Origin of the sequence: Peribacillus frigoritolerans, from assembly GCF_040250305.1 — a bacterium.
Classification (GTDB): Bacteria; Bacillota; Bacilli; order Bacillales; family DSM-1321; genus Peribacillus.
Genome location: NZ_CP158190.1, coordinates 3,571,859 through 3,687,201 on the forward strand (window position 1 = coordinate 3,571,859; position 115,343 = coordinate 3,687,201).

The window sequence follows — 115,343 nt, forward strand, 5'->3', positions numbered from 1 at the left end:
GGCTGGAGCAGTCTTGCCATCCTCTAACTTGATACCTTTATCCAGCTTTTTCAAGCTTTCACGCAAAGGCATTCCTTTCACTTTTGCCACATACACTTTATCCACTTCATGCTTCGGATGCATTAACGTGTTTGCAAATTCTCCGTCATTCGTTAAAATCAATAAGCCCGAAGTATCGTAATCCAAGCGGCCAACTGGATAAATCCGTTCATTGATGTAAGGGAAAAAGTCCGTTACGACTTTTCTGTTCTTATCATCAGAAACTGCCGAAATGACGCCGCGCGGTTTATAGAATAGGAAATAAACCGGGGCTTCTTTTTCAAGCGGGACTTCATTAACCTCAACCTTATCATTAGGCCCCACCTTCACACCTAATTCCTTCACTACTTTGCCGTTCACTTTTACCTTACCTTCTAAAATCAACTCTTCTGCTTTACGGCGGGAAGCCAGTCCAGCATGTGCTATCACCTTTTGTAATCGTTCCATCTATCTTCACCCCATAATATAATCATTCGTTTGTTATTGTCTATACATACACAATCATACAATTATTACATATTGAGAGGCAAAAACAAAAGGTTTTTCGCGATTAAGAGCTTTTCTTTTATTATTACACCAATAATGGGACGGTTAAATGGGCTGGTTTCCATAATGAGTGTAACATAGCTTATTTTTCCATACAAAAAAATGTTTCTTTTGATGAAGGTTTGAATGCACCTTATTAATGGAGGGCTAATTTTAAGAAAAAGACAAAAAAAAAGAAATGGAATCGCCCATTTCCCTTCCTTTAATTCATACCGAAAACCAATGTGACGACAATAACGGCAGCTATGATTCCGATCAAGTCTGCCAAAAGGCCGACCTTAAGGGCATCACCCATTTTTTTGATTCCGACGGCTCCAAAATAAACGGTCAATACATAGAAGGTGGTATCTGTACTTCCCTGAATCGTGGCAGCCAAACGTCCAACAAAGGAATCCGGTCCATAAACCGATATCAGGTCGCTGGTGATTCCTAAAGCGGCTGTTCCGGATATTGGTCTAATAATCGCAAGGGGTAAAACCTCAGACGGAAAATGAAGAAAGGAAAGCAAGGGGTGCAGTGATTGTACAATGAAATCCAACGCCCCTGATGCCCTAAATACTGAAATCGCCACAAGCATCCCTACCAGGAAAGGGATGAGGGAAAAGGACATGCTGATTCCTTCTTTCCCCCCCTCAACGAAGGTCTCATAGGTGGGAACTCTTTTCAATGTGCCGTAGAGTAATATACAGAGAATCAAAATCGGTATCATCCAAATTGAAATGGTGGTCATCCAGTGCAACATCTTATTCCCTCCCGTTCCTCTTTCTCCTGTAATAAAAATATCGATCTATCGCGATTCCTCCAACGGCAGAAATGGCCGTTGCTATTATGGTCGGAAAAACGATGTCCGTCGGGGAGTGGGCATCGTAATTCATGCGGATCGCAATGACAGTAGTTGGAATCAACGTTACGCTTGAGGTATTGATTGCTAAAAAAGTGACCATCGAGCGGCTGACCGTTGCTTTTCCTCCATTTAGTTTCTTTAGCTGTTCCATGGCTTTTATACCAAGAGGCGTAGCTGCATTCCCCAATCCGAATGTGTTTGCCATCATATTGGAAAGTATATACCCCATAGCGGGATGATTAGGAGGAACTTCAGGGAACAGCCATCTCATGAATGGCTTGAACAAGTTGGATAGTTTATCTAACAGCCCCGATTCCTCCGCTATTTTCATCAGACCGAGCCAAAAAACAAGTATGCTCATCAATCCCAGACAAAGGGTGACAGCCTCCTTCGCGCTGACAAAAAGAGCTTCATTCACCTGTTCCATCGTCCCATTAACCATGCCAAAGACAATACCGATCACAAACATCCCGAACCAAATGTAATTAACCATTTCGTCCGATTCCCAATACCGCTTCAAATACCTCAGCCCAAGAAGATTGGAATGATTGTTGCTTGAAGCTTTCTTTTGCTTCCCCATAAAAAATCGAACGAGTGCCTATTTTCTTTCCATCGAGATAGATGGATGCTCTGCCGACCACTTCCGGGATTTTCCTTTTATCTTTCCAAGCCTTCTGGGGCTTCAGCAATTTCATTTTCACATTGACCAATTCTCTCTCTTCTTTTGTCAGTGGGTACGAAAAATCATTTTTAATGTAGACATGCCCTTTATATATTTCATTTTCCATATTTTTTACCATGCCTTCGGGTAAAATTTCTGTCGGCTTATAATCCTTAAAGGCGGATTCGTACATTTGAATATGATCATTCCAATCATCCGGACCATTCAATGTCACAGCAATCAGGTCATGTTCGTTTTTTGTTGCCGTCGTGACCAAAGTACGTTTTGCTAGTTTGGTATACCCTGTTTTCCCTCCTGTGCAATACTCATATAGTTGTGTAAGCAAACGGTTTTTGTTCTTCCATACATAATCCCATTGTTCAGTGGAATTAGGTGCTCTGTGTTCCTTTGTGCCGGCAATCTTTGCATACGTTTTATTTTGCATGGCATAACGAGTGAGTATGGCCATATCATATGCGGTTGAATAATGGTTCTTCGTATTATCCAAACCATGTGGGTTTGAAAAATGGGTATTTTTCATACCGATTTCTTCAGCTTTTTGATTCATCATCCAGACGAATCCATCCAGGCTTCCGCCAACCTTTTCGCTGATTGCGACTGCTGCATCATTACCTGAACGAAGCATCAAACCATAAACCAAATCTTCGAGCTTAATTTTTTCTCCTACTTTTAAATAAAGTGAAGAGCCCTCCGTCCCGAAGGCATTGCTGCTTACCTTCACCGTTTCATCCATTTGTCCCGATTCAATAGCCAAGATAGCCGTCATTATTTTCGTAATGCTTGCAATACGGTTCTTTTCATGGGCATTCACTTCATAAATGACCCTTCCGCTATCCTCATCCATTAAAATCGCACTATGGGCACTTACGGATACATTTGCTTTGGCGCTTTGTACAGGAGCCATAAAAGACAACAGGAGAATGACGATACACAAACTTGATAACCCTTTATATGGAAAACGCATGAGTGCCCCCTCGTCTCTTTACTTGTTTTTGTACAAGTTTATGCAAAGGGACAAGGGTTATGAATAAAAGAATGTAACCCTTCATGTTATCTACCGATTTTCTCAGTGATTTCCCATAAAAAAAATCGATAGGGGGCCCCTATCGATTTAGTGTTCTATCATACTAATAATGCAGCGATTTCATCAATTTTCTTAGCTCCGAATACCACTTCTTCATCATTGATAATCATGGCCGGCACGCTCATGACTTTATATTTCTTCTTGATTTCCTGGAAATTGCTTATATCGACCATTTCAGCTTCAACGTTAGGGTTTTCAATCGCTATGCGCTGAGCGCCCACTACAACGTCAGGACAGTAGTGACATGCCAATGAAACCATAACCTTAATGTTCGCTTTTTTACTGATACCCTTGATTGAATTCAATACGGTTGAATCCAATGCTTGACCAGGTCCGGCCAGGTTATAGATAGCCAAAATGAAGGAATTCAACTCATGGCCGCCAGGTACACCGTGGTATTTGACGCCACTGTATTCACCATTCGAATTTAAGAGGGAAACGACAGGAAACTTATCTGCATTGATTTTTTCTTCAATTTCCACATTTTCACCTTTGTTGTATAACTCAAGATGAAGCTTATCTCCTAATTCCGCAACATCCAACAAGAAGTCTCGCAATTCAACTGATTTTGGCAAACTTTCATCGACGATGGACACTAATGTAACGTCACTCTCCATCTTGCCGAAGATTCCCTTTAATTGGCCACGTAACGCATCACTCAATAAAGCGCTTTTGCCTGCCGGGACTGCTGCCTGTTCTTTTTTCGCCGGTTTCTCAACTTCAGGTTCATCTTTGATTCCCAGGCGATCTTTTTCTTCTGCAATATATTTACCGGCATCCGTTGCTGCAATCGCTCCGTCGGATACAGCTGTGATAATCTGGCGCAAGGATTTTGGCCTTAGGTCGCCCGCGGCATAAACACCCTTCACATTAGTCTTCATATCATCATCGGTTAAAATGTAACCAGCATCATCCATTTCGATATGGCCATTGAAAATCTCTGTTTTCGGCTCGTAACCTATGAAAACGAATACGCCAAACGTACTGTCTTCTTCCTTCGCCTTATATTCAAATTCTTCTTTAGTCGCATTATTGATGAAACGGGCACTTTGAATCATCCCGTCTCCATATACCCCAAGGATTTCCGTATTGAATTTCACTTCAATCTTATCATTTGCCATTACTTTATCAACAATGGAAGGGGCACACGAGAAGCTTGATTCCCGGGCGATGATTGTAACTTTTGTTGCAAAGCGTGTCAGGAAAATAGCTTCTTCAGCAGCTGCATATCCTGCCCCGATAACGAAAACTTCCAATCCTTCAAAGAATTCACCATCACATGTTGAACAATAAGCTACACCGCGGCCGGTAAATTCCTCTTCACCTGGAAATCCTAGTGTCCTTGGAGAAGCACCCGTTGCAATGATGACGGCGCGTGCATGGTAGTCCCCGCCAAGTGTTTTTACGACTTTCACCTCACCGGAGAAATCCACGCCCGTTACATCGGCTTTTGCGAACTCAACGCCAAAATCTTCGTTTTGAAGCTTCATTTCTTCAACTAACCTAGGGCCCGATATATGACGGATACCAGGATAATTGGCTATTTCCGACGTAGTTGCAGCTTGTCCGCCGCCAGTTCCTTTTTCTAGGATTATTGTTTTTAACTTAGCTCTTCCTGCATAAACACCGGCTGAGAGGCCTGCAGGACCGCCACCAATAATTAATAAATCATATATTTTTTTCATCTTTTGTGCTCCTTGCTGAATGATTATAACGTGCTAAACTGATTATTTTGAAAAACAAAAGGCACTTATTTTAGGTAAGTGCCTTTTGTCATTAGATCATGTCGGACGATTTGTCCAGTAATCGTAATCAATGCTGGGTATGTCCATTACCTGTAGAAATGGACCCTCCCATATTAAAAATTAAAGTTTACCTACAAGGTCTAGGCTTGGTTCAAGAGTATCTTCACCTGGAGTCCATTTTGCAGGGCAAACTTTATCTCCATGTTCCGCTACGAATTGTGCAGCTTGTACTTTTCTTACAAGTTCTTCTGCATTACGGCCAATTCCTAAATCATTGACTTCGTATGCTTTAATTTGTCCTTCTGGATTTACGATGAAAGTTCCACGAAGAGCCAAACCATCTTCTTCAATCAATACACCGAATTGACGGGATAAAACGTTTGCTGGGTCAGCTAGCATTGGATATTGGATTTTACCGATTGTATCAGTAGCATCAGCCCATCCTTTGTGGCTGAAATGAGTATCTGTTGAAACTGAGTAAACTTCACAACCGATTTCCTTGAATGTTTCATAGTTATCTTGAAGATCAGCTAATTCAGTTGGACATACGAAAGAGAAGTCAGCTGGGTAGAAAAAGAATACTGCCCATTTTCCTTTAACATCTTCAAGTGTTACTTCTTTGAACTCTCCTGCATGGTAAGCTTGTACTTTAAAATCTTCAACTTGTTTATTGATCAATGACATAATAAATTCCTCCAATAGCTATTTTTTTATCTGCTCCTATTTATAATAATTATTAAATAGAAACTAGTCAATAAATATACCTTAATAATTTTTAAGTTCACAAATTGGTCACAGTTTTTATATTGATATAAATTAATTATTTTTAAAAACCCATAGTACTTCAAATTAGCATTATTAACACATTTCCAATGTTATTTCAAGGATTTAAATAAGACATATGCTCATTATTTCGTGAGATGATATCATCTCCCTTTCAATCTAATTATATTTTCCAAATGAGAATCATAAGTCGCTTTAAAATTAAATTAGCAGGTTCTCCTTCATATCCTTGCCATAATTTCCCTAAAAAATTCTTGATACAAAATTTCAGGCAAAAAAAAACGAACCTTTACGGCTCGTGTCAGTTTGACGGCAAAATGTTGTTCGGATTCCGAATAGTAAGGTGAAGGTCGAAAAAAATTTGTGAACGGTCGAATATAGTGCCTCAACGGTCGAATACTGTGCTGGGTAGGTTGAATAAAGTGTGGTTTAGGTCGATAAACTGCGTTAACATCCCAAGACAGTGCTGCGGGTCGAATAAAGCGCTCTGGTCTTTATGTTTTTTTTAAGCTGTTTTCGCATACTTTGTTGCTATTTACTAAGTAGTGCGGTGTGGTTGATTTCCCCTCCAGATGCTCGCTTTCCGCGGGGCGGGCGGTGAGCCTCCTCGGCGTAAACGCCTGTGGGGTCTCACCTGTCCCGCTGCTCCCGCAGGAGTCTCGCACTTCCGCTCCAATCAACCTTAAATAGTTTCGTTTTAAAAACAACGATCTTTACGAAAAGAGCTTTTTTTACTGTAACCTTCATTGAATTGAGAAACTTGCGACACTACTGCCGAAAATCCGGCTACCCGAGACAACAAAGGTGCTTACTTTGATTTGGCTTGGCAGACAGTCGGCGGAAAGGGAGCTGATTTCTGAAATCTACTGAACTTTTCAAATAAAAAACTGCAGGCAAACTGAGTATTCATCGAGTTTGTCTACAGTCTGGAACGTACCTTTACAGCTCATGTATTTGTATTTGTTTCTCCAAAAACTTTACTATATTTTATCTGTTATTGCTTTTTCCAAATAAGCTTTTTCGCTTCGGTGAACCTTACGGCTGTTTTCGGCCAGTTTACAACGTCCCACCATTTGTCCACATAGGCTGCCCGATTATTTTTATATTGCAGGTAATAAGCATGTTCCCATACATCAAGAACAAGGATTGGGATTGTATCCCACTGGGTCAAAACCATATGCAATTCCGATTGAAGTATTTCTAGTCGCCGCGCACGCGGAACCCAGACTAAAATTGCCCAGCCAACACCTTCTACTTGTTTGGCAGCTTCACTAAAATGACTTTTAAAAGCGGCAAAGCTTCCAAAATCCTTCTCAATCTGGTTAAGTAAATCCCCCCTTGGCTGTCCGCCCCCTCCCGGAATCATCTCTTCCCAGAACAGCGTATGGAGATAATGGCCTGACCCATGAAAAGCTGCTTCCTTTTCCCAATGTTTCAACAAGGAAAAATCTTTCGTTTCCCTCGCTTTTTTCATCATCAATTCCGCTTTATTCAGACCATCGACATATGCTTGATGATGCTTATCATGGTGCAGATACATGATTTCCCTCGAAATCGTCGGCTCCAACGCATCATAGGCATAAGGTAACGGCGGTAGCGTATGCTTCCCAATCGGTACCGATTGCCTTTCCTGTATATTGAATTCCCTAGCGAGCTCTTCAATTTCCTCGTAGACCCGAGCCATCTCTTCTTCAATCAGGACCATATCCTCATAATCCATTTCTTCCTCATCCATATCTTTTGTCATCTCGGAAAGCCGTTCAATATTTGACAGCACTGGCGAATCGGTGATATCGATCTTCTCAAGGTATTCCATCACTCCATCAACCCAATCACTTACCTCTTTAGCATAATCTCTTTCATCAGACATCTTGCAACCTCCTCTTAGCCTTTATGCACATAAATCATCAAAGTATTTTATGTTTCGAATAAGCGGAGATTCCATTTATAGATAAAAAAAACAGCAAGGCCTATTAAGCCTAGCTGTTTCATTATCTTGACTGTAACATTTTCGTCCGGTAATCCGTTTCATAAAACTCCAATTCTTCACGCATGGTCTGGAATCCACTTTCCACGGCCTTCAGAATGGATATTATGCTGTCAGGTACACTTTGGTGAAATTTAATCGAGTTTTTCCCTGTATAGGCAGATCTGCTGTCCTCAAACCACCGATCTGATTTTGGGGAAAAGTATTCTTCGATACATTGATGATAAATTCTATAAAGCGTCTTTTCAGCTGCGGCTTTATTGAAAACATCATTTTTCAGAACGATTTGGCAAGCCTCCAAGCCCTCTTCACAACTTACAAGCATTCTTCTTAAACTGGAAAGGATCCCTTTATAATAGGTTTCATCCCCGCTTTTTTCTTCTTGCAGCTTAGAATAGGTCGTCTCATTTATAAATTCCTCTAGCTGAGCCACTGTCGTTTCTAAAAAGCCTTTTACATCCTCAAGCTGAGATTTTACCAATGTATTCCCCAACCGTGAACCCTCCTCAAAATGATTAAGATTGAAAATAATAGTCAACATGTGATTCTATATCATATGGTTTAGCTTGGTCAATAGATATAAACACTTTCTCCAATTTTTCAAAATCTATATTTTCGAAATAACCAGCCAGCTCTTTTTCTGCATTTATATATATACGTTTTCGGTTAACCAGGCTCGGGTCCTTGAGTAGACAGACCATGGCAATGATATCAGCCATATAAATATCCCTGTTAGGGCTTTTGAATATGGGATTGGCGGGATATGGGGTCCAACGAGTGACCATCTCATCAAAATAGCGAAGATACAGTACATTCAGCGTCTTTTCTTCTCCATCCTTTATGTATTGTATAACGGATCGATTAAAGAAGTCCTCAGGTGAATTTGACTTTGACTTTTCAAGCCCAAATCCATTGCATGCTACAATTTGCACCCGCAATCCCCCCGCATTCATTTTTTTCTATATTATCACAATTTAAAGAAAAATGTTATTCGATTGTTTGCTGAAATTTTTCAAAAAACAGATCGGCTTCACCATTTTCAAAGCTATCATCCGAATTATCGGCGAGAGGCGGTAATTCATCTATGGAATTCAGGCCGAAGTAATCCAAAAACTCTTTTGTTGTCCCATATAAATAAGCCCGGCCGGAGCCTTCAGCACGTCCGACCTCTTTTATTAAGACTTTAGTGACAAGTGTATGAATGGGGCGTTCCGTTTTCACTCCGCGAATTTCATCAATTTCCGCTCTGGTAATCGGCTGCTTATAGGCAATGATTGCGAGTGTTTCCAAGGCCGCCTGGGACAAGCCTTGAGTGCTTGATGTTTCCACTAGCCTTTTCAAGTAATCCGAGTGCTCTTTCTTTGTCGTCATTTGATAAACACCCGCTATTTCGATAACCTGAATCCCACGTACATCCGATATATATTCTTCCTTCAAACTTTCAACGATGTCAGTTGCTTGATATTCCGTAATTTCCAGGACAGAGGCAATTTGTTTGACGGAGAGCCCTTCATCTCCGGCAGCAAACAATAATGCCTCAAGAATCCCTTTCCAATTAATAACTTCCAACTGGTTCTACACCTTCCTTAGCAGCAATCATGATTTCCGAAAAATTATCTTCCTGTTCAACGATGATTTCATTTAGTTTCATCAGTTCCAGCACCGCCATGAAAGTGATGACGATATGCTCCTTAACCGGGAGCGAAAACAGTTCAAAAAAACTTTTCTTCCCTTTTATTGATTGTAACTCAATCATGATTTCATCCATTCGTTTCTCTATCGATATCTCTTGTTTCGTTACTTTCGTGTATAGCGGCTTTTGAATTTTTTGCCTTCGCAGCAGTTTTTGCAGAGCACCCAACATATCATATAGACTTATATTCAACTCTTGTTTATCACTTTCCGCTTCTTTAACATAAACAGATAAATCACTTGGGGGTTTAGTGAACAGCAAGCTGCGTTCTTCTTCCATCCCTTTAAATTCTTCGGCTGCATATTTATACTTTTTATATTCTAATAGTTTTTCCACAAGCTCGTCCCGTGGATCTTCCTCAAATATTTCCCCATCTTCATCAATCAATTGTTCATCTTCATGCTTTGGAAGCAACATTTTACTCTTGATGGCAAGCAGTGTTGCAGCCATCACCAGATATTCGCTGGCCACATCCAATTCCAGATGCTGCATTGTATGGATGTACCCTAGGTATTGATCTGTAATATCAGCCATCGGAATATCGTAGATGTCTATTTCCAGGCGATTAATCAAATGCAGGAGTAAATCCATCGGACCTTCGAAAGCGTCAATTTTTATATTATAACCCATTAAATTACCTCATTTAAATCTAATTGGCCAAAAAAGGCCTATTTCTTTTACTAATCAAGTATAGTGGATTGCCGCCCTTTATCCAAATAATAATTTACTGTCCCTAGAAAAGTTTTTATTAGGGATTTCCGACAAATGGGTCGTTGCCCAATCACATTACGAAATCCAACATAACCTAGAAATGTAAGAATAGCAGAACAAAGGAGGTACTCATTATGGGTTCAGGTGGTTTTGGAAACGGCGGCGGATTCGCGTTTATTGTAGTATTGTTCATTTTATTAGTTATCGTCGGTGCTTCTTGGTGTTAATTGAAGACTGACGAATCAAGCTGATTGCCTTGCAATCGGCTTTCTTTATTTTCCAAGAAAAAATTCTATGCTAAACTTGGTGAGTATACATAGCGGGTGTTAGGCTATAAGAAAATGTTTTTTGCCTTACCTTAGATATTCCATAAAACAAAAGGGGTGCTCCTATTGAATTACGCGGAAGACTACCTTTCTTTCCTTGTCCATTTCCATGGGACTAGGGATTACTTCGAATGTCATGAAATTCTTGAAGAATATTGGAAAGAAACCGCACCAAAAGAGCGTGACTCTCATTGGGTCGGGCTCATTCAAATTGCGGTTGCCCTGTATCATGATCGCAGGGGAAACAAAAAAGGGGCTGCAAGGACCCTGTCTAAAGCCCTGTCAAATCTCCACCATAAAAAGGCCGAGCTCCTGGAGTTGGGACTCGATCCAGAACGACTGTTCAAATTGCTCGAGGACACCCATGAGCGAATGTTATCTCAAAAGCCATATGAAAGCATTAATCTGCCGATTGCGGATCAAGGCTTGATCGAAATATGCCAGACGATGTGTTTGCAAGAAGGGTACAAATGGGGTGCAGACAGCGACATGGCTAATTCTTCCATAGTCGATAAGCATCTAATGCGTGACCGTTCGGATGTCATTTCTGAAAGGGCTCGGCAACTATCCCTTCGAAAAACAAGAAAGGAGGACCGCCCTTAAAGGTGGTCCTCCTTTCCAGCTTTCATATTCAGAATTCTTCACATCTGTCAAGAAAGCTTTCGGTAAACTCATTTGCTTTTAATTCTTTGTCAGGATATTGCTCCTTGATGGCCCTGACCATCGTTTTACCGATACCTTGCTTCCGGAAGGATGGATTTACAGATATATGTTGTATCTCAATGTGGTTTGGAGAGACTTCTATCCCGATCAAGCCCGTAATCTCTTCATCTTTCCATAAGAACAGCTGTAGATTTTCATCCGTTTCATAATTCTTCATCGTATTCCGAAGCGTTTTTATCTCTTTTTCATTTGGCATGAAAGATAATAATCCCATGGCAAACTTCTCATAACTTTTCTTATACTTAATCAACATAATATCCCTCGTTACTAAATAACGTTTTTATTATCTTCCTGTTTCCAATTAATTTGCTTTGAATAATAATCCTCACATATAACATTTACATCATACATAAAAACCTCGTTCGTTTCAACATCACTTTCAGCACTTGATTTATCGATGTGCTATGTGCTAAGCGATAAACAGCCAGTATACGATTCCCCACATCAAAGCGATAATAAGCATCATAAGTAAAAGAGTCTTATTACTTTTCCTCATCCCATACTCCCTTTATGAATGGTCCAAATATTTAAATAACGAATTCATTCTACTATAACTTAACACAATCTGACAAATATCCTTGCAATCTTGCTTCGATTTTACTACATTGGTAAAGTGATCTAGGTTCATAGAATGCCCTCTTAGGTATAAAAGACAAAGATACACCAAACTTTTTCGTTTAAAAAACGTAGCTATCTTAGGCTATATAAATTTTTTTCAGGAAAATATGTATCTTTTTTATCCTTTGTTTCGTCAAATACTATGAATCTGATTTAAAGTGCCGCCCTTTTATTGAAAGATTCCCAATTCAGCAGGAAAAGTTAAGGAGGATTATCATGAAAAAAATGAATAAATGGGTCATTGTAACCATTTTATTATGCCTATTATTGCCATATAAGGCTTTTGCAGATGCAGCTGTTGGTGAAATGATCGTCACACTTGGTGAGAATTTGACGAATGAACAAAAAAATATGATTTTATCAGAAATGAAAGCACCTAATGATGTTGAGGTGCTGACGGTTACAAATGCGGAGGAACATGAATACTTAGGTGACTATATTGCTAGCCGTCTGATCGGTACAAAAGCGATTTCATCTTCTGCGATTACTTTGGAGGAAAAAGGGACCGGACTTAAATTGGAGTCGAAAAACATTAATTGGGTTTCCGATGAAATGTATATCAATGCACTGGCAACTGCTGGAGTAAAGGATGCTACAGTTTATGTCACCGCGCCAATACCAGTCTCCGGTACAGCGGCTTTGACAGGCGTCATTAAAGCCTATGAAATTTCTGCCGACAAGAAGATTCCTGAAGATGTGAAACAGGCAGCGAATGAAGAAATGGTGAAAACAGCAAAATTGGGTGACGAAATCGGTACAGAAGAAGCCTCTGCACTCGTTACGAAAATCAAAGAGGAAATGGCTGCAAATCCACCAGCCAATACTGAGGAGGTCCGCGAGGTGGTCGAGTCTTCAGCAAAAGACCTTGGAATCACCTTAAATGATGCTCAAGTCCAAAGTTTAATTGATTTATTCAATAAGCTAAAAGAATTGGATATTGATTGGAACGCTGTCGGTGATCAGCTTACTGCAGCTAAAGATAAGCTTTCCAATTTTCTTGAATCCGAAGAGGGTCAATCATTTCTGGATAAATTGAAAGAAGTCTTCAGTAGTTTAATAGACGCGATCAAGTCACTTTTCAGCTGAATCCAATAAAAAGGGATGGCCAATGCCATCCCTTTCAGAATGTAGGTAAACTCGATGAAAATCGAGTTTGCCCACAGTTTTTTTATAACAGTACAATTTGACCGTTGATTTCCACTACAGGCACTCGCTTTCCGCGGGCGGTCCGGGAGCCTCCTCGGCGCTATTGCGCCTGCGGGGTCTCCCTTTGACGCGCTTTCCCCGCAGGAGTCTCGTCCCTTCCGTTCCAATCAACTTTGATATAAAATTTAGATAGAAACAATTCCTGAGGTCTTGAAGGTATTGCTTTGGCTTATTTGGTTCGGGAACAACATTTAGCAAAGTTACGTTTTCCAAGCCCTTTTATTTACAAACTGAAAGGATGGCCAATGCCATCCTTTTTTCTATTCTTTATTGACGACTGCCGCTTCATGAAGGGCCAAATCCAAATGGATAAGATCTTCGTACGTCTCGCGTTTGATGACCAACCGGGCTTCTCCATTTTCGGCAAAGACGACTGCCGGTCTCGGAATCCGATTGTAATTATTCGACATGGAATATCCATATGCCCCTGTACAAAATACCGCCAAAACATCACCGCGGCCGGCTTTTGGCAATGGTAAATCCCAAATCAGCATATCTCCGCTTTCACAGCATTTCCCGGCAATGGACACTGTCTCTTCTACAGGGTCAAGCGGCCGGTTTGCCAGAATTGCATCATACTTCGCCTCATAAAGAGCTGGACGTATATTATCACTCATGCCCCCATCAACGGCAATATATTTACGGACATTAGGAACTTCCTTTTCAGAACCGACCTTGTATAACGTCACACCGGCGTCTCCGACTAAAGAACGGCCAGGTTCGATCCAGATTTCAGGCATCACTAAATCGGAATCAGCAATCAGGTCCTGCACTTCCCTAACGATTTCCTCAACGTATTGAGACGCCGGTAGCGGGTCGTCCTCTTGTGTATATCGAATCCCGAATCCCCCTCCGAGATTCAATACCTTTGGTTGAAACCCTACAGAATCGTGCCAATCATTCAGCTTGCCAATAATTTTTTGGGCCGCGAGAAGGAAACCTGTCGTTTGAAAGATCTGCGAACCTATATGGCAGTGCAGCCCCAGAACTTCCAGGAATCCACTTTTCAACGCTTGCCTAAGGGCTGCTTCGGCCTGGCCGTTAATAAGATCAAAACCAAATTTCGAATCTTCTTGCCCTGTCAAAATATAATCATGCGTATGGGCTTCAATACCTGGCGTTACACGAAGAAGGATTTTCACCTTTTGTTCACGGTTTGTACAAATTTCTTCCAACAGTGTCAACTCTGAAAAATTATCGACTACTATACAGCCAATGTCATAATCCAAAGCCATATGTAGCTCTTCTTCACTTTTGTTATTTCCATGAAAGTGAATCCGTTCCGTTGGGAAATTTGCCTTAATTGCCGTATACAATTCCCCCGCTGAGACAACATCGAGAGAAAGTCCTTCTTGCTCAGCCAACTGGATCATGGCAATCGAAGAAAAAGCCTTACTTGCGTAAGCAACTTGAGCTGAAATTCCCAATTCCTCAAAAGTTCTCTTAAACCCTCTTGCCCGTTCGCGAATTAGCTCTACATCATAAACATATAATGGTGTGCCAAATTGTTCGATCAATTCAATCGTGTCCACTCCGCCAATCTCCAGATGTCCACGTTCATTGACACCACCGGTTCCGTACAAATGCATGATAGCCTCACCTTCCTGACTTAAAACTAAAGATTAATAAGAAATGAGGCAGCCTCAAATAAAGAAACCCTGCTGTAAAAGGTTCTCTATATGAACAAGCCTCATCCGAATCGATTATCCCATGTAAATATTGTTCTCTATGACTGCTTAGTAGTTCGAAGGGAAAGACAGATTGGTTTAAACTCCAAAGAGTCATAGTAGCTTTATCTCTTTGTGAAGCTTAACTTTACCGCTTTATCCGAATAAAATTAAATTACCACAACTTTTCGACAACATCAACCTTTAGATTTTCTCGGCTGCCTATATAAATCCTGGGGATGTACAATACTCGGACGTTCTATAGAACCTGGATAAGGTCTTCTAAATATTATATGTGACAAGGCTTTCGGCTGAAACGGTAGAAGCGGCCATAAATAAGGTGTATTTAACGTTTTTATGCTAGTAAGCATGATAATGTATAGCGTGATGCCTATGACTAGGCCAGGCACTTTAAATAAAGCGACCAAAACTAGCAGGGCCAAACGGGAAATTTTATTCGCAACCCCTAGTTCTAAACTTGGAGTGACAAATGTACCGATTGTAGCCACTGAAGCGTAGAGAACTACTTCAGGAACAAAGAGGCCAACATCTATCGCTATCTGCCCTATCAAAACTGCCGCAACCAAGCCCATCGCCGTAGAAAGCGGGGTCGGAGTATGAACGGCTGCCATCCTTAGAAATTCTATCCCAATATCGGATATGAAGATTTGGACTACAATGGGTATATGCGTTTTTTCATTCGGTCCGATATACTCGAACTTTTCCGGCAGGAGGGAAGGCTCTAAACAAAACAATAACCAAATCGGCAGCAAGAATAACGAAACGAAAATCCCGAGAAACCGGACCCAGCGCACCAAGGTTCCCACGGCAGGTGCCTGTCGATACTCCTCAGCGTGTTGCATGTGATGGAAAAGAGTGGACGGGGTAATGATGACACTCGGTGAAGTATCCACATAAATAAGGACATGCCCCTCAAGCAAATGCGTTGCCGCCACATCAGCCCGTTCCGTGTATCTGACAAGCGGGTATGGATTATACTTTTGATTGACGATGAACTCTTCGATCGTTTTATCAGACATCGTTATGCCATCAACCTCAATACTATTCAATTCCTTACGAACGATTTCTATTAAATCGGGATCGGCAATATCTTTAATGTAGCCGATGGATATATCCGATTTCGATCGTTCCCCTACATGCAGCATTTCGAAACGTAATCTTTCATCCCGGATTCTCCGTCTGGTTATCGCTGTGTTAATGATGATATTCTCGACAAAACCATCCCTTGATCCACGGACGACTTTTTCCGTATCGGGTTCTACTGGCTGTCTCCCGGGATAACTCCTGACATCCACAACCAATCCTATTGGTTTACCATCAACAACAACGACTATTAAACCGGATAATACCTGATCAACAAGCTCATCCATCGTCTTTATTTCCTGAACGGATTGGTGTACGAGCAAGTCTTTGACTACATCAAAAACTTTAGTAGACACGATATCGGCATTTTTGTTATGAATAAGAGAATCGAGGATATCGATGATGTACTCTGTATCCGTCAGCCCGTTTATATAGTAAATATGCACATCTTTTCTATAGACCTTTATCTTTCTTACTCCTAAGTCGAAGCTGACGCCTAGACCTACTTTCTCTTCCATGTACGCGTCAACTTCCGCTACCCTACTCGGAATCGGCATCATGTTTTGAGGTTTTTCTGAAGTCATTATGACCACTCCTTTCCAATATGATTTCCACCGCTAGCTTCGTTATCGGTGCTCCTCTTTTAAAATCGTCCTGATGGGACATTTTCCCTATATCTCCTATCCCCACTACGATGGGAACATGTAATTGATCGATGCAATACACCGTATCTCCTGTTATCTTGCCCAGTTCAAATTCCTCGGCGCCGTATTTATCAACCCCGTTCGGTGTCAAATTACCATCACGGTCAATACAGATATCCACCTTGGTCCATTCTTCCCTTCTAGTCCTTGAAGCGACCGCTATTACGCCAAGGACATTAATATCAGGGTGTCCGGCAACTACCTTCATTGCCTGTTCGCCTGATCCTTCTCCTATAAAACCGCTATCATCAAACATGACCAATACAGGATCATACTTCGCCTTTTTTATTAATTCAACTAACTCCAAGCCCGTATATCGTGATGGATTACCTTGGGACATGGAGATACATCTTCCCCCAATTTCCTTGGCTACATGCTCGACAGCCCGTTTCGCATACTCATCTCCATCCGTAATCAATATCACTTTTCGTTTGGTCACCATCTTGGGCCTACCTTTCATCATCAGGAATAGTTACCATAAACTTATAAATCAACAAAATAAATCCATTGGAATAATGATCCGGCTATTTTTCCCAATACGAGTGCCATCAACAGATAAATGATCTTCTCTTGAATTCCGATTCGTTTTGAAAGAACCGGAAATACATTCAGGACTTCAGTTAAGGCAGCAGCGAGCATCCCATTAAATATCCCGTCAGCCAAACCGATCGGAATTAATAAAAAATGCGGGAGGGAAAGTTCCGTTTCCTGTAATCCTAACCATGTTCCTGCGACAACCCCGGCTATGATGGCTCCTTCGTAGTAATGTATCATTTTCATTGTTTTTGTCAGCTGAGTCAGCCTCGGAATCACCCCAAGTACAGTTAAAAACGCTACAAAACCGGCACCTGTCGCAAAACCCCCGGCTAAACCGACAAAGATTCCGAAGATGATTTTACCGGTCATCAAGGTGGCGCACGTTCTCCTTATTTTCATTCATGATTACATAACGGTCCAAATCCTGCTGATAGTTGAACATTTCAACCTCGAGCGGACTAGGTTCCTCATTGAAGCGTTTTTTAAAGAAGTGATTAAAAAATAAAATCATGCCCATACCAAGGCCGAAGCTATATGGGATTTGGATCAATAACGGCTTATCTTCCACTTTTCCCGTTATTATAGTAAAGATTTTTTGATGCACTTCCCCCATGCTGACATCCACATGAAAATTCATGATCGTCATTCCGCCGCCGACAAATAACAAAAACCAAACTAAGGCGAATGTCAGGTATGACATTTTCTTTTTCGAGAGGATGATTTCGATGATCGTTTGGGAGGGCCCGAATGTCTCCACTTCAATAGTCGGATCCACCTTGCGGATGGCCATGATAACTTGAGCCAAATCAATGACAATAATATTCCTATCTTCCTTCTTGACCGTTAATAATATGATTTCTTCAATTAAGGCAATCACTTCTTCAGGTCCGATTATCCTTGCAATATCTTTTATCCTCACCGTTTGATTTCCCTTTACTTGTACACGGTTCCTCATCCTGATATATACAACTGCCACTATCATCACATCCCGACCTTTTATTTCCTTATGCTAGTAGTATGGATTGGAAACAGTTTGAAAATGCAGGAAGTGAACCATGTCCAAATATTACTAATTTGAAAACAAAAAAAGACACGCTGCAATGACAGCATGTCTTTTTGATTTAGATTCATACTTTAATGAGTGGGGAAGAAAATCAGCTGAACCAAAAATATCAATCCAAAAATATAAATGAGCGGATGTACGGATTTTCCTTTTCCACTGAATACCTTCATAAGGGGATACGTAATGAACCCGATTGCAATCCCTGTAGATATACTTGAAGTAAGCGGCATCGTTAAAATGATGGCAAATGCCGGAAATGCCTCATCGAAAATTTTCCAATTGACTTTAGCCAGTCCTTCCATCATGAAACATCCCACGATGATCAAAACAGGAGCTGTGATTGCTTGAACTGAAGAAATTGCCGATATCAATGGAGAAAAGAAAATCGATGCAGCAAACAAGATTGCCACGACTGTAGCGGTTAATCCCGTACGTCCGCCAGCGGCCACTCCCGTACTAGATTCAACATAGGCAGTCGAAGGGCTTGTACCAAACATCGAGCCGACTGTCGTCGCAATCGCATCACCTAAAAAGGCTTTCTTGGCACGGGGGATTTTCCCATCCTTCGTTAGTCCTGCCTGTTCCGTCACGCCAATCAAGGTTCCTGTCGTATCAAAAATCGTCACAAGTAAAAAGGCGAAAACAATTGAATATAAAGAATTCGTGAAGACCCCGGCAATATCGATATCGAAAAATACCGGTGTTGGAGGTACAGATAAGACCCCATCGAAGTTGAGCAAACCGATAAAGTAGCCAATGATTGCCGTAACGATCATACCAATGAAAATTGCCCCTTTAATATTACGGGCCATAAAAATTAAGGTAATGAATAAGCCTGCTAATGCTAAAACGGTTCCAGGCTGATGCAAATCGCCAAGTGTCACCATCGTTGATTCATTAGGAACTACGATTCCAGCATTTTTTAATCCGATAAACGCAATGAATAAACCAATTCCTGATGTAATGCCATACTTTAATGAGTTAGGAATCGCATCAATTATCATTTTACGCAAGCTTGTCACGCTAATTAGCAGAAATAGCAAACCAGCAATGAAAACCGTACCGAATACGGTCTGGTATGAAAGGCCCTGTGCCCCCACTACGCTGGCAAAATACGCATTCAAACCCATCCCTGGTGCTATCGCAATCGGGTATTTTGCAACGAGTCCCATGATAAGGGTACCAATCACCGCTGATATGACCGTTGCCATGAAAACTTGTTCAAATGGTATTCCGATTGAAGACAATAAAGCCGGATTCACGATTAGGATATAAACCATAGTCAAAAATGTCGTAACACCCGCCATGACTTCTGTACGGACATCCGTCCCATTTTCTTTCAGGGAGAAAAACTTTTCCATAAACATATTTTAGACCTCCAGATCTAAAGGAAACACCGACAACCGTTTGCACGAAAAGACAAGGTGTCCTAATATTGTACTGCATCAACGTTTTCCCTAATCATTATTGATTAAAAGAAAGCTAAAAAAACGAATGAAAAACGCGACCTTTACTATAATATTCGTTTTTAATCCTAAATTCAACTAAAAAATTCGACCCCGCTCATATTTTCATTCTACTTGATAAGAACCTCTTTTACTTTTTCCTAAAATCAATCATTTATTTTCAAGCTCAATGAAAAACCACATGAATCATTGATTCATGTGGTTTTTCATTTGCTGAAGAATCTTCTTTTCCAGCCTTGACACCTGGACTTGGGAGATACCAAGCCTTGCCGCCACTTCCGATTGCGTCTGATCTTTATAATACCTCAGGAAAACAATCAGCCTTTCACGTTCATTCAATTCTTGTATGGCTTCTTTCAAAGCGATTTGATCGAACCAGGAGGTTTCATTATTGTCGGCAATCTGGTCAAGAAGAGTAATCGGATCTCCATCATTTTCGTAAACCGTTTCATGGATGGATGAAGGGCTCCTGCTAGCTTCTTGGGCCATGATGATTTCCTCTGGCGACAGCTCTAGATGTTCCGCCAATTCATTGACAGTCGGAACACGGCCGTACGTCTTTGAAAGCTCCTCTTTGGCCCGGCGAATTTTATTCGCCATTTCCTTTAATGACCGGCTTACTTTAACCGTTCCGTCATCACGGATAAAACGTTGGATTTCACCAATGATCATAGGCACAGCATACGTTGAGAATTTCACTTCAAACGATAAGTCAAATTTATCCACGGACTTTAACAGACCAATACAGCCTATTTGATAAAGGTCATCCGGTTCGTAACCTCGATTGAGGAATCTTTGCACTACTGACCATACAAGCCTCAGATTGCTGTTGACAATCAGATTTCTCGCATCTTGGTCACCGCTCTGGCTGCGTTGGATTAAATTCCGCAATTCCTCATCTTTTAAATGGGGCTGGCCTTTCTTGCTCTTCTCGTTTTTAACCTCCACATCCATATGCAAGTCTCCCTTAATTGCACAAAGCTCTGCTTGTAGTTAAGTGCTTTTTTAATCGAATGATCGTGCCTTCGCCCTTATGGGAAATAATATTGATTTCATCCATGAAGTTTTCCATGATGGTGAATCCCATACCGGAACGTTCAAGTTCGGGTTTTGTCGTAAATAACGGCTGTTTAGCCTCCTCGACGTCTTCAATGCCCAGTCCTTCATCCCGGATGGTCAATTCCACAGTATCGCCTTCGATGATCACTGAAATGTATACCCAACCTTCCGGGTCACTCTCATACCCATGGATAATCGAATTCGTAACGGCTTCTGACACGACAGTCTTGATCTCTGTCAATTCATCCATCGTCGGGTCCAATTGGGCAATGAAAGCCGCAACAGTTACCCTGGCAAAAGATTCATTTTGGCTAAGTGCAGAAAATTTCGTTTCCATTTTATTTTTCATTTTAGGCAACCCCCAGTCTTTGCAAAGCGTTTTTTTCGGATAGTTCCATTTTAACAATTTTAAACAACCCTGACATCTCAAATAACCGCTTTACTGCTGGAGAAATTGCACAGACCACCATTTCACCTTGCTTTTTATTCACCTGCTTATAGCGCCCTAAAATAACTCCGAGCCCTGAACTGTCCATAAAATCCAATTCTTCCATGTTGAGGATGATATGTTTGATATTATGCTTTTGAATGGCTGCCTCTGCCTGGTTTTTCAATTTTTCTGCTGTATGATGATCTAAATCACCTTTGAGACGAATGCACAATACACGATTTTTCGCCTCCATATTAATCGTAAGACTCATTATATACAGCCTCCTTCACTGTCTTATAAAGAGTCAAATTCTCTTTTTCACCTGCCGATTCCTCCTTACTAGCAAAACTAGTGGAGATTCGCCTAAATTAGTACGATTAACAGGCATTGCGACAATTTATTCTATTTCGCTTGGGTAAACATGCCGAAAGCCCGTTTATACAATTGCCACCAGCTGGCATTTTCAACAGTTTCCTTCGCAACAATCGGAGATTCGACATACACCTTGCCGTTTTTCTTCAATTCAAGAGTACCAATTTCATCACCTTTTTTAATCGGGGCATCCAAATCTTTATCAAGCGTGATTTTTTTTGTAAAGTCCTTTGCCGTTCCGTTTTTGGCTGTCAAAACTGAAATAGGTTCACTTGTCACACCCACCACCGATTTCTTGTCTCCTTTACTTACCTTTGCTTCACCTAACACCTCGCCTCGTTTATAAATCGGGTATGTGATATATTGTGAAAATGCATAATCTAACATCTTGGTGACCTGAGCGTTTCGTTCCTTAGGGGAAACGGCTCCGAAAACGACGGCAATGACACGCATATTCCCTTTTTTGGCGGTCGCTGTCAAACAATACTTCGCTTCATTTGTGAATCCTGTCTTCAGTCCATCGACCCCAGGGTAAAATTTCACCAATCTGTTCGTGTTGACAAGCCAGAATTTCTTTTCGGTATTTTCACGGAGATAATCTTCATATGTACCCGTGAACCTTGTAATCGTATCGTATTTCAATAATTCCTTCGCCATGATCGACATATCATTTGCCGAACTGTAATGATCTTTAACAGGAAGGCCTGTTGCGTTTTGGAACTTTGTATTTTTCAACCCGAGATCTTTCGCCCTTTTGTTCATTTTCCTGACAAACTCTTCTTCCGATCCAGCTAGACGTTCAGCCATCGCCACCGATGCATCATTCGCCGAACCAATCGAGATGCCCTTGAGCATTTGTTCTGTGGTCATTTCTTCACCTGGCTCGAGGAAGATCTGGGAACCGCCCATCGATGCTGCATACTCACTAGTCCTTATTTTCTCCTTCATGCTAAGTTCGCCTTTATCAATCGCTTCCATGATCAGCAGCATTGTCATGATTTTCGTCATGCTTGCCGGCGAAAGACGAACGTCTGCATTTTTATCATAGAGAACAGTACCTGTATCCCGTTCAATCAAAATAGCCGATTTAGCATTTGCCGCCAATTCGACTCCTTTTTCCTCAGCTGCTTTTGTATGTGGGATGCTAAAACCCATTGCTACCAATACGGTTAAAAATAGAGAAAGAATCCGCTTCATCTCCATACCCTCCAATCTTTATAGAATTTATTTTTTCCATTAAACCCATTTTTATACAAATAAAGATGAATTTTGAACATATACTGGATATAGGGTAACAAAGTGAACCAAATTAAAAGAGGATGCGCATGGGCATCCTCTTTTAAACATTCAATGAAATAAACGTAAAAAGGCCGCTCAAAAGCGCGGCCCTTTTTGGAAAATATTTATTCCATGATCTCTTTATAGATCAAAGTAGGTTTTTCTATTTTCTCTTTTGAAATCGCAATGCTTTCATACAATTTTTCTTTTACCTTTGAAACATCTTCGAAGTTGCTGTAAATCGTCACAAGGGATTCACCTTTTGCCACGGTTTCCCCGATTTTTTTACGAAGTACCAGTCCGACTGCCAAATCAATCTCTGATTCCTTAGTCGCCCGCCCGGCACCTAACAGCATGGCTGCCGTTCCTACTTCATCAGCGATGATTTCCGATACATATCCGTCCTCTTTCGCTTCCAGCTCGAAAGTATGAGCAGCCTGCGGCAGTTTTTCCGGCTGATCTACAACCGAACCGTCGCCTCCCTGCGCTTCCAAGAAAATCTTGAATGAGTTAAGTGCAGAACCATCCTTTATCGCATTTTCCAGCAAGGTTCTTGCTTCTTCCAGCGAACTTGCCTTTTTGGCAAGGTATACCATATGGCTTCCTAGTGTTAAAGAAAGTTCCGTTAAATCTTCCGGTCCCTCTCCTTTAAGCGTATCGATGGCTTCCTTCACTTCTAGAGCATTTCCGATTGCGTAACCCAACGGTTGGCTCATATCGGAAATGACAGCCATCGTGTTTCGTCCCACATTGTTTCCAATGCTAACCATTGCATGCGCCAACTCTTCGGAATCTTCGAGCGTTTTCATGAAAGCGCCCGCTCCCGTTTTAACATCAAGTACGATTGCATCAGCACCAGCGGCGATTTTCTTACTCATGATCGATCCAGCAATCAAACCGATACTGTTAACGGTACCCGTAACATCGCGCAATGCATATAGCTTTTTGTCGGCGGGAGTCAGGTTACCACTTTGCCCAATGACAGCTATCTTATTTTTATTGACAAGTCGGATGAACTCGTCATTTTCTATTTCGACATGAAATCCTTTTACAGACTCCAACTTATCGATCGTTCCGCCTGTATGGCCAAGACCCCGTCCTGACATCTTTGCCACTGGAACACCTACAGCAGCAACCAATGGTCCAAGCACTAGAGTTGTGGTATCACCAACACCGCCTGTTGAATGTTTATCGACCTTAATTCCTTCAATCATCGATAAATCAATTTGATCTCCTGATTCGACCATTGCCATGGTTAGATCAGCACGTTCCTGCTCATTCATGCCTTTAAAATAAACAGCCATTGACCAAGCGCTCATTTGGTAATCCGGAATCGATCCATCGGTAAACCCTTTGATGATGAACTGTATTTCTTCTGTAGTAAGAGCCTTTCCATCGCGCTTTTTCTCGATTAAATCTACCATTCTCATATTAGAATCCCCACTTTTTCAAGGACACCGCTTCTCTTTAGGTGTACTTGTATTTTTTTGGTCCGTTTTATATGTCTTTAACAATTTGCTTAACAAATTCAAGAAAACTGCTTTTCACTTTTTCAGTCGTTTCGATTACCTCTTCATGCGACAAAGGCTGATCCAGAATGCCCGCGGCCATATTGGTAAGGCATGAGATTCCGAGCACCCTCATTCCGCTATGCCTTGCTACGATAACTTCCGGAACTGTCGACATACCAACTGCATCCCCGCCAAGGATCCTTGCCATTTTCACTTCTGCCGGTGTCTCATAGGTCGGTCCTGTATTCCCGATATAGACACCTTCTTTAATATCCAATCCTAGTGAAGCTGCTATTTTTTTCGCTTGTGTCCGAAGGTCTTTATTATAAGCTTCCGACATATCAGGGAATCTAGGGCCGAAACGCTCTTCATTAGGACCAATCAATGGGTTTGCCCCCATTAAATTAATATGATCCGTAATGAGCATCAAGTCACCTGGTTCATAGCTTTCATTAACGCTTCCGGCAGCATTCGTTACGATTAACTGCTCAACACCAAGAAGTTTCATTACACGTACAGGAAAAGTGACCTTCTCCATGGAGTAACCCTCATAAAAGTGGAAACGTCCTTGCATCGCTACAACTTTTTTGCCACTTAAATGTCCTATGACAAGCTGTCCAGCGTGTCCTTCAACAGTCGATACCGGGAATTCCGGGATTTCGTGGTAAGGAATCGTTATCGGATTTTCAATTTCATCCGCCAATACTCCAAGTCCGGAACCAAGAATCAGTCCTATTTCCGGAGTGCCTTCAATTTTACTTTTTATGAATGACGCAGCAGTCTCTATTTTATTAAACATCTATTTATTCTCCCCTAAATTTAGATCGCCCAATATATTTTTTCCGAAGGCAGGCATTTTCACATCAAAATTAGCAGCGACCGTCGCCCCAATATCAGCAAATGTATCTCTTATCGGGAGTTCGGCACCTTCTGTAAATCGTTTGGAATAGACTAATAATGGTACATATTCACGTGTGTGATCGGTTCCTTCATGGACCGGATCATTCCCGTGATCGGCAGTGATGATCAATAAATCATCCTCTTTCAGTTTATCAAGGACTTCAGGCATCCGAGCATCGAATTCTTCCAATGCCTTTCCGTATCCCTCTGGATCGCGGCGGTGACCGTATAAAGCATCGAAGTCGACTAGATTAAGGAAACTTAACCCTTTGAAATCCTGTTCTACCGTTTGGATTAATTTATCCATTCCATCCATATTGGATACGGTCCTTAATGATTCAGTGACACCTTCCCCATCAAAGATATCCGAGATCTTCCCGATTGCAAGAACATCATATCCAGAATCTTTCAATTCATCCATTACTGTCCGGTCAAACGGCTTCAACGCATAATCATGACGGTTAGGCGTTCTTTTGAAGTTGCCCGGTTCACCTGTGAACGGTCTGGCAATAACGCGTCCAACCTTGAACTCATCAGCCATTGTCACTTCACGGGCAATTTCACAAATCTTGTACAATTCGTCTATCGGGACGATATCTTCATGTGCAGCAATCTGTAATACGGAATCAGCCGATGTATATACAATCAGGGCACCCGTTTTCATATGTTCCTCGCCAAGCCTCTCAATGATTTCCGTGCCGCTTGCCGGGACGTTCCCAATAATTCCCCGACCCATCTTCGCCTCGAGTTCATTGACTAATAATTCCGGGAAACCATCTGGAAATACACGGAATGGAGTCGATATATTCAACCCCATTATTTCCCAATGTCCAGTCATCGTATCTTTTCCTGTAGAGGCTTCCTTCATTTTCGTATAGTATGCGAGAGGTTGCTGAGCTTTTTCAATCCCCTTGATTTCACGGATATTGCCTAAACCCAATTTTGCGAGAGTCGGCATGTTCAATCCATTCATTCTTTCTGCGATATGGCCGAGTGTATCCGCCCCTTTATCACCGAATAAATCTGCATCAGGTGCTTCGCCAATTCCAACTGAATCCATAACTATTACAAATATTCGATTAAATGCTGAATTCCCTTTCATGAGTCATTCCTCCTAAAATAGTAAATCACTTTTTATACTCTCTATAATACCCTTATTCTGCTCAGTTACTCTTCATTTTAAATGAAACCGCGAGAACGTCAGAAGTCTGACCTCTCTACATTGTAAACGATTACCATGATGGAGACAAATAATATATTTCGGAATAAAACAAAGTTCCACTAGAGCGTGTTTTAGAATCATCAGCAGCCCTTTACCAGTCAAGTCCACACTGAAATAAAAAGGCTGCTCCTTCAACCGCTTCGCAGTTAAATTCACAACCTTTCTATCATTCTACTATTCTTTTAAGCTCGCGGATGGAATTTTGAATATACATCCTTGATCCGTACGTTCGTAATATGTGTATAAATTTGAGTTGTCGAAATATCCGCATGACCAAGCATTTCTTGGACGGCACGTAAATCAGCCCCGTTCATCAATAGATGTGTCGCGAAAGAATGTCTTAGTGTATGCGGTGTAATTTCTTTTTCAATTTGTGCCGATTTTACAAGTTTTTTTAGAATCTTCCAAAATCCCTGCCTTGTCAGCCTGTTTCCATGATGATTCAGAAAAAGTGAATCTGTCCTGTGCTTGGGGCTGGCCATTTTCCCCCGGGAACTTTCCATATAATGCTCAATCGCACCCAATGCAGTTTGGCCAATCGGAATGATCCTCTCTTTATTTCCTTTCCCTACACAACGGACAAAGCCCATCGATGCATGGACATCACTTACATCCATGGATATCAACTCACTGACACGCATACCCGTCGCATACATCAGTTCTAGCATCGCCTTATCGCGTAAACCGAATTCATCCATTTTCTTTGGGGCTTCCAATAGTGCTTCAACCTCTTCCATGCTTAATACCTTTGGAAGACTTCGTTCCGGTTTTGGCGTTTCTATATGTATGGACGGATCCTGATCGGTTACTTTTTCCCTTAGAAGAAATTGATGAAAAGACCGAATGGAGGCTATATGACGCGCCACCGTCTTCGATGATTTCCCTTGATCCTTCAAATGCACGAGAAAATGCAGGATGTTGACCCGCCGTGAATCATTCCAATCTTCGATGGCTTCAGCCTCTTTCAGAAAGCTCCAATATGATCTTAAGTCACGCTCATAGGAAACGAGCGTATTCTTGGCAAGCCCTTTTTCAATGGTTAAAAAATGAATGAAATCCCTAATTTGATTCTCCATATTCATTACTCCCCGTTTAAATAAAACAACATTAAGCGTTCAAGCCATGCATCATCACCCGTATCCACTGCCTTCGATACTTTTACAGCCATGCCTTTCGGTTCATCATAACGATGATAATCTTGATATTCCTGATTTAACCATACCATTCCTATATAAAAAAGAACAGTGAAGCTAACAAAGAGAATCATCACTTTAGCCGTATGCAAAACAAGCGATAATGATGTTTTCATCATCTTTCCCCTCCCATTCGATCCTTTGTATCAATCTATGCCCAACAGGACAAGTTTTATACGTGTTTCGGAATGGAGAAAAAACAAAAACTGAGAAAATAGGCTTTTAAAAATGCAGAAAACCTTCTCCAATAAATGGAAAAGGTCCGACTTCATTCACCTTTATTTTCTTCTTTGTCATGACATCGATGACAAATGCCATGAAAGGTTAATCTATGGTCTTTTATCTTGAAGTTCCAGTCGCGTTCCACAATGTCTTCTACGTCTTCAAGTAGGTCTTCCTGAATCTCATCTACCGCACCACATTCCACACAAACAAGATGATGATGGAAATGCGCAGCTCCTTCTTGTCTTAAATCATAACGGGAAACCCCGTCTCCAAAGTTAATTTTATCTACTATCTTCAATTCAGTCAGCAACTCTAGCGTACGGTAAACTGTTGCCAATCCAATTTCCGGCGACTTTTCTTTGACAAGGAGGTAAACGTCTTCTGCGCTTAAATGATCCTCTTCATGCTCAAGTAAAACGCGGACGGTCGCTTCTCGCTGAGGCGTTAATTTGTAGCTGGACGAGTGTAACTGCTTTTTTATCCTATCAATTCTGTTTTCTATTTCCATACCTAATATTCCCTCCCGCGCCGCTATCCTATCCATTATATCAAAAGAGGGAAAACTGTCAAAATAGATTTCTTGTTAATGATAAAAAAATTTGCGGGAACGGCAAATTTCAATCAATGACCCAATAAACTTACGACATTTTTCATTAAAGAAGGGGATAGGTACGCTTCAAAGGCAGCAGCTGTAATCAAAAATAATCCCGACAAAATCAATGAGAAAATATACCGTGAAATTATCGGCTTCAGCGGTTCACGAACCTGCTTTAGGAAAATCCGGCTGATCATCTTCATTGATAGCGAGACGGCAAGAACGGTTATCACGATGAATATCGGGACGATGAATATATTTTGGGGCAAAATAGCGACAAACGATAATAAAAAACCGCTCCATCCCATTTGATTGACTAAAAAGCCGACTGTGAATCCAACAACCATCCCTTTTATAAATAACAAAACCAGGATGACTGGCAAACCGATGACCGATATTCCGAGAATCCAGATGACCCCGATATATTTTATATTATGCATAATACTTTGGCTGAACATATCATGCGAAGAGGCAAATTCACCTTTGGATACTTGTCCGAAAAATTGCGATAAATAATAGAACAAGTCTTCCTTTTGGGTAAAGCTCAAACTATTCACCAATATTGCCCCGAAAATGACACCCATCAAAAAAAGCACAGTGATAAAGACATATAATGAGGAATGTTCGTTAATATGTTTCATTACGGCATTTTGTACGACAGATTTTTTTTTCATCTTTCATCCTCCCAACTCCGCTTACTAGAATCTATGTTTACACTCTCTCATTTATGCTAAGAAAACTTTCTCCATCACCGAACACCATGAGCTCAATCCGTGTTATAATTTTCCATATTAACGATATGGAGGCAGGATATGAAAGCTATATTAATGGATTTTCCCGAAAAAATTGAAACCCCACGATTATATCTAAGGCCCTGTCAGCCTGGCGATGGCCTGGACGTTCACGAGGCCATTGTCCATTCCAAACCTGAATTGAAACAATGGCTGCCGTTTGCCCGTCAAGATGTTTCTTTGGAAACTACTGAACAGAATGTCCTTAAGTCCTTTTCGGATTTCATTTTAAAAGAGGATATCAGACTCCATGTTTATAGGAAAGAAGACGATCAATTCATCGGCTCCACCGGTCTGCACCGAATTAACTGGGATATCCCTAAATTCGAAATTGGCTATTGGATTGATACGAGATACAGTAAACAAGGCTACATAACGGAGGCGGTAGAAAAGTTAACCAAATTCGCCTTTTACCATTATGGCGCAAAGCGGGTCGAGATCCGCTGTGATCCTAATAATATCGCCAGCAAACGAATTCCCGAAAAGCTGGGGTATACCCTTGAAGGAATTTTGCGTAATGACTGCCTTAGTGCAGATGGCAAGGAAGCGCGGGACACCTCCATTTATGCAAAAACAACAAACTAAAAAACCCTGACAGATCTCCATCTGTCAGGGTTTTTTTCAGGTTAATTCCTTTTTGACCTTTCCGTACTTTCCTCCGCCCCCCACTTCAAAAGATAGCGTTCCTTTTCTGGCAGAATCGATGTAGCCCGCCAATTTTTCAGGGACGATTTCCCTGAGCTGGTCAAGCGTAACTTCATGTAGGATATTCATCTCTGTTCCAAATGCCACCAGCAGTTTTTCCATGGATTTAGGACCGAGTCCCGGGATGAAATCAAGTGGGACTTGATGGATATACGGCGGCCTTTCCCTACCATTTCTTCCGTCCATCCCGGAAATGGAGAGCTCTTCAATCCTGGACGATACCCCTTTTATAATGGATTTATTACCGCATTCGGGACATTGTTCACTATCCCTTAATACCTGGTGTAAACACCCCGAACATACAGTTTGGTGATACTTTCCCAATAAGGGGTTCAATCCATAATTAACGGTCACCTTACGATTCCCTTTTTCTTTAAGGGCTTTTGCCAGCTCATTGAAACTTGGTTCTTTAAGCAGGACTTTTTGATATTCACGAGCGATTTTCCCAACCGAATGCGCATCGGAATTTGTTACGAATACATAGGAGTCCAACTCCTCGATATCCTTGACCATATCTGTATCAGAACTTAAACCAAGTTCGATGGCATCAATTAGCTTCGGATCGAATACTTCTGTCAGACTGGATCGCACCCCTTTTCCATATAAGCTTTTAAATGGGGTGAAAACATGTGCCGGGATAAACAGGCCGCCCAGTGATTTCACGATCTTTTGCAGCGTTCTTCCATCACAATAAATCCTTTGGGAGCTCAAGGTAATATTTTTAACATGTCCGCTCATCCATGAGGAGAATTCCTTCATCGCTTTTATAGTGGGAAAATAAGCGAGGACATGGATCGGTCCATTACAATTCTGATCATAAATTTCAATCTCGGAGCCTGGAATGATGGTTGTATTCTTGTATTGAAGTCCGCCTTCAATCTTCTCCGTGATTTCGCCATCCAGCATCCCCGCTTCGATTTCTTCGATAATTTCAGGAGAATGGCAATCGATAATCCCGATTAGATCAAGGCCCTTCCTTTCACTTGCCACTTGCAGCACATTGCTGAAGGTTAACGTTTTAGCACCTGTTATTTTCACGGCCCTTCCGCTTCTCGTTCTGCCTATATGGATATGCAGGTCAGCGTAAAACTCTTTCATTTACGATTTCATCGCCTTTTTCAACTGCAGATACTGAACTGCATATGCCGTTTTGGCATCTTTGATCTTCCCTTCATCCATATAAGTTTGAGCTTCCTCCAGCGTGAGTTCAATCATCTCGACGAATTCATCTTCATCCAGCGGGGCCGCATTTTCTTTCTTTTTCAAATTGTGGGCCACATACAGGTGGACCAATTCATCGGCGAAACCTGGGGATGTATAGAAGGATATGATGTGCTCCATTTTTTCACATTCATAACCTGTCTCCTCTTCCAGCTCCCGTTTAGCCGAAAGAACCGGTTCTTCGCCTTTTTCCAGCTTTCCTGCAGGAATTTCCACCAAGCTTCTCTCCAGCGCTTTACGGTACTGTTCAACCATGATGATTTTATTTTCTGCCGTGAGAGCTATGATGGCAACCGCTCCCGGATGCTTGATTATTTCACGTTTACCCGTTTTCCCATCTGGAAGCTCTACATCATCCACTTGCAGGCTGATTACCTTTCCTGTGAAGATTTTTTCCGAAGACAGCGTTTTTTCTTCAAATTTTTTCATCCTGACCACTCCTCTGTTCTAATTGCAGCATGATTTCTCATACATTTTACCATAATAGAGATGGAGGGCGATTTAATGAAAGTTTACGTACTGGAAAAAAGCGTTACTTTATCCGGAAAGAGTTGGGAAATCCTTCAAAAACTAAAACAATTGCAAAATCAATATGTCTATATCAATGATTGGATAGCCGACATACACGATCAGGTGCCGTCCACTCCTTTAAAACGGATCAAGTGAATTCTTTGAGTGAAATGGATTTCTCCTTTACAATGAATGTAAAGGGAGTGGATAACATGAAAAAACGCAGACTAGGAAATTCAGACTTGCTAGTTTCTGAAATCGGGCTCGGGTGCATGTCATTGGGGACTGTTGAAAATCAGGCATCCGAAATCATACAGGCCGCTTTAGATGAAGGAATCAATTATTTTGATACTGCTGACTTATATGATTTTGGCATGAATGAAGAAATCGTCGGAAAGAATTTAAAATCGGTCCGCGATAAGGTATACATAGCCACCAAGGTCGGAAACCGCTGGAATGAAAACAAAGATTCCTGGAGCTGGGATCCATCTGGCGAATATATTAAAACGGCAGTAAAAGATAGCTTAAAGAGATTGGGAACTGACTATATTGATCTTTATCAGTTACATGGCGGCACCATTTCAGACAATATCGGAGAAACGGTAGAAGCATTTGAAGATTTGAAAAAAGAAGGCTATATCCGATATTATGGAATTTCCTCGATTCGTCCGAATGTGATCAAGGAATTCACTGAAAAGTCTGAGCTTGATTCCGTGATGATGCAGTTTAATCTACTCGACCGCCGCCCAGAAGAGTGGATGTCCCTTTTGGCCAACAAACAGATCAGCATTATTGCCCGTGGCCCGCTTGCCAAAGGGCTGCTCAGTGAAAAAATGCTTGAAAAGGCAAATGAGGATGGATACCTTGACTATAGCTATCACGAACTTAAAGATTTGCTTCCGCAAATAAAGGACAAACTTTCCGATAGGAAGTTGAATGAAACGGCACTTCAATATGTATTGTCCCATCCAAGCGTCGCTACCGTTATACCAGGAGCAAGCTCAGTACAGCAGCTCCGTGAGAACTGCCAGGCCGCTAACAGTCCTTCACTGTCCAAAACCGAGTTGGATATCTTAAAGCAGTTGACCAAAGCGAACAAATATGAAAGTCACCGGGATTAAAAAGAATAGAACTAAACTAAATGTTTCAAATAAATTAGCTGCACTATTTCCGTTTAACCAACGGGATAGGCAGCCTTTTTCCGTTCCAACGTTTTTTTCGCCATACTGCTTCTGTACCGCCTTCAAGTTTCCCATCATTTTAATCCCTTTCCAAACCAAGTTCTTCATACCAATTGAAATTTTTCATTGGACAATGCAAACTAAGTGTTATACAATTCAATTGTGCACAACTAAAATAAGAAGGTAAGGGAGAAAAAATGATGACAAAAACATTATTTACAACGTCTGTAACAGTTGATGGCGGAAGAGAAGGAACGGCTATTTCTGCTGACGGCAACTTCACGGTTGATATTGCGATGCCTGGAACACCAAGGGCTAAACAGATGCCTGAAGCATCTAATCCGGAACAGCTTTTTGCAGCTGGATATGCTGCATGTTTTGATAGTGCTTTGCAATCAGTTGGTAAAATTGAGCGCGTTTCCTTCGATTCCAAAGTCACCGCAAGCGTCAGCCTATTGATGGGTGAGATGCATCAGTACAGCTTGGCTGTAACTTTGGCTGTGAAGGGATCCGGGGTCGATAAGGAGACATTCAAAACCCTTGTTCATAAAGCACATCAAATGTGTCCTTATTCAAAAGCAATCAACGGCAATGTGGACGTCGCCTTTGAAATAGATGTAGATTAAATCCGACAAAAAGACGCTTGGGGAACCCCAAGCGTCTTTTCTTTGCTAAAATTGCTGTAAAGTTTTCAGTAGTTGGATCAGGGAAACTTTTAAATCCTCAACCACCTTCTTATCATCACCCGACATAGCCGAAATGCGATCAGGAATGAAGCAGGCCTCTTCCTGTAAACCAAGTCCCTTTTCCGTCAACTTAATCATGACAGACCGTTCATCTTCAGTCGAACGTTCACGGACAATCAAGCCATTCTGCTCCATTCGTTTCAACATGGGGGTAAGCGTTCCTGAGTCGAGGGCAAGGAGCTCCCCTAGTTTTTTTACTGTAAGTGTATCCTGTTCCCATAATAGAAGAAGGACCAGATATTGAGGATATGTCACTTCGAGTTTATCAAGCAGCGGTTTATATTTCTTCGTCATTTCCCTTGAACTTGCATAAAGCAGGAAACATAATTGGTCTTCCAGCACTTTTTCTATTTTACTTTGCATCATATCACCAGCTAATAGTAGTCCATCCGATATGAAATCATATCGAACTTATCTTTAATATAATCGTTATACTTTATAAAATAAAGAAGTATCATCAAGGAATGGTTTTCCTGAACAGAAAAAGGGAGCCAGCCCACTTAAAACTTAAACTGCTCCCTGTCCTTCATTTATAGTTCTTCCAGTTCAGATTGCTTTCACCCAATAGTTCTTCAAATGATTTATTCTTCTCCCGCCGCTTTCTTTCTTCGCGTTTCTTTTCTTCTTCCGCTGCCCTTTTTTCTTGTTCAGCCTCATTAAGTTCCTTTTGCTTTTGACGAAGCTGGGACATGATATCTTGATTGATTATATCACCAAGTTTCAATGAAGATGAATCTTTATCTTGGTTTTTGCTTTGATTTTGATGTCGCGGCTGTTTCTTTTTCATCCTTAAAACCTCCTGGCCATTTATGAAATTATTATATCACGACTGCCGTTTTCCTCGTCATGGTTTTCAAACAGTGTTTTCCCATTTCCCACATGGTAAAATAAAGAAAATTAATCGAGGAGGACCTTTCATGAAAAAATGGTGGTTTACACTCGCCGGAATCCTATCGTATATCATCGGCGTCGGCATTTATTTTTCCAATCGGATCATGTACATGAAAAAGAAGGAAGATGATTTTATCCAGAATCGTGAAATCATGGCTAAACGCCTGATCACGGAGGATTTTGATAATCTGCCTAAAACGGAAATTTGGGTATCGTCACCATCCGGATATTCCTTGAAATGCTTGTTTATCGAACCGCATGACACCAATAAGTGGGTGATCATTTCTCATGGTGTGACGGAAAACAAAGTCAATTCGATCAAGTACATGAATATTTTTCTTAAGCGGGGCTTCAATGCGATCATTTATGACCACCGCCGGCATGGGGATTCCGGTGGCAAGACGAGCAGTTACGGACATTATGAAAAATTCGACCTGAAGGCCGTAATCGATGAATTGAAAAGACGTAAAGGTCCCGACCTTCATATTGGCATTCATGGTGAATCCATGGGAGCCGTAACCCTGCTTTTATATGCCGGAATGCTTGAAGATGGTGCTGATTTTTACATTGCCGACTGTCCATTTTCAAATTTCGAGGATCAAATCAAACACCAGCTCAAGCATGAAGTCCCATTTCCTTCCTGGACCGTGTTTCCGCTTGGGCGTACGTTCATCAAACTCCGTGACGGATATTGGACCAATGAAGTGTCCCCAATCGATTATATAAAAAATATCCGAAACCCGGTACTCTTCATCCATAGTGAAAATGACAGTTTCATTCCCGCTTCCATGACAGCGGAATTATATGCAGCAAAAGAGGGCCCAAAGCAGCTTTACATCGCTAAAAAAGGGGCCCACGCTCAATCTTATAATGAAAATCCAAAAGAATATGAAGATCAAATCGATCAGTTTCTAAAACTTGTCTGAGAAGAAAAAAGAGGGTATCCAAGATCCCCTCTTTGCTTTTAATCAGATTTTATTAAAAAAGCTCATCCTCGGATTCAAGATTTGATTCGGACTTTTTAATTGAAAGCTGTTCGCTTCCGGAACAAAGTCTATTTTCATGACTTCATCAAGAAAAATCATTTTTGATTTCTCCACATATAGCGGAATCCCGTTTGTTTCCACTTTTTCGGTACCTTCTTCAGGTTCGTTGACCCACCATAGCGCGGTCACACCGCTTACCACGCAGCCACAGCCATCAGTATCATATTTCAACTGTAAATATCCTTCTTGTCCCTGTACCTTATCGGCCATTTTCTCAGCCGCTGTTTCCGTCCATTCAATATACATGATTGCACGCCTCCCGATGTCTTTCCTTTCCCCCATTATAAACGATAAAAACGCTTCTGTTAAAGAAACTGCCTTCCTTTGCAAGCGTCAGCCGACACGAAAGTCACTTTCTTCATTGACCGTGCTAACAAATGCCGATTCTCTTACGCTCCCGTGATCCCTTTCATCACGATGCCGTTTTGAAAGGCTGTCCCTTGGGAACAGCCCTTCCGCTCATCATTCCATTATTCTTACATCCGCTATATCGGAAAGCCTGATATAGTGAGCCTGCTGAAACCGATCGACGATATGAAGCTTTTGGGTCAGCTCATTATAATAATGGATCCTGCCGATTAACAGCTGATACCGGTTTCCTTCATAATGAGCAATCGTGACATCCTTTCTTTCCTCCATCGCTTCCCCCATTACCGCATTCATTTCTTCCAGTTGCTGCTCATCCAGGATGCGCTTCGTTTCATAGCCATCCTCCACCACCCAATCCCGAAGCATCTTCACATGCTCCGGCAACATCATCGATGTCCATTTGATACGGCCGCGATCACGTATCATTCTTTTCCCTCCCTTCAAAGCCAACCTTACGCCTTATGCCCACCAAGCAGCTTGCTTCGGTAAACGGCTGTACCCGCTTCTGTATACGAAACGGCACGCAATAACGATTTGGCTCCATATTTATGGCGGATTCGATCAACCGTGTAACTCAATTCCCGCTTCTTCCAGCGCGAAGCATCAAATAAAGTTAGCTGCATTTCGTTGTCATCCACAATATTCGAGAGCCTGACCTCTATGCTCCGAACCGTTTTTTGCTTATAGTTCTCATGAAAAAGCTCCAGGCAAACTTTATATAACTCCATCGTAATGTTGGTCGGTTCGCTAATCGAACGCGAACGATGGAAACCTCCGCCGAACTCATCCTTGCTGTAACCAATGCTGAGGCTCACCGTCCTTCCTGCCTTGCGATGGGTGCGTGCCCTTCTTCCAACTTCTTCGCAAATTTCCAGCATGACCTGCTTTACCTCATGCTCCTCCTTATAATCCCGCAGCAGGATTTGACTTTTGCCGAAGCTGACCTGCCCTTCGATGATCGCTGCCCCCATATCAGATAAATCTATTCCCCACGCATGGTGGTAAAGCTGATTGCCCATAATTCCAAACTTTGCTTCAAGTAATTCAAGATCATAATTGGCAAGCTGCCCAACCGTAAATATCCCCATTCCATGAAGGGTTTTTTCTACGCGCCTGCCGATCCCCCACATTTCACGAAGCGGTGAAATCGGCCAAAGTTTGCTTGGCACATCCTCATACTTCCATTCTGCAATCCCTTTATGTTTGGCTTCCAAATCAAGGCAAAGTTTTGCCATAAGCATGTTCGGTCCAATTCCAATGGCACAGGGGAGCTGTAATTCCCGTTCGATTTCATCTTTTATCTTTTCAGCTATCATCCGGGCATCTCCCCATAAAGAAGCGGCACCATCGACTTTCACAAAACTTTCGTCCACACTATATACGTGAATCGCTTCTTTGGGCACATAACGGTTGAACAAGCGGGTTATTTCCGTCGAGACCCTTAAATAGGTCGCCATTTTAGGTTCAACGACCACAATCCTTGGATCATTCGGGATCTCAAACATCCGCGAACCTGTCTTGATGCCAAATTCCTTCTTCATCTTTGGAGAAGCCGCAAGCACAATGCTCCCTGTCCTCTTCAAATCACCAACCACCGCCAGATAACAATCAAGCGGGTCCAGACCAAGCATGACCGCTGAACAACTTGCATAAAAACTTTTCATATCGATACACATAATTGATTGTTTCGGCATCGTCCCATAATCCATCGTTTCTTCACCCTAACAAGAATATACGTTCGCTTTTATTATATTCATAACTTTAACCGAATATACGTTCTTATTCAATGGAAGTTTTCATACAAATTTCTACTTTTTATTGTAATTTCCTCGAAAAATATAATAGATACTAAAAATGGGTAAAATGACAAATTTAAACTGCATATCCAAATAGTTTTTTTAAAAAGAATTATTTAGTAGCTTGAATAATTTTTAATAGATCCTTATGCTTAGATTTTTTAATTTTTTCACCCTCATCAACAGACTTTAGTCTATTTAAACTTAAGTCTTATTACTCATTTTTTGTAATGTAAATGTAACCAAAATTATGTCTAATTGTCATAATGGTATTGTAGGATAATATTGTTAACAATACTAGAGAGATAGATAGAGAGGAAATGAAAATTATGAAGAAATGGATCGCTTCAGCTGCTGTTGCATCTGCCATGATGCTAACCCCACTGCAAGCCTTTGCAAATATTGGAGACCAAACCCTCAGACCCGGAATGACACATAGCGATGTCAAACAACTACAACAACTTTTAAAAACCAAAGGTTATTTCACATATTCAGGTTCACTGACTACATATTACGGCACCTATTCTGTATCAGCAGTGAAAAAATTCCAAAAAGCCAAAGGGTTAACTGCCGATGGTATTGCCGGCCGTGGCACATTTAATGCGCTTGGTGTTTATAATGTCAATAATACAAGCTTGATCAGCTATGCAAAAACCTTAATAGGCAAACCCTACAAATGGGGCGGAACAACACCGACTGGATTCGACTGCTCAGGCTTCGTCTATTACGTATTCCAAAAATCACAAGGAATTACCTTACCACGTACAACATCCTTGCTATATTCCAATACGGGTTTAAAAGTATCTTCACCAGCTAAAGGTGATCTTGTATTCTTTGATACTTCTTCTGGAAGAACAGGAGTATCCCATGTTGGGATTTATATCGGAAATGGTCAATTCATCAGTGCTACGTCTTCTAAAGGAATAACCATCACGGATATGGATAATTCTTATTGGAAACCAAAATATTTAGGTGCGAAAACTTTATAAAATCCCATAAAACAACCGGACAGAATTCATAGTGATTCAGTCCGGTTGTTTTATTTTATATATAATATTTCATCCGTTAAATCCTCTACTGTCACCATGAATGAAGAGTCCAAGTTGGAACGGTTCATCATTTCGATATTATAAACATGCTCTGAGGGTAAATGGACGACTTCGAGAACCATGAATCGCTGACTTTCCGCTTTGCTGACATGATCGAGGGCAGCAGTGACCGCCCTTTGTTCGGCCAAGCTTTTTTCATCCGTCAAAACAAGAATCAGTTCCGCTTCCGCTTTCCCAGGAAATGATTTCTTCACCCCGCCCCGGTGCCATGGTTTCACTTTCATCCCGATTTCCAGGTCGGAATAATCGAGAGCGTTACCATGTTGATCTTGAATGGATGTATCAGTGGTCACCTTATAATACGTCTCTTTAATCAAAATCCTTTTATCGTCAAGATCCGTAATGAAACCTTCTTCCCCCTTATCGATGGCTTCATCCATGTTCCAATCAGGGGATTGACAGCTACCCAGAATAAAGGCAACGAAAATGGATATATAAAGATTTACAATCCTCTTCATACAAATCCCTCCTACTTGAAATAGACGGATTCCCCATGAAATAGTTACCAATTCATATGAAAACTTCGTTATTTTTCAAAAAAGGGGGAATGTCATCGACATTCCCCTTTAGACCATCTTTCGCCTTGTCCGGCAGCGAAAGTCTAGCTTACTTTTTAAAAAATGCTTTTTTTCCTAATGTTTCGGTGATCTTTGGAAACATGTTATACCATTTCCCAGCTAAATTCATCCAGCCAGGAAGATTGATTTCCCTCTTATTGGTCAGCATCGCCGCTACGATTTTAGCAGCGACATCTTCAGGCTTAAGCATGAATTTTTCAACATTCTTTAAGTATGTACCTGATTCATCCGCAATGTTAAAGAAATTCGTTTCTATGGGGCCAGGATTGACGGTGGTCACAAAAACATGATCTTCCATCAGCTCGAGCCGAAGTGCGTTTGAATAGCCAAGAACCGCGAACTTGGTCGAAGAGTACAATGTTGATTTAGGAGTGGCGATTTTACCGGCCTGTGAAGCGATATTGATGATATGTCCCGATTTTCTCTGCTTCATATACGGAAGAACCAGCTTTGTGCAGGCCATCAATCCAATGACGTTGACAGCAAACATTGCTTTCGTTTCATTTAATTCCGTATCCTGCGCTTCTTTAAACGTGCCGAAACCGGCATTGTTGACCAACACATCCACTTCACCTATTTGCGCATGGATGTCATTAAAAACATTTGTCACCTGATCAGTGTCTGCCACATCAAGCTTATAGGCATATACATCAATCCCATATTGGGTGATCAGTTCATTCCTTAGCTGTAGTAATTTATCCATGCTTCTGGCCAAGAGGACGAGACGGCCCCCCTGCTTTGCACTTTGAATGGCAACTTCCTTGCCAATCCCTCCGGAAGCTCCGGTAATAACAATAACTTTGCCTTGCAACTTATTCAAAAAAGTGAGCCTCCTTGCGAACATTAAGCGATTGAATACAGAATGACCCCAGATTGGATTTCTGTTTCGACTTCACCCAAGTCTTCTAAATAGTCCAGCTGACCGACCGTTTCCGAAAGGGTCAGGCCCACTTCCTGAAGGTATACTTTCGGAAACAGCTGCTGACATACTTCAAAGACCGATAAAGGCTTATCTTGAAGCATGCTTTTCACCTGCATGGCACGGTTATGCTGCCGCTCAAATCTATAGTGAATCAAGTCGGCAACCGCATCTCCATCCACTTCAGATCCATGTCCGGAGTAAACGGTGGATATGGAAAAATCCAATAATTTTTGAAGTGATGCATTATACTGCAGTAACGGACGAGGCCTCATGCCTCCGGGAAGTAAAGGTGGTTCCATTAATGGATTAGGTGAAATCTTGGCAAGCAAATGATCGCCAACGATCATGACCCCGTCACTTTCCCGGTAAAAGGATAAATGGCTTTGCGCATGCCCTGGAGTCTCGATCACTTTCCAGCCTGGAAGACCAGGGAGCTCATCTCCCTCAGCCAAATATCCATGCAGCTTCCGTTCACTAAGGAAACTGATTTCGTCACGGTTATGGATCAGTTTATTTTTCAGCTCTTCTGCCACTCCGAACTTAGTGGCATAATCAAGGAAAAAACGATTATGGGTTTCAAGGAATTCATCACTGATAGTCAGCCAGCGCTGATTGTTTTTGTGTCCATAAACCGGGATCTCTTTTTCAAAGAAATCGAGTGCACCAGCATGATCAGGATGATGATGGGTTAAAATGATTTGTTCGATATCAGTCAGTTTCAGACCCAAATCCCCAAGCCCATTAGTCAGGGCTTCCTTTGATCGTTTTGTTTTCACTCCAGTATCGATTAGCGTTAAAGCATCCCCTTTAACTACATAAACATTCACATCACCCACTGCAAACGGCGTGGGCAAAGAAATTTTTGCAATATCTCCATTCCAATTCGCCATAATCTTTTCCACCTTAGAAAATTATATTTATATAAATCTTTTTATACGCTAAACAGGATTCTTAGTATACTTATCATGTATAATTACCATTTTACATGTATTTTTAATTACTGTCATTATTTTCACATAATTCATGTCTATTTTTTATCGTCCATGCATATATTATCATTGACAGAGTGCCAATATATCCTTCATAATCACAAGTAATTAAAGACGGCATGGCTTTGATTAAGGCCAAGTAAATTATTGATGGCGTAAAGAGAGTGAAGCTCGGAATGTGCTGAAAGGCTTCATCGCCCCCTCATTATTGAACCTACCTTATGAGCCTTCAGGAAAACCTGACGTAATTCCCGCGTTAGAGGATTCAAGTGCAGCTTTTCTGTTTATTTATTATGGGAAGGTTGAACAAAGGTGGTACCACGGAAGCTAGACCTTTCGTCCTTTATTGGATGAGGGGTCTTTTTGTTTTTCAAATACAGGCCGAAAACTTCAAAAGAAAAAGGAGCGGGAAATATGAAAAAAATCGCGTTTATCGGAGCTGGATCGATGGCAGAAGCAATCATTTCGGGGCTGGTGACCCAACAGGTAATTGAGCCAGCAAATATTTTTGTAACAAATAAATCAAATGATGATCGGTTCGATTATTTAAAGAACCAATATGGTGTAACTGCCACAAGATCGCTGCAGCTATTAGTACAGGATGCAAACCTTGTCGTACTGGCGGTGAAACCGAAAGATATTTTAGAAACGATGCAATCAATAAAAGAATATATTCGTGAAGAAATGCTGTTCATTTCCGTTGTTGCCGGGGTTCATACAACAAGCTTGGAAGGTATCGCCAACAAGCGGTTCTCGATCGTCCGTGCAATGCCTAATACATCGGCAGCTGTAGGAAAATCAGCAACGGCCCTTGCGGCTAACTGTCATACGAAAGAAGCACAATTACAAACGGCGATTACCCTTTTTGAAACGGTAGGTACAGTGGCAGTTGTCGACGAAACCCAGCTAGATGCGGTAACAGGCTTATCAGGCAGCGGTCCGGCTTATATTTATTACTTGGTCGAGGCATTGGAAAAATCAGCAGAAAAAATAGGTCTCGATTCCGAAACCGCTAAGCAATTGATTCTCCAGACACTGATGGGTGCAGCCGATATGTTACAGAAATCACCTAAAACGCCTGCTGTACTAAGAAAGGAAGTAACTTCACCAGGCGGAACGACAGAAGCAGGTCTGAAAGCACTTCAGGCTCATCAAGTGGAAGAAGCATTCATTGCCTGTGTACAAGAAGCGACTGAGCAATCGAAGCGAATGGGCAATCAAATAAGTAAAGAACTAGCCAAATATGTAGTTTCGCAGTAAGGTGCATGATGATGATCGGCTGTTGCCAGGCAACAGCCCTTTTTTTCTAAGGGGTAGTCCTTCCGAAGTTACTTTATAATCAGCATATCATTTTCATCAAAACTCCAATCCTTCGAATAGGCAACCTCCCAATAGTAACCATCGGGGTCTGAAAAATATCCGCTGTACCCTCCCCAAAAAACATCCTGAGGTGATTTCTCGATTGTTCCCCCTGCCTTTTCAGCTTTGTTGATCATATCATCCACTTCTTCAATTGATTTAGCATTATAAGCAAGCGTAAGACCCGGGAAACCATTTTTCTTAGGCGGTTCTTTCTCATTGATGTCTTTTGCTAGCTCCTCTATAGGATACAAAGCAAGCTTCGTTCCGGCATTATTAAAAAAAACGATTGCGGGTTCGTCCTCTTTAACCGTTGTATGAAATCCCAACCCGTCCCGGTAAAACCTTAATGATTCAGCAATATCCCTGACACCTAAAGTTATAATGTTGATCCTGTTCATACTAGTCCTCCTTTTTCCATGTTTTAAAGATAAATTCGACATCTGCATCACTTTTCCCTTTTTAGCTTGATTACCATCAGCCACACCATCACAAGTGCTTCTAAAAGTTCCTAACAACGCTACCATTTGCAAAAAGCTGTCCACGGGGAATTAATTCCACCTTGGATTGCCCCTCATGCAAATTACGTAGGAATTCCACTTTCTTTGCCGAATGAATACATGTTTTGTCAACAGTAAAGGAATTTCCCCATACTTATCGAATTCAACAACCAAAAGGGGGAATCTCGATGAATACAAGTGCAGTTGCCCGGTTACTGAATGTTTCCCATAGTACGATTCAACGCTGGGTCACCCAATTGAACATGGAAGTAGAACGGAATCAGCTTGGCCACTACCAGTTTTCGGATGAAGACATTGCATTATTGAGAAAAATCCAAGATCAGCTGAACGAGGGCATCATTCTCCAAAAGGTCAGCATCTCAGAGAAGAAGCTTAGAAAAGCAACCATCCAGAAACACTCCGAACCGAATAAAGAACATGATCAACTGCTAGAACGCATCATCCGGCTTGAAAATGGACTGAAAACAAAAGCGGACGATGTTGTATCCTATCAGCTTTTACAGCACAGAAGTGAAATGGAAGAAATGCATAAACTCGTTAAGAGGCTCGAAGCCCGTATCGAAGCGTTAGAAAAACCAATAGGTCAAAACTTTGATTATTTCCTCGCGGCTGAAGAAGCTGCTGCCACTAAAAAGACGAAGAAAAGGCCATTCATAAAAATGATTTTTGGAAACAGAAAGAACGATAGTTCATCATGGAGCACAGCCGACAGCGATTGACATCGATTTTCAAGATGCTCATGAGCACCCACGATAGCCATTTTTCTTAAGCAAAACATTTCTTCAGTAATAGGACCTGACCTTATTAATTACCCCAAAATAAAAAGGCCCTGACCCAAGATTAATCTACCTGGGTCGGGCCTTTTCATCATCTTAAATCAATACTGCACGGTCATTGAGCATTTTTTCGCCTTTGATGCGCTGGAATTCGTTAAGCAGTTTTTCGACGGTTAGCTTCTGCTTTTCAGCGCCTCTGGCTTCAAAAATGATTTGTCCCTTATCCATCATAATCAAGGAATTTCCAAGATCGATTGCCTGCTGCATATTATGAGTCACCATCAACGTCGTTAACTGGTTCTTTTCGACGATTTCCTTCGTAAGGTTTGTAACGAGCTCTGCCCGTGAAGGATCAAGTGCTGCTGTATGTTCATCAAGAAGCAGGATTTTAGGATCGGTGAAGGTCGCCATCAGCAATGATAGTGCCTGACGCTCCCCTCCTGACAATAATCCCACTTTTGCAGTCATCCGGTTTTCCAAGCCCAAATGTAGGGTGCCCAAACATTCTTTAAAAAGTTCTTTCCGTTTTTTTGTCACCCCAAAACCTAAACCTCTTTTATTGGTTCTGCCATAGGCAATTGCCATATTTTCTTCAATCGTCATATGCGGTGCCGTACCCAGCATGGGATCCTGAAAAACGCGGCCAATCATTTTTGCACGGGCATGTTCTTCAATGGCCGATACGTTTTCACCATCAATGATGACTTCACCGGCATCAGGGAGAATCTTACCGGAAATCATATTCATCAAAGTCGATTTACCTGCTCCATTACTTCCGATGACTGTTACAAATTCACCTTTTGTCATCTGCAGTTCCAGATTTCCAAGGGCTAGCTTTTCATCTGGTGTTCCCTCATTGAACACTTTATAAATCTGATTTAACCGAAGCATATTCTTCCCTCCCTTTCGGTAAAGTGCCATCATGACGCATCTGTATTTCTTTAAGCCGCCTTTTCTTCCGGGTTTTTTCCTTTTGTTTATCGGAAATTTTTGGAATGACAAGTGCCCCGACCACAATAAGTGCCGTAATTAATTTAACATCTCCGGTTTCAAGGAATTCAACGCGAAGTGCCAAGGTTACGACGATTCGGTAAATGATCGCCCCTCCAATGACCGCCAGCGTAGCACGTGCAATCGTTTTTGCACCAAATAGAGCCTCACCGATTATGACGGATGCCAATCCGATGACAATGATTCCAATCCCCATGCCTATATCGCTAAAACCGTTATATTGGGCAACCAAGGAGCCCGAAAAAGCCACAAATGCATTTCCGATTGCAAGTCCAAGGATCTTCATGTTGCCGGTATGGGCGGAAAAACTCTTGACCATGGCTTCATTATCACCAGTCGCCCGTAAGGCAAGACCAATTTCCGTTTTTAAAAAAGCTGACATTGCCGCCTGGATGACTACAGCCACAATCAGCATAACGATTAATATGGCCCACGTTTTTGGCAGACTGTCACCGAGACCCACGAATGATAAAAGACCATTCAACAAATTGTCCAGCCCGGTGCCAGCCCAGGCATCCTGGATATTCGTGATAATGGTTGTTTGGGAAAGCAACGGAATGTTGGATGCACCCATGATCCGCAAATTGATCGAGTAAAGCGCAATCATCATTAAGATACCTGCCAAGAGAGGATTGATTTTCCCTTTCGTATGCAGGAACCCCGTTATCGTCCCAGCGATGAACCCTGCCACCATGGCACTCAACGTGGCAACGATCGGCGAGTAACCGTTAACGATCATAATCGCGGCAACAGAGGCCCCTGTCACAAAACTGCCTTCCACAGTCATATCCGGGAAGTCGAGAATCCTGAATGTTAAATAGACACCAAGTGCCATGATTGCATAAATCATTCCCGACTCAAAAGAGTTGAATAAGGCTGAGAACATTTTTTTCTTCCTTCCCCGAACAAAAGCAGAGTTTATTTTACAAACTCAGCATCTGCTTTCCATTCTTCTTTTATTTCAACACCCATATCTTTTGCTGCTTTTTCATTGATGACCAATTTCAGTTTTTGTGGATATTGAACCGGGATATCTCCTGGTTTTTTACCATCCTTGAGGATTTCAACCGCTTTCTGCCCCGCTTCATAACCAATATCATAGTAACTGAAGCCATATGCTGCAAAACCGCCAGCATTCACGGAATCAAGCTCGCCGACAAACAAGGGGATATCTTGATCATTTGCCACGGAAATGACCGATTCCAGTGCCGAGACAACTGTATTATCAGTAATGATATAGAAAGCATCCGCTTTTCCGATTAAAGATTCCGTTGCCTGTTTAACATCCGCTGAAGTCGAGACGGAGGCTTCCACGACTTTCAAACCAGCTTTTTTCGCTTCCGCTTTCACATTCTTTATTTGGACGACTGAATTTTGCTCCCCTGTATTATAGACAGTTCCAATTGTCTTCGCCCCAAGCTCTTCCGCTAGGAATTTCATTGACTTTGCAATCGCTTCAGGATGGGAGTCCGTCGTACCCGTCACATTTCCGCCTGGTTTTTCCAAAGAAGTAACAAGCTCCCCCGCTACAGGATCGGTAACCGATGTAAAGACGATCGGGATATCCTTGGTCGCATTTAAAGCACTTAGAGCACTAGGAGTAGAATTCGCAAATATCAGATCCACTTTATCCCCAACGAAGTTATTGGCAATCGTCTGACTGTTGTTTTGGTCACCCTGTGCAATTTGAAGATCATATTTGGCATTGATGTCACTGTCCTTCAGTGCCGCCTGGAATCCTTCATATGCTTGATCCAGGGAATCATGCTGAACGATTTGCGTTACCCCAATGTTGAAGGTATCCTTTCCGCTTTCATCCTTTGCCGTATCTTTTTCCTTGTCATTTCCACACCCAGCCAATAATAAACCTGCGACCAATGTCATGGCTGCAGTTGAATATAATTTCTTTTTCATATTTTCCCCCCGCTTTTTCCTTATTTAAATTAATGTTTTTCTAACGACGCCAGCTTTTTTCGCTTTTATGTCCTAAATTATAATCGTTTAGTCCCAATTATTCCAATATATTTTTTAACTTTTTAGAATTTTTTGAGTTCTAAATATAAAACATGAAAAAAGCTGCTGTGAAAGGTATGGTAACTTTCACAGCAGCTTTATGAAAAATCAGTGTTCGACGACCTGGCTGACAATTTCGGTAACTGTAGCACGATCAATTTTTTCTTTGCCTTCTTTTAGGGCTTTCAATGTGGCTTTTGCCAATTCCAAGGGTATTTTACAGAATTGGATGATCTCTTTCGTTTCAATCTCTCCGATGTACGCATCGGCTAATGCAAGATTACGCTCCGTATGCGCAAGCATCTCGTCGAAACCCCAGCCATCCGGATAAAAGTTCACACCACGTTCGGCATCTTCCTCACGGTTACGCAGGATATTGACCGTTTGGAGTCCACGGCCAAATGCGATGGCAAGTTCACGGTCGGTTTTGGTTCCATCGTACCAGTTCCACATATCGGACAGCATGACCCCCACTAAACCTGCAACATAATATGTGTAATCATCGAGTTCCTCTTCATTATGGATTTGCCAGTCCTTAGTAACCCATTTTGCCATGCCTTCGGCCATTTCCTTTGTCGACTCCAAGACTTTGGATTTTGCACCGGGAGGACAAAATTCAATCCAGTCCGAAAGAAACAGGGTCACCTCGGGCAGATCATCCTTATATGGTTCAAATAATGATTGAAGATCTTCTTCCCTGAAATCCGCATCAAGCTCACTAAGAGCCTGTAACAGGGAAACCTTACTATCTGCTGGAAGACCTGGGTGGTCCTCGATCTCATCGATGGCGCGCATGCAAAGGTATGCAGCTCCAATGGCCTCTTGTAATCCCTTTGGAAGATAGCTGATCGGAATGAAAAAAGTCCGGCTTGTTTTTAGGAGAAAATCCATTGCTTTAGTATGTAGGGCACTTTTGTCAGTCATATTTACACTCCTTTAAATATCCAATGAACAATTGATTAATTATATCAAACATTGGTTTTGATTTCAGCTGCCCGATTCCTCTGAATACAAAGGAATTTTAATGGCCATAAGATCTTCACCCATAATCGTGTTTGCAAAGATCGCTTTGCTTTCCTCTTTTAGCCTCTCAGCATCCTCCGGAGTATACCGTGAGCTGATATGCGTAAGGATTAGATGCTTAGCTCCCGCTTTCAAAGCCGTTTCTGCAGCCTGAACGGTGGTCGAATGATAATAGGCTGATGCCATTTCCGCTTCTTCCGCTGAAAATGTAGCTTCATGAACAAGGTAATCCGCCGATTCAGCAAGAATGAGCGCATTGCTGCACATTCTTGTATCACCAAGAATCGTGATGATCCGGCCTTTTTGCGGAGCACTGATATAGTCCTTCCCATTTAAGACACGGCCATCATCGAGACAGACCGTTTGTCCATTTTTCAATGCTTTAAAAAGAGGCCCCGGCTTCACACCTTCAGACCGCAGCCGGTCGACCAGTAAGCTTCCCGGACGATCTTTTTCCACAATCCGGTAACCGATGCTGTAAATGCCATGATCAAGCGACATTGCCGTCACTGTGAATTGTTCGTCCTCAAACACTTCGCCTTCTTCTATTTCGATGATTTCCAAGGGATATTTTAAATGAGTTCCACTCACCTGTAAGCTCGTCATAATAAATGCATCTATGCCTTGTGGACCATATACGGTCAATTTATCCACTCCGCCCTGAAAAGATCTGCTGCTTAAAAATCCAGGTAGTCCGAAGATGTGGTCACCATGTAAATGGGTGATGAAGATCTTTTCAACCTTTCGCGGTTTGACCGCCGTTTTTAATATTTGATGCTGTGTTGCTTCCCCACAATCGAATAACCAAACCGTCCCACGTTCTTCCAATAATTGAAGGGCGATTGATGTCACATTACGCGCTTTAGCCGGAACGCCAGCGCCTGTACCCAATAAAACGAAATCCACTCATACTACCTCCGTTGCAAATACTTTATGACTTAACTATAGCATAACCAAGGTGCTCTTTCATTTATGACCCATTAAAACCGAAACCAAATTAAACTTTTAATGAAATATAGAGAAAAAATGCGCAAATTGATTGCTTTGAGGGAAAGCTAAACGTAAAATTAGAAATTGGTACACATACGGGAATTCCAACTTTATAGACAGATTTAACGGAAAGTTGAGGTTTTAAACATGACAGAAAACAATAAACCCACAGCATTGATCATGATTTTTGGTGCTACCGGAGATTTAGCGAAAAGAAAATTGTTCCCTTCCATATATCGACTATTTCAAAAAGAGAAAATCAATAAGTTCGCCGTTGTTGGAGTGGCAAGGAGACCATTGACGAACGAGGAGTTTCAAACAAGTGTCAAGGACTCGATACTTACGTTCGGACATGCGGAAGAAAAGGTCGACGAATTCATTTCCCATTTCCATTATCACTCCCACGACGTTTCCAGCTCGGAATCATACCTGCAGTTAAAAGACATTGCCGAACAATTAAACGGACAATATCAATTAGAAGGAAACCGGATCTTCTATTTGGCGATGGCGCCTGAGTTTTTCGGAACGATTGCCGAACAGATTAAAGCACAAGGCCTGAGTGACACGGATGGATATAAGCGTCTGGTCATAGAAAAGCCATTTGGACACAGTTTCGAAACAGCACAAAAATTGAATGAGCAGATTCGAACTGCATTCGCTGAAGATGAAATCTACCGTATCGATCATTATTTAGGTAAGGAAATGGTACAAAATATTGAGGTCATCCGTTTTTCCAATGCCCTATTCGAGCCGCTTTGGAATAACAGATATATATCCAACATTCAGGTTACTTCAAGCGAAACACTTGGCGTTGAAGAACGCGGGCGTTATTATGAAACCAGCGGTGCCCTAAGGGATATGGTCCAAAACCACCTGCTGCAAATGGTGGCCTTGCTTGCCATGGAACCCCCGATCGCTTTGACGACAGAAGAGATTCGAAGCGAAAAAGTGCGGGCATTGCGTTCACTTCGACCAATGAAAGTGGACGAAGTCAATCAATACTTCGTCCGTGGCCAGTATGGTGAAGGAACGATAGACGGTCAAACACTTCCGGCCTACCGCAATGAACATAACGTAAATCCGGAATCCAACACAGAGACCTATGTTGCGGGTAAATTGATGATTGATAACTTCCGATGGGCCGGTGTTCCTTTTTATATCCGCACCGGTAAGAGAATGGATGTCAAATCAACGAATATCGTTGTTCAATTCAAAGATATCCCAATGAACCTGTATTATAAAACGGAAGAAACACTGAACCCGAATCTTCTCGTTATCAATATCCAGCCTGACGAAGGTATCACATTGTACCTAAATGTGAAGAAATCCGGGACGACATCCAATACAAAGCCAATGAAGCTGACCGTCTCGAACAAAGGGATCGAACACATCAATTCTCCCGAGGCATATGAAAAGCTATTGTTTGACAGCATGCGCGGGGATGCTACAAACTTTACGCACTGGGACGAGGTTGCCCTCTCATGGAAGTTCGTCGATACCATTTCCAATGCATGGGAAAACAATAAAGACGAGTCTTTCCCTAACTATGAAGCTGGATCCACAGGTCCACTTGCATCCGATGAACTCCTGGAAGAAGATGGACATATTTGGTGGCAAGTCAAGAAAAACGAAAAATAATAATGATTGAAATGAAGAAGGGACGCAGTTTTGAATCTGCATCCCTTTTTTCATTCATGAAACACTCTTCCTCAGCAATTTATCACGGATAATATGATACATTTCCTTGGGCTTAGACATTTCTTCCTTTACTTCCGAATTGAGCCAAAATGAAACACCGAATTCTAAGGCGATGAAAAATAAAAATATGGCTACAGCCCACCAGATGATGAACATAAAGTCACCCGCTCCTTCTCTCTTCTATCTGCCTACTGTATCCTACGGTCCGTCCATCTCTTTCAATGTTTATATTCCTTTTTCCGCAGGTGTTTAAACCTAAAAAGCAAGGATGAATGACATACATCATACTATGTTTTCCCTAAAAAAGGTAAATTAATTGGAACTATTTACAACTAGTTCATCATTACCATTTTTACCCTTCCAACCTCTTTGTAGAAATAGAATGGTAAGTCCTTGCTAAGGTTACACTAGAAAAGGCGCCAGTGACGGCACCACTAACTTCGATGTGGAGGGATTAAACGATGGACATTCGTGAAGGATTAATTCCAACTGCGTTGGGCACAGCCGTGACAGCTGCGGGTTATGCAATGAAGCAGACCCGGGGCTCAAACAAAATGGTAGCTAATACGGTTTTTGGTTTCGGTTTGGCACATGTTGTATTAGGGGTCATTGACCTTGTAGAGCATCGGAGATAGTAAAAAAAAGGGGCGCCAAGCGCCCTCTTTTTTACATGATGAAACAAAAAAGCCGGTTTAAAAGGGAATCCCCTTTTAAACCGGCTTGAACTTTTTATTTTTCCATCCATTCGGTATGGAACGTTCCTTCTTTATCAATGCGTTGGTAAGTATGAGCTCCAAAATAGTCACGTTGAGCTTGAATCAGGTTAGCTGGCAGCGTTTCTGTACGATAGCTGTCGAAATAGGCAAGTGCCGATGACAAGCAAGGAACCGGGATTCCATTCATCACTGCCGTTGATACCACCTCACGCAAAGCTCCTTGATAGCTTTCGACGATTCCTTGGAAGTAAGGATCAAGAAGAAGGTTGTTCAAGTTCGCTTCACGATCGTACGCTTCCTTGATTTTTTGGAGGAATTGTGCACGAATGATACAGCCGCCACGGAAAATCATCGCGATTTCCCCATATTGCAAGTTCCAGTCATTTTCTTCTGATGCTGCTTTCATTTGTGCAAATCCTTGTGCATAAGAACAGATTTTGCTCATATAAAGTGCTTTACGGATACTTTCGATCAAAGCTTTTTTGTCGCCTGTAAATGATTCGGCTTTTGGCCCACGAAGGATTTTACTCGCTTCAACACGCTCGTCCTTGATTGCTGAAATAAACCGCGCGAATACGGATTCCGTAATGATTGGAAGCGGAACACCAAGATCAAGCGCACTTTGACTTGTCCACTTCCCAGTACCTTTTTGGCCAGCTTTATCTAAAATGACATCGACCATAGGCTTGCCGGTTTCTTCATCATATTTTTTGAAAATATCAGCAGTAATTTCAATTAAATAGCTATCAAGTTCCCCTTCATTCCATTCAGAGAAGACTTCATGGAATTCTTCTGCAGATAATCCAAGAAGATTTTTTAGAAGGAAATAAGATTCGGAAATCAATTGCATGTCTCCGTATTCAATACCATTATGTACCATTTTAACATAATGACCTGCGCCATCCGGTCCGATATACGTGCAGCAAGCATCCCCGTCGACCTTAGCTGAAATGTCCTTCAAGATCGGTGCAACCAGTTCATATGCTTCTTTTTGACCTCCAGGCATGATGGATGGACCTGTCAGAGCTCCTTCTTCCCCTCCTGACACGCCTGTACCGATGAAATGGATGCCAAGCTTGCTTAACTCCTCATTGCGGCGCTGAGTGTCCTTGAAGAAGGTATTCCCTCCATCAATAACGATATCACCTTTTTCAAGTAACGGTTTTAATTGCTCGATTGTTGCATCCGTTGCCGCTCCGGCTTTAACCATCAATAAAATTTTGCGGGGGGTTTCCAATGAATTGACGAATTCTTCAAGCGTATAAGCGGCGGTTACGTTTTTGCCTTCCGCTTCCTTCATCATTTCGTCCGTTTTTGATCCTGAGCGATTATACACGGAAATTGAATATCCCCTGCTTTCAATATTAAATGCAAGGTTCTTGCCCATTACTGCTAGTCCGATAACGCCAATCTGCTGTTTTGTCATAATTCATCTTTCCCTTCTCTATATCTTTACACAGCTTGTACGCTAATCTTTGTCAAAAGAAGGATCATTCCTCCTGGATGGCTCAAAGAAATCTTTACTGAAGCTAGTGTCTGTTCCAATTGAACGATTTTTCAAGGGTAATCCCTTTTTAATAATATTTTCTCCGTACTTATTTTGCAAGTGTTCCATCGCTTCATACAGAGGTTCTTTTTCTGCATCCTCTTGAAAGGAGAAAATATCCAGTTGCTTGAAGGCCGACTCTTTTTCGATGACATCATAGGCAGTGACACCAAGAAGCCTGATTCCTTCCCCATTCCAATTTTTCATGAATAGATCGATAGCTCCATCCAAAATATCCTTTTTTTCAAAAACTGGATTAGGAACCGTTCTGCTTCTCGTTATAGTGCGGCGGTCTTTGTAACGGATCGTCACACCTATTTTTTGACCAAGCAGGCGTTTATTTCTCAAACGGACGGCTACCTTACCCGAAAGCTTTTCCAATACACCAATCAGTTCTTTTTGATTGGCAGAGTCATGCGGAAGAGTTGTCGAGTTCCCAATGCTCTTATGCTCAAAAATCGCTTCAGGATCCACTACCCTTGGGTCGATTCCATTAGCCCTATCCTTCAAACGGATGCCATTGATCCCAAGTAGCTGTTTAAGTTGACTATCATTGGCGTGTGCAAGGTCCCTGATCGTCTTTATCCCGATAGTTTGAAGCTTTTCCGAGGTCTTATCCCCGATGCCGTGCATTTCGCCAACTTGTAAAGGCCAGAGCTTTTCCGGAATGTCCCGTTTCCTTAACACGGTGATTCCCATTGGCTTCTTCATATCAGAAGCAGTTTTGGCCAAAAATTTATTAGGGGCAATCCCGATGCTGCAAGGGAGATCCATCGTATTAAAAATTCTTTCCTGAATGCTATTGGCTATATCTAAAGGCGAACCCAATTCGGCGCATTCACTAATATCCAGATACCCCTCATCTATCGAAACCGGTTCAACCATCTCTGTATATTGCCTCAATACATCGAAAATAGCCAGTGATGCCTTTCGATAGCGCTCGAAATTCGGTTTCTGAATGACTAATTGAGGACATAGTTTTTTTGCCTGCCAAATCGGCATGGTCGTTTTAACCCCGAACTTCCTCGCCTCATAGCTGCAGGTGACGATTATCCCCCTTCTCTCTTCAACATTGCCCGCAATGGCCAGCGGTTTGCCTTTCAATGAAACATCATATGACATTTCCACTGAGGCATAAAAACTATTCATGTCTACATGGAGAATGACCCTGCCATTTTTGGGATACATGTCCTTCATGTTTGACCGTCACATCCTTGTAAAAATAAAAAACACCGGATAATAGGGGCAATAAAAAACCATTTCTATTAAGGTACCCCTATTTATCTTTGGTAACCTCGGTGAAAGATGCTCCACTCCAAGAAAAACAGCCATCATGTCATTGATGACTGTATTCCTTCAATACTTTGAACGCCTTCCAAATATATACGAGTTCTTGCTGATCAATGTCGTAATCAAACGGCAACACCGATTGCTTAATAAGGCACCGTTCAAAGGGTATAACTCAAGGATTTCACGGGTTCAATCGACAAGGCATCTTCCTTATCCTTCGCAAGAAATGCGACCACCTTTATCGATACTCAGAAAACTCCTACATTACCCCGTCATATTACAGGTGGTTATTCCCCTGATACTTCTTTGATGATAGCGACGACCATTTCAGCTAGCTTCGTTAATTCCTCAACTGGAATTCTTTCATTCGTAGTATGGATATCTTCATAGCCCACTGCTAGATTGACAGTAGGGATGCCAAAGCCTGCAATGACATTCGCATCGCTTCCTCCGCCGCTTTTAACCAGCTCGCATGGACGGCCGATTTTCTCTGCTGCCTTTCTTGCGATTTCGACTACATGATCACCAGCACCATATTTAAAACCAGGATACATGACGTTAACTTCAACTTCAGCACGTCCGCCCATTTCAATGGCTGCAGTCTCGAATGCCTCTTTCATTTTCGCTACCTGTATTTCCATTTTTTCAGGAATCAAGGATCTTGCTTCTGCAAGGATTTCCACATGGTCACAAACAATATTGGTTTGCTGTCCCCCCTGGAAACGTCCGATATTGGCTGTCGTTTCCTCGTCGATTCTGCCTAATGGCATTCTAGAGATTGCTTTGGCAGCAATCGTAATGGCTGAAACGCCTTTCTCAGGCGCGACACCAGCGTGAGCAGTCTTGCCTAAAATGGTTGCAGACACTTTCGCCTGAGTAGGTGCTGCAACAACCACGTTGCCTACTTTTCCATCACTATCAAGTGCAAAACCGAATTTAGCCGTTACAAGGGAGCGATCCAATGCCTTTGCACCAACCAAGCCAGATTCTTCACCGACTGTTATGATGAATTCGATTGTTCCATGTTCGATATTCTGTTCTTTCAACACTTTAAGCGTTTCTAACATGACCGCTAATCCAGCTTTGTCATCCGCCCCTAAAATGGTCGTTCCGTCTGACACTATGTATCCATCTTTGATGGAAGGCTTGATTCCGTTCCCTGGAACAACCGTATCCATATGGGAGGTGAAATAAATGGTATCTACGCCTTCTTTCATTCCTTTTAAAGTACATACTAAATTCCCTGCACCATGACCGGTAACTGCTGTTGTATCATCTTCAAAAACTTCTACACCCAGTGCCCCGAATTTTTCTTTCAGCACTTTGGCGATGGCTGCTTCATTTTTTGTTTCGGAATCAATCTGCACCAATTCCATAAATTCATTAACTAAACGTTCTTCATTAATCATAAAATAAAACCTCCAAAAAAGTTTTCCTCTTCAATTATACTTCTAAAAGCCGCGCCCCGGCAAATAATGTGAAAGGAAGAACCCAGCCTGAAAAAGCATGCTGGTCATTTCCCTGCCAGAAGGCCTTGTTAAAAAGGTGAATAATGACTTATTATGGTTTTCTTTAAAATGATATCTTGCCAGTATGGAAAAGAGCCCAAAACAAATAGTTTGGGCTCCTTCCAATGTTGATCACAACGGGATATTTCCGTGTTTTTTCCATGGTCGAGTTTCTTTTTTGTTGCGTAGCATTTCTAATGATTGAATGATCTTAATCCTGGTTTCACGGGGATCAATAACATCATCCACCATTCCAAGACTTGCGGCAACATAAGGATTGGCGAACTTCTCACGGTATTCTTCAATTTTAGCTGCACGTGTCGCCTCCGGATCTTCGCTATTTTGTATTTCACGGGCAAAAATGATATTTGCCGCTCCAGCAGAACCCATTACCGCGATTTCAGCATTCGGCCATGCAAACGTAAGATCCGCACCGATGGATTTACTATTAAGAGCAACGTAAGCTCCTCCGTAAGCTTTACGCAGAATGATCGTCAATTTTGGTACTGTTGCTTCCGAATAAGCATATAGCAGCTTTGCACCGTGGCGAATGATCCCACCATGTTCTTGTTTAACGCCCGGGAAAAACCCTGAAACGTCTTCAAACGTAATCAGCGGAATGTTAAACGAGTCACAGAAACGAATAAAACGGGCAGCCTTATCTGATGAATCTATATCAAGTCCCCCTGCCAACACCTTTGGCTGGTTACAGACAAGCCCCACTGATTTCCCTTTGATCCGCGCCAAGCCGACCACTATGTTTTTCGCAAAGCCCTCTTGAACTTCCATAAAGGAATCCTCATCGACAACCTGCTCCAACACTTTCCGAACATCATATGGACGGATCCCTTCATAAGGGACTACATCCGTTAAGTCCGGCCGGTAGTCATCTCCATCATCCGCTTCCAAAACTGGCGGCTTCTCTTCATTATTTTGTGGAAGATAGCTCAGGAGACGTCTAACGTCCGCCAAAACTTGCTCCTCAGATGCTCCTTTGAAATGAGCATTACCGCTTATGGTATTATGTACAGTCGCTCCGCCCAATCCTTCGGATGAAATCTTTTCACCTGTAACCGTTTCAATGACTTTAGGACCTGTTATGAACATTTGGCTCGTTTTTTCAACCATGAAGACAAAGTCGGTTATGGCTGGGGAATATACGGCTCCGCCAGCACAAGGTCCCATAATAACCGAAATCTGTGGAATGACCCCTGAATAAATGGAATTCCGGTAAAATATTTGGCCATATCCGTCAAGCGAAACTACGCCTTCTTGAATACGCGCCCCGCCAGAATCGTTCAAACCTATGAAAGGGGCTCCATTTTCCGCTGCCAAATCCATAACATTGGCAATTTTCAGAGCATGCATTTCACCGAGTGCACCGCCAAAAACAGTAAAATCCTGTGAAAACAGATAAATGTCGCGGCCGTTGACCTTTCCGTAACCGGTGACAACCCCTTCTCCCGGCCCTTCTTCCTTTTCCATGCCGAAATTGGTATTACGGTGTTTGATGAAAGGATTAAGCTCGATGAAAGTACCTGGATCAACTAGAAGTTCAATTCTTTCCCTTGCAGTAAGTTTGCCCTTTTCATGCTGCTTATCGATTCTTTCTTCACCGCCGCCCATTTCCACTTTGCGGCGTCTGTCATATAGGTCATTGATCGTATCATAAATGTCTGTCATTTCTGCTCCTCCTTTGATAATGCTTGTTCACATAGCTCATATAATACTCCCGCGGTAGACTTCGGATGAACGAAAGCAACATCCGCATTGTGCGCTCCCTTTCTTGATGAATCATCAATCATGCGCAATCCAGCTTCTTTGATTTCTTTTATTCTATCTTCGATGTCATCGACGCCAAGTGCCACATGATGAATCCCTTCACCGCGTTTTTCGATGAATTTGGCGATTGGGCTTGCAGGTGACAACGCTTCCAACAATTCCAAACGGGTATTGCCTGCCAGGATGAAGGCCACTTTCACTCCTTGGCTCTCCACTGTCTCGATTCCTTCAAGTTTCAATTTCAGCGTTTCCGTATAAAGCGGCAAGGCTTCATCAAGTGACTTGACGGCAATACCGATATGATCGATATTTTTAATCATCATAAAAACCCCCATGCTATGTATTATTGGATGACTCCATTAAAATACTACTAATCTTGCATTAAAGCCTTTTAAGATTCGGAATAATATGAACATTATACTTTTACTTGTTTCTACTAAATGTTCAAGTTAAAATAAAATCAATCAAACTGTATTAAGGGAGAGAGCATATGGGAAACAAGAAAATCAGAAAGATCGTCGTGTATTTGATGCTTATCTCAATGTTATTAACGAGCTTATTATCAGGTATCGCATTTCTTTTGTAATAGACACCGTATCGGGGAGGGGAGCAAAAAGCTTCCCTCTCTTTATTTTATCGCTCCGTTTTTCTTTGCCAGCGTTTTGAAATCCTCGTTCGATAGGGTGATCAACACCTTAGTGCCGATGGGGACTTTTTCGTACAAACGCTCCACATCGGATTTAAGCATCCGGACACAGCCATTTGAAATATATTTACCAATCGATGATGGCTGATTCGTACCATGTATGCCGTATATCCTCCCATCGGTATTTCGCGCATCGAATCCAATCCACCGCGACCCCAAAGGGTTCCTGGGATCGCCGCCAGGAATATTCTTTTTCCGGTAATATGGATTGACCGCTTTTACTTTGACCGTGAATATCCCTTCAGGTGTCAGTTCCTGACTCTTTCCCGTACCGACCGGCAGAATTTCCTTGACCTCGTTATCATCTATGAAAGCCAATTTATTGTTGGCTTTATTGATGATGATAAACGGATCGCCAGGTTTGACCGATTGAGGCTGGGCCTGTACCTGTAACGGCCACAAAGATAGCATAAGCAACAAAGAAAGGATCCATTTCATTTGTATCATCCCTTTACTTTTTTGCTTAGTTTAAGCCAAGTGCCTCTTTTTCATTCGGTTGCCGGTCAGCTTGGGTAATCCCTTGAAGGAATGCTTCAACAATAAATAGCGCTCCATTTCCTTCATGAGCTGCAGTAATGCAGCCCTGGATTCGAACTCTTCACGTGTCTGCGGCAGTGCCATTCCCCTAAAATGAATCTCCATTTCCTCAAGCTTCTTCAGATAAAGGATGGCCGTATTTTGTGGGTGGACGTTTTCTGCCAAATCTTCTATAAAATCAGCCACTATCCCGCTTTGCTTGACGACCAAAGGAATATTCGTGACCAGGGGAAGAATTCGTTCAATTATTTCAAATTGCTTTTCACGCATTTTGAAATAATGGTAATACAGGTCTTCTTCCCTTAAAAAATGATTTTCCACGTCCCTGAAGGCAAGGCTCTTGGCTTGATTAAGAAGATTGGCTGTTTCGGTGATTTCCTTACCATCCCATGTGTGATCATTATCCCTCAAATAGCGGACAATTCCCATCAAGATCGCACTGAAGTTCGTTTCGATACTTTCCTGATAGGCCAGCAGTTTGTCATCGACACTGGGCATGTACAGATTCATGACAAGTGCCACTCCAACTCCAACTGCAATTAATATCGTTTCATTGATCAGCAGGGAAAAAGTGATGTCACCCGACCCGTATAGGTGCATGATGATGACGCTGCTCGTCACGATCCCCTCATTAATCTTCAAGGCAACTGTCGTTGGAATGAAAATCAAGAGGATCAAACCTATTATCAGCGGATGAAATGCGATGAACTGAAATAATAGGGATGCATAGGCCATTGCGATCAAACAAGCTAAAAACCGGTGCCAGGAGGCATACACCGACTTCTTTTTTGTAACTTGGATGCATAAGATCGCAATGATTCCCGCGGCAGAGAAATATTCGAGATTAAGCATTTGTGCAATAATAATTGCCAGGGTGGCCCCCAAAGCAGTTTTAATCGTCCTGTATCCGATTTTAAACATTGTTATGTATCACCTGGCTCTTTCTCTATCTATTATAATACTATCAGGAAATCAGATATTTTTACAGTCCTTTGTGCGTTAATTTTCCAATTTTTCTAAATACATGCACACAAAAATACATTATAGGAAAAAAATAAAAAAGGTAACTAAACGTTACCTTTTTTCACAATTATATACTATTTGCTTTAGCTTATAAAACTTTTTCCAAGAAGTCTTTTGCACGCTGGCTTTTCGGATTGGAAAAGAATTCTTCCGGAGCACTTTCCTCAACGAGCAGACCCCCGTCCAGGAATAGTACTCGATCGGCCACTTCTTTGGCGAATCCCATTTCATGCGTTACGATCAGCATGGTCATCCCCGTATGTGCCAGTGACTTCATAACCTCGAGCACTTCTTTTACCATCTCGGGATCAAGCGCTGAAGTCGGCTCATCGAAAAGCATTACTTCCGGGTTCATTGCCAATGCCCGTGCAATCGCGACCCTTTGTTTTTGTCCGCCTGACAGACGATTCGGATAAGTCGATTCTTTATCGGCCAAACCGACTTTAGTCAAGAGCTCACGAGCTTGTTTTACAGCCTCGGCCTTTGATAATTTTTTCACCTTCATAGGTGCATATATCAGATTCTCCAGTACGGTTTTATGTGGAAATAAATGAAAATGTTGAAATACCATTCCGACATTTTCACGCACTTTCATGATATTGGTCTTTTTTTCAGTGATGATTTGATCTTTGAACCTGATTTGACCATCAGTTGGAGTTTCCAGCATATTGATGCAGCGCAAGAAAGTTGATTTTCCCGAACCGGATGGACCGATGATCGCTAACACTTCACCCTGTCCTATCTCGGTGCTGATTCCTTTTAAAACCTCGAGCTTACCATAATTTTTTTTGAGTCCATCAATTTTAATCACTGCGTCTCATTCTCCTTTCAATCACTTTGCCTAAGATGGTGAGAATCATGACCATCACATAATAAATGAGACCGGCAAATAAAATCGGCTCGAAGAATTTATATGTCTCACCGCCGACAATATAAGCACGGCGCATGATATCCCCTAATCCAATAATTGTGACAACGGCTGATTCCTTCGTTAAGGAAATCAATTCGTTTACAAGGGATGGCAGGATATTCTTGATGGCCTGCGGAAGGATAATATTAAGCATCATCCCTGAATAGGGAACCCCAAGTGCAAGTGCAGCCTCTCGTTGGCCTTTATCGACCGCTAAAATGCCTCCCCTGATAATTTCAGAGATATAGGCCGCTGAATTTAGCCCGAATGCTAAAAATGCTGCTTGGAACGCTTCGATTTGAATCCCTAATATTTGTGGTGAACCAAAATAAATCAGCATTAATTGCAGCACCAAAGGGGTACCGCGAAAAATGGATGTATAAAAGTCAGCAATCCAATTCAATGGCTTGATTCTGCTGATTTTAAGTATAGATAATAATATTCCCAAAACAAATCCGATTACTGCCGCTACCGCTACAACCTTTAATGTAGTCGGTATTCCCTCCAGGATATATGGAAGGGAAGGCATAATCCTTTCAAATTCCAGATTCACTCCATTCATCCTCTCTTATGAAGGCCCGTTATCTTAGGGCCTTCCTCCTGCTTCATTTTATTAACAATAAAGCGCGGAAAAACGTTCAGAAGGCATTCTGAACGCTTTTCATCTCTCTGTTTTATTCAGTTTCACTGCCACCGAACCATTTTAATATTAATTTTTCCATTTCACCATTCTCTAACATTTTTTTCAACTCGGCATTGAATTCTTCAGTTAACTTGCTTCCTTTTTGGAAAGCGATTGCCGAACCGGCATCTTGTTCACCGGACTCGATCAAATGCCCCACCAATTCTTTATTATCTTTCAAGTAGCCTTTTGCCACAGTATCTTCCATGATCACGGCGTCAAAACGTCCTGTTGACATTTCTTGAACAACCTCAGGAATACGATTCCTTTTTTCAACTTTCATCCCGATATCTTGGGATTTATTCAAGTCATTTGCCAATGTCTCCTGAATGGATGCAAGCTGTACGCCTACCGTTTTCCCTTTTAAATCTTCAACAGTTTTAATTTTACTGTCCTTTGTCGTGATGATCATGTTTTTAGCTGTATAGTAAATATCACTGAAATCGACTGATTGCTCACGTTTTTCTGTTGGAGTCATTCCAGAGATAACGAAATCGACCGATTTATTTTCCAGAGCAGGCACAAGACTATTAAAGTCAATGTCCTTCACTTGGACCTCATAACCTAATTTTTTTCCGATTGCTTTAGCGATATCAATGTCAAATCCTTGGATTTCATCACTTTTAGATGTTTCAACAAATTCAAATGGCGGGTAATCCGCAGATGTTCCCATTACCAGGACCTTTTTGTCTTCTTTGTCAGCTGTGTTCTTATCTTCTTTCTCTGATGTTCCGCATGCCGCTAAAATACCTACTAATAAAACAGAAGTAAGCAACAATGCTAACTGCTTTTTCAACTTCATTATTATTCCTCCAAAATGATATTTTCAATTCTCTTGTTATTAAATTAGGTTAGTTAAATTTCGAATAACTAATATTCATACACTAATGTGTATTTTAACACACTCTAATAATTATTCAATAACGTAAACAATAGATTCATTTTTCAGAATATTATTATAATTTCACATCTAGGCTTGGCGCTTTCTCACCAAAGGTAATATATCTGCTTCCATATCTATCTTCTTTCCCAAAAGTTCCTGACTTATGCAATTTCATGAATGAAAAGCCGCTGATTGGGCGGGTTAAGACTGTAGACAAATTCGAACAAAAGCCAGTTTTCATATAGTTTTTTTCTAAAAAAGGATTTCTGTTGATTCCAGAAATCCGCTCCCTTTCCGCCGACTGTCTGCCAAGCCTCCTCAGCGCAAGCGCCTGTGGGGTCTCGGCTAGCCAGTTACTCGGCAGGAGTGTCGCAAATTTCTTCAATCCATTAAGGATTACTGTAAAAAAACAATCAAGGATCACCTGTTCTTAAATTTGGTTCGGGATGTCCGCCTACAGTTTTTTTCTTAAAATTACATTCCAGTTGATTTCAGAGATCCTGCTCCCTTTCCGCCGACTGTCTGCCAAAGCCCCATTAAAGCAAGCACCTACAGGGGCTTAAAAGCCAATTATCCGGGAGGAGTGTCGTAATCTCTGCAATCCAATATGGATTAAAGTAATAACCACCTATGATATTCTAGCCTTGTTTTAAGATCATGTTCAGGATGAGACCATTCCGAACCTCTTTTTGTCGACAAACTAAAACCCGCCGATTGGGCGGGTTTTTAGGTTATCGCTATGGTTTACACTTCTTCGCAATATTGATCGAAGTAGTCTTGTAATTTTTCTACTACAGACATCGGGTGGTGTCCTTCAATTTCATGGCGCTCTATCATCGTGATGATTTTTCCATCCTTCAGCAATGCAAATGATGGGGATGACGGCGGATATCCTTCGAAATAATCACGGGCTTTCTCCGTCGCTTCTTTATCTTGCCCAGCAAAAACGGTTACAAGCTGATCTGGGCGTTTATCATTATGGATTGCATGTGCCGCTGCAGGTCTAGCTATTCCCCCGGCGCAGCCACAAACGGAGTTGACCATAACAAGTGTCGTTCCTTTTTGTGCAAATACTTCCTCTACTTCCTCGGGAGTAGTCAATTCTGTATATCCAGCAGTCTTTATCTCATCGCGAGCCTGTTTGACTACGTCGTTCATTAAAAAATTAAAATCCATATTCATGGCATGTGCTCCTTCCAAGTTTTCTCTTCAATTCTATCATAACAATTGCCACTTCGTGATTCAATATATTTACCTGTCAAAACTGCATAAACCATTTCCGAACACGTTTAAAACGAAAGGTAAGCGGGAATCATGTGTGTAACAACAAGACTTACAAAAGGATGGGGCAGGCGTGGGAGACAATCCACGCCTGCCCCATCCCATTTCTTTTTAATTTGACTTAAATGTATCGGTAAAAGATTGAAAGGCCTGCTTAACAGCAGCAGTGACCGTTTTATTCCCTGACATCACTTGATTCTCGAGGATTGGGAGAAGACTTTTGACGGTTTCATTTTTATAAAACATCGTTTTAAGTTGGTGATCCATCAATGAATAAAGCCATTCCTTGGATTGCATTCTTCTCCGTTCTTGAAAAACACCCGATTCCTTGGTCAAATCGGTAAATTCATTCATTACACCCCAAAGCTCAGGAATTCCTTTACCGGTTATGGCTGAACAAGTATATGCCTTTCCTGCCCATCCCTTTGTTGCTGGCTGAAGGAAGTGCAAGATTCTGCTATATTCTGACTTCGTCCTAATTGCCAGCGGAATGTTCTCTCCGTCGGCTTTATTGACCACAATTCCGTCCACAAGTTCCAGAATCCCTTTTTTCATCCCTTGTAACTCATCTCCGGCACCTGTAAGGACAAGGAGCATGAAGAAGTCGACCATACTTCGAACTATAGCTTCACTCTGACCGACACCGACAGTTTCAATCAGTATCACATCAAATCCTGCTGCTTCACAAAGCAACATCGTTTCCCTCGTTTTGCGGTGAACTCCTCCTAGAGTGCCTTCGGATGGAGAGGGTCTTATGAAGGCATGAGGGTTTCTTGCCAGCTCCTCCATCCTTGTCTTATCGCCTAGTATACTTCCGCCATTGATCGAAGAGCTTGGATCGACGGCTAGAACGGCAACCTTATGGCCCCTGTCACATAAGTAGGTTCCGAACGTCTCGATGAAGGTACTTTTCCCGGCACCGGGCACTCCGGAAATCCCGATGCGCATCGAGTTCCCTGTATGAGGAAGGATGCTATGCAATAATTCCTGTGCATGATCCAAATGGTGGGATGCATTGCTTTCAACCAATGTAATCCCTTTACCTAGCTTGGCCCTGTCCCCTTTTATGATTCCCTCTTTAAGTTCATGGACCGGTATGTTTACATTATGTTTTTTGACGAATTTGCTTTTTGAAGGTTTGTTTTGGCTTGCTGCTAATTCCACACCTGGCTTTAAAGAAGTAGCAAAACCTTCCTGATTGTTATGATCGACCCATTCGGGCTTCTTGTCTTCAGTCATTATTGAGCCACTTCCTCATATCCGAGGCGATTGTATATTTCCTGAAGCACTTTCTTTGCTGCCTGCGGAATGACCGTACCAGGTCCAAAAATGGCTGTAGCGCCATTTTCCATTAGGTAATCATAATCCTGCGCAGGGATGACGCCGCCTACGATCACTATGATGTCATCTCGGCCCAAGTTCTTCAGTTCCGTCATAAGCTGCGGCAACAATGTTTTATGGCCGGCAGCAAGCGAACTCATTCCGACTACATGCACATCATTTTCCACGGCCTGGATGGCGGTTTCTTTCGGCGTTTGGAATAATGGACCGATATCGACATCATAGCCCAAATCCGCAAACCCCGTTCCGACTACTTTAGCTCCGCGATCATGACCGTCCTGGCCCATTTTAGCCATTAACAACCGCGGTCTTCTTCCTTCATTTTCAAGGAACTCTTCCGTCATGCGGACGACTTCCTCAATTTCCGCTTCTTTTGAGTATGCCGAGCTGTATACACCGCTGATAGAACGAATTGTTGCTTTGTGACGTCCAGCAACCTCTTCGATTGCATCGGAGATTTCACCTAATGAAGCCCGTACTCTTGCAGCTTGCACAGCCAGTTCAAGAAGGTTACCTTCGCCAGTTCTGGCAGCCATGGATAGCGCTTGAAGAGCTTCATCCACCTTTTCCTGATCACGTTTCGCTTTTAATTCGCTCAAACGCTTAAGCTGACTTTCGCGAACTGCTGTATTATCAATCTCCAGTATTTCAATCGGATCTTCTTTTTTCAAACGATACTTATTTACGCCTACGATCGTTTCATCTTGAGAATCGATTTTAGCCTGACGCTTTGCAGCGGCTTCCTCGATCCTCATTTTTGGAAGGCCGGTTTCAATAGCCTTCGCCATTCCGCCAAGGCCTTCGATTTCTTCTATGTGAGCCCAAGCCCGTTCGATTAATTCATTTGTGAGTGATTCTACATAGTATGAACCAGCCCATGGATCGATTACTTTTGTGATCCCCGTTTCCTCCTGCAGATATAGCTGTGTGTTACGTGCAATGCGTGCCGAGAAATCCGTTGGCAGGGCAATGGCCTCATCCAATGCGTTCGTATGCAGGGATTGTGTATGTCCAAGTGCAGCGGCATGCGCTTCAATAAGGGTCCTTGCGACATTGTTAAACGGATCCTGCTCGGAGAGGCTCCAGCCGGAGGTTTGGGAATGGGTTCTCAATGCCATCGCTTTATTATTTTTCGGCTCGAATTGTTTCATCAGTTTTGACCAAATGAAACGAGCCGCCCGCATTTTCGACACTTCCATGAAATAGTTCATTCCTACAGCCCAGAAGAATGACAAGCGCGGTGCGAATTTATCGATATCAATACCTGCTTTCATTCCGGTACGTGCATACTCAAGCCCATCCGCCAACGTATAGGCAAGTTCGATATCAGCCGGCGCCCCCGCTTCTTGCAGATGATAACCGGAGATGGAAATGGAATTGAACTTGGGCATATATTTGGATGTATACTCAAATATATCAGCTATGATTTTCATGGACATTTCAGGTGGGTAGATATACGTATTCCGAACCATGTATTCCTTTAAGATGTCATTCTGAATCGTTCCTGAAAGCTTATCCTGTGTTACGCCTTGTTCTTCAGCTGTCACGATATAAAATGCAAGGATGGGTAATACTGCGCCGTTCATCGTCATTGACACGGACATTTGATCAAGCGGAATGCCGTCGAATAGGATTTTCATGTCAAGAATGGAATCAATGGCAACTCCCGCCTTCCCCACATCACCGACAACGCGTGGATGATCGGAGTCATAACCGCGGTGTGTAGCTAAATCAAAGGCAACTGAGAGCCCTTTTTGCCCCATCGCCAGGTTACGTCTGTAAAACGCATTGGATTCCTCAGCAGTCGAAAAACCTGCATATTGACGTACCGTCCAAGGACGATTGACATACATCGAAGGATAGGGCCCTCTTGTAAAAGGAGCGATGCCTGGCACACTTTCCATATGCTCCAAGTCACGATTATCTTCCTCAATATAAAGCGGTTTGATTTTTATTTGTTCATTGGTTTCAAACAAAAGATCCTCAATGTTTTTCCCAACGGCTTTTTCGGCTTCCTTTTTCCATGCTTCCACCGTACCTTTAATCTCAGACTTAGCAGGATTTATAGCAGAAAAATTCGGTTTTTTCATTTCAGTTCACCCCCAGCTTCTGCAATAATTCCGATAAAATGGCTATTGCATTCGTTTTGACATGGATAAAATCTTTGACTCCGGCTTCACTTAGTGTAATCTCAAATTCTTCTTGCTGCTTGCCTGCACTATAAATAGTGATTTCAGGGAATTGCTTTTTAATTTCTTTTATGGTGATTGGCGCTAATTCCGAATAGTCACCGTCACTGCCGCAAACACAATAGATAGGGAGCTTGGTCGCAGCTACATAATCGACTGCTTCCTCGACGGTTTGACACCCCTTGCTTCCGGTTGTTTCAATACCACCTGCTGCAGCAAGGCTTGTAACGAAATCTGCACGAGGTTTATAGGATTTAAGATTTTTCAAATTAATTAAACCAATAGTTGGAGCCGTACCACTTATTTCTTTATACTTTTCACTGCGTAGTCTTAACTGTTCGAATTGAATGGATACCCGATCCAAGTCAAGTGGGGCAATGCCAACCGGCTTCTCAACTTTCATATAAGACACATGGATATCCTGTGTCGTGGTTTTAATCTTATCAGCCGGATTCGGATATACATTAGTTCCGATGATACTTTCTTTTCTGAAAGCCGCATTTTGAACTTTTTCTTGGTAAACTTCAGCTATTTCCTTCTGAAGGGTGCCTTGTTTAATTAGCTCAAGAATCCCTCCAGCTGCATCGATTTCAAGGAATTTCGCCCAAGCCTTTTCAGCCAATTCATCCGTTAGTTGCTCAACATACCATGAACCGCCAGCAGGATCGACCACTGTTGTGATATTTGTTTCTTCTTTTAAAATCAAGTGAGTATTACGGGCAATTCTTTCTGAGAAATCATCGGTTTCACCAGTTGCGTGTGTGAATGGATGAATTTGAAGATATTGAATGCCTCCAATAGCGGCAGCGAAAGCTTGGTTTGTTGTCCGAAGAATATTGACGTGCTGATCATATAGCGTTTCTGTCAACTCGGAAGTAACGGCATGTATCGCCATTCTAAAATGGTCCGATGCTGTATCGAAAGCTTCTGCAAGACCTGCCCAAAGTCTTCTTGCAGCCCGTAGCTTAGCGATGGACATGAAGTAATTTGAATCCACAGCAAAAGAGAATACTATTTTTTCGGAAACCGAAGCAATAGAAAGCCCTTGCTTTTGCCCTTCCAATAGATATTGGACGGCTGCCGCTAATCCGCAAGCTATTTCTTGTACGGCATTGGCTCCTCCATTATGGTAGACTGCCGTATTAATCAAAACTGTTTTTAAATCCCTTCCTACCTTCTGATAATCTTGGATCGTCTTCAGCCAGTCTGCAAAATAGATATCCGTATCTTCTGGCAGCTGACCGCAAATGAGCCATTCTGCAATGGGATCTTCAGCAATAACGCCTGTCAATTGGGTATTTTGTGCTTCGGCAACCGCTTTGAATTGAGGGAATAATCCTTTTTGTTTCCCCTTAAGGTCAATGAAAACCGGGATTTCCTTTAATGGGATATCCTTAAACAATTTTTCAGCCCTTGCTCCCTCGGCAAGCAATCGTGCAGGGTATGCCACGACATTTTGACCGCGCTTGAATGAAGCCTTCATCTTTTCATTTGCTTCTTCAGCCGTGATACCGCTTACAGGTTGAACGACAAGCCAAGGTTTTTCATGATAGCCCGTTGGGGACGTTCCTCGGGTGAAAGGGAAGAATCCTGGCAATTCAGCTACTTTTTCCGTTGATTCCGCCTTTTCTGTATAGAGCGGATATAAAGTGATGCCCTCATATGTATTCGTTTTTAGCTTTTCTACACTTTTCCCTTTTAAACTTGCTTCTGCAGCTTCTTTCCACTCTTCAAAAGAAGGCTTAGGAAAGGTTATGTTTTTTACATCTTTCAGTTCCATCTGTAATCGCTTTCTTATCTTTTGCCGCCTCATACGCCCTGTCCCTTCATTGGGAGAACGAACGCTCAGTCAGTTTTGGATAAGAAAACCACCCTCCCGTCAATTTAATCTGGATTATACTAACATTCTACCATATTTTTCTTGAAATTTAAGACAATAGAAATTAGCAAATCTGTTATAAGGGAAAACACTAGCCTATTTCGCCTCTTTATAAATCAAGTACAGCCCCTGATCTGTATTAGAACAGCTCTTAATAAAATAATAGCAAAAATAAATTTTTTGTCGATGTTTTTCTACGGAAAAGTGAAGTACAAAAAAAAGGAAGGACCTTCCGGCCTTCCTTTTCTTCACTTTAGTATATGGGAGTGTTATCTTTGGAAATCTTTTCGATGATTTCTTTAACCCTCGCGAGGAATCGTCCACATACCAGTCCATCCAAAACACGATGATCAAGTGATAAACAGAGATTCACCATATCTCGTACTGCAATCATGTCATTTATGACCACTGGGCGTTTTACAATCGTTTCAACTTGTAAAATGGCCGCCTGTGGATAATTGATGATTCCCATGGACTGGACAGAGCCGAATGAGCCAGTGTTATTAACAGTGAACGTACCACCTTGCATATCCTCTGCTTTTAACTTACCCGACTTCACTTTGGATGCGAGTTCCTGTATCTCCCTTGCTATACCTTTGATTGATTTTTCATCTGCATTTTTAATGACCGGTACAAATAGGGCATCTTCAGTTGCAACGGCTATCGATATATTGATTTCTTTCTTTTGTATGATTTTTTCGCCAGCCCACATCGAATTGAGCTCTGGAAATTCCGTAAGGGCTTGAGCAACCGCTTTTACGAAAAAGGCAAAGTACGTTAAATTATAGCCTTCTTTTTGTTTAAAGTCGGATTTTAGATTATCACGCAACTTCACCATATTGCTTGCGTCAACTTCCACCATCGTCCAAGCATGCGGGATTTCGTGCTTACTTTTCAACATATTGGACGCAATTGCCTTACGGATTCCGGTAACAGGTATTTCCTTGTCACCAGCAGCAGTCGGCACGTTTGTTACTGGACTCGTTTGACGACTAACTTGAGGTGCGGTCTCTTTTGGAGCCGAATCGGATATCACGGAAGGCTCATCCGCCTTAGGAAGATTTCCTGATTCAACAAGTTTCAGTAAATCCTTGCGAGTGATCCGTCCCTCATTCCCCGTTCCTTTAACTTTTGAAAGATCGATTCCATGCTCCTGAGAAAGTTTTAACACGGCAGGCGAATAGCGAGCTTTCCTTGATGGTTCGGCAGCTTGCTGCACTTCACTTGTAACAGGTGCATCAACATTTTCCTCACTATGTGAAACAGCTTGCCCAGCATTTTCGTTATCCGTCTTTGCCGTTTCAACTTCAATCGAGCAAATAACTTCCCCGACTGCCAATGTTTGATTTTCATCCGCTTTCAATTCCTTGATGATGCCGGTGAAGGAAGAAGGAACCTCAGCATTTACTTTATCCGTCATCACTTCAGCTAGCGGGTCGTATTTCGTGACATGATCCCCAGGCTTCACTAGCCATTTACTGATGGTTCCCTCTGTGACACTTTCGCCTAGTTGAGGCATCTTCATTAATTCCATAGCCATTATTCGTTCCTCCTTCTTAACAGTCATTAATACTCGGCCAATTCCCTCATTGCTCTTTCCACTTTATCAGGATTCACCATAAAATGTTTTTCCATCGTAGGCGCATATGGCATGGCAGGTACATCAGGTCCGGCCAATCGTTTTACAGGGGCATCCAAATCAAAAAGGCAATGCTCGGCAATGATGGCTGCGACCTCACTCATGATGCTTCCTTCTTTATTATCTTCCGTAACCAGTAGTACTTTCCCCGTTTTAGATGCTGCTTCTATGATAGCATCCTTATCCAAAGGATAGACTGTACGCAAGTCAAGAACATGTGCAGAAATTCCATCTGCAGCTAATTTTTCTGCTGCCTGAAGGGCAAAATGCACACAAAGGCCATAGGAGATGACAGTAATGTCTTCCCCTTCCCTTTTCACATCCGCCTTACCGATGGGAAGTACATAATCTTCAGTAGGTACCTCACCCTTGATCAAGCGGTACGCCCGTTTATGTTCAAAGAAAAGCACTGGGTCTTCATCGCGAATGGCAGCTTTAAGCAAACCCTTTACATCATACGGAGTGGAAGGCATCACAATTTTCAAGCCCGGCTGATTGGCAAAGATTGCTTCAACCGATTGTGAATGATAAAGAGCTCCATGAATCCCTCCGCCATATGGTGCACGGATTACCATAGGACAGCTCCAGTCATTATTGGAACGGTATCTAATTTTAGCTGCCTCTGAAACGATTTGGTTAATGGCAGGCATGATGAAATCAGCGAATTGCATCTCAGCAATCGGCCGAAGCCCATACATGGCGGCTCCAATTCCCACTCCTGCAATTGCAGATTCAGCGAGCGGGGTATCGATGACCCTGGCTTCACCGAATTGGTCGTATAAACCATTAGTGGCTTTAAAGACCCCACCTTTTTTTCCTACGTCCTCACCCAATACGAATACACGGGAATCGCGTTCCATCTCTTCCCTCATTGCCATTGTCACGGCATCTATATATGAAATCACTGGCATTCTATTACCCCCTTACTTTTGTGCATACACATGATTCATAGCACTTTCAGCCTTCGGATATGGAGCATTTTCAGCATAATCGGTTGCTTCGTTGACTATCTTCATGACTTCATCATTCATTTGTTTCTCAAGGTCATCATCCAAGATTCCCACTTCTTTTAAATACGCTCCAAATGTCATTATCGAGTCCTTCGTTTTGGCTTCGGCCACTTCGTCCGCAGTCCGGTAGCTTCGGTCATCATCATCACTTGAATGAGGCGTGAGCCTGTATGAAACGGTTTCCACCAGTGTAGGGCCTTCTCCCCTTCGTGCACGGTCAGCCGCTTCTTTCACCGCTGCATACACTTCCAATGGATCATTGCCATCCACCGTTATTCCAGGCATCCCATAGCCAATCGCCCTGTCGGAAACATTTTCACATGATAGCTGTTTCTCAATAGGAACTGAAATCGCATATTTATTATTTTCACACATGAAAATGACCGGTAGCTTGTGCACACCTGCAAAGTTGGCCCCTTCATGAAAATCGCCCTGATTGGATGAACCTTCCCCAAACGTTACGAATGTTACCAAATCCTTACCTTCCATCTTCCCTGCAAGGGCAATTCCAACAGCATGCGGGACCTGTGTCGTTACAGGCGATGATCCAGTGACAATCCTATTTTTCTTTTGACCGAAATGACCAGGCATTTGGCGCCCGCCGGAATTGGGATCTTCCTCTTTTGCGAAACCGGAAAGCATCAAGTCTTTTGCGGTCATTCCGAATGTTAGTACCACACCGACATCCCGATAATAAGGCAGTACATAATCCTTTTGCCGATCAAGCGCAAACGCTGCCCCAACCTGTGCCGCTTCTTGCCCCTGGCAGGAAATCACGAAGGGAATTTTCCCGGATCGGTTTAAAAGCCACATGCGCTCATCAATTCTGCGGGACAAAAGCATTGTCCGGTACATATCTAAAACCGTTTCCTCATTTAAGCCTAATTGTTCATGACGTTTTTCTACCATCATAAAACCTCCTGACCTTATTCTTTATGAATGAATGGCACGTCCATCGACAGCAAGCGCCGCCTCTCCGATTGCTTCAGAAAGACTTGGGTGCGGATGAATTGTCTTGCCTATCTCCCAAGGTGTTGCATCAAGCACTTTTGCAAGTCCCGCTTCTGAAATCATATCCGTAACATGTGGTCCGATCATATGAACGCCCAGTATATCATCCGTTTTCTTATCAGCGATGATTTTGACAAAACCATCCGCTTCCCCGAAAACAAGGGCCTTGCCAACTGCACGGAATGGGAATTTCCCAATTTTAAGGTCATAGCCTTCCTTGTTTGCCTGTTCTTCAGTCAAGCCGACACTTGCAGCTTCAGGGCTTGAATACACACATTTTGAAATGAGCGAATAATCCAGCCGTTCCGGTTTTTGGCCTGCGATATGTTCAACGGCCATAATACCTTCATGGGAGGCAACGTGAGCCAATTGCAGACCGCCGATACAGTCACCGATTGCATAGATATGTGATTCCTTCGTTTGGAAGAAGTCATTGGTTTCAATAAAACCTTTTTCTTTCACAATTTCCGTATTTTCAAGGCCGATCCCTTCAACATTTGCTGATCTGCCTACGGAAACAAGCATTTTTTCAGCAGTGAATTCCTCTACCGAACCTTTGACTTCAGCAGAAATGGATACTAAAGCATCCGTTTTCAGGGTTTCAGGCAATACCTTGGCACCTGTAACGAACTTGACGCCTTTTTTCGTTAGGAGACGAAGCATTTCACTTGAAATATCCTGGTCTTCAGTCGGGATGATTCTATCTGCATATTCAAGTACTGTCACTTCCACACCAAAATCATTGAGCATCGAAGCCCATTCAATGCCGATAACTCCACCGCCTACAATAATCATTGATTTTGGCAGGCTCTCAAGCTTTAGAGCTTCATCCGATGTAAGCACAAATTCCCCATCAATCGCCAAACCGGGCAGTGTCCTCGGACGCGAACCGGTGGCAATGATGACATTCTGAGGAATGAGCATTTCATTTTCACTGCCATCATTCATTTCCACGGAAATTGTCCCAGGCATCGGTGAAAATATAGAAGGACCAAGTATACGTCCTAACCCTTCATAAACCGTTATCTTTCCTTGTTTCATCAAGTGCTGGACACCTTTATAGAGTTGATCGACCACTTTATTCTTTCTTTCTTGCACCTTAAGGAAATCTACCTTTACATCCCCGGTAACAACACCGAATTCCTCACTTTTCACTGCAGTCTGATAAACTTCCGCACTCCTTAAAAGTGCTTTTGAAGGGATACAGCCTTTATGTAGACACGTTCCGCCGAGCTTGCCTTTCTCCACGACAGCCGTTTTCAATCCTAATTGAGCAGCCCTTATCGCTGCCACATACCCGCCTGTTCCTCCGCCGAGGATAACGAGGTCAAATTCTTCAGCCAAAACCGCTCCTCCTCACAAATACATACTATTGTCATCATTTTTACTTGCCCTATGTTTATTACGTTATCCATGTTGAAAATTCCTGTGTTTATTTAAAAAAACACAGGAATCTAGATCTTGTACAATTACATTCATTTTCTTCCATTCAAGATATGTTTTTCATTTTGCAAGAATTGGCTTCTTGAATTTCTCATGCGAGCAATTCTCTCCTCTGCCATCCTATCCGCCGCTTTATAAGTTGGGATTTGATCACGTTTTGCAATCTCGATGACTCTTTCAATTGTATCATAAACCGTTTCCACTTTCTTAAGGGCTCTTTCCCGATTATACCCTAAAAGCTCATCGGCCACGTTTATGACTCCACCTGCATTAATTACATAATCAGGAGCGTATATAATACCCTTTTCATGAATTTGATCGCCATGAACAGGTTCCTTTAATTGATTATTTGCAGCACCTGCAATGACCTTCGCCTTGATTTGATTGATTGTATGATCATTTATGACAGCCCCTAATGCACAAGGTGCATAGATATCACAGTCGACTCCATAAATTTCATCAGGATTCACTGCGGTCGCCCCAAAGGATTCAACCGCACGGGCCACGCTTTCTTTATTGATATCCGTAACGATTAGCTTGGCGCCTTCCTCATGAAGGTGACGGCATAAGTTATAAGAAACATTCCCGACGCCTTGGACTGCAATTACCTTGCCTTCTAAAGAGTCAGTTCCGAATGCCTCTTTTGCAGCAGCCTTCATACCTCGGTATACCCCATATGCAGTAACAGGGGAAGGATTACCCGAAGAACCGAATGCAGGGGAAATCCCAGTGACAAAATCCGTCTCCTCATGAATGAGATCCATATCCTCAACCGTTGTACCTACATCTTCAGCTGTTATATAACGGCCATTCAGCCCTTGGATATACCTTCCGAATGCACGGAACATCTCTTCATTTTTATCCTTACGCGGATCGCCGATGATGACAGTCTTCCCCCCGCCTAAATTCAAGCCGGCAGCGGCGTTCTTATATGTCATTCCTCTCGAAAGCCTTAAGGCATCTTCAATAGCATCTTCTTCAGATGCATACGTCCACATCCTTGTGCCTCCAAGCGCAGGTCCTAATGTTGTATCATGAATGGCAATAATCGCTTTCAAACCCGATTGTTTGTCCTGACAGAATAGCAGTTGCTCGTAATCATACTTCTCAAGATATTTAAAAATTTCCATAAAGGAATCCTCCCTAGATGTTTTAATACATGTCAGAGATGAGAAAACTGAATTTCTCCTCATTCTTACTTGTTCCTACGTTCATTTTAAATAAAATCCGCTACTCACATGATATTTTCCCTATGGGGAATGGTTCCCTTGAAAAACCCATGCACCTTTAAATATGCAAATAACATGCCAATAAAATACATAATGAGAGCGTTTTTATCCAAAAAAAGGAGATGCTGGTTATTATGTTGGGCAACTATAGCCTATAACAAATTGAAAAAAATTTCATGTTAGAAGTGGAGTCTCGCTTAAATTAAAATAAATCAGAAAATTCCGTGCAGTTTTTTTCATAGTGCGCAATTACTTGCGTGCAAAAATTTTCACAGTTTTAATTTTTCCATTTTGTAATATAGATTTCTGACAGAAATCCCAAGAGCTTTTGCCGTAAGTGTTTTATTTCCCTTGTGGGTATGGAACGCTTGCTGAATGATATCGGCTTCATACTGGTCTATTATCTCCGAGAGCGGTTTCCCCGATACGTAGCCAGAAGGCTTCATTAATAATTTCTCTTGTTTTAATGGAATCTCTTCGATAAAATCCGGAATATGATGTATATCAATGATCGTCTCGTTCAATTTCATGAAAATGATTGCCCGTCCTAAGATATTTTCCAGTTCCCTCACATTACCTGGCCAGTTGTAGATTTGCATCTTATGTATAGCTGCTGCTGTAATTCCCTCTATGCTCCGTCCATACTCCTGATTGATTTTATTAATCAAATGCTCCGCCAATTCTCTCAAATCTTCTTTTCTCTTTCTTAATGGAGCAATGAATATAGGCATGCGGTTCAGCCTGAAATATAAGTCTTCCCTGAATGATCCGTTTGCGATGGCCTCTTCAAGATTGATATTCGTAGCGGCTATGACACGGACATTGATGGGAATCGGCTTCGTCCCCCCCACTCTGATGATTTCCTTTTCTTGTAAAACCCGAAGCAATTTAGCTTGAATGTTGGCTGGTAATTCACCAATTTCGTCCAAAAAGATACTCCCTTGATTTGCCTCTTCAAAAAACCCGACCTTTCCGCCCCTGCTTGCCCCTGTAAAGGCTCCTTCATCATAACCGAACAGTTCACTTTCAAGTAATGATTCCGAGATGGCCGCACAATTTACACGAACGAATTTATTGAATTTCCTATCGCTCGCATTATGGATGGCATGTGCAAATAACTCTTTGCCAGTCCCTGATTCCCCTCTTAATAAGACAGTAGCAGGTGTTCTTGCCGATAATTTCGCCTGTTCAATGGGAAGCTTCATCTCTTCGGAAGCCCCAATTATATCATCAAAGGAATATTTAGCCTGCAAAGTACGGATGATCTGTCTTGCCCGATTCAGTTCGTGGGTCAAGGCTTGAATTTCCGATACATCATGAATGACGCCAACACTCCCTTTCAGGCACCCGTCCACAATGATTGGAGCAACATTCACGATCACTTCCTTATGTTTTGGGCCGACACGCATATTGACACCCCGAACAGGCTTTTTTGTCTGAAGCACTTTCATATGCATACTTTCACCTTCGTAAATATCGATGGAAGCCGGCTTACCGATCACTTGGGTCTTTGTTAACCCGGTGATTCTTGTATATGCCGGATTGATCAAAAGTCCCCTGCCTTGATCATCCACAACCGATATGGCTTCATCACTGGATTGAATGATCGCCTGGAGCATCGTCTGTATTTCTTTTAAATCAGTAATTTGCTCCGCCAATTGGACAGCTTCCGTTTTATTCCTAAACACGGAAAAAGCCCCTATGATTTCCTTATCGGCATTCACAAGAGGTATCCTTGTCGTTATGAGTTCCATTCCATTGCTAAGGGTGATTTCCTGATTCACTTCTTTTTGGTTCGTTTGCATCACTCGCAGCAATCCAGTTGAAGGGATGAAATCTTTGATATGTCTGCCTATCACATCCTCGCGCTTTGTGTCAGTTGCACGTTCCGCACTATCATTGAACATGATGATGAATCCTTCATGATCAATCACCACCATCCCTTCACTGGTCGTATTGAGGATCAAGTCCATTTTTGCCGAGGCATTCTCCAATTTACTTATTAAACGATTTTTCTCTTCAAACAACTTAGTCATAATGAGGGCGACACTACCAGGAATGAGAATCGTTTGTTCGCCCATGTCCCTTTTTATCTTTTTATAGACAGACGGGTCACCGGTCGTATCAAAAATGATGTCCAAATCCCGCTCCAATCCCATGCTCCAATTAGTCACTGTAGGAATCCTTAATTCCTTTGCAGCAAGCATCCCTTCAGCGGATTCATTCGTATCAGCCATACAAACAATGGAGAATACTTCACTTTCTGATAGGAGTTTCAACACGGTTGTCCCTCCCACTCCTCCCCCTACTATCATGACCTTTTGCATCAGCCATCCCCCTTAAGATATAATTACCCCTTTTAAAAGATCATTCCCTGCAATTTTTTTCATACTCCACTCTATTTTACCATATCGGATCCCTTTAAAAAAACAGCCGCCAACTCCCAGTCATTATCTAGATTCCCGAAACTTGACAAATAATTTATATCCTTTATCATTTTTTAAAGACGGAATTTTCGGAAGGGATTTGACCGCATGAAACGTTTAATCGCTTTTTTGATTCTTTTTATACCCGGTGCCTTTGCTGCCTATGGCATAAAAATAATGAGGGACATGGTGTTCGGTATCCTGCAGCCTCCCTATCCAATCCTTTGGCTGCAATTTTTAATAGGCCTTCTCATCACGATTGGCGGAATAGCCTTTATCGCAGGCTTCGTCCTTCATCGAGATCGAAAGCAAAATAAAGTCCAAAGCAGGTTCAATAAATTTTAAACGCAAAAAAAGGTGCCATGTTTCGTATGGCACCTTCTTTTTGCGTGTACAAATTTGGACGTTGATTTCCATTTCAGGCACTCGCTTTCCGCGGGCGGTCCGGGAGCCTCCTCGGCGCACTTGCGCCTGTGGGGTCTCCCTTGGACTCGCTATTCCCGCAGGAGTCTCGCACCTTACGTTCCAATCAACTATGTTTTTAGTTAGAACTCCTTTTGCCTACAGTCTTTTTTGTTTTAAAATAGATCTATTAAAACTTGAGGTAACCGAACCCCTTTTGTCTACAAACTGAAGGTGCCATGTATCATATGGCACCTTCTTTGTTTATCTTGATTTCAATCCTTCCCTGACCCGTACGGCTGCCTCGGGAAAATCGGTTATGATGCCACTGCATCCCAAATTGAATAATCGCTTCATCTCGGCTTCTTTATTAATGGTATATGGCCGTACAGGAACACCCATACTCACCGATGTTTGAATGAGTGCATCAGGGGCAGCCCGGATATTTGGATGGATTGCACTTCCGCCAATTGCCTTGGCATATATCCAAGGCATGTATAGTCCATCCCTATAAAGAGGTGCGGTTTCCAGTTCAGGTGCCAATTGATGGCAATTGACCAAGCTGTAATGATTGAAAGAAGAAAGAATAATCCTTTCCTCCATTTCGTAAGTACGGATGAGTCGGATGACTTTCTCTTCTAAACCTGGATACAGAAAAAGCGTATTTTTCAATTCAATGTTGCAAAAAAGCTGATTTTCATCAAGCCAAATAAATAGTTCTTCAAGTGTCGGAATCTTTTCTTTCCCCAATCTACCCTTATAGTTTGAAGACGCATTAAGGGTTTTCAACTCCATCAAGGTCCTGTCTTTTACATATCCCGAGGCATTCGTGGTCCGATCGAGCTTTTCATCGTGAATGATGACCACTTCCCCATCTTTCGAGAGCTGGACATCCGTTTCAATACCGTCCGCCCCGACACGGGCAGCTTCTTTGAACGCCGACATCGTATTTTCCGGATGTGTCCCTGCTGAGCCTCGATGTGCAAAGATTAGGGTCATGAAGAAACGCCGCCTCTCTCAATAATGGTTATATCCGAATGTTATGAACAGAAACAGCAAATTATTTTCATCTAGCTCAATACTCTAATAAAATGCAGCTGATTATTTTCTGCATAGAAGGTTCCTTTCGTCAAATCATTCAATTTTTTTTGCATGCTTTTGATTTGCAAGCAAGTATCCGGAAAAGCCATTTGACCAATCGTAATTTCCCCTTCCCCTTTTGATTCAAGCATATCCATGATTGACTTCCGTTTTTCGTCCAATTGATATATTTGAACCATCAACCTCTCGTATTGATTTGTTGTTTGTTCATATTGAAAATTTTGCTCACCAGTCAATTCTCCAAGAGGCGTTTCATACACTTCAAGCTTTTCCTTTATTGATTCAAGTTTCATTATTATTGATTTATATAAAAGCAAAGTCTCATTCAATTGTTCTTTTAAGAGTTCACGGTCAAATCCCTTCACATTTATTAATGTTTTCCGTTCCATTCGATTCCCGATTACAGCCGCCCTCACTTTTCCATGCGCTTCAATTACACCGCCGATTAATTTTCCCTTCTTTTCATCCGTGAAGATATTCTTGGCTTTCAGGAAACTCCCCAGCGAATATGATCCTATATGTATATTTCCCCCCGCTGTTAAGTGGCATTCGTTGGCATGTTTCACAAAAATGTTCCTTGCTGCATATATTTTGGACACACCTTTACCAAATATCCCCCCTTTAATGAATACATCCCCCTCCCTTGAGTTGATTTCCTTCACATTACTTACACCAAGCTCACTTAAAATCGAAATATCCTTCGTAGCCGTCACGGAAAAATGATCGATAACCGTACCTTTAATGGTCACACTTCCATCAAATTCAATATTCCCTGTTTTATTGCCTATATCACCGTCAATCAATAGGTGATCACCTACCGCAATCTTCCCTTCCCTAAATTCCACCACACCATCGATCAATGCCCTTAGAATGATCTTTCCGTCTTCCTCGACAGCAGCAACCGTTTTTTGATCGTATAAAAGTTTCTTATCCTTTCCTTTCCTGGGCAAGGCTATTTCCCCCGTAATTCGCCTTCCCATCTCACCAGATGATGGCGGTATCCTTTCCCCCAGCCAATCTCCCCTTTTCACTTCATCAAGAAAATGCATATCATAATAATCAGCTTTTCCATTTTCACGGACCGCTGGTTTTCTGTCCGATCTTTTGAAATAGGTAACCACTGCGTCTTTGGCGTGTACTGGTTCCATCCCTTTAGCAATGATTGTTTGATTTTTGATGCTCAGCTCATTTTGCAATACATGCATTAAAATCCCTTCGGAAATACCTTCACATTGAAGACTCTCTAAAATACTCCCCATAATTACTGAATAGTTCTCATTCAGGTAGTTTTCTGAACAATTGAGTTTTACACTTGCGGACATTTTATCAGTCGCTATGTCCAACTCCGCGATTGGTTTCTGTCTTCCCACTTGAATCCTTTCCCCGCTCGCCTCTGTCAGTGCATCCTTCAAGTCTTTGACGTTCTCCAGCATGATTTGTGGAAAATCCAACAGAATAGGATTCAATTGAAAAATGGAAAAGCCCTTTTGAATAACGGTGATAAAAACCATGTTCCTATCCGCTTCCAATACAAAATGCTCATTTTTTACACAAATCATTTACTCCCCTCCTTTTCTCATGATTAAATATACCTATAATTATAATCTAAAAACTATGAAAAGGAGCTATATAGCCCGAACATCGTCTAAAATAATTCGTGCCGCTTTTCAACCAAACAAAAACGCCTTTTATTTATGGGATTTCCTGAAAAATCCAATAAATAAAAGGCGTTTAATTTTTTTAACCGGCAGCGTAAAAAATTTAAAGTTGCCGATTAGAAAAAATCACGAAGCAACTTCTTCCTGTCCTTTACAGCCAGACGGAGAGTTCTTATTTATATTTAGCGGCTCTAGCCTTTATATGGTCAATTGTTACCCCTGGCTCTTAACAATCGGTGTTCCCCCTACCCTTGTCAAGAAGCTTTATGTTCGAGGCGCAGCTTATCGGCAACCATGGCAATGAATTCGGAATTTGTAGGTTTTGCCTTAGTCATGCTTACGGTATATCCGAAAAGTGATGAAATGGATTCTATATTGCCACGGCTCCAGGCCACTTCAATCGCATGCCTGATGGCACGTTCAACACGGCTCGCCGTTGTATTGTATTTTTTTGCGATATCCGGATATAAAACTTTGGTGATGGAACCCAATAGTTCAATATCATTATATACCATGGATATGGCTTCCCTTAAATACAAATAGCCCTTTATATGTGCAGGGACTCCAATCTCGTGAATGATGCTTGTGATGCTGGCATCGAGGTTCTTCGGCTTGGATTCATTTTGGGGACGATAACTAAACTGACTATGATTTTTTAAAACTGCTTGCCCTTTACTGCTTACCTGACGTATGTGATTGGCCAGATTTTCCATATCGAAGGGCTTTAGGATAAAGTATGAGGCACCCAAATCAACAGCTTTTTTCGTTACATCTTCTTGACCAAAGGCAGTAAGCATAATCACATTAGGCATGGCACCCCGTTTTACTTCACGAAGTTTTTCAAGCACACCTAATCCATCTAAATGAGGCATGATAATATCGAGGATCAATATATCCGGGTCAACGCTTTCAAGCATACCCAGGCAATCTTGACCGTTATGTGCCACCCCAATTACTTCCATGTCATCCTGTGCAGAAATGTATTCTTCCAGAAGGCCAACAAGTTCTCTATTATCATCTACAACGCACACCTTAATTTTTTTCACGCTTGATTTCCTCCTCAACTACAATTGGTCTTTTTTTCTATATGACTAAATTCTATTGTAATTGAACTTTTCGACAATGGAAACTAAATTCCTTTTATTTTTGAAAAAATATAAGGAATTCAATATTATTCTCCGGATATCTCTTGTTTTCGACTTCGTTTGCTATTCGAATAAAGCGATTGTCGAAAAATCTTCATATCGTTATCATTTTATCACATCGTTTCAAAAAAACCTCTACTTTTTGAAGAAATCAATTTAATTCCTACCCAAAATATATGCTAATCATAACTTTCCATTAAAAAGGGGCATCCAAAAGGATACCCGGATTCTTAGCTTGCCTTTTCATAATTATCTTTGTCGTATATATTTATACCGGCTTCGTTTAACATCCATTCGATATGGACTCCATACCCACTTGTAGGATCATTAACGAATACATGGGTGACTGCACCGATTAATTTCCCATTTTGTATGATAGGACTGCCGCTCATACCTTGAACGATCCCACCCGTTTTTTGAAGCAATTCCTTATCCGTCACTTTTAAGACCATTCCCTTAATTGCGGGGAACTTCTGTGGTATGGAACTGACGATTTCAACATCGAATTCCTCCACTTCAGAACCATCCACCACTGTAAGGATTTTTGCTGGTCCTTCCTTTACCTCATGGGAAAGGGTGATGGGGAGTGGCTTATCGTTAATTCCATTTTTAAAATCTTGATTTAATTTCCCAAAAATTCCAAAGGGACTATTGCGATTGATATTTCCTATTTTTTCTTTATTGGAAGAAAAGCGTGCCAATTTTTCTCCCGGATCACCATTGCTTCCCTTTTCGATGGATGTGACCGTCGATTGAACAATCTGTCCGTCCTTGACAACAATCGGCTTTTTTGTATCCATATCGGATATGACATGTCCCAACGCCCCGTATTTTTTCGAATCCGGGTGGTAAAACGTCATCGTTCCGATGCCAGCTGCCGAATCACGGATATACAAACCCAATTTGTAAGTTCCTTCATTCTTATCTTTTAGAGGTAATAGGGTACTATGAAGCACTTCATTATCACGGTTAATGACAAGATTCAACGCCTCACCCTTTTCGCCTGCCTGCTGAACAAAAGGGGTTACATCCCCCATCTTCTTTATCGTCTGACCATTGATTTCTGTAATAATATCACCGATTTCAATTTTTGCTTTTTCTCCCGGTGATTTTTTCCCCTGCGCAGTATCAATTAGATGATGACCTACTACGAGTACCCCAAGAGTATTAAGCTTTACTCCAATGGATTGGCCTCCAGGCATGACTTTAAAGTCTTTTAACACCCTGATGTCGACCTTTTTGGCAGGTAATCCTGCTACATCGAGTAACACTTCATTCGTACCAGGTTTTTCAGCACCAAGCGTAATCGAGGCTTGTTCATCATGAAGCGAAATTCCATCACTGGATCCCGAAGTTTTTGCAGAAACAGGCAATGATTTGGAAATACTATATTGACTTCCTTCAAATAGTACAAGATGATTTGGAATTAAAAAATATTCACGAGATGGCTGGTATAACCCTAATGTTAATAGCGAAACAAGGAGAATTCCACCGATGATCCTGTTTATCCATATAAATTTCAATCCATTCACTCTCCTCGCTCTCTGAAACTTTATGGCTACACCTTTAATTTAGCCCTCATGACAGTCATTTATAACAGGTGCAAAAAATAAAAGCTATCCGTTTTTGGATAGCTTTACAATGAATGCTTATGATAAATTTTAAATAATCTTCTAACCGGCCCTTCATGATGTAATCTTCAGCCTTTTGGCCAGCTGGATTAATTCATTGGCATGCTGCTTCGTCAAATCCGTAATCTCGACTCCTGAAATCATCCTGCCGATTTCTTTTACTTTTTCCGTTTCAATTAACGGCTTGACCGAGGTATTCGTGCGTCCGGCCCTTACATTTTTTGCTATGAAAAGGTGGGTATCCGCCATAGCGGCCACCTGTGGCAAATGGGATATGCACAATACTTGTGATCCAGTTGCCACTTTATAGATCTTTTCGGCAATGGATTGTGCAACCCTTCCGCTCACACCTGTGTCCACTTCATCAAATATAATGGATGTTATGCCTTGATGTTTGGAGAAAATGCTTTTCAAAGCCAGCATGATCCTCGACAGTTCTCCGCCAGATGCGATTTTGGAAAGAGGTTTTAACGGTTCACCTGGATTGGTGGAAATATAAAATTCCATTGAATCCAGGCCTGATTGATTAATGCCCCTATCTGACAATTCATCGAAAGTATAAGCAGTTTGAAGGAAGTGTGGTTCGAAAATTGTCTTTTCCATGTATAAATCTTTTAATTCCTTATGGATCTTTTTGGTTAACTGCTGAGCGAAGTTCTGGCGAAGTTCAGAAAGATTCTTTGCTTCGACAATTAAATCTGCCTTAATGGATTTCATTTCCTTTTCAAGCTTCGCTATATGGGTTTCCCTATTTTGCAGTTTTTCGACTTCTTCTTCTATAGCGGCTCCATATTCCAGGATTTCCTCGATGGTCCGCCCGTATTTTCGCTTTAATTGATTTATTTCATTAAGGCGGCTTTCAATGAATTCCACACGCTCTGTATCATAATCCAAAGAATCTAATTGGTCTCGGATGTTTGACACGGCCTCTTCAAGCAGGAAGTAGCTATTTGAAACGGTTTCAGAGCTATTCTTTAAACCCTCATCAAGCCCTGCCGCTTCCTCCAAATTATTCATGGCTACGGAAAGCCAATCAATTGCATGCTGCTCACCATTTAAAGCATTATAACTGGTTTGCAGCGCTTCATGAATTTTTTCGAAATTATTAATTTTCTTCCGCTCTTCCATCAATTCTTCATCTTCGCGTAACTTCAAATCAGCTTTTTGGATTTCATCGAATTGAAATTGGATCAAATCAAGGCGGTGGACCATTTGCTGTTCATTTTGGCTCAAGGCATTCAATTGTTTAGAAGCGGTTTCATAACGTTTATATAGCTTTTGGTATTCAGTGAGTGCAGATGCGATTTTTTCACCGCCGAATTGATCGAGCAGTGGAAGATGGAGTCGTTCATCCATTAATTCCTGATGTTCATGCTGACCATGGATATCTATCAATGTCCGGCCTATCTCGCGTAAAGTGGAAATCGTTACAAGCTTCCCATTTACCCTGCAAACGCTTTTGCCACTTTGTGAGATGTCCCTTCGAAGTATCGCCATCCCATCATTCATATCCAGGCCAAACTCTTCCGCTTTGGCAAAGACCGGGTGTTTTTCATCTTCAATTTGGAATAATCCTTCTATTTCGGCCTTAGACTCACCATGCCGAATGAACTCTGCAGAACCACGTCCCCCAACCAAAAGATGAACGGCATCTATTATGATCGACTTCCCTGCCCCTGTTTCTCCTGTCAAGACCGTCAAGCCTTTCTCAAATGAAACGGACAGGCTGTCTATGATCGCAAAATTCCTAATCGATAGTTCTGTTAACAAACTAGGTCACCTCACAACATTATTAGAGCATGTCCAAGAATTTGCCGGAAATGATCTTTGCATCTTCCTCAGAACGGCAGATAATCAAACAAGTATCGTCGCCGCCGATCGTCCCGAGTATTTCTTGCCAATTTAAATTATCAATCAATGCGCAGATTGCCTGGGCATTACCTGGGAGCATCTTCATAACCAGTAAATTGTTGGCTGAGTCAATGCGTACAAATGCATCGACAAGGATTCTCTTTAATTTTTGAAGTGGATTGAAGCGTTGGTCGGCCGGCAGACTGTATTTATACCTTCCATCCGTCAAAGGAACCTTTACAAGGTGAAGCTCTTTAATATCCCTTGAAACAGTGGCTTGAGTTACATTGTATCCAGCTAATTTCAATTCTTCAACTAACTCATCCTGGGTTTCGATATCATTATTCGTTATGATGTCCCTTATTTTTATATGTCGTTGTCCTTTATTCATAAGTAGAAGCACCTCTTCTCAACTGTTGCTCATTTAATGGTAATGGTCTCACTTTCATTTCTTACTTAAGCAAGCTGCCCCAATATGGGATTGCTTCGTTATCTTCAATACGTGCAAATAGGCCGCTTTAGAAAGTGGCTAATATTAATGTTATCGGATTTTTATGCAATTGTACAACTTTTTCTCTAAAAATGAATACAAGTGTATTTTTTACGTACCTATTTTATGTATCCACCCTTAAATGATTCAGTGCATGACCACAATGTATAGTTAAAAAGCTCCTTTAGCCAACCATTCAGCCAAAGGAGCCCATACAAAGTTCTAACTATTCTTTTTTAAATTGGGCATGGGCCTCTCCAACGATGTCGTCAACCGTTTTCGAAAGCAATATCGCTCCTTCATCCTTGGACCCTTGCCAGTGTAAATGAAGTAAGAATTCAATATTTCCATCACCGCCGGTAATCGGTGAGAAGGAGGCATCCTTAATATCATAGCCTTCCTTTATAGAAAAAGAAATGATCTTATCCAATACTTGTTTATGGATTTTGGAATCGCGAACAATCCCCTTTTTACCCACTTGATCCTTCCCAGCTTCGAATTGCGGTTTAACCAAGGCAACGACATCACTATTCGGGACGAGCAAGGTCTTTAGCACCGGTAAAATTAACGTAAGCGAGATGAAAGAAACATCAATGCTTGCAAAATTTGGCATCTCCCCATCGAGATCGGCGGGTGTAACATAACGGAAATTGGTTCGTTCCATTACTTTAACCCGCTCATCCTGCCTAAGCTTCCAGGCAAGTTGATTATAACCCACATCAAGCGCATAAGACATTAGAGCGCCATTTTGCAATGCACAATCCGTGAACCCACCCGTTGATGAACCGATATCAAGCAGTATTTTTCCATTCACTTGTAAATCGAATTCCCTTAATGCCTTCTCAAGTTTAAGACCGCCTCTTGAAACGTAAGGCATGACTTTTCCTTTGATCGTAAATTCGAGATCGACCGGCACTTTTTCCCCCGGTTTTTCGTACCTCTCTTCATTCGCGTAGACAAGACCTGCCATAACCATACGCTTCGCTTTTTCACGTGTATCGGCCAAGCCTTGTTCTACAAGTAATACATCTACTCTTTCTTTCATCACTTTCATATTGTCAGGCCCTTTTTTCTTTTTTGGGTGTTATCATTTTAATTTTTTTGATGGCTGTCTCAGTCGTTAAACCGATTTCTTCAAGCAGTTCATCGACACTTCCATGTTCAATGAAATAATCAGGTATCCCCATTCGATCTATAATTGCCCCATAAAATCCTTGATCATGGGCATATTCAAGTACAGAACTGCCGAAACCACCTTGAAGAACCGCTTCTTCTATTGTCAAAATAGGCATTTTTTCACCAAGGAGACTGCTTAGCATGTTCTCATCCAAAGGCTTAATGAACCGGGCATTGATCACCTTAACAGAATAATCCTCTTTCTCGAGCAGTTCTGCCGCTTCAAGAGCCATGGGAATCGTTGTACCGAACGTTAAGATGGCAGCATCCGTTCCTTCTTTAAGAACTTCCCACGAACCGATTGGAATCTGCTGTAATTCAGTATCCATCACAACTCCCCAACCATTCCCACGAGGGAAACGCATAGCAATCGGACCATCATTATAGTTTAAGGCCGTATTGACCATATGCTGACCCTCGTTTTCATCTTTCGGCATCATCAACACCATATTCGGTACATGGCGTAAGAAAGCAATGTCGAAAACGCCTTGATGCGTTTCACCATCGGAACCAACTAATCCGGCACGGTCGATCCCAATGAATACGTTCAAATTCTGACGGCAGATATCATGCACCACCTGGTCATAAGCCCTTTGCAGGAAAGTTGAATATATAGCCAGGAAAGGTTTCATTTTTTGCGTTGCCAATCCGGCTGCAAAAGTTGCAGCATGCTGCTCGGCAATCCCTACATCATAGAAACGCTCAGGAAACTCTTGAGAAAAGCCCACCAATTTCGAACCTACGGGCATTGCAGGTGTAATCGCGACAATCCGCTCATCGTCACGGGCTAGCCTGCTGACAGTATCGCTTACAAGAGCGCTCCAAGCAGGACCTTTACTAGGGGATTTCACGAAATCGCCTGTCTCGATTTTGTATGGGCCTGTCCCATGCCAGTTTCCTGTTGTATCCAGCTCGGCAGGTGAATAGCCCTTGCCTTTTTTCGTGATGACATGCAACAGTACAGGTCCCTTCGTTTTCTTGGCATATCTTAAATTCTCCAGCAATTCTTCATAATTATGACCATCCACTGGTCCAAGGTATGTGAAACCGAGCTCCTCGAAAAAGATTCCTGAAACCAATAAGTACTTCATGCTATCCTTCAGGCGTTCAGCTGTAGCTGCAAGTTTACCACCGACTGCAGGGATTTTTTTCAAAAGCAGCTCCAATTCATCTTTTGCCCAGTTATATTTGCCGGCTGTACGCAATCTTCCCAATATCGTGTGCAGGGCACCTACGTTAGGGGCTATGGACATTTCATTATCATTCAGGATAACGATCATGTCCTTTTTTTCATCACCGATATGATTCAACGCTTCAAGCGCCATTCCGCCTGTTAGGGCACCGTCCCCGATCACTGGCAAAATAAAACTATTTTCACCTTTGATATCACGGGCAGCCGCCATTCCCATTGCAGCTGAAAGGGAAGTCGAACTGTGACCGGTTTCCCAAACATCATGGGGGCTTTCAATCATTTTGGGAAAACCGCAAAGACCTTTGTATTTCTTTAAGGTGTCGAACTCACCTGCTCTGCCAGTCAGGATCTTATGGACATAGGATTGATGTCCGACATCCCATAAAATTTTATCATTCGGACTGTCGAATTCTTTATGCAAGGCTATAGTCAACTCGACGACACCTAAATTGGGACCAATATGCCCACCTGTCACCGATAATTTTTCCACAAGGAATTTACGTACTTCCACACTTAACTCGACAAGTTCTTCATTATTCATCTTCTTCAAAAAAGAAGGGTCTTTTATAGATAGAAGATCCAAACAGGACCACTCACTTTCTGTCATTTTCGGTTGTAAGTTTATAAACAAAGCCTCATAAAAGAGGGCTATGGGGGACTTGACCGAAAAATTGGTTTTAAGTTAAAAAATAGCCGCCAACACCCAGGTGATTTCGGCGGCTTAATATACCTATTTTATCACGTATCTCAAATAAAAAATTCATTTTGATTTTCACATATTTTTGCACAATGAGTATACCATAAAACCTCAATTGATAACAAATTTAGCTCAATCAATGGTTACGGTTCGCTATTAAATCGGTTAGTTCATCCAACAAACCCGTTTGTAAGGTTGTTTTTCCTAAAGCGGCATGGGCAAGTTCTATATGATGTTCCAACTTTTCCTTTGCCCCTTGAAGCGTAAGTAAAGAAGGATATGTGCTTTTATGATTACCCACATCACTGCCAACCGGCTTACCGATCAACTCGACGGACCCTTCAATATCCAGAATATCATCCCGAATTTGAAAAGCAAGCCCTAGGTGGTATGCAAAGTCACGTAAATGGAGTTGCTGTTCTTCATTCGCTCCGGCTAATATAGCACCGGAAAGGATGCTTGCAGTCAATAACTTCCCTGTTTTATGTTCATGGATATACTCCAATTCCTGAAGGGTCAGCTGTTTATTTTCACCTTCCATATCGGCAACTTGACCTCCAACCATTCCTTCGGCTCCGGCAGACTTCGCAATTTCACTTACAAGACTCAGCTTCATTTCAGCCGTCACCTCGGGATCGATCATATCCGTCACCAATTGAAAGCTATATGTAAGAAGCGCATCACCTGCCAGTATTGCCACCGCTTCACCGAACACTTTATGGTTCGTCGGTTTTCCGCGGCGGAGATCATCATCATCCATCGCCGGAAGATCGTCATGAATCAAAGAATATGTATGGATCATTTCAATGGCAGCCGCTGCAGGAATCCCGATCCTCAAGCTTTTCCCAAAGGCCTCCAGAACCGCAAAGACCAATAACGGGCGAATCCGTTTCCCCCCTGCCTCCAGTGAATAGATCATGGCTTCTTTGACCACTGCCGGTGCTTTAAGTTTATTGACATATTCCACGATTTCCCGTTCTATAACCGTTTTATATTCTTTAGAAAACATTTCAAAGGACGCCGTACCCATGTCATTCTTCCTCCTGTACAGCGAAGTTTTCAAGTTCCCCATCTTCGCGTAAAATTTGAGTCAGCTGATCTTCAACAGCCTTAAGCTTTGAATGGCAAAGCCTTGATAAGTCCATTCCTTGTTTATATATGGAGATGGCTTCTTCCAAGGGCACATCGCCTTCTTCCAACTGTTCTACAATTTTTTCGAGATTCTCCATCGCTTCTTCAAATGTAGCTTCCTGTTTTTTTGTCATGGTTCAATCCGCTCCTTTATTCCTTTAATTTCACATTCAAGGGTTCCATCTTTTATCGAAACCGCTATCTTATCCCCTTTGGATACTTGCTGTGTACTTTTCACTAATGTCTCATCCTCAGTAAAAACCAATCCATAGCCCCGTTCCATAATTTTTAATGGACTGAGGGCAGACAAAGTGGCTGTAATATGAACGAATTGCTGTGATTTTTGCCGATAGATGGCTTCCATGGCCCTACGTAAAACCTTTGCATGCTGCCGCAATTCATCTTTCGCATTTTTCACCGCTTGTTCAGGATGCTGCTTTTTCAGAATATCGTTCAGCTGATTCAGCTCATCTCTCTTTTTCATGAAATATCGCGTGCTGGTCCTCCCTAGCCTGTCCATCGTCTTGTCTAGCTGTTCCAGCTTCTGTTCATACATTTTATGCGGATAACGGAAAGCATAAGACCTCTCCATCCTGGTCAAACGGGTTCGTTCAAAATTAACCGCTTCTTGAATGGAGCGGGTCAACCGATTTTTGCGGTTCATCAGGCGTTCGAGTATTTCATTCAAGTGAGGAACCGCTAACTCTGCTGCACCAGTTGGTGTTGGAGCACGCATATCGGCGACAAAATCAGCAATGGTAAAATCAGTTTCGTGACCGACAGCAGAAATTACCGGTATATCGGAATCATAAATCGATTCAGCCACTATCTCCTCATTAAAGGCCCATAGCTCCTCGATCGACCCGCCACCCCTTCCGACAATGAGAACATCGCTTTCCGCCCTTGCGTTAGCCATTGAAATTGCCTTGGCAATCGATTTAGCGGCATTATTCCCTTGTACAAGTGCTGGATAAACAATGATTCTGGCGATTGGATATCTTCGCTTGATGGTTATCAGGATATCTCTTAATGCAGCTCCGGTCGGGGATGTTATGACTCCTACAGACTTAGGGTACTGCGGGATCGGCTTCTTATGTTCCGCCAAAAACAAACCTGCCGCCTCCAGCTTTTTCTTCAGCTGTTCATAAGCAAGATACAAATCCCCCACACCATCAGGGGCCATGCTTTTCACATAAAGCTGATACTGTCCCCCAGCTTCATATAATGATATATCGCCCTTAACAAGTACCTTCATACCATTTTCAGGCAGGAATTTCATCCCTTTATTATTGGCGGCAAACATAACGGAAAGAAGTCGGGCCTTCTCATCCTTTAAAGTAAAATACATATGTCCGCTTGTATGTTGTTTAAAATTCGAAATTTCACCTTTTATGTATACATTTTGCAAATGGGGGTCGGCATCGAATTTCCTTTTGATGTACTTCGTTAAAGCCGACACACTCAAATATTGTTGGTTGCTCATATAATGTCTCCTTCCGATGGAAATCGGATATAAAGAAAACTCACCTATTGATCCATGAATGGAAAAAAAAAGCGGTCTCCCGTTATTATAAAACAAGAGGTCCGCTTCTTTAAAATAATTTAACGTTTTTTTCAGCTTTTTAATGCTTGCTTGTTCAGTTCAAGTGCTTTTTGAGCAGATTTGACCGTATTCTTCATAAGCATCGTAATCGTCATCGGACCAACGCCTTTAGGAACAGGTGTAATGTATGAAGCCTTATTTTTCACTTCATCAAACGCCACATCACCGCAAAGCTTCCCTTCATCATTCCTGTTCATTCCGACGTCAATGACGACTGCGCCTTCTTTAATATGGTCACTCGTGATCGTGTCCCTCTTTCCGACAGCTGCCACAACGACATCGGCTTGCTTGGTATAATATGCAAGATCCTTTGTCCTTGAATGACAGTATGTAACGGTTGCATTTGCATTCAAAAACAATTGTCCGGCTGGTTTTCCGACGATATTACTTCTCCCTACGATAACAACATGCTTACCTTCAAGGTCATAGTCGATATACTCAAGCATCACCATGACGCCGTATGGAGTACAAGGTAAAAATGCATCCTGTCCCGTCATCATCCGCCCAATATTAATAGGGTGGAATCCATCTACATCCTTTTCAGGGGAAATCGCTTCAATGATCGCTTTTTCCTGAATATGTCCAGGCAATGGCAGCTGCACCAATATACCATGAATGCTGTCATCCTGGTTTAATTCAGCAATGCTCTGAATTAATTCCTCCTGAGAGAGTTCCGCAGGCTTTTTAATTAATACGGAATGCATGCCCAAGTCCTCACAGGCCTTTTGCTTATTGCGCACATAGGTTTGTGATGCTTGATTGTCACCGACCAGGATTACAGCCAAACCCGGAACGATATTTTTTTCACGTAACTGTTGAACTTCCTTACTGATTTCCTGCCTAACTGACTCTGCAATTTCTTTACCATTAATGATTTGAGCTGACATGTGTTTATTCCTCCCAAGTTAATTTTGCTAAAGAAATTGCTGAGAGAATCCTTGTTCAAGGCTGCAGCTTTAGCTGCCGCTTTTCACCTTCACTTTGGATAAAACGGCATTTACAAAGCTGCTCGATTGATCATCACCGAATTTCTTAGCAATTTCAATAGCTTCATTCATTGCAACACTTACAGGAACATCTTCACTGTGAATCATTTCATAAACCGCGATCCGCAGTAAATTCCGATCAATGTTCGCCAGTCTTTCCAACGTCCAATTCTCTAAATTGTCCCTGATCATTCCATCAATTTGTTCACGATTTTCCGTTATCCCCATTACTAATTTCTTGAAGTATTCATCAGTAGGAGCACCATCCAGTACGCTTTCCATTGCTTCTTCTGCATTCGAGTTGGCAATATCTATTTGATATAGTGCTTGAAGGGATTTTTCACGGGCTTCTCTTCTTTTCATAATCTTACTCCTTTAACATCTACTATTATATATGAAAATGCTAGAACAAACGAACATTAAATAACATTTTTTCAAAAATATTAAGATTTTCGCTATATTATTTAAAAAACAAGCTAAATCTCACTAAAATTAAGGCCAATAGACTCAAATATCTTGATTCAGGATAACAATTCAAGATTACATTCGGAATTAAACGGCCAACACAGTCCCATACTTTTTGAAAGTGTCAAAAAGCTCATGCCTAGCTTTCATGCTCATATTTCACCTTTTACACTCTAACAGAAATCACCCTTGAATTAAAGGGAAACTTCCAGACACGTCCTTATTATGTTCATTTAAATTTAATATTATAAGCAGGCCTCAAAAACGGGGTATCTGGAGTTATCATTCAAAAAAACAAAAACCCGGCTTTTTGCCGGGTTTTTGCAGGGTTTTTGCAGGTGCGAATCGAATGAAGCCACTTACACTTCTTGTTCGTAATCCGCTTCTTGTTTAGCGTTTTCAAACGCAATGCCCACTACATGAATGTTGACTTCGCCCGCGTCGATAGCGGTCATATTCAACAAAGCTTCACGAATGTTATCTTGCACTTCCTGAGCAACTTTCGGAATTGAAACACCAAACTTCATGACACAATAAAGTTCGACTTTGATGGATTCTCCCGTTAAGTCCACTTTAACACCTTTACCGTGGTTCTTTTTCCCAAGCTTTTCAACAACACCCGTGGCGAAATTCCCGCGCATATGTGCAACACCTTCAACTTCCGATGCAGCGATACCCGCAATCACCTCTATTACCTCAGGTGCGATCTCCACTTTGCCCAGCCCACTATTATAATCATTCATTTCGAGTAATTGGCCTTCCATTTCACTCATTCAAAAGCACCTCCTGTCTTCCTTTACATTATGAGTTCATTACATCATATATTTCAAGGAATTTGGTATTAAATTCTCCGGAAACAAATTGTTCATGCTGAAGTAACTTAATATGGAAAGGAATTGTGGTACTGATCCCTTCAATGACAAACTCACCTAAGGCGCGTTTCATCTTCTCGATTGCCTCTTCCCTAGTAGGTGCATGGACAATCAATTTAGCGATCATGGAATCGTAATACGGCGGTATCGAGTACCCAGGGTATGCCGCGGAATCAACACGAACTCCGTAGCCGCCTGGCGGTAAATACATTTGAATCTTACCTGCGGAAGGCATGAAATTCTTTTCTGGATTTTCAGCATTGATCCGGCATTCGATAGACCAACCGTTATAAGTGACATCCTCTTGCGAAAGCGATAGTTTGCTGCCTGAAGCAACTTTGATCTGTTCTTTAATCAAATCCACGCCCGTTACCATTTCTGTAACTGGGTGTTCAACCTGGATACGTGTATTCATTTCCATAAAGTAGTATTTTCTATTCACATAGTCATAAATAAATTCTACTGTTCCGGCACCTGAATAATTAACGGCAAGTGCTGCCGTAACTGCAGCCTGCCCCATTTCCGCACGTGTTTCACCATCCAATGCCGGTGAAGGGGTTTCTTCAACAAGTTTTTGCAAACGTCGCTGGACCGTACAATCACGCTCACCTAAATGGATGGCATTGCCATGATTATCTGCCATGACCTGTATTTCAACGTGTCGGAAGTCCTCGATGAACTTTTCAATATACACGCCTGGATTCCCAAATGCCGTCGCGGCTTCCTGTTGTGTGATGTTAATGCCTTTAATGAGCTCTTCTTCCGTCCTTGCGACGCGGATACCTTTACCGCCCCCGCCGGCAGTAGCTTTGATGATGACTGGATAGCCCATTTCATTAGCTAAAGCCACACCCTCATCCGTATCCTTAATTATGCCTTTAGAACCTGGAACGATCGGTACACCAGCTTTGCGCATGGTTTCCCTTGCTACGTCCTTTGTTCCCATTTTATTGATTGCTTCTGGGCTAGGACCGATGAAAATGATATTGCATTCACGGCATAGCTCAGCAAAGTCAGCATTTTCAGCAAGGAAGCCATATCCCGGGTGAATCGCATCGGATCCCGTTTTCTTGGCTGTGCTGATAATGTTCGTTGTATTTAAATAACTGTCTTTTGATAATTTAGGACCGATGCAATATGCTTCATCCGCAAGTTGAACATGTAATGCTTCTTTATCTGCTTCTGAATAGACCGCAACAGTCTCGATTCCTAATTCCTTGCATGCCCGGATGATTCGGACAGCAATTTCCCCGCGATTGGCAATTAATACCTTTTTAATCATTTAGAAACAGCTCCTCATTCCGGCTTTACTAAAAATAATGGTTGACCATATTCTACAAGCTGGCCTTCTTTTACAAGGACTTCAACGATTTCACCGCTTACTTCGGCTTCGATTTCATTGAAAAGCTTCATGGCTTCCACGATGCAGACGATGGAATCCCCTGTTACTTTATCGCCTGTTTTTACGTATGCAGGTGAATCCGGTGCAGGAGATTGGTAGAATGTCCCGACCATCGGAGAAGTGATTTTATGTAAATTTTCAGTGTCTGCTGCAGCCGGTTTTGCAGGTTCAACAGCTTTCGGTACTTCAGGGGCAGGAGCCGCTGCGGGCTTGACCTCTACAGCTGCATTGGTTTGAACAACTGCTGGAGCTGCTGCTTGGTGTAATACTGTACCCGTTTCAGTTTTTTTCAATTTAATTTTCGTTCCTTCATTTTCAAAAACGAATTCATTGATATTTGATTGATCGACTAGCTTAATAATTTCACGAATTTCTTGCACTTTCATTTTGTGGCACCCCTTGTCTAATTTAATATGAGTTTGTGAGGCAATAATATTTTATGTAACCTTACCCTTAGCTTATCCTACTTTGTCCAATACTGCACAAAGTAGCCGCTTTCTTTATGCGAATGCGAATAAACTGAATACAAACCTCATCTGTATTATAACAGATATTTCACTTTCTCAAAATATTGTTTCCCTTAGAGAATTGAAAAGTTTATGACCAGCTTCTAACATCATACAATATTAGCTTATACAAATTCAATGATAGATTAGTTGTAACTTGTTATCCATACTTTTATATTACACCTTTATTATAATATTGTGAATATTTTTCAACTGGGGCACCTTAACGCTTTCTCTTGAATTTTGCATTTCACTCGTAGAAAATCAGCAATAATATCCACTATAATTACTTTTCTAGAATATTACGGAGGATCATTATCACCGATTCTATTTGCGTTCCTGATATCAATTGACATAAAAAAACTTTTCCTCTAAAGTTTCCCGGTTTGAGATAGTTAAAAAAATCATAATAAAAAGCCTCCCTTTTTTTTATTAAGGAAGGCTTTCAAATTTTTAGGATGTTGCACTGTTCTGTATCAGCGTTCTGTATGTGATTACTTTTCCGGTTGGAAGTCGACCACTACATTTTGCGCATCGCTCACTTCTTTCCTTACGAGGCGGATAATGTTATTAGCCTCTGTTTTCGTTTGTTTATCGGCCTTGACACTCACCTTTACATCCGTTCCGTCCACCCGGACCAGTGCGGCATTGTAATCCATGGCAACAATTAAGTTTTCGATGATATTTTCTTTTACTTTCGTTTCACTTAATTGTTCGATTTTTGCATAAGCCTCGTCTCGTTCTTCAGCTGATAATTCTGTATTGCCCATCTTTGCAGTCAATTCTTCATTCAGCTTCGCCCGTTCATCTTCAATCTGCATCCTTAAGGATTCGAACTCATCTCCAGATGCAATGGTTACAGAGGAACCTTCTGTATTCTTGGACGTTTCTTTTTCACTTTTAGTTTCCCCTTTTGTATCCGCTTTGTTCTCTGTTTTGCTTTCAGTTTTATTTTCTTCCTGTTCCATTTGCTCTGTTGACGTCATATCGGCGGCATTTTCTTCAGGAGCGGTTAAATAATAGACTGAAAGCACAACGACCAAACTTAGCATAGTCAATAACCAAACGGTTTGTTTTTTTAATAACATGTAGATTTTCCCCCTTATTTTTTAGGCATGACAGAAACCCTGTGACTCGGTACATCAAGTGAGCGTGTGACAGCCTCGATGATCCACTTCTTTATTTGAATGTTTTCGGCCCCTTTTGCAACTACCAGGACTCCTCGTACACTAGGTTTTTTCGTTTCCGAAATGATCGGTCCTTCTTTCTCACCGCTCTTGACCAAAACGAGCTGTTCATCAACCGATGTGTCTTCGACCGTCCTTTTGCCGCCTTCCTGGTCGGTTTCTTCAGTGACTTGTTTTTGGGTGACTTTGTTTCGTTCATATACTTTCTTCTCGGATGCATCGACGTAGATTACGACTTTTACATCCTGGACGCCTGCGATGGATTCAAGCGCTTCCTTCATTTCATTCTGTAGATATATTTCATAGTCTTTTGTAGTCTTGAATTCTGATTTCTTCTGACCGAATGTTTCAACATCCTCTTCATCATTTTGCTGTTTATCATTATTGAATACAGTCGTCACTTCAGATGTTTGTCCCGTCTGGTTGGTGGTTAACAAATTCCCGGCCATCATGATTCCCGATCCCAAAAGGACAACTATTAGAGCATAGACATACAGGGAAGGTTTTTTTTCCTTAGGCTCTTTTTGGTCAGGGTCTTTATTTAATAGTTTTTGCAGCCAGGATAATGGACCTTTGTCTTTGTTCAATACTCAGTCACTTCCTTTCCCCGGCGATTTCAATGATCTCTTCATCAACAGACCAACTTGTTGCCAGAAACCTTTTGACAGCATCCAGATTGGCATCATTTGAAGTGGATGGGCTTTCTGCATTGATATCAACCTTCGCTACTGCCTCTATCTCCGAGTTTTCTTTCCCTTCTGCCTTTTCCAATGAGATGGTTATGTTCTGCAGATCATCAACACCAGGTTCTTCCTCATTCTTGACCCCTACATCAATTGAACTAATCTTCATGTTATAATCCACCATCAGCTCCTCTTCCACTTCTGTCTGTAATTGGACAGCCATTTGTTCTAAAATATATGCACCCTGTGCTGCTTGTATTTCTTTTTTCTTCATTTCTGTCAAATTTCCTAAATCTTTTTTTTTCTGATCTTCAAATTCACTAGTAGCCGCAGTGAGAATATCATCGAAATCCTTATTGAATAATCCCAATATAGGAGTGATGATGATCGCAATCAATAAAAGCCCGATAACCATTTTGGCATACTTCTGTAAAGCTGAATTCGGAAGAAGCATATCGATCACAGTAGCCAGCAATACAAATATGATGATGTTGGATACCCAGCCAGCTAAAAAACTCACCAAGCCCTCCTCCTTTCTAACGAACCATCAAAGTAATGTTTCCAGAGGCGATAATTACCGTGATACTTAAAAAAAACATGAGTGAGACAATGGCCAATGCAGCGAAAATATAAATCATGCTTTTACTAATAATGTCAAGGCATTTTATTACAGGTCCTCCGCCAAGCGGCTGCAAAAGACTGGCTGCCAATTTATAGACAAAAGAAATCATCAGGATTTTTATGGCGGGAAACGTGGTAATGAGCAAGAGTATGATGACGCCAGACAAGCCGACTGTATTCTTCAAAAGTACGGAGGCACTTATGACCGTATCCGTTGCATCGGTAAACATGCGCCCTATTACCGGTATAAAGTTACCTGTCACGAATTTGGCCGTCCTGATCGTCACTCCGTCAGCTACAGCAGATGATGCCCCCTGAACGGATATCACACCAAGAAATATGGTCATGAAAGCCCCAAGGATACCAATGGCAAAATTACGGAGAAGCTGTGCCAGCTGTGTCACTTTATAATGTTCGGTCAGCGTGCTGACGATGCTTAAAATCGCTGCAAAGAATAATAACGGAAGGACGACAAACTGGATCAAAATGCCGCTTGTATTCATCAAAAACATTAATACCGGGTGAAAGAAAGCTGCTGATACAAGTCCCCCTGAAGCTGCTATCAATGCCAAGAGTAAAGGGATGAGCGCCATTAAAAAGGAAATCATCAAATCTATCGTATCTTTTGTATATTCAATCGCCACATGAAAACTGTTAAGTGCCAAAATGATCAGCACCATATAAACGATTGCATAAGCAACCTTACTCACGGAGCTTTGCTCGAACGCATTCTGCAAAGACTGAAGGAACATGCTGAAAACGGTTAATAAAATGAGTGATCCCAGCAGCTTTCCATTCACGAGCAGTTCATGAAAAATGAATTTTGTCATTCCCTTTATCCATTCGTCAAAGGAAAATTTCTTATCGCCGCTTACGAAGTCCATAAAGCTCCCTTTCTGGCTTTCCGGTAGAAATCCTCCATATTCCGTAACGATGTCATCCCAATATTCTTTGAGCTCATCAACACCCAGCCTTTCTATTTGGCCTTGTACCAGCTCGGACTGCATGATCGGCTCTTGTTCGATTTCACCATTTTCAGGATTTTCGGCAGCTTGTCCAATAGATGCATGCAAAAAAAAGAGTAAAACGAATAGAATGGATAAGTAAGGCATCCGCTGCTTCATACATTCACCTCATTGACTAGTAGGAGTAATCCGTTAACTTGGGAGCATCTGTAAAATCGTTTCGATAATGACAGTTAAAATCGGAATCGCCATGGCAAGAATCAAGATTTTTCCGCTTAATTCTATTTTGGAAGCGAGGGAACCTTGCCCTGCATCTTTTGTAATTTGAGAAGCGAATTCTGCAATATAGGCAATTCCGATTATTTTTAAGATGGTCTCTAGATACACGGTATTTACATTCGCATTAACCGCGATTTTTTCTAACATTAAAATAATTTCGTATATTTTGTCAGCCAAAAAAAGAAAAATGGAGCATCCTACAAAAACGACAAGCAGGAAGGCGAAATTTGGTTTTTGCTCTTTGACGATCAGTGCCAAAAAGGTGGCAACTAGGGCAATGGCCACGATTTTTATGATTTCAATCGCGAATCCCTCCCTTACTGAAATAGAAATACAGATTTAATTTTTTGAAATAAATCCTCTACTACAGAAGCTACCATGAATAAAATATAGATGAATCCGAAAAGTGTCACCCACTGGGCATATTCCTTCTTCCCAACCTGATCGAGTATCGTGTGAAGAAATGCCACTACTAGCCCCACACCCGCTATTTTAAATATGATGTCCACATCAATGCCCATTTTCATTCCCCCCACATATTCCTACATCAGCAAGATGATCAATAATAACCCTGATAAAAAACCAAGACTTTTCATCATCTTTTCATATTTCCCCTGTCGGTCGAGTGCATCGCTCTCTTCCCGTTCCAAGTGTGCCATCGTTAGCATGATTTGCTTTTGCTGATGATATTTATCGCTTTTTCCAAGCGTCTCCCCAAACTGTGAAAGAATCTCGAATTCTCCCTGTTTTAAAGCAAGGGATTGCCATATTTTCTTCAAACTATCATCCCATGCTTCCTTGACGGTGGTCTCTCCGGACTCGAGTCGGTTTGCAAATGTATCGAAAAAGATGGATAAAGGTTTGGCCATCTGTTTAGAAAGTTTCCTTGCCGCTTCTTTCAAAGGTGTATGACCAAACATGATTTCAGCTTCAAGCGATTGCATGGCGACTTTCAGCTGTCTCAGTTGACGAGGCCTCATACTTAATTTTTTCGCAGCTTCAAAACCTGCCCATGTCGTTGCAATAATAATTATCGCTGCTCCTATTAACTTAAACATGCGGGTTCACACTTCCCCCCAAGAAAATGGGAACTCCCGCAGCATCAAGGACATTGTAGCTCCTCTTGCCGGATTTACTTCTCTGTAATTCTATAAACCGTTCAAAGATGTTTTGCTTTAATATTTCGGCGATAAAAGGTCGCTTCTTAATTTCATCCAGTGTATGGCCATGTGTAGTTATCATGAGTTTAATACCTGCGTTCACGGCTTCCAGCACAGCCTGCGTATCCGCTGCGCGGCCTATTTCATCCACGATCAATACATCTGGGGACATCGAACGGATCATCATCATCATCCCTTCCGCTTTAGGACATCCATCGAGCACATCAACCCTTGTTCCAAATTGGAGCTGCGGTACTCCATGGACACATCCGGCAATTTCCGAGCGCTCGTCCACTATCCCCACCTTTTGAGGGGCAATGCCGTGTTTTTCATTACCGCTGGATATCAGTCTTGCAATATCACGTAATATGGTCGTTTTTCCCGTTTGCGGAGCACCAATCAACATTGTATGCTGCCATTCCCCGTCATATAAGTAAGAAGTGAGCGGTTCAGCTGCACCTATTTTTTCACGTGCAACCCGAATATTGAAGGAGGAAATATCCCTGATCGCCTTGACCGACCCATTTTCCAGAATCACCTTGCCAGCAAGCCCCACCCGATGTCCGCCCGCTATGGTTATATATCCTCGCTTTAATTCTTCCTCAAGTGTATATAACGAAAATTGACCTATTTGATTCAATAATTGATCCGCATCCGAATGGGTCACTTCATATGAAAAGAAGTATGGCTCCCCTCCTACAATGACCTCAAGCGGCCTTCCAACCCGAATTCGCAGCTCTTCCATCTTATCGATCATCATCGGTGTCATACCCCGGAGTTGCTCGTATAATTTTTTCGGTAAAAAAGAAAGAATCGTTTCCATTTTGACAATCCTCCTGTATACACCACTTTCAATAAAATATATGCCGTCCAGCCTCCAATGATGACAGGCTATTAAAGAAACAGACCATTTATTGATTTTTTTATGACTTCGAGGATCTAAAAAACACACAAAAAAAGGCCGAGAAATTAATCTCGGTCTCAGGCTGTAAAAAAAATTCGAACAAAGCGAGTTTGCCTACAGGATGGCTTGTACAATTTGGACGTTGATTGGAACGTAGGGCACTCGCTCCAATCAACTTTGTTTTAACTTTTAGATAGAACCCTTTTGCCTAATAGAATTATTAAAACTTGAGGTGATGAGGATTCTTTCTAAACATGATTCTATTCAGCGAGATCAGCTTGAAATGTTAGGCCAACTGGTGCCAACTTGTAAAATGGAGATTTAAAGTACACAACAACAAATAAAAAGGTCTAAAGTAAAGACCATCAGATAGTGGTGACACGCCATATTCGGCAAGAATATATGGAATCATCTGCGTCATCAAGTCAAATCCACTAAAAAATCAAAAAGGTTTCGGAATGAGTCCATTCCGAAACCTTTTTGTCTACAAACTGAAACCGAGGTCTTCACATCGGTCTTCTTTCATTTATGCACGTGATACGTAAGAACCTTCATTTGTATTGATCAATAGTTTGTCACCTTGGTTGATGAAGAATGGGACTTGAACCGAAAGGCCCGTCTCAAGTACGGCTGATTTCGTGCCGCCTGAAGATGTATCGCCTTTAATTCCCGGCTCAGTCTCCGCCACTTCTAGTTCCACTGTGTTAGGAAGCTCGACCCCAAGTGTTTCCGCTTGGAAAGTCATGATATGTACTTCCATATTTTCCTTAAGGAACTTAAGTTCACGCTCAATGCTTGATGCAGGCAGCTCGATTTGGTCATACGTTTCGTTATCCATGAATACATGGCTGTCTCCACTTGCATAAAGGTACTGCATCTTGCGGTTTTCGATATGTGCTTTAGCAACTTTTTCACCAGCACGGAATGTTTTCTCCTGGATTGAACCCGTACGAAGGTTACGAAGTTTAGAACGTACAAAAGCTGCACCTTTACCAGGTTTAACGTGTTGGAACTCGATAACCTGCCAAATTCCGTTATCTACTTCAATCGTAACACCCGTGCGAAAATCGTTTACAGAAATCATAAATTTGTCCTCCTACATGTACATGTTTACAGAATGATTAACTCTTTGGTTGAATGAGTAAGTGCTTCGTTACCATCAAGTGTAACGATTGTATCATCTTCAATCCGCACTCCGCCTACCCCAGGTAAGTAAATGCCCGGTTCAACGGTTACGGCCATACCTGGTTCTAAAATGATATCAGACCTAACGGATAATGCTGGACCTTCATGAACTTCAAGACCGATACCATGTCCAGTCGAATGTCCAAAATACTGCCCATATCCCTTTTCTTCAATTAGATTTCGAGTTAGTGCATCCGCTTCCCTGCCAGTCATACCGGGTTTGATCCCAGCCATTCCTCGCAGTTGAGCTTCCAAAACAATGTCATAAATATTAATAAGTTCTTCACTTGGCTTGCCAACCGCTAATGTCCGAGTGATGTCAGACACATACCCATTATAATATGCCCCGTAATCCAATGTGACGAAATCGCCTTTTTCAATGATTTTATCCGTAGCAACTCCATGCGGAAGTGCGGACCTTAAGCCGGATGCCACAATAATATCGAAGGAAGAAGAAGTTGCCCCTTGTTTCCTCATAAAGAACTCAAGTTCATTGGATACATCCAGTTCCGAGATCCCTGGACGCAGGAAATCCAGAATATGTGTAAACGCAGCATCAGCAATAGCAGCCGCTTCCTTTAATATCTTAATCTCTGATGAAGTCTTTATCAAGCGTAAATTCTCAATAACCCCCGACACCGGCAAAAGCTGACCATCAATGACCGCTTCGTATGCCTTATATGTAGCATAAGTCAGGTGCTCTTGCTCAAAGCCCAGCTTGCCGATATTCATCGCTTTAGCCTGCTTGCCGACTTCTTCGATGATGGTTCCTTTGTGTTGAACGACCTCATAGTCCGGTGCCTGCTTGCTCGCTTGTTCCACGTATCTGAAATCAGTGATGAATTTAGCTTCTTTTTGGGAAATAAGTACAACGCCTGCACTTCCCGTAAAGTTGGTCATAAATCGGCGATTATATGTACTGGTAATCAAAAAACCATCAATGCCCGCCTTTTCCATTGAGGCTCTTAAGCGCATTAGTTTATTCATTTAATTTCTCCCCTTTGCAATCTTTGTGATCGCCTGCAACGCCAACTCATATCCGTGTATCCCCAAGCCGACAATCTGTCCCGCCGTTACCGGTGCGGTCACTGATTCATGCCGAAAGCTTTCACGGGCATGTATGTTCGAAATATGCACTTCCACCACTGGAACATCAATTCCGGCTATTGCATCACGAATCGCATAGCTATAATGAGTAAAAGCCCCAGGATTAATGATAATCCCGTCGATCCCATGATCCTCTGACCAATGGAGCTTGTCGATAATCGCTCCTTCATGGTTAGTTTGAAAAGAAGTCAATTCCACATCTAACCCTTGAGCTTGCTGCATTAATTGCGCTTCGACATCCGCAAGCGTCGAGGATCCATAATGCGCAGGTTCCCGTTTCCCCAAGCGATTTAAATTCGGACCATTGATTAGTAAGATTTTTGTCATCATCAAACACCTGCTCATGTTAAAAGAATGCTTTCCATGACATTCTATCATAATTCCAAATTGTCTTACTACTTTTTTACAACCAAGAAGCAATCAGCTTTCCGTATGCTTCTCGGCTTTGTTTTTTTGACGTATATATTCCTGATGATCGTATGAAATAGAAAACCCTACAAAAAGACCGTATATAATAAAAATGCATACACTTGTTATAACCGTATTTGCTGACATTTTATAAAAGGTTGGCAAATCGATGAACATCGGTTTCAGGACAAATACCAGCAAAGCCCAGCAAACCACCCCCAAAATAATACCCGGAAAAATACCCTTCATCCTTTTAAAAAGACTATAGTAGATAAAAGCGATCCCCACGGATAGAATTCCGAACAAAATTATGGTCATTACCGTACCGAGCCAATGATCGATCCAGGTCATATTGGACCACGAGGTAAGTATGAATTTTGGGCTAAAATCCATAAAGTTAATATAATGGGCTATGATTCCGATAAAACTGGCTAAAGCCCCCCCAACAAAACCGACAGCAAGTACATTGTAGATTAACATGCTTTGATATTCCTGTTGAATTTGTCCTTTTTCATTAGAAGACATATCAATCACCTCCGCTACGTAGTATGCCCTTTGTTAAATAGAACTATTTTTTTTTATTCTTAGGAAGGAGAATCACTAGAGGTTTTGTGATTTATTCTGTATGATTAAATCATAAATAATCTGCTTTTTTCAGAGGAAAATACCCATCCTCTGTTGAAGTTTATAATGTACACAGGATACTACCTTCCTGTGATTCAACATTCATAAAGTACTTGCAGGGTTAAAGCTTCCATTCAATTTTGGAGGGGCGCCTTTACCCATGTGATGCTTGTTAATAAACATGTTAGCACCCTTGAGAGAGCTACGTGAATAACTATTAGGTTGGTGTAGAAATGTCTGAGGTTCAAAAACCCGTTTACGGAGGGCAGGCTGTTGTGGAAGGCGTCATGTTCGGCGGCAAACATCACACAGTCACTGCGGTACGCCGCAAAGATTCGACGATTGTATATTATCATCTGCCTCGTGAATCGAAACCTGTCGTCAACAGCTTAAAAAGAGTACCGTTTCTACGGGGTATCGTATCACTTGTTCAGTCAAGTGCCACCGGCTCGAAACATCTGAACTTTTCAACTGAACAGTATGAAGAAGAAGACGGGGAAAAGCAGGAAGAAAAGAAAAATGAAACGAAAGAATCTTCTAAAATGAGTGTATGGCTTGGAGTTGCCGTAATCGGCGTTCTTTCCTTCCTATTCGGGAAGCTGCTTTTCACTTTGATTCCAGTCTTTCTTGCTGAATTGACAAGACCCATCTTCAGCGGCCATATGGCCCAGGTTTTAATGGAAAGCTTGTTCAAATTGATATTATTGCTGGTATACATTTACGTAGTATCCATGACGCCATTGATCAAGCGGGTCTTTCAGTATCACGGAGCAGAGCATAAAGTGATCAATTGCTTTGAAAGCGGAAAAGAATTGACCGTAGCAAATGTGCAGGCAAGTTCACGCCTTCATTATCGCTGTGGCAGCAGCTTTATTTTATTTACAGTCATTGTAGGCATGTTCGTCTATATGTTGGTTCCGACCGATCCATTATGGCTCCGTGTCGTGGATCGCGTTTTGCTTATCCCCGTCGTGCTCGGCATAGCATTCGAAGTCTTGCAGTTGACTAACAAAGTAAGGGATATTCCCATCCTGCGCTACCTTGGCTATCCCGGTCTTTGGCTTCAATTATTGACAACCAAAGCCCCGACAGATGATCAAGTCGAAGTCGCATTAGCCTCATTCCAAGAACTGTTAAGGATGGAAAAAGAGACCAAAAAAGGTTTGGAATCGGATGTAATTGTGTAAAACATCTATACACATTTTGATTATGAAAAATCATATACTAAACTAAGGGAATGACCTTCATTTTTTTCAAATATTTTACATGAAGAATGTTTAAAATAAGCTAAAAATGCTTATGATGCTCTTAAGGAGGTGTCTTTGTTGAAACGTTTCATATCTTTCATGATATACGGAATCATCGCCCTCGGAGTCCTCGGACTATTGAGCCGACTATTTAATGACCCGATTGGCTTTTTTAGAAACATTCTCATAATAGCCATTGTCGCAGGGATTATTTATATGATTTATACCGGATTAACAAAGGGAAAACCAGTTAAGAAAGAGCAGCAAGCATTTCGAAAGGCTGCCCGCCAATCGAAAAAAAGGCTAAAAAATCGAACTTCGAAAAAAGATAATGTGGCTAGCTTCTCTGCAGCAAAATCATCTAAGAAAATAAAATGGAGAAAGAAAACGGATAGTCACTTAACCGTCATCGAAGGGAAAAAGAATAAAAAGAAAAATCGGGCTTCTTTTTAAGAGCCCGATTTTTTTATTCATCATCAATAAGTCCAATTTTTAAGGAATTCTTTCGTGCACTGTCTGCCCCGTTTCATCAATTCACCCTTTTGTTCATCATTCAGATTGAAATCCATTGCAGAAATTCCCTTCATCGGGATAAATACAATATTATGGACGTGTTTCTTGGAGATATATCGTGCATCATGGGAATCTTTCATCGTTTTGAATAGTGCGGAAAATAATTCAACCGCATTATCCACCTCATGCGGTTTCCATATCTCATCGACACTCAGCCGCAAGCCTATGACCGGCCGTTCCTTCCTTACATGATCTGAATTGAATAACCACATAGGAAAATTGCTTAAAACACCTCCATCAACAAAAAGTAACTTGCTTTTTCCGACATCGAGTTTGACTGGCTCAAAGAAATAAGGAATGCTACAACTCATTCTTACTGCCTTTGCAACTGGAAAAGTGATCGGATCAATGCCATAGTTCGGTAGATCATCAGGCAGAACCACCAATTTCCCATTTGTGATGTCAGAGGTTATGATACGAAGGGATTTCGGTCGAACATCCTTAAAGGTGACTACATTCCTTTCGGCAAGTTTACTGGCAACCCAACCTTCCAATGCATCGCCTTTATAAAGGCCAAGTCTCCAGTATACAAGAAGCCATTTGGCAAGCGGGATAGGCAAAAGACCACGCCTTTTATCCAGCAGGCCGCTTAAATCTATATCAATAAATAGCTTTTCCATTTCTTTTCCGGTGTACCCAGCTGCCACGAAAGCTGCAATTATGGATCCTGCACTTGTACCGGCTGTCCGATGGAATACAAATCCCCGTTCTTCTAATTCCTGCAGGGCTCCCACTAAACCATAGCCTTTAATCCCGCCTCCGGAAAAAACGCCGTCAATAATCATAGCTGCCCTCCCCTAATCCGGTCTTTACATTTCTAAGCAGGATTAGAGGAATTTATGACAGTTTTAGATAGAAAATTGCCTTAATCAGGTAAAATACTGAATTTCCGCTTTCGGGAAAAATTCCGCGATATACCCACGAATGGTCGTTTCCAGTTCTGCGGCTTCTTCGGTTTGATAAACATATTTACCAATGCCATATCGGCCCCATTTATATTTACGCTTCGTTTCGTCCAGTTCCAATTTTGTTTTCGGGTAGTTTTTTTGAATCACTTTTTTTGCTGGACCAGTGAACCGATGCTGGATTAATTCAAAAGTCAAATCCGGTATATCCACCCCTTTTAACGCCTCACTCAATCGTTCGAATAATTCGTGATAGCCCTCCTTCCATGCTTCATGACGATATATTGGAGCTACGATAAAACCCAGGGGATATCCGGCACCTGCCACTTTGCGTGCCGCTTCCATCCTTTCCTCGAAGCTCGAAGTGCCTGGCTCGAAATTCTTTATCACAAAACGCGAATTTATACTGAACCGAAATCTCGTTTTTCCATTATGTTCAGCATCCAACAGATGGTCGACATGATGAAATTTAGTTACGAACCTTAAAACCCCATATTCACTTTTTCCAAAATATTCTATGGCCCTTTTTAAAGAATGTGTCAAATGGTCAATTCCGACAATATCCGATGTACAGGCTGCCTCAAAACGGGTAATTTCCGGCTTTCTCTCATTTATATATTTTTCGGCTGCCTCGAAAATCTCGTCAAGATTCACATATGTCCTAATATATGGTTTCGATCCGAGTGTCGTCTGTAAATAGCAATAGTGACAATGCCCCATACACCCTGTAGCAAGAGGGATGGCATATTCAGCAGATGGCTTTGAAGAATCGAATTTCAATGTTTTTCTTATTCCTACCACAAGCGTCGATTTGGCGACACGATATTTTTGCAGATCATTTTCCCCAGGAAGATCCCTAATTTGGTTATGCGATGTGGTCTCACGGATTTCAATGTTCAAATCTTCGAATTTCTTTTTCAATTCCCGGCCAAGCGGGTATTCCAGTGCCCTGGGCTCGATATATACTAACTGTGGCATAAATGGTTTCATTTCGATCTCCATTCTTTTTTCGATTTGTTCATACTTTCAATCGAACTACACAATCTAATTCATAAGGATAGTTTTTCTTTATTCTTTTATCCTCATGATTGTTTTTACTTGGAAATTCAAAATGAAGGAGATGCGATATGGCTAATAAACGAGACTTCTTGACAAATGGAATGGGAAAACAAACGATCACCGTCCAAACAGATAATAAATTTCCAAATCCAAGGAATATACCTGGAGACTCGGTCGATGAATTTTCGGTATTGAAAGATGGCAACCAATATCTAGCCGAAAAGGAAATAGGGCAGCAAAATGAAAATGGTTGATTGAACGCAAAAAGAAGACCGAATTTACGATGATTCGGTCTTCTCTATTGGCATGTAATTGAACAGACTGTCAATAACAACTTTTTAGACACTAAAAAAGCCGTTAAGATAGCTTTGCAGCATACTTAACGACTTCCCTTACATCAGCTTATAGCCCACATTTTAATTGTGCTCCGCAATTCGTGCAAGTATTGCATCCGCCCATTTCCTGGACTTCGCCTTTACGGCACACCGGGCAAGTGTTGCCCACTTCCGACCCAATCGTAACGTTAGTCGAACGCAGTTCATTTATCGTATCGACCAATACGACTTTTTTCTTTACTTCCACATCTGTCAATTCATCCATTTCAAGCTGCTCGTCCATTTGGTTTTCTTCCGCTTTGAGCGTAAGAACCTGACTGTCACGGCTGCCATCCACATATACAGTACCGCCTTTTGCTCCGCCTTTGTATAGACGTTCATATACTTTTTCAACTTGTTCGACAGTATATCCTTTTGGAGCATTTACCGTTTTACTGATCGAGCTGTCAATCCAGCGTTGAATGATGCATTGAACATCAGCATGTGCTTCTGGAGCTAATTCCATAGCGGAAATAAACCATTTTGGAAGCTTTTCTGTATCGGCTTCTGGATGACGGTCCAAGTATTCCTGTACAATGTCTGCCTTAACTTCAATGAATTTACCAAGACGGCCGCTGCGGAAATACGTGAAGGAGAAATATGGTTCAAGACCTGTTGATACCCCAACCATCGTTCCTGTGCTTCCTGTAGGAGCCACTGTCAATAAATGAGAGTTGCGGATGCCATGTGCAGCAACACTTTCCCTGATATCTTCAGGCATTTTTTCCATAAATCCGGTTTGTGTGAAACGTGTTCTAAGCTCATCGGTTTCTTTGTCCGTTGACCCGATCAGGAACGGGAAACTGCCTTTTTCTTTAGCAAGCTCCACAGAAGCCCTGTAAGCTGTCGTCGCAATCGTTTCAAACACCTTGTCAACCAGGATATTTCCTTCTTCAGAGCCATATTCCGTCTCACAGTAGATCAAAAGGTCATGCAGACCCATCACACCAAGTCCAACCCGTCGCTCGCCCAGTGCCTGTTTTTTGTTTTCATCCAAGAAATAAGGAGTTGCGTCAATGACATTGTCCTGCATACGCACACCGACTTCGACAGTCTGCTTAAGTTTCTCGAAATTAACCGTTTTGCTTTCTTTATCAGCCATTTCAGCCAGATTGACTGCCGCAAGGTTACATACTGAATATGGGGCCAATGGCTGTTCTCCACAAGGGTTCGTCGCTACGACCTGTTGACCGTATGCTTTGGCATTCGTCATTTCATTAGCATTATCGATAAAGAAAATACCTGGTTCAGCAGAATATGTTGCACAAATGTTTATTAAATTCCAAAGCTCTTTAGCTCGAATTTTACGGTAAACACGGACTTTGTGACCCATTTTCTCCCATTCGCGAACATCACCGACATTATGCCATTCTTCATTGTAAATGGCCATTTCTTCGGCATTATAGCTTTCAACATCAGGAAAACGCAATTCGTATTCCGCATCTTGTTCCGCCGCTTCCATGAATTCCTTAGTCAGGCAAATCGAGATGTTGGCTCCAGTCAGAAAATCAGAATTATGGACACTGTAAGTTCCCCCTGTGCGGAGCTTTTCTTCTGCATCCCTAATGATTTTCTCGCTAAATCCTCCTTGGCCAGGAATCTCCTTATAGTTGATGATCCCTTGATACATAGCCGTTTCCTGTTCCGTGTGCGGCGTGAATTTCAATTTATCCGTCGCATATTTCTTGATGGCTTCATCTTTAGTATTTTCCACTAGGTAACGTAGAATCCTTGGGTTTTGCATTTTAGAAATGATGAACTCTGCAATATCAGGATGCCAATCAGCAAGCATGATCATTTGCGCGCCCCGTCTGCTACCGCCCTGTTCAACAAGATGCGTCAGTTTGGCAATATCGTCAAGCCATGAGACTGAACCGGAGGATTTTCCATTTACCCCTTTTGCCAGAGTGTTTCTTGGACGCAGTGTCGACCCGTTCGTTCCCACTCCGCCGCCGCGGCTCATGATTTCCATCACTTGTTTCCTATGTTCTGAAATCCCTTCACGTGAATCCGGTACGAATGGCATTACATAGCAGTTGAAATAAGTAACATCCGTATTGGAACCCGCACCGTATAATACTCGGCCTGCCGGGACAAAATTAAGGTTCTTTAATTCTTCATAGAATTTATTGAACCATTCCGTTCTCTTTTCTTCCGTGGTTTCCACTGATGCTAATCCCGTTGCATTACGTTTCGCAATTTGTTCATAGTATATTTCAAGCGGCTTTTCGATTATATCCAACGGACGGTTTACAATTCCCGTCTCCACTTCTTCTGGATTATCCAATACGCCACGGAATTCTTCATCCACCAATACCTTGGCTTTTTTGGTTTCCCAATCAATTTCAACGATGTAGCCGAGACCCCTTGCCGGGAATTTCGGATCTTCCTTAATCGTCAACACGACGAAATCGCCTGCCGAGAGTGTGATTTTTTCAGTATCCTTAAAAGAATAGCGGTCAAGCATGACTAGACGGGACACTCCCTTATGCGCCATTTTCATATCAGCAGTTACAGGGTGAACCTGGGGAAATAAAGAAATATCCTTATTCAACCTTTCTAGATCAACCTTTAAAGCTTCTTTTATTACAACCGACATAATTCCCTCTCCTTTATATGTTTCAAGATCCGTTCTTGCTGCCGCAAAAATCCTTATGTAACCTTACATGTCCGTTTCGCTTAACAAGTACCCTAAATTTATCATAGCGAAACTCAAAAATCAACATATAGTGTCGCATTAAATATTTCAACCACTATATATTGTGTTTGTTTTGAATAACTTTTTATTTTGTCAAACGATAAATCAATTAATATAGTTAGCAAAAGGGAGGAAAATGTCGATTTACAATAAATTTTCATCAGATTTCAATTAATTTGGACCTTGCTTTTTCCCCATCCCTTTTAGGGCTTATCCCTGCAAGGGATGTGTTATTTGGTCAAACAAATCTGAAAAAACTTTTTTATTATCCACTCTGATTATGCTTCCTCTATCTCATGAAATTCCATTCATCGCTTTCATATTTGCTTTCTGCAATGGCCTTCACTTCCAGCAATTGCTGTTCAGTGAGGACATATGGCTCTAAATCGATCGAAAGTCCTTCGGCAAAACCTTTTTCAAAAGCTTCTTTCGCTTCAGGGATGGTAATCTTTCTCCCGGCAATGTCATTTATGGCCACAGCTTTATTTTTTAGGTTTTTTTGCATTCTCTCTTTAACCCTGTCATTTGAGAATTTAAATACGCTAAAGAGCTTATCATCATCAAGTTCAAGCAAAATGGAACCGTGCTGAAGGATGACGCCTTTTTGCCTGGTTTGAGCGCTGCCAGCGACCTTCCTGCCCTCAACGACCAGTTCATACCAGCTTGGAGCATCAAAGCAGACGGAAGACCTGGGCGTTTTTAAAGCCGCTTTTTCCTGATCGGTTCTAGGCACGGCAAAATAAGCATCCAATCCAAGATTCCTGAACCCCATTAATATTCCTTCAGAAATGACACGATATGCTTCAGTAACGGTAGTTGGCATTCCTGGATAGGATTCTGGAACGATTACGCTATAAGTCAATTCATGCTCGTGCAGTACAGCTCGTCCTCCTGTCGGTCTGCGAACAAAACCAAGGCCCTGCCTTTTGACCTCTTCCATATCAATTTCCTTTTCTGCCTTTTGAAAATAACCGATCGACAATGTCGCTGGATCCCAGCCGTAAAAGCGTATGATTGGCGGAATTTCCCCTTTGCTTTGCCAGTTTAACAGCGCTTCGTCCAGCGCCATATTAAAAGCCGGTGAACAATACCCCGAATCTATAAAACCCCATTTTTCTTTAGCCATCCTTACCCCTCGTTTCGATAAACTGTTTTTCAATACCCCACAAAAACTCACATGTAGTAGTTTAACAGACTTTAACACTCTAAAAAAGAAAGTGCTATCAAGTCGATGAAGAATTTGATGAAAATTCTTTTTGATTATTGGGTAAAGCAATTATATAATAAAGATTGTCTGTATTCGTTAAGGTAGAAGGGAGTTTTTATGTTTGGAAATATTATATACACTGCTCATCATCTTAGGAGTGGTTATTGCGTATTCACTTTTTAATTGGTACCGCCAGCGTAAAATCGTTAAAACACTAACACAGGACGAATTTATCGCTAACTACAGAAAAGTGCAGCTAATCGATGTGCGGGAACCGAATGATTTCGATAATGGTCATATCTTAGGCGCAAGAAACATCCCTATGACTCAAATGAAAACACGCTTGGTCGAAATTAGGCCGGACAAGCCTGTATATTTGTACGCTCAAAGCGAAATCATCAGCGGCAGAGCTGCAGCCATGCTATACAAAAAGGGCTACAGGGAACTTTTTCACCTAAAGGGCGGTTTCAAAATGTGGACCGGGAAAATCAAAGCAAAGAAATAAGACCCCATCTCCGCATGGGCTCTTTTTAATTTAATAGCTCAAGGAAAAGAAAGTTAACTGTTGGACTTTAATGAAATCTTACATAAACATGAAAAATCCCCGCCGGCAGGCAGGGATTTTTTTCGTATAAGCTATCAATCTAGGCTTGATAACGCAGAACGGGTTTTCTTGCAGCAAGAGTTTCATCAAGCCGCTTTATAACGGTTGTATGCGGAGCTTCCTGGACGATTTCAGGAGTTTCTTCCGCTTCCTTGGCAATCTGGATCATCGCATCGATGAACGCATCCAGCGTTTCTTTTGACTCGGTTTCAGTCGGTTCTATCATCATTCCTTCTTCCACGTTCAACGGGAAGTAAATGGTTGGAGGATGATACCCGAAATCCAGCAATCTTTTAGCTATATCGAGAGTCCTTACCCCCAATTTCTTTTGCCGGCGTCCGCTTAATACGAATTCGTGCTTGCAATGACGATTATATGGCAGGTCAAAATAAGGTTCCAACCTGCGCATCATATAATTGGCATTGATGACAGCATTCTCGGTGACGGCTTTAAGGCCATCAGGCCCCATTGAACGAATGTACGTATATGCCCTCACGTTTATCCCGAAATTACCATAATAAGGTTTTACCCTACCAATCGATTGCGGACGATCATAATCAAGGACGAATTGCTCACCTTGCTTGACTATAAGAGGTTTAGGCAAGTAAGGAATCAAGTCGGACTTCACACCTACAGGACCAGAACCCGGACCGCCGCCGCCATGCGGGCCTGTGAATGTTTTATGGAGATTTAAGTGAACCACATCAAAGCCCATGTCACCCGGGCGTGCTTTTGATAGGACTGCATTCAGATTGGCTCCGTCATAATAAAGCTTCCCACCTGCATCATGGACAAGTTGTGCCATTTCCAAAATGTTTTCTTCAAACAATCCCAATGTATTAGGGTTCGTCAGCATCAAGGCCGCCGTATCAGGTCCGACAACACGCTTTAAATCTTCAAGGTCGACTAATCCATTTTCATCGGATTTCACTGTAATCGTTTCAAGTCCGGCAACAGTGGCAGAGGCAGGATTCGTACCGTGTGCAGAATCAGGTACAATCACTTTCGTCCGTTCTGTATCGCCATTCGCTTCGTGAAAAGCGCGAATCATCATTAACCCTGTCCACTCACCATGTGCACCTGCTGCAGGCTGTAATGTCACTTGGTCCATCCCGGTGATTTCCGTTAAGTGTTCCTGCAAATCAAATAAGAGTCCTAATGCTCCCTGAACGGTAGCCGGATCTTGATATGGATGGATATGGGCAAAGCCGTTGAAGCGTGCCACGTTTTCATTTATTTTCGGATTATATTTCATCGTGCATGAACCCAGCGGATAAAAACCCGAATCCACCCCATGATTCCGTTTGGAGAGTGCTGTATAGTGACGCATGATATCCAGTTCGGACACCTCAGGCAGTTCTGCCTCTTCTTCACGGATGTAGTCGGCAGGAAGAATTTCTTCGAGCGGAATAGTTGCAACATCCATTTCTGGCAGACTGTACCCGATTCGACCGGAAGTACTGATTTCAAAAATGAGTGATTGATCTTGATTATTCATGTTGATCCCCCAATTCCTGCGCAAGTGCATCAATTTCTTCTTTTGTTCTAAGTTCAGTTACCGCAACCAGCATATGGTCTTTCAGCTCAGGATAAACCGTCCCTAAATCAAAGCCACCGATCATCCCTTTTTCAAAAAGGTTTTTATTGATTTCTGAA

Annotated in this window: 120 protein-coding genes (2 of these 120 running past the window's edge); 19 read left to right on the forward strand and 101 right to left on the reverse strand. The window is 41.9% G+C overall.

Annotation, left to right across the window (positions count from 1 at the left end):
* From rluB to ABOA58_RS17485, 11 genes are all read right to left on the reverse strand, one after another.
* Positions 1–486: the 5' portion of a 23S rRNA pseudouridine(2605) synthase RluB gene (rluB, locus tag ABOA58_RS17435; protein ID WP_034308106.1), read on the reverse strand. The gene continues 255 nt to the left of window position 1, outside the view; only the first 486 of its 741 coding nucleotides appear in the window; its start codon is at positions 484–486; its stop codon lies beyond the left edge, outside the window.
* Positions 487–787: 301 nt separating this feature from the next.
* Complete coding sequence (locus ABOA58_RS17440) at positions 788–1,315, reverse strand: spore maturation protein (RefSeq protein WP_396020129.1); 528 nt, start codon at positions 1,313–1,315, stop codon at positions 788–790.
* A 13-nt stretch (positions 1,316–1,328) separates the two neighbouring features.
* Positions 1,329–1,922, reverse strand: a complete 594-nt coding sequence (locus tag ABOA58_RS17445; RefSeq protein WP_101222457.1) for a nucleoside recognition domain-containing protein — start codon at positions 1,920–1,922, stop codon at positions 1,329–1,331.
* Entirely contained in the window at positions 1,915–3,075 is a 1,161-nt protein-coding gene (locus ABOA58_RS17450; protein ID WP_350299394.1) for a D-alanyl-D-alanine carboxypeptidase family protein, read from the reverse strand. Before ABOA58_RS17450 ends, ABOA58_RS17445 begins: the two co-directional genes overlap by 8 nt.
* 158 nt (positions 3,076–3,233) lie before the next feature.
* Positions 3,234–4,880, reverse strand: coding sequence for an FAD-dependent oxidoreductase (locus ABOA58_RS17455; RefSeq protein ID WP_350299395.1), 1,647 nt, complete (start codon positions 4,878–4,880; stop codon positions 3,234–3,236).
* A 180-nt stretch (positions 4,881–5,060) separates the two neighbouring features.
* Positions 5,061–5,624, reverse strand: coding sequence for an alkyl hydroperoxide reductase subunit C (gene ahpC / locus ABOA58_RS17460; RefSeq protein WP_034308115.1), 564 nt, complete (start codon positions 5,622–5,624; stop codon positions 5,061–5,063).
* A gap of 1,093 nt (positions 5,625–6,717) precedes the next feature.
* The gene (locus ABOA58_RS17465; RefSeq protein WP_350299396.1) at positions 6,718–7,593 is read right to left on the reverse strand and encodes a superoxide dismutase; all 876 of its coding nucleotides are present in this window, start codon (positions 7,591–7,593) and stop codon (positions 6,718–6,720) included.
* Positions 7,594–7,714: 121 nt separating this feature from the next.
* Positions 7,715–8,203: a YpuI family protein gene (locus ABOA58_RS17470; protein ID WP_137016092.1), complete on the reverse strand. Its 489-nt coding sequence runs from the start codon at positions 8,201–8,203 to the stop codon at positions 7,715–7,717.
* Between the two features lie 22 nt (positions 8,204–8,225).
* Positions 8,226–8,642, reverse strand: a complete 417-nt coding sequence (locus ABOA58_RS17475; RefSeq protein WP_350299397.1) for a hypothetical protein — start codon at positions 8,640–8,642, stop codon at positions 8,226–8,228.
* Between the two features lie 55 nt (positions 8,643–8,697).
* Complete coding sequence (gene scpB, locus ABOA58_RS17480) at positions 8,698–9,279, reverse strand: SMC-Scp complex subunit ScpB (RefSeq protein WP_076365560.1); 582 nt, start codon at positions 9,277–9,279, stop codon at positions 8,698–8,700.
* Positions 9,266–10,033, reverse strand: a complete 768-nt coding sequence (locus ABOA58_RS17485) for a segregation/condensation protein A (protein ID WP_101222464.1) — start codon at positions 10,031–10,033, stop codon at positions 9,266–9,268. The genes scpB and ABOA58_RS17485 overlap by 14 nt, the downstream gene beginning before the upstream one ends.
* Positions 10,034–10,248: 215 nt before the next feature.
* Between ABOA58_RS17485 and ABOA58_RS17490 the strand changes: the two genes are divergently transcribed.
* Together ABOA58_RS17490 and ABOA58_RS17495 are read left to right on the forward strand one after the other, a co-directional pair.
* Positions 10,249–10,341: a YjcZ family sporulation protein gene (locus tag ABOA58_RS17490; RefSeq protein WP_283915101.1), complete on the forward strand. Its 93-nt coding sequence runs from the start codon at positions 10,249–10,251 to the stop codon at positions 10,339–10,341.
* A 165-nt stretch (positions 10,342–10,506) separates the two neighbouring features.
* Entirely contained in the window at positions 10,507–11,043 is a 537-nt protein-coding gene (locus tag ABOA58_RS17495; protein WP_350299398.1) for a DUF309 domain-containing protein, read from the forward strand.
* 28 nt (positions 11,044–11,071) lie between these two features.
* Here the strand turns inward: ABOA58_RS17495 and ABOA58_RS17500 are convergent, their stop codons facing one another.
* Positions 11,072–11,416, reverse strand: coding sequence for a GNAT family N-acetyltransferase (locus ABOA58_RS17500; RefSeq protein ID WP_101222466.1), 345 nt, complete (start codon positions 11,414–11,416; stop codon positions 11,072–11,074).
* Positions 11,417–11,997: 581 nt separating this feature from the next.
* On the opposite strand from ABOA58_RS17500, the gene ABOA58_RS17505 reads away from it, so the two are divergent.
* Positions 11,998–12,867, forward strand: coding sequence for a DUF1002 domain-containing protein (locus tag ABOA58_RS17505; RefSeq protein ID WP_230176973.1), 870 nt, complete (start codon positions 11,998–12,000; stop codon positions 12,865–12,867).
* A gap of 380 nt (positions 12,868–13,247) precedes the next feature.
* On the opposite strand, the gene lysA is transcribed toward ABOA58_RS17505, so the two are convergent.
* The 17 genes from lysA to spoIIM all read right to left on the reverse strand — a co-directional run bounded on the left by lysA (position 13,248) and on the right by spoIIM (position 28,987).
* The gene (lysA, locus tag ABOA58_RS17510) at positions 13,248–14,576 is read right to left on the reverse strand and encodes a diaminopimelate decarboxylase (protein ID WP_350299399.1); all 1,329 of its coding nucleotides are present in this window, start codon (positions 14,574–14,576) and stop codon (positions 13,248–13,250) included.
* A 275-nt stretch (positions 14,577–14,851) separates the two neighbouring features.
* Complete coding sequence (locus ABOA58_RS17515) at positions 14,852–16,318, reverse strand: spore germination protein (protein WP_434547797.1); 1,467 nt, start codon at positions 16,316–16,318, stop codon at positions 14,852–14,854.
* Positions 16,299–16,904 (reverse strand): stage V sporulation protein AE, encoded by a 606-nt coding sequence (locus ABOA58_RS17520; protein ID WP_350299401.1) that lies wholly within the window; start codon positions 16,902–16,904, stop codon positions 16,299–16,301. The genes ABOA58_RS17515 and ABOA58_RS17520 overlap by 20 nt, the downstream gene beginning before the upstream one ends.
* 41 nt (positions 16,905–16,945) lie before the next feature.
* Positions 16,946–17,368, reverse strand: coding sequence for a stage V sporulation protein AB (locus tag ABOA58_RS17525; protein ID WP_034308131.1), 423 nt, complete (start codon positions 17,366–17,368; stop codon positions 16,946–16,948).
* Positions 17,358–17,978: a stage V sporulation protein AA gene (locus ABOA58_RS17530; RefSeq protein ID WP_241592409.1), complete on the reverse strand. Its 621-nt coding sequence runs from the start codon at positions 17,976–17,978 to the stop codon at positions 17,358–17,360. The genes ABOA58_RS17525 and ABOA58_RS17530 overlap by 11 nt, the downstream gene beginning before the upstream one ends.
* Positions 17,979–18,133: 155 nt before the next feature.
* Positions 18,134–19,423 carry an NCS2 family permease gene (locus ABOA58_RS17535; protein WP_048680228.1) on the reverse strand — a complete coding sequence of 430 codons (1,290 nt, stop codon included), beginning with the start codon at positions 19,421–19,423 and terminating at the stop codon, positions 18,134–18,136.
* 291 nt (positions 19,424–19,714) lie between these two features.
* A complete protein-coding gene (sigF, locus tag ABOA58_RS17540; protein ID WP_137016104.1) occupies positions 19,715–20,482 on the reverse strand; it encodes an RNA polymerase sporulation sigma factor SigF in 768 nt (255 codons plus the stop codon).
* A 13-nt stretch (positions 20,483–20,495) separates the two neighbouring features.
* Positions 20,496–20,936: an anti-sigma F factor gene (spoIIAB, locus tag ABOA58_RS17545; protein WP_053346844.1), complete on the reverse strand. Its 441-nt coding sequence runs from the start codon at positions 20,934–20,936 to the stop codon at positions 20,496–20,498.
* Between the two features lies 1 nt (position 20,937).
* The gene (gene spoIIAA, locus ABOA58_RS17550; protein WP_034308142.1) at positions 20,938–21,288 is read right to left on the reverse strand and encodes an anti-sigma F factor antagonist; all 351 of its coding nucleotides are present in this window, start codon (positions 21,286–21,288) and stop codon (positions 20,938–20,940) included.
* Between the two features lie 131 nt (positions 21,289–21,419).
* Positions 21,420–22,586 carry a D-alanyl-D-alanine carboxypeptidase family protein gene (locus ABOA58_RS17555; protein WP_350299402.1) on the reverse strand — a complete coding sequence of 389 codons (1,167 nt, stop codon included), beginning with the start codon at positions 22,584–22,586 and terminating at the stop codon, positions 21,420–21,422.
* Positions 22,587–22,792: 206 nt separating this feature from the next.
* Positions 22,793–24,097 (reverse strand): pyrimidine-nucleoside phosphorylase, encoded by a 1,305-nt coding sequence (locus tag ABOA58_RS17560; protein ID WP_350299403.1) that lies wholly within the window; start codon positions 24,095–24,097, stop codon positions 22,793–22,795.
* A 67-nt stretch (positions 24,098–24,164) separates the two neighbouring features.
* Complete coding sequence (locus ABOA58_RS17565) at positions 24,165–24,977, reverse strand: purine-nucleoside phosphorylase (protein ID WP_350299404.1); 813 nt, start codon at positions 24,975–24,977, stop codon at positions 24,165–24,167.
* On the reverse strand, positions 24,978–26,180 hold the full coding sequence (gene deoB, locus ABOA58_RS17570; protein ID WP_350299405.1) for a phosphopentomutase: 1,203 nt from the start codon (positions 26,178–26,180) through the stop codon (positions 24,978–24,980).
* 302 nt (positions 26,181–26,482) lie between these two features.
* Complete coding sequence (gene xerD, locus ABOA58_RS17575; RefSeq protein ID WP_101222475.1) at positions 26,483–27,376, reverse strand: site-specific tyrosine recombinase XerD; 894 nt, start codon at positions 27,374–27,376, stop codon at positions 26,483–26,485.
* Positions 27,377–27,381: 5 nt separating this feature from the next.
* Positions 27,382–27,609 carry a YqzK family protein gene (locus tag ABOA58_RS17580; protein WP_101223458.1) on the reverse strand — a complete coding sequence of 76 codons (228 nt, stop codon included), beginning with the start codon at positions 27,607–27,609 and terminating at the stop codon, positions 27,382–27,384.
* A 152-nt stretch (positions 27,610–27,761) separates the two neighbouring features.
* On the reverse strand, positions 27,762–28,220 hold the full coding sequence (locus tag ABOA58_RS17585) for a Fur family transcriptional regulator (RefSeq protein WP_101223459.1): 459 nt from the start codon (positions 28,218–28,220) through the stop codon (positions 27,762–27,764).
* A gap of 119 nt (positions 28,221–28,339) precedes the next feature.
* Positions 28,340–28,987, reverse strand: coding sequence for a stage II sporulation protein M (gene spoIIM, locus ABOA58_RS17590; protein WP_241592299.1), 648 nt, complete (start codon positions 28,985–28,987; stop codon positions 28,340–28,342).
* Positions 28,988–29,125: 138 nt separating this feature from the next.
* On the opposite strand from spoIIM, the gene ABOA58_RS17595 reads away from it, so the two are divergent.
* On the forward strand, positions 29,126–29,689 hold the full coding sequence (locus ABOA58_RS17595) for a GNAT family N-acetyltransferase (protein ID WP_350299406.1): 564 nt from the start codon (positions 29,126–29,128) through the stop codon (positions 29,687–29,689).
* A 36-nt stretch (positions 29,690–29,725) separates the two neighbouring features.
* On the opposite strand, the gene ABOA58_RS17600 is transcribed toward ABOA58_RS17595, so the two are convergent.
* Both ABOA58_RS17600 and ABOA58_RS17605 read right to left on the reverse strand, forming a co-directional pair.
* On the reverse strand, positions 29,726–30,907 hold the full coding sequence (locus ABOA58_RS17600) for an endonuclease Q family protein (protein WP_350299407.1): 1,182 nt from the start codon (positions 30,905–30,907) through the stop codon (positions 29,726–29,728).
* On the reverse strand, positions 30,908–31,459 hold the full coding sequence (locus ABOA58_RS17605) for an NUDIX hydrolase (RefSeq protein ID WP_230176979.1): 552 nt from the start codon (positions 31,457–31,459) through the stop codon (positions 30,908–30,910). It lies immediately after the preceding gene.
* A gap of 75 nt (positions 31,460–31,534) precedes the next feature.
* On the opposite strand from ABOA58_RS17605, the gene mciZ reads away from it, so the two are divergent.
* From mciZ to ABOA58_RS17620, 3 genes are all read left to right on the forward strand, one after another.
* Positions 31,535–31,696 carry a Z-ring formation inhibitor MciZ gene (mciZ, locus tag ABOA58_RS17610; RefSeq protein ID WP_207439406.1) on the forward strand — a complete coding sequence of 54 codons (162 nt, stop codon included), beginning with the start codon at positions 31,535–31,537 and terminating at the stop codon, positions 31,694–31,696.
* 56 nt (positions 31,697–31,752) lie between these two features.
* Positions 31,753–32,661, forward strand: coding sequence for an aldo/keto reductase (locus ABOA58_RS17615; RefSeq protein ID WP_350299408.1), 909 nt, complete (start codon positions 31,753–31,755; stop codon positions 32,659–32,661).
* A 260-nt stretch (positions 32,662–32,921) separates the two neighbouring features.
* Positions 32,922–33,347, forward strand: coding sequence for an Ohr family peroxiredoxin (locus ABOA58_RS17620; protein ID WP_098373678.1), 426 nt, complete (start codon positions 32,922–32,924; stop codon positions 33,345–33,347).
* 45 nt (positions 33,348–33,392) lie between these two features.
* Here the strand turns inward: ABOA58_RS17620 and ABOA58_RS17625 are convergent, their stop codons facing one another.
* Complete coding sequence (locus ABOA58_RS17625) at positions 33,393–33,830, reverse strand: MarR family winged helix-turn-helix transcriptional regulator (protein ID WP_350302908.1); 438 nt, start codon at positions 33,828–33,830, stop codon at positions 33,393–33,395.
* 163 nt (positions 33,831–33,993) lie between these two features.
* The gene (locus tag ABOA58_RS17630; protein ID WP_350299409.1) at positions 33,994–34,254 is read right to left on the reverse strand and encodes a YqkE family protein; all 261 of its coding nucleotides are present in this window, start codon (positions 34,252–34,254) and stop codon (positions 33,994–33,996) included.
* A gap of 130 nt (positions 34,255–34,384) precedes the next feature.
* On the opposite strand from ABOA58_RS17630, the gene ABOA58_RS17635 reads away from it, so the two are divergent.
* Positions 34,385–35,284, forward strand: a complete 900-nt coding sequence (locus ABOA58_RS17635; protein WP_350299410.1) for an alpha/beta hydrolase — start codon at positions 34,385–34,387, stop codon at positions 35,282–35,284.
* Between the two features lie 42 nt (positions 35,285–35,326).
* Here ABOA58_RS17635 and ABOA58_RS17640 read toward each other — a convergent pair whose 3' ends face one another.
* From ABOA58_RS17640 to ABOA58_RS17650, 3 genes are all read right to left on the reverse strand, one after another.
* Complete coding sequence (locus tag ABOA58_RS17640) at positions 35,327–35,650, reverse strand: iron-sulfur cluster biosynthesis family protein (RefSeq protein WP_350299411.1); 324 nt, start codon at positions 35,648–35,650, stop codon at positions 35,327–35,329.
* A gap of 216 nt (positions 35,651–35,866) precedes the next feature.
* Positions 35,867–36,199, reverse strand: coding sequence for a YolD-like family protein (locus ABOA58_RS17645; protein ID WP_101222486.1), 333 nt, complete (start codon positions 36,197–36,199; stop codon positions 35,867–35,869).
* 26 nt (positions 36,200–36,225) lie between these two features.
* A complete protein-coding gene (locus ABOA58_RS17650) occupies positions 36,226–37,482 on the reverse strand; it encodes a DinB/UmuC family translesion DNA polymerase (protein WP_350299412.1) in 1,257 nt (418 codons plus the stop codon).
* A 416-nt stretch (positions 37,483–37,898) separates the two neighbouring features.
* On the opposite strand from ABOA58_RS17650, the gene ABOA58_RS17655 reads away from it, so the two are divergent.
* Positions 37,899–38,558: a C40 family peptidase gene (locus ABOA58_RS17655; protein WP_350299413.1), complete on the forward strand. Its 660-nt coding sequence runs from the start codon at positions 37,899–37,901 to the stop codon at positions 38,556–38,558.
* 50 nt (positions 38,559–38,608) lie between these two features.
* Here the strand turns inward: ABOA58_RS17655 and ABOA58_RS17660 are convergent, their stop codons facing one another.
* The 3 genes from ABOA58_RS17660 to ABOA58_RS17670 form a co-directional block, all read right to left on the reverse strand.
* Positions 38,609–39,136 carry a DUF3221 domain-containing protein gene (locus ABOA58_RS17660; protein WP_350299414.1) on the reverse strand — a complete coding sequence of 176 codons (528 nt, stop codon included), beginning with the start codon at positions 39,134–39,136 and terminating at the stop codon, positions 38,609–38,611.
* Positions 39,137–39,284: 148 nt separating this feature from the next.
* The gene (locus tag ABOA58_RS17665; protein WP_350299415.1) at positions 39,285–40,076 is read right to left on the reverse strand and encodes an SDR family NAD(P)-dependent oxidoreductase; all 792 of its coding nucleotides are present in this window, start codon (positions 40,074–40,076) and stop codon (positions 39,285–39,287) included.
* 23 nt (positions 40,077–40,099) lie between these two features.
* Positions 40,100–41,068, reverse strand: coding sequence for an MBL fold metallo-hydrolase (locus tag ABOA58_RS17670; RefSeq protein ID WP_350299416.1), 969 nt, complete (start codon positions 41,066–41,068; stop codon positions 40,100–40,102).
* Positions 41,069–41,581: 513 nt separating this feature from the next.
* On the opposite strand from ABOA58_RS17670, the gene proC reads away from it, so the two are divergent.
* Complete coding sequence (gene proC, locus ABOA58_RS17675) at positions 41,582–42,427, forward strand: pyrroline-5-carboxylate reductase (protein WP_133347699.1); 846 nt, start codon at positions 41,582–41,584, stop codon at positions 42,425–42,427.
* A gap of 68 nt (positions 42,428–42,495) precedes the next feature.
* Here the strand turns inward: proC and ABOA58_RS17680 are convergent, their stop codons facing one another.
* Entirely contained in the window at positions 42,496–42,927 is a 432-nt protein-coding gene (locus ABOA58_RS17680) for a VOC family protein (RefSeq protein ID WP_350299417.1), read from the reverse strand.
* Between the two features lie 287 nt (positions 42,928–43,214).
* Between ABOA58_RS17680 and ABOA58_RS17685 the strand changes: the two genes are divergently transcribed.
* Complete coding sequence (locus ABOA58_RS17685) at positions 43,215–43,766, forward strand: MerR family transcriptional regulator (protein WP_350299418.1); 552 nt, start codon at positions 43,215–43,217, stop codon at positions 43,764–43,766.
* A 153-nt stretch (positions 43,767–43,919) separates the two neighbouring features.
* Here ABOA58_RS17685 and ABOA58_RS17690 read toward each other — a convergent pair whose 3' ends face one another.
* From ABOA58_RS17690 to rnz, 5 genes are all read right to left on the reverse strand, one after another.
* Positions 43,920–44,714, reverse strand: coding sequence for an ABC transporter ATP-binding protein (locus tag ABOA58_RS17690; RefSeq protein ID WP_137016145.1), 795 nt, complete (start codon positions 44,712–44,714; stop codon positions 43,920–43,922).
* Positions 44,689–45,720, reverse strand: coding sequence for an ABC transporter permease (locus ABOA58_RS17695; protein WP_350299419.1), 1,032 nt, complete (start codon positions 45,718–45,720; stop codon positions 44,689–44,691). Before ABOA58_RS17695 ends, ABOA58_RS17690 begins: the two co-directional genes overlap by 26 nt.
* A gap of 32 nt (positions 45,721–45,752) precedes the next feature.
* Positions 45,753–46,748 carry an ABC transporter substrate-binding protein gene (locus ABOA58_RS17700; protein WP_101222497.1) on the reverse strand — a complete coding sequence of 332 codons (996 nt, stop codon included), beginning with the start codon at positions 46,746–46,748 and terminating at the stop codon, positions 45,753–45,755.
* Between the two features lie 207 nt (positions 46,749–46,955).
* Positions 46,956–47,771: a phytoene/squalene synthase family protein gene (locus tag ABOA58_RS17705; RefSeq protein ID WP_350299420.1), complete on the reverse strand. Its 816-nt coding sequence runs from the start codon at positions 47,769–47,771 to the stop codon at positions 46,956–46,958.
* Positions 47,772–47,834: 63 nt separating this feature from the next.
* Positions 47,835–48,776 carry a ribonuclease Z gene (gene rnz / locus ABOA58_RS17710; RefSeq protein WP_350299421.1) on the reverse strand — a complete coding sequence of 314 codons (942 nt, stop codon included), beginning with the start codon at positions 48,774–48,776 and terminating at the stop codon, positions 47,835–47,837.
* A gap of 231 nt (positions 48,777–49,007) precedes the next feature.
* On the opposite strand from rnz, the gene zwf reads away from it, so the two are divergent.
* The gene (zwf, locus tag ABOA58_RS17715) at positions 49,008–50,498 is read left to right on the forward strand and encodes a glucose-6-phosphate dehydrogenase (protein WP_350299422.1); all 1,491 of its coding nucleotides are present in this window, start codon (positions 49,008–49,010) and stop codon (positions 50,496–50,498) included.
* 54 nt (positions 50,499–50,552) lie between these two features.
* Here zwf and ABOA58_RS17720 read toward each other — a convergent pair whose 3' ends face one another.
* Positions 50,553–50,714 carry a hypothetical protein gene (locus tag ABOA58_RS17720; protein ID WP_350299423.1) on the reverse strand — a complete coding sequence of 54 codons (162 nt, stop codon included), beginning with the start codon at positions 50,712–50,714 and terminating at the stop codon, positions 50,553–50,555.
* 305 nt (positions 50,715–51,019) lie between these two features.
* On the opposite strand from ABOA58_RS17720, the gene ABOA58_RS17725 reads away from it, so the two are divergent.
* Positions 51,020–51,193, forward strand: a complete 174-nt coding sequence (locus ABOA58_RS17725; RefSeq protein ID WP_034308217.1) for a hypothetical protein — start codon at positions 51,020–51,022, stop codon at positions 51,191–51,193.
* Positions 51,194–51,287: 94 nt separating this feature from the next.
* Here the strand turns inward: ABOA58_RS17725 and gndA are convergent, their stop codons facing one another.
* The 5 genes from gndA to mce form a co-directional block, all read right to left on the reverse strand.
* Positions 51,288–52,700: an NADP-dependent phosphogluconate dehydrogenase gene (gene gndA / locus ABOA58_RS17730; RefSeq protein ID WP_350299424.1), complete on the reverse strand. Its 1,413-nt coding sequence runs from the start codon at positions 52,698–52,700 to the stop codon at positions 51,288–51,290.
* Positions 52,701–52,742: 42 nt separating this feature from the next.
* Positions 52,743–54,017 (reverse strand): DNA polymerase IV, encoded by a 1,275-nt coding sequence (locus tag ABOA58_RS17735; RefSeq protein WP_350299425.1) that lies wholly within the window; start codon positions 54,015–54,017, stop codon positions 52,743–52,745.
* 380 nt (positions 54,018–54,397) lie between these two features.
* A complete protein-coding gene (locus ABOA58_RS17740; protein ID WP_101222503.1) occupies positions 54,398–55,519 on the reverse strand; it encodes a tripeptidase T in 1,122 nt (373 codons plus the stop codon).
* A 231-nt stretch (positions 55,520–55,750) separates the two neighbouring features.
* Positions 55,751–57,301: an acyl-CoA carboxylase subunit beta gene (locus tag ABOA58_RS17745; RefSeq protein ID WP_230176990.1), complete on the reverse strand. Its 1,551-nt coding sequence runs from the start codon at positions 57,299–57,301 to the stop codon at positions 55,751–55,753.
* The gene (gene mce / locus ABOA58_RS17750) at positions 57,298–57,723 is read right to left on the reverse strand and encodes a methylmalonyl-CoA epimerase (protein ID WP_034308227.1); all 426 of its coding nucleotides are present in this window, start codon (positions 57,721–57,723) and stop codon (positions 57,298–57,300) included. The genes ABOA58_RS17745 and mce overlap by 4 nt, the downstream gene beginning before the upstream one ends.
* A 167-nt stretch (positions 57,724–57,890) precedes the next feature.
* On the opposite strand from mce, the gene prli42 reads away from it, so the two are divergent.
* The gene (prli42, locus tag ABOA58_RS17755) at positions 57,891–57,986 is read left to right on the forward strand and encodes a stressosome-associated protein Prli42 (RefSeq protein WP_155726463.1); all 96 of its coding nucleotides are present in this window, start codon (positions 57,891–57,893) and stop codon (positions 57,984–57,986) included.
* 42 nt (positions 57,987–58,028) lie between these two features.
* Here the strand turns inward: prli42 and ABOA58_RS17760 are convergent, their stop codons facing one another.
* The 16 genes from ABOA58_RS17760 to ABOA58_RS17835 all read right to left on the reverse strand — a co-directional run bounded on the left by ABOA58_RS17760 (position 58,029) and on the right by ABOA58_RS17835 (position 77,490).
* Positions 58,029–58,544, reverse strand: a complete 516-nt coding sequence (locus ABOA58_RS17760) for a L,D-transpeptidase (RefSeq protein ID WP_350299426.1) — start codon at positions 58,542–58,544, stop codon at positions 58,029–58,031.
* Positions 58,545–58,574: 30 nt separating this feature from the next.
* Complete coding sequence (locus tag ABOA58_RS17765) at positions 58,575–59,564, reverse strand: aromatic acid exporter family protein (RefSeq protein ID WP_350299427.1); 990 nt, start codon at positions 59,562–59,564, stop codon at positions 58,575–58,577.
* A gap of 190 nt (positions 59,565–59,754) precedes the next feature.
* Positions 59,755–60,477 (reverse strand): amino acid ABC transporter ATP-binding protein, encoded by a 723-nt coding sequence (locus tag ABOA58_RS17770; protein WP_350299428.1) that lies wholly within the window; start codon positions 60,475–60,477, stop codon positions 59,755–59,757.
* On the reverse strand, positions 60,470–61,129 hold the full coding sequence (locus ABOA58_RS17775; RefSeq protein WP_034311315.1) for an amino acid ABC transporter permease: 660 nt from the start codon (positions 61,127–61,129) through the stop codon (positions 60,470–60,472). The genes ABOA58_RS17770 and ABOA58_RS17775 overlap by 8 nt, the downstream gene beginning before the upstream one ends.
* A gap of 121 nt (positions 61,130–61,250) precedes the next feature.
* A complete protein-coding gene (locus tag ABOA58_RS17780) occupies positions 61,251–62,054 on the reverse strand; it encodes a transporter substrate-binding domain-containing protein (protein ID WP_413020380.1) in 804 nt (267 codons plus the stop codon).
* A 160-nt stretch (positions 62,055–62,214) separates the two neighbouring features.
* Positions 62,215–62,526: a hypothetical protein gene (locus ABOA58_RS17785; protein WP_350299430.1), complete on the reverse strand. Its 312-nt coding sequence runs from the start codon at positions 62,524–62,526 to the stop codon at positions 62,215–62,217.
* Between the two features lie 359 nt (positions 62,527–62,885).
* On the reverse strand, positions 62,886–63,323 hold the full coding sequence (locus ABOA58_RS17790) for a BrxA/BrxB family bacilliredoxin (RefSeq protein ID WP_034308239.1): 438 nt from the start codon (positions 63,321–63,323) through the stop codon (positions 62,886–62,888).
* A 210-nt stretch (positions 63,324–63,533) separates the two neighbouring features.
* Positions 63,534–64,661, reverse strand: coding sequence for a methylmalonyl Co-A mutase-associated GTPase MeaB (gene meaB, locus ABOA58_RS17795; RefSeq protein ID WP_350299431.1), 1,128 nt, complete (start codon positions 64,659–64,661; stop codon positions 63,534–63,536).
* Positions 64,661–66,853 (reverse strand): methylmalonyl-CoA mutase, encoded by a 2,193-nt coding sequence (gene scpA, locus ABOA58_RS17800; protein WP_350299432.1) that lies wholly within the window; start codon positions 66,851–66,853, stop codon positions 64,661–64,663. Before scpA ends, meaB begins: the two co-directional genes overlap by 1 nt.
* A 1-nt stretch (position 66,854) precedes the next feature.
* Positions 66,855–68,765, reverse strand: coding sequence for a methylmalonyl-CoA mutase family protein (locus ABOA58_RS17805; RefSeq protein ID WP_350299433.1), 1,911 nt, complete (start codon positions 68,763–68,765; stop codon positions 66,855–66,857).
* A gap of 319 nt (positions 68,766–69,084) precedes the next feature.
* Positions 69,085–70,371: a dihydrolipoamide acetyltransferase family protein gene (locus ABOA58_RS17810; RefSeq protein WP_350299434.1), complete on the reverse strand. Its 1,287-nt coding sequence runs from the start codon at positions 70,369–70,371 to the stop codon at positions 69,085–69,087.
* A gap of 26 nt (positions 70,372–70,397) precedes the next feature.
* Positions 70,398–71,381, reverse strand: a complete 984-nt coding sequence (locus ABOA58_RS17815; protein ID WP_350299435.1) for an alpha-ketoacid dehydrogenase subunit beta — start codon at positions 71,379–71,381, stop codon at positions 70,398–70,400.
* A gap of 12 nt (positions 71,382–71,393) precedes the next feature.
* Positions 71,394–72,389: a thiamine pyrophosphate-dependent dehydrogenase E1 component subunit alpha gene (locus ABOA58_RS17820; protein ID WP_350302909.1), complete on the reverse strand. Its 996-nt coding sequence runs from the start codon at positions 72,387–72,389 to the stop codon at positions 71,394–71,396.
* A 24-nt stretch (positions 72,390–72,413) separates the two neighbouring features.
* On the reverse strand, positions 72,414–73,835 hold the full coding sequence (gene lpdA, locus ABOA58_RS17825; RefSeq protein ID WP_350299436.1) for a dihydrolipoyl dehydrogenase: 1,422 nt from the start codon (positions 73,833–73,835) through the stop codon (positions 72,414–72,416).
* Between the two features lie 131 nt (positions 73,836–73,966).
* The gene (bcd, locus tag ABOA58_RS17830; RefSeq protein ID WP_350299437.1) at positions 73,967–75,064 is read right to left on the reverse strand and encodes a branched-chain amino acid dehydrogenase; all 1,098 of its coding nucleotides are present in this window, start codon (positions 75,062–75,064) and stop codon (positions 73,967–73,969) included.
* Positions 75,065–75,432: 368 nt separating this feature from the next.
* Entirely contained in the window at positions 75,433–77,490 is a 2,058-nt protein-coding gene (locus ABOA58_RS17835; RefSeq protein WP_350299438.1) for a sigma-54-dependent Fis family transcriptional regulator, read from the reverse strand.
* A 207-nt stretch (positions 77,491–77,697) separates the two neighbouring features.
* Between ABOA58_RS17835 and ABOA58_RS17840 the strand changes: the two genes are divergently transcribed.
* Positions 77,698–77,934 (forward strand): DUF2627 domain-containing protein, encoded by a 237-nt coding sequence (locus tag ABOA58_RS17840; RefSeq protein ID WP_063233102.1) that lies wholly within the window; start codon positions 77,698–77,700, stop codon positions 77,932–77,934.
* Positions 77,935–78,255: 321 nt separating this feature from the next.
* Here ABOA58_RS17840 and ABOA58_RS17845 read toward each other — a convergent pair whose 3' ends face one another.
* From ABOA58_RS17845 to ABOA58_RS17980, 28 genes are all read right to left on the reverse strand, one after another.
* Entirely contained in the window at positions 78,256–78,990 is a 735-nt protein-coding gene (locus tag ABOA58_RS17845) for a glycerophosphodiester phosphodiesterase (protein WP_350299439.1), read from the reverse strand.
* A 71-nt stretch (positions 78,991–79,061) separates the two neighbouring features.
* The gene (locus ABOA58_RS17850) at positions 79,062–80,651 is read right to left on the reverse strand and encodes a DUF342 domain-containing protein (protein ID WP_350299440.1); all 1,590 of its coding nucleotides are present in this window, start codon (positions 80,649–80,651) and stop codon (positions 79,062–79,064) included.
* 353 nt (positions 80,652–81,004) lie between these two features.
* On the reverse strand, positions 81,005–81,796 hold the full coding sequence (spo0A, locus tag ABOA58_RS17855) for a sporulation transcription factor Spo0A (RefSeq protein ID WP_137016177.1): 792 nt from the start codon (positions 81,794–81,796) through the stop codon (positions 81,005–81,007).
* 329 nt (positions 81,797–82,125) lie between these two features.
* Positions 82,126–83,418, reverse strand: coding sequence for a SpoIVB peptidase (gene spoIVB, locus ABOA58_RS17860; protein WP_137016179.1), 1,293 nt, complete (start codon positions 83,416–83,418; stop codon positions 82,126–82,128).
* A gap of 162 nt (positions 83,419–83,580) precedes the next feature.
* Positions 83,581–85,296, reverse strand: coding sequence for a DNA repair protein RecN (recN, locus tag ABOA58_RS17865; protein WP_350299441.1), 1,716 nt, complete (start codon positions 85,294–85,296; stop codon positions 83,581–83,583).
* A gap of 22 nt (positions 85,297–85,318) precedes the next feature.
* Complete coding sequence (gene ahrC / locus ABOA58_RS17870) at positions 85,319–85,768, reverse strand: transcriptional regulator AhrC/ArgR (protein WP_034308279.1); 450 nt, start codon at positions 85,766–85,768, stop codon at positions 85,319–85,321.
* A 325-nt stretch (positions 85,769–86,093) separates the two neighbouring features.
* Entirely contained in the window at positions 86,094–86,921 is an 828-nt protein-coding gene (locus ABOA58_RS17875; protein WP_350299442.1) for a TlyA family RNA methyltransferase, read from the reverse strand.
* 4 nt (positions 86,922–86,925) lie between these two features.
* Entirely contained in the window at positions 86,926–88,818 is a 1,893-nt protein-coding gene (gene dxs / locus ABOA58_RS17880) for a 1-deoxy-D-xylulose-5-phosphate synthase (RefSeq protein ID WP_101223461.1), read from the reverse strand.
* A gap of 250 nt (positions 88,819–89,068) precedes the next feature.
* A complete protein-coding gene (locus tag ABOA58_RS17885; RefSeq protein ID WP_350299443.1) occupies positions 89,069–89,962 on the reverse strand; it encodes a polyprenyl synthetase family protein in 894 nt (297 codons plus the stop codon).
* Position 89,963: 1 nt separating this feature from the next.
* Positions 89,964–90,197, reverse strand: a complete 234-nt coding sequence (locus tag ABOA58_RS17890; protein ID WP_034308286.1) for an exodeoxyribonuclease VII small subunit — start codon at positions 90,195–90,197, stop codon at positions 89,964–89,966.
* On the reverse strand, positions 90,194–91,546 hold the full coding sequence (gene xseA / locus ABOA58_RS17895; protein ID WP_350299444.1) for an exodeoxyribonuclease VII large subunit: 1,353 nt from the start codon (positions 91,544–91,546) through the stop codon (positions 90,194–90,196). Before xseA ends, ABOA58_RS17890 begins: the two co-directional genes overlap by 4 nt.
* 131 nt (positions 91,547–91,677) lie before the next feature.
* Positions 91,678–92,553, reverse strand: a complete 876-nt coding sequence (folD, locus tag ABOA58_RS17900) for a bifunctional methylenetetrahydrofolate dehydrogenase/methenyltetrahydrofolate cyclohydrolase FolD (RefSeq protein ID WP_101222527.1) — start codon at positions 92,551–92,553, stop codon at positions 91,678–91,680.
* Positions 92,554–92,622: 69 nt separating this feature from the next.
* Positions 92,623–93,015 carry a transcription antitermination factor NusB gene (nusB, locus tag ABOA58_RS17905; protein ID WP_101222528.1) on the reverse strand — a complete coding sequence of 131 codons (393 nt, stop codon included), beginning with the start codon at positions 93,013–93,015 and terminating at the stop codon, positions 92,623–92,625.
* Positions 93,016–93,476: 461 nt separating this feature from the next.
* Positions 93,477–93,881 carry an Asp23/Gls24 family envelope stress response protein gene (locus ABOA58_RS17910; RefSeq protein ID WP_222620245.1) on the reverse strand — a complete coding sequence of 135 codons (405 nt, stop codon included), beginning with the start codon at positions 93,879–93,881 and terminating at the stop codon, positions 93,477–93,479.
* A gap of 37 nt (positions 93,882–93,918) precedes the next feature.
* A complete protein-coding gene (accC, locus tag ABOA58_RS17915) occupies positions 93,919–95,271 on the reverse strand; it encodes an acetyl-CoA carboxylase biotin carboxylase subunit (protein WP_101222529.1) in 1,353 nt (450 codons plus the stop codon).
* Positions 95,272–95,285: 14 nt separating this feature from the next.
* Positions 95,286–95,777: an acetyl-CoA carboxylase biotin carboxyl carrier protein gene (accB, locus tag ABOA58_RS17920; RefSeq protein ID WP_350299445.1), complete on the reverse strand. Its 492-nt coding sequence runs from the start codon at positions 95,775–95,777 to the stop codon at positions 95,286–95,288.
* Between the two features lie 614 nt (positions 95,778–96,391).
* On the reverse strand, positions 96,392–96,985 hold the full coding sequence (locus ABOA58_RS17925) for a SpoIIIAH-like family protein (RefSeq protein ID WP_137016195.1): 594 nt from the start codon (positions 96,983–96,985) through the stop codon (positions 96,392–96,394).
* Positions 96,986–96,999: 14 nt separating this feature from the next.
* Positions 97,000–97,671 (reverse strand): stage III sporulation protein AG, encoded by a 672-nt coding sequence (gene spoIIIAG / locus ABOA58_RS17930; RefSeq protein WP_350299446.1) that lies wholly within the window; start codon positions 97,669–97,671, stop codon positions 97,000–97,002.
* A gap of 7 nt (positions 97,672–97,678) precedes the next feature.
* Entirely contained in the window at positions 97,679–98,287 is a 609-nt protein-coding gene (gene spoIIIAF / locus ABOA58_RS17935) for a stage III sporulation protein AF (protein WP_350299447.1), read from the reverse strand.
* A 16-nt stretch (positions 98,288–98,303) separates the two neighbouring features.
* Entirely contained in the window at positions 98,304–99,512 is a 1,209-nt protein-coding gene (spoIIIAE, locus tag ABOA58_RS17940; RefSeq protein WP_350299448.1) for a stage III sporulation protein AE, read from the reverse strand.
* A gap of 33 nt (positions 99,513–99,545) precedes the next feature.
* A complete protein-coding gene (gene spoIIIAD / locus ABOA58_RS17945) occupies positions 99,546–99,935 on the reverse strand; it encodes a stage III sporulation protein AD (RefSeq protein ID WP_094246647.1) in 390 nt (129 codons plus the stop codon).
* A gap of 14 nt (positions 99,936–99,949) precedes the next feature.
* Positions 99,950–100,153, reverse strand: a complete 204-nt coding sequence (gene spoIIIAC, locus ABOA58_RS17950) for a stage III sporulation protein AC (RefSeq protein WP_034308319.1) — start codon at positions 100,151–100,153, stop codon at positions 99,950–99,952.
* A gap of 21 nt (positions 100,154–100,174) precedes the next feature.
* Positions 100,175–100,690: a stage III sporulation protein SpoIIIAB gene (gene spoIIIAB / locus ABOA58_RS17955; protein WP_350299449.1), complete on the reverse strand. Its 516-nt coding sequence runs from the start codon at positions 100,688–100,690 to the stop codon at positions 100,175–100,177.
* Positions 100,683–101,615, reverse strand: coding sequence for a stage III sporulation protein AA (gene spoIIIAA / locus ABOA58_RS17960; RefSeq protein ID WP_350299450.1), 933 nt, complete (start codon positions 101,613–101,615; stop codon positions 100,683–100,685). Before spoIIIAA ends, spoIIIAB begins: the two co-directional genes overlap by 8 nt.
* Before the next feature lie 607 nt (positions 101,616–102,222).
* Positions 102,223–102,780, reverse strand: a complete 558-nt coding sequence (gene efp / locus ABOA58_RS17965) for an elongation factor P (protein ID WP_034308328.1) — start codon at positions 102,778–102,780, stop codon at positions 102,223–102,225.
* A gap of 26 nt (positions 102,781–102,806) precedes the next feature.
* The gene (locus tag ABOA58_RS17970) at positions 102,807–103,868 is read right to left on the reverse strand and encodes a M24 family metallopeptidase (protein ID WP_350299451.1); all 1,062 of its coding nucleotides are present in this window, start codon (positions 103,866–103,868) and stop codon (positions 102,807–102,809) included.
* A complete protein-coding gene (gene aroQ, locus ABOA58_RS17975) occupies positions 103,869–104,315 on the reverse strand; it encodes a type II 3-dehydroquinate dehydratase (RefSeq protein ID WP_137016305.1) in 447 nt (148 codons plus the stop codon).
* 93 nt (positions 104,316–104,408) lie between these two features.
* Positions 104,409–104,921, reverse strand: coding sequence for a YqhR family membrane protein (locus ABOA58_RS17980; protein WP_350299452.1), 513 nt, complete (start codon positions 104,919–104,921; stop codon positions 104,409–104,411).
* A 332-nt stretch (positions 104,922–105,253) separates the two neighbouring features.
* On the opposite strand from ABOA58_RS17980, the gene ABOA58_RS17985 reads away from it, so the two are divergent.
* Together ABOA58_RS17985 and ABOA58_RS17990 are read left to right on the forward strand one after the other, a co-directional pair.
* Entirely contained in the window at positions 105,254–106,207 is a 954-nt protein-coding gene (locus ABOA58_RS17985) for a DUF1385 domain-containing protein (RefSeq protein ID WP_350299453.1), read from the forward strand.
* Between the two features lie 138 nt (positions 106,208–106,345).
* Positions 106,346–106,720 carry an SA1362 family protein gene (locus ABOA58_RS17990; RefSeq protein ID WP_048677789.1) on the forward strand — a complete coding sequence of 125 codons (375 nt, stop codon included), beginning with the start codon at positions 106,346–106,348 and terminating at the stop codon, positions 106,718–106,720.
* 23 nt (positions 106,721–106,743) lie between these two features.
* Here ABOA58_RS17990 and ABOA58_RS17995 read toward each other — a convergent pair whose 3' ends face one another.
* Together ABOA58_RS17995 and splB are read right to left on the reverse strand one after the other, a co-directional pair.
* Entirely contained in the window at positions 106,744–107,625 is an 882-nt protein-coding gene (locus ABOA58_RS17995) for a patatin-like phospholipase family protein (protein WP_350299454.1), read from the reverse strand.
* Positions 107,626–107,709: 84 nt separating this feature from the next.
* Entirely contained in the window at positions 107,710–108,735 is a 1,026-nt protein-coding gene (gene splB / locus ABOA58_RS18000) for a spore photoproduct lyase (RefSeq protein ID WP_350299455.1), read from the reverse strand.
* Positions 108,736–108,872: 137 nt separating this feature from the next.
* On the opposite strand from splB, the gene ABOA58_RS18005 reads away from it, so the two are divergent.
* Entirely contained in the window at positions 108,873–109,058 is a 186-nt protein-coding gene (locus ABOA58_RS18005; RefSeq protein ID WP_048688331.1) for a hypothetical protein, read from the forward strand.
* A 148-nt stretch (positions 109,059–109,206) separates the two neighbouring features.
* On the opposite strand, the gene ABOA58_RS18010 is transcribed toward ABOA58_RS18005, so the two are convergent.
* Positions 109,207–111,777, reverse strand: a complete 2,571-nt coding sequence (locus tag ABOA58_RS18010) for a vitamin B12-dependent ribonucleotide reductase (protein WP_350299456.1) — start codon at positions 111,775–111,777, stop codon at positions 109,207–109,209.
* Positions 111,778–112,165: 388 nt separating this feature from the next.
* Positions 112,166–113,002, reverse strand: coding sequence for a lipoate--protein ligase family protein (locus tag ABOA58_RS18015; protein WP_350299457.1), 837 nt, complete (start codon positions 113,000–113,002; stop codon positions 112,166–112,168).
* 202 nt (positions 113,003–113,204) lie between these two features.
* Between ABOA58_RS18015 and ABOA58_RS18020 the strand changes: the two genes are divergently transcribed.
* A complete protein-coding gene (locus ABOA58_RS18020; RefSeq protein WP_076365383.1) occupies positions 113,205–113,588 on the forward strand; it encodes a rhodanese-like domain-containing protein in 384 nt (127 codons plus the stop codon).
* 139 nt (positions 113,589–113,727) lie between these two features.
* Here ABOA58_RS18020 and gcvPB read toward each other — a convergent pair whose 3' ends face one another.
* Together gcvPB and gcvPA are read right to left on the reverse strand one after the other, a co-directional pair.
* Positions 113,728–115,185: an aminomethyl-transferring glycine dehydrogenase subunit GcvPB gene (gene gcvPB, locus ABOA58_RS18025; RefSeq protein ID WP_350299458.1), complete on the reverse strand. Its 1,458-nt coding sequence runs from the start codon at positions 115,183–115,185 to the stop codon at positions 113,728–113,730.
* Positions 115,178–115,343, reverse strand: partial view of an aminomethyl-transferring glycine dehydrogenase subunit GcvPA gene (gene gcvPA, locus ABOA58_RS18030; protein ID WP_350299459.1) — the final stretch only. It continues 1,181 nt past the right edge of the window; only the last 166 of its 1,347 coding nucleotides appear in the window; its start codon lies off the right edge, out of view; its stop codon occupies positions 115,178–115,180. The genes gcvPB and gcvPA overlap by 8 nt, the downstream gene beginning before the upstream one ends.

Excerpts from the sequence above, each read along its gene's own strand:
- ABOA58_RS18015 (WP_350299457.1), bottom strand. The coding sequence starts at position 113,002 with ATGGCTAAAGAAAAATGGGGTTTTATAGATTCGGGGTATTGTTCACCG.
- ABOA58_RS17445 (WP_101222457.1), bottom strand. The coding sequence starts at position 1,922 with ATGGTTAATTACATTTGGTTCGGGATGTTTGTGATCGGTATTGTCTTT.
- scpA (WP_350299432.1), bottom strand. The coding sequence starts at position 66,853 with ATGAAAAAACCGAATTTTTCTGCTATAAATCCTGCTAAGTCTGAGATT.
- lysA (WP_350299399.1), bottom strand. The coding sequence starts at position 14,576 with ATGCATTTGTACGGAACCGGTGGTGTCAATGAACGTGGACATCTGGAG.
- ABOA58_RS17835 (WP_350299438.1), bottom strand. The coding sequence starts at position 77,490 with ATGCAAAAGGTCATGATAGTAGGGGGAGGAGTGGGAGGGACAACCGTG.
- ABOA58_RS17560 (WP_350299403.1), bottom strand. The coding sequence starts at position 24,097 with ATGAGAATGGTAGATTTAATCGAGAAAAAGCGCGATGGAAAGGCTCTT.
- ABOA58_RS17970 (WP_350299451.1), bottom strand. The coding sequence starts at position 103,868 with ATGAATAAACTAATGCGCTTAAGAGCCTCAATGGAAAAGGCGGGCATT.
- ABOA58_RS17695 (WP_350299419.1), bottom strand. The coding sequence starts at position 45,720 with ATGTTCTCAGCCTTATTCAACTCTTTTGAGTCGGGAATGATTTATGCA.
- deoB (WP_350299405.1), bottom strand. The coding sequence starts at position 26,180 with ATGAAAGGGAATTCAGCATTTAATCGAATATTTGTAATAGTTATGGAT.
- gndA (WP_350299424.1), bottom strand. The coding sequence starts at position 52,700 with ATGACAAAACAGCAGATTGGCGTTATCGGACTAGCAGTAATGGGCAAG.
- spoIIM (WP_241592299.1), bottom strand. The coding sequence starts at position 28,987 with ATGAAAAAAAAATCTGTCGTACAAAATGCCGTAATGAAACATATTAAC.
- ABOA58_RS17985 (WP_350299453.1), top strand. The coding sequence starts at position 105,254 with ATGTCTGAGGTTCAAAAACCCGTTTACGGAGGGCAGGCTGTTGTGGAA.
- ABOA58_RS17725 (WP_034308217.1), top strand. The coding sequence starts at position 51,020 with ATGGACATTCGTGAAGGATTAATTCCAACTGCGTTGGGCACAGCCGTG.
- ABOA58_RS17450 (WP_350299394.1), bottom strand. The coding sequence starts at position 3,075 with ATGCGTTTTCCATATAAAGGGTTATCAAGTTTGTGTATCGTCATTCTC.
- spoIIIAA (WP_350299450.1), bottom strand. The coding sequence starts at position 101,615 with ATGGAAACGATTCTTTCTTTTTTACCGAAAAAATTATACGAGCAACTC.
- mce (WP_034308227.1), bottom strand. The coding sequence starts at position 57,723 with ATGATGATTAAAAATATCGATCATATCGGTATTGCCGTCAAGTCACTT.
- ABOA58_RS17685 (WP_350299418.1), top strand. The coding sequence starts at position 43,215 with ATGAATACAAGTGCAGTTGCCCGGTTACTGAATGTTTCCCATAGTACG.
- ABOA58_RS17890 (WP_034308286.1), bottom strand. The coding sequence starts at position 90,197 with ATGACAAAAAAACAGGAAGCTACATTTGAAGAAGCGATGGAGAATCTC.
- ABOA58_RS17520 (WP_350299401.1), bottom strand. The coding sequence starts at position 16,904 with ATGGTGACCAAACGAAAAGTGATATTGATTACGGATGGAGATGAGTAT.
- bcd (WP_350299437.1), bottom strand. The coding sequence starts at position 75,064 with ATGGAAATTTTTAAATATCTTGAGAAGTATGATTACGAGCAACTGCTA.
- efp (WP_034308328.1), bottom strand. The coding sequence starts at position 102,780 with ATGATTTCTGTAAACGATTTTCGCACGGGTGTTACGATTGAAGTAGAT.
- ahrC (WP_034308279.1), bottom strand. The coding sequence starts at position 85,768 with ATGAATAAAGGACAACGACATATAAAAATAAGGGACATCATAACGAAT.
- spoIIAB (WP_053346844.1), bottom strand. The coding sequence starts at position 20,936 with ATGAAAAATAAAATGGAAACGAAATTTTCTGCACTTAGCCAAAATGAA.
- ABOA58_RS17525 (WP_034308131.1), bottom strand. The coding sequence starts at position 17,368 with ATGACCGGTAAAATCATCTTCGGAATCTTTGTCGGTTTAGCCGGGGGT.
- ABOA58_RS17815 (WP_350299435.1), bottom strand. The coding sequence starts at position 71,381 with ATGCCAGTGATTTCATATATAGATGCCGTGACAATGGCAATGAGGGAA.
- ABOA58_RS17625 (WP_350302908.1), bottom strand. The coding sequence starts at position 33,830 with ATGCAAAGTAAAATAGAAAAAGTGCTGGAAGACCAATTATGTTTCCTG.
- meaB (WP_350299431.1), bottom strand. The coding sequence starts at position 64,661 with ATGACTGAAGACAAGAAGCCCGAATGGGTCGATCATAACAATCAGGAA.
- ABOA58_RS17640 (WP_350299411.1), bottom strand. The coding sequence starts at position 35,650 with ATGTATATTGAATGGACGGAAACAGCGGCTGAGAAAATGGCCGATAAG.
- ABOA58_RS17995 (WP_350299454.1), bottom strand. The coding sequence starts at position 107,625 with ATGATTATTGACGGCGTTTTTTCCGGAGGCGGGATTAAAGGCTATGGT.
- ABOA58_RS17850 (WP_350299440.1), bottom strand. The coding sequence starts at position 80,651 with ATGATTTGTGTAAAAAATGAGCATTTTGTATTGGAAGCGGATAGGAAC.
- ABOA58_RS17680 (WP_350299417.1), bottom strand. The coding sequence starts at position 42,927 with ATGAACAGGATCAACATTATAACTTTAGGTGTCAGGGATATTGCTGAA.
- splB (WP_350299455.1), bottom strand. The coding sequence starts at position 108,735 with ATGAAACCATTTATGCCACAGTTAGTATATATCGAGCCCAGGGCACTG.
- ABOA58_RS17655 (WP_350299413.1), top strand. The coding sequence starts at position 37,899 with ATGAAGAAATGGATCGCTTCAGCTGCTGTTGCATCTGCCATGATGCTA.
- ahpC (WP_034308115.1), bottom strand. The coding sequence starts at position 5,624 with ATGTCATTGATCAATAAACAAGTTGAAGATTTTAAAGTACAAGCTTAC.
- spoIIIAC (WP_034308319.1), bottom strand. The coding sequence starts at position 100,153 with ATGGGCATTGATGTGGACATCATATTTAAAATAGCGGGTGTGGGGCTA.
- ABOA58_RS17595 (WP_350299406.1), top strand. The coding sequence starts at position 29,126 with ATGAAAGCTATATTAATGGATTTTCCCGAAAAAATTGAAACCCCACGA.
- ABOA58_RS17760 (WP_350299426.1), bottom strand. The coding sequence starts at position 58,544 with ATGAAATGGATCCTTTCTTTGTTGCTTATGCTATCTTTGTGGCCGTTA.
- accC (WP_101222529.1), bottom strand. The coding sequence starts at position 95,271 with ATGATTAAAAAGGTATTAATTGCCAATCGCGGGGAAATTGCTGTCCGA.
- ABOA58_RS17620 (WP_098373678.1), top strand. The coding sequence starts at position 32,922 with ATGACAAAAACATTATTTACAACGTCTGTAACAGTTGATGGCGGAAGA.
- ABOA58_RS17980 (WP_350299452.1), bottom strand. The coding sequence starts at position 104,921 with ATGTCTTCTAATGAAAAAGGACAAATTCAACAGGAATATCAAAGCATG.
- prli42 (WP_155726463.1), top strand. The coding sequence starts at position 57,891 with ATGGGAAACAAGAAAATCAGAAAGATCGTCGTGTATTTGATGCTTATC.
- ABOA58_RS17735 (WP_350299425.1), bottom strand. The coding sequence starts at position 54,017 with ATGAAGGACATGTATCCCAAAAATGGCAGGGTCATTCTCCATGTAGAC.
- ABOA58_RS17605 (WP_230176979.1), bottom strand. The coding sequence starts at position 31,459 with ATGAAAAAATTTGAAGAAAAAACGCTGTCTTCGGAAAAAATCTTCACA.
- sigF (WP_137016104.1), bottom strand. The coding sequence starts at position 20,482 with ATGGATGTGGAGGTTAAAAACGAGAAGAGCAAGAAAGGCCAGCCCCAT.
- ABOA58_RS17705 (WP_350299420.1), bottom strand. The coding sequence starts at position 47,771 with ATGACTGACAAAAGTGCCCTACATACTAAAGCAATGGATTTTCTCCTA.
- ABOA58_RS17805 (WP_350299433.1), bottom strand. The coding sequence starts at position 68,765 with ATGAGGCGGCAAAAGATAAGAAAGCGATTACAGATGGAACTGAAAGAT.
- folD (WP_101222527.1), bottom strand. The coding sequence starts at position 92,553 with ATGTCAGCTCAAATCATTAATGGTAAAGAAATTGCAGAGTCAGTTAGG.
- xerD (WP_101222475.1), bottom strand. The coding sequence starts at position 27,376 with ATGGAGAATCAAATTAGGGATTTCATTCATTTTTTAACCATTGAAAAA.
- ABOA58_RS17630 (WP_350299409.1), bottom strand. The coding sequence starts at position 34,254 with ATGAAAAAGAAACAGCCGCGACATCAAAATCAAAGCAAAAACCAAGAT.
- spoIIIAB (WP_350299449.1), bottom strand. The coding sequence starts at position 100,690 with ATGTTTAAGTTAATAGGAGCAGCGATAATTATTATTGCAACGACATGG.
- proC (WP_133347699.1), top strand. The coding sequence starts at position 41,582 with ATGAAAAAAATCGCGTTTATCGGAGCTGGATCGATGGCAGAAGCAATC.
- ABOA58_RS17690 (WP_137016145.1), bottom strand. The coding sequence starts at position 44,714 with ATGCTTCGGTTAAATCAGATTTATAAAGTGTTCAATGAGGGAACACCA.
- ABOA58_RS17490 (WP_283915101.1), top strand. The coding sequence starts at position 10,249 with ATGGGTTCAGGTGGTTTTGGAAACGGCGGCGGATTCGCGTTTATTGTA.
- spoIIAA (WP_034308142.1), bottom strand. The coding sequence starts at position 21,288 with ATGAGTCTTACGATTAATATGGAGGCGAAAAATCGTGTATTGTGCATT.
- ABOA58_RS17465 (WP_350299396.1), bottom strand. The coding sequence starts at position 7,593 with ATGTCTGATGAAAGAGATTATGCTAAAGAGGTAAGTGATTGGGTTGAT.
- ABOA58_RS17910 (WP_222620245.1), bottom strand. The coding sequence starts at position 93,881 with ATGGAAGGCCAATTACTCGAAATGAATGATTATAATAGTGGGCTGGGC.
- zwf (WP_350299422.1), top strand. The coding sequence starts at position 49,008 with ATGACAGAAAACAATAAACCCACAGCATTGATCATGATTTTTGGTGCT.
- ABOA58_RS17455 (WP_350299395.1), bottom strand. The coding sequence starts at position 4,880 with ATGAAAAAAATATATGATTTATTAATTATTGGTGGCGGTCCTGCAGGC.
- ABOA58_RS17810 (WP_350299434.1), bottom strand. The coding sequence starts at position 70,371 with ATGGCTATGGAATTAATGAAGATGCCTCAACTAGGCGAAAGTGTCACA.
- ABOA58_RS17580 (WP_101223458.1), bottom strand. The coding sequence starts at position 27,609 with ATGAAAACATCATTATCGCTTGTTTTGCATACGGCTAAAGTGATGATT.
- ABOA58_RS17660 (WP_350299414.1), bottom strand. The coding sequence starts at position 39,136 with ATGAAGAGGATTGTAAATCTTTATATATCCATTTTCGTTGCCTTTATT.
- aroQ (WP_137016305.1), bottom strand. The coding sequence starts at position 104,315 with ATGACAAAAATCTTACTAATCAATGGTCCGAATTTAAATCGCTTGGGG.
- ABOA58_RS17670 (WP_350299416.1), bottom strand. The coding sequence starts at position 41,068 with ATGGCGAATTGGAATGGAGATATTGCAAAAATTTCTTTGCCCACGCCG.
- ABOA58_RS17720 (WP_350299423.1), bottom strand. The coding sequence starts at position 50,714 with ATGTTCATCATCTGGTGGGCTGTAGCCATATTTTTATTTTTCATCGCC.
- ABOA58_RS17700 (WP_101222497.1), bottom strand. The coding sequence starts at position 46,748 with ATGAAAAAGAAATTATATTCAACTGCAGCCATGACATTGGTCGCAGGT.
- ABOA58_RS17535 (WP_048680228.1), bottom strand. The coding sequence starts at position 19,423 with ATGGAAAAGTTTTTCTCCCTGAAAGAAAATGGGACGGATGTCCGTACA.
- accB (WP_350299445.1), bottom strand. The coding sequence starts at position 95,777 with ATGAAAGTGCAAGAAATTCGTGAAATTATTAAGCTAGTCGATCAATCA.
- ABOA58_RS17645 (WP_101222486.1), bottom strand. The coding sequence starts at position 36,199 with ATGATACGTGATCGCGGCCGTATCAAATGGACATCGATGATGTTGCCG.
- ABOA58_RS17600 (WP_350299407.1), bottom strand. The coding sequence starts at position 30,907 with ATGAAAGAGTTTTACGCTGACCTGCATATCCATATAGGCAGAACGAGA.
- ABOA58_RS17485 (WP_101222464.1), bottom strand. The coding sequence starts at position 10,033 with ATGGGTTATAATATAAAAATTGACGCTTTCGAAGGTCCGATGGATTTA.
- ABOA58_RS17565 (WP_350299404.1), bottom strand. The coding sequence starts at position 24,977 with ATGTTTAATAAAATAGAGACTGCTGCGTCATTCATAAAAAGTAAAATT.
- ABOA58_RS17650 (WP_350299412.1), bottom strand. The coding sequence starts at position 37,482 with ATGGATTATGGGACGATGCCGAAACAATCAATTATGTGTATCGATATG.
- ABOA58_RS17790 (WP_034308239.1), bottom strand. The coding sequence starts at position 63,323 with ATGAATATGGATTTTAATTTTTTAATGAACGACGTAGTCAAACAGGCT.
- ABOA58_RS17515 (WP_434547797.1), bottom strand. The coding sequence starts at position 16,318 with ATGATGCCGATTCCGAGTAGGGTAGCGGAAGTTGACGCGTACATGGAA.
- ABOA58_RS17740 (WP_101222503.1), bottom strand. The coding sequence starts at position 55,519 with ATGATTAATGAAGAACGTTTAGTTAATGAATTTATGGAATTGGTGCAG.
- ABOA58_RS17925 (WP_137016195.1), bottom strand. The coding sequence starts at position 96,985 with ATGTTATTAAAAAAACAAACCGTTTGGTTATTGACTATGCTAAGTTTG.
- nusB (WP_101222528.1), bottom strand. The coding sequence starts at position 93,015 with ATGAAAAGAAGAGAAGCCCGTGAAAAATCCCTTCAAGCACTATATCAA.
- ABOA58_RS17635 (WP_350299410.1), top strand. The coding sequence starts at position 34,385 with ATGAAAAAATGGTGGTTTACACTCGCCGGAATCCTATCGTATATCATC.
- ABOA58_RS17765 (WP_350299427.1), bottom strand. The coding sequence starts at position 59,564 with ATGTTTAAAATCGGATACAGGACGATTAAAACTGCTTTGGGGGCCACC.
- spoIIIAE (WP_350299448.1), bottom strand. The coding sequence starts at position 99,512 with ATGAAGCAGCGGATGCCTTACTTATCCATTCTATTCGTTTTACTCTTT.
- ABOA58_RS17615 (WP_350299408.1), top strand. The coding sequence starts at position 31,753 with ATGAAAAAACGCAGACTAGGAAATTCAGACTTGCTAGTTTCTGAAATC.
- ABOA58_RS17440 (WP_396020129.1), bottom strand. The coding sequence starts at position 1,315 with ATGACCACCATTTCAATTTGGATGATACCGATTTTGATTCTCTGTATA.
- mciZ (WP_207439406.1), top strand. The coding sequence starts at position 31,535 with ATGAAAGTTTACGTACTGGAAAAAAGCGTTACTTTATCCGGAAAGAGT.
- ABOA58_RS17840 (WP_063233102.1), top strand. The coding sequence starts at position 77,698 with ATGAAACGTTTAATCGCTTTTTTGATTCTTTTTATACCCGGTGCCTTT.
- ABOA58_RS17500 (WP_101222466.1), bottom strand. The coding sequence starts at position 11,416 with ATGTTGATTAAGTATAAGAAAAGTTATGAGAAGTTTGCCATGGGATTA.
- ABOA58_RS17885 (WP_350299443.1), bottom strand. The coding sequence starts at position 89,962 with ATGGGTACGGCGTCCTTTGAAATGTTTTCTAAAGAATATAAAACGGTT.
- ABOA58_RS18010 (WP_350299456.1), bottom strand. The coding sequence starts at position 111,777 with ATGTCGGTTGTAATAAAAGAAGCTTTAAAGGTTGATCTAGAAAGGTTG.
- ABOA58_RS17555 (WP_350299402.1), bottom strand. The coding sequence starts at position 22,586 with ATGAAGCGGATTCTTTCTCTATTTTTAACCGTATTGGTAGCAATGGGT.
- xseA (WP_350299444.1), bottom strand. The coding sequence starts at position 91,546 with ATGAGCAACCAACAATATTTGAGTGTGTCGGCTTTAACGAAGTACATC.
- gcvPB (WP_350299458.1), bottom strand. The coding sequence starts at position 115,185 with ATGAATAATCAAGATCAATCACTCATTTTTGAAATCAGTACTTCCGGT.
- ABOA58_RS17875 (WP_350299442.1), bottom strand. The coding sequence starts at position 86,921 with ATGAAAGTGATGAAAGAAAGAGTAGATGTATTACTTGTAGAACAAGGC.
- ABOA58_RS17745 (WP_230176990.1), bottom strand. The coding sequence starts at position 57,301 with ATGACAGACATTTATGATACGATCAATGACCTATATGACAGACGCCGC.
- ABOA58_RS17505 (WP_230176973.1), top strand. The coding sequence starts at position 11,998 with ATGAAAAAAATGAATAAATGGGTCATTGTAACCATTTTATTATGCCTA.
- ABOA58_RS17845 (WP_350299439.1), bottom strand. The coding sequence starts at position 78,990 with ATGACCCTAATCTTTGCACATCGAGGCTCAGCAGGGACACATCCGGAA.
- ABOA58_RS17820 (WP_350302909.1), bottom strand. The coding sequence starts at position 72,389 with ATGGTAGAAAAACGTCATGAACAATTAGGCTTAAATGAGGAAACGGTT.
- ABOA58_RS18005 (WP_048688331.1), top strand. The coding sequence starts at position 108,873 with ATGGCTAATAAACGAGACTTCTTGACAAATGGAATGGGAAAACAAACG.